A 112,459-nucleotide genomic window follows, 5' to 3' on the forward strand; every position below is an offset into this window, starting at 1 on the left:
TACCGGCCGATCTTGGAAAGCGCGCCGCGCAGAGGCGTACCGCCCGCTGCCGCTGCGGCATACAGCTTGGTATAGAGCGTCGTCTTCTGATCGCCGGTGAAGTCGCCAACGGGTTGGAAGCCATCGGACGTCGTCACCGTGGTGCTGCTGTTGATGGTCGAGAAGCCGAGGCGGTAGCCGTCGTCCAATGCCGCGAAAGCGCGGCCCACGGCCGTGCGCATCAGCAGGGTCCGGGTGCGGTAATACGAGTACCAGTTCGCGTAGTTCTGAGCTTCGCTCGATGTGCTGATGACGGTGAAGGTGTCGAACAGCGCGGTGCCAGAAGAGCTGCCGGTCTTGTAGTTGCACTCGTTGTAGAACGTGTCCTGGACCACGTCAGCGCTGGTGTAACGCCAAGCCATCTTGGCCCTCGTTCCCTTGTACTTGTAGTACACACTCCCCGTGAGGCGACTGAGCGTCCAATCCTTCGTGGCAGCCGTGCCGGTGGACTGGGTCACGTTGAGCACCATCGTGTACGTGAAGGTGCCAGAACCCGTGGTGGTCAGCGTGGTAATCGTCCCGATCATGGTGGCGCCCGACGACGTTACGGACACCAGACTCCCGACATCGATTCCCAGGTCGCTTTTGTAGGAGGTGCCGCTGAAGACGAAGGTCTTGCTTCCAGTGCCCGGGGTGATGTTCGCGGTCGTGGTCAGGGTTCTGCTTGCCGCCACCCCATTCAGATTCGTGGTGCTGCTCGACGAGCTGAAGCCGTCCTGCTTCGCCGCCGTGAAGGAGCTGTTCACCATCTCCGCCCCGGCCGCATCGAGCGGCGGCTTGTAGGTGATGCTCGGATCGTAGGCAACGCCGTTGCACTGCGCGCTTCTGAATCCGAAGGTGCCCGTGTCGCTCATCTCGTCGGGCATGTACTCGCGAGCCATACTGCCCGAGTCGTCCAGCACGAACATCAGGTTCGGCTTGGCGTGTGCGTTGGGGCTGGTGATCAGCGGTACGTCGGAAATTTCCGTGGCATCGCTGCGAACGGTGAAACCCACCGCGCCCAGCATCGTCAATGCCGCGGCAGCGATGAGGCCGATCTTCCTGCCGCTGGCACGAAGAGGGTTTCGGAACGTGGACAAGAATTGATTTGGCATGGTTGCGACTCCCGGTGCGAGAGCTTTCGCCCTAGAGTTGAACGATGGTTTCGATGTAGCTCACCGAGTTGCGGGAGCCACGCACCTGCACCACGATGCGGTAGAAGGCGCCGGCGGCGGGCTGGGAAATCGATCTCTCGCCTGCTTCGTGACCGCTACTTGCGGCACTGGTGGCTGTTGCGCAGTTGTTGGTGCCGGTGACGGCCGTCGACACGGCACCGGTCAAGCTGCAGAGACGGAAGATGGTGTACGCGAGCTGGTTGTTGCCGTTGGGCGTCGTGCCGGCATCGACGGCCTTCAGCGAGCAACTGCCATTGGTGCCTGCATAGGCGCAGGTGCCGTCGGCATACCAATCGATCAACTGGCGCGAGGTGTTGCTCGCGTACTGCCGGCCCGTGACGTCGAGCGGTGCGGTGCTGTCGGTGTCGCGCGAAGTGGCGTAGTAGCCGCTGTTGGGGACATCCGCCGTCAGGTCGGCCTGGCCCTTGAGCCACACGAAGGCCTTGCGCGCGGCCTGGTCGCCCGCCGCGGTGGCGTCCTGCTTGAAGCTCAGGTTACCGAGCAACAAGGCTCCCGTGTCGACTGACCGTACCAGCGAGAGCGTCGCCAGTCCCAGGATTACCAATGCGATCAAGGCGAAGATCAATGCCGCGCCCTTTTGGCGGCGAAATGCGATGAGGCGGTGCATGTTCAGCTGGCGGAGTTCCACAGCACGTTGCGCAGTGGAATGATGGTGTCGTAGACCCGGTAGCGGTAGTGCTTCCAATCCGGTACGTGACTGACCTTGATCGACAGGCATTTGCTGCCGTCGTGGCAAGCCGCAGCGCCCGTGACGGTTGCGCTGGCGCCGAGGTCCCAAAGAGGATCGGCCTGGGTCACGGCGTCGGTTTCGTCGGCTTTCTTGATCGGCTCGTACTGGGTACTGCGGGCCACCACCGCGATGCGGATCGCCAGGACCTGCTGCCAGCCGGCACTGGTCGTGGGTGTGCTGCTGTCATAGGTGTCGACCACACCGTCGTTGTTCGTGTCTTTTCCGTACAGCGCTTGCAGATTCACGATGTTGGGAAAGAGCTCGGAGGTGGATCCCGCGGCAGTTGCCGTACGTGTCGTGATCTGCAGCGCGAGATTGCTGCTGATCGAATAGGAGCTGTAGCCCAGGCCACCAAGATTGAGCAGGTAGCTGGCCGTGATGGCGGAGAGCGCGGAGTTGTTGTTCCAGCTGGGAAGCGCACCTTCGACATGCGGCACGCGCAGCGCCCACAGCCCCGTGTTGCTCGACGTGCCGGCGCCGTCATCGGTGACCGAGAACAGGCGGCAGGGCGCAGAGACTCCCCATGGATCCGGAATAGCGACCATCAGGTCGCCCGCCTTCACGCCCAGTGACGACTGCACGGTGAAGTAGTCAGAGGATTGCGCGGTCACCGTCACGGGTACCGAGAAGCCGGCCGTCCGGCTTTGAAGGATCGTCACCGTGTCGGGAGCGCCACTGGCCCCGTCGGTGATTTCGACGGGCGCCAGGGTGGAGGCGAAGGTTTCGGCCGTGGCGCCGGCATTGAGCTTGAATGTGCCCTGAAGCGGACAGCCCATCGCATCCGGCTTGATCGCCAGGCCATAGCCCGCCATGGCGATATCGCGTTGCAGCGTGTAGGCCGCCAATGCACCATTGATCTGTGCATCGTTCCCGCTCGCGATGGTGCGCTTGCGGCTCTCGCTCGTTGCGAGGATCTGCGTGATGACGAGCACGGTCAGCAGTCCCAGCAGCAGGCCGACCATGAGCTCGACGAGCGTGAGTCCATGCATGCGCGACCGAGAAACAAGTGCGGGCGGCGCGAACGACCGCGCGGGGACGTGATGGGGGCGTGTCATCAGCTGGCCGCCTTCGCGGAGACGTTGCTCTGCGTTTCGTAGGTGTGGGTGCTTCCGCCGGGCAGTGCCCACTGGATCCGCACCGAGACATTCCCGGCATTGGTACCCGTTCCCACCGTGATGGCGGCGGTCGCGCCCGGAAGAAGCAGGGCGAGCTTGTCGCGCCATTCGGTGCAGGAGGTGGCGCTGCATGAATCGGTTCCGGCATAGCTGCTGAGGTTGCTGATGTCGGCCCACATGCGACCGATCAGTTCGCTGGCCAGGTACGCCGCGTTCGCACGCGTGTTGGCCTCGCTCTCGGCCCGGACCAATGCAGTCTGCAGGCCGATGAATCCCAGGATGCCGAACATGAAGATCAGCAGCGCGACCAACACCTCTATCAGGACGATGCCGCGATGGCTTCTTCCCCGCGATGGGACATGTGGCCGGAGGGGACGGATGCGGGACGAGGCGCGCATGGCGACGAGATCCTTCAACATTTGCGGGGATCGTTGGTCTGAATGGAGGACCGCGGGTCGCAGATGCGGACCCCGCCCCCCGTCTCGACGATGACCATGAGGTCGAGGTAGGTGGTGTCGGTCTTGGGGCCGGTGATCCGCACGCGATTCAGCGGCGAGGATGTGGTGTCCAGGCGTCCGAGGCCATCGAAGGTCGTCGTGGTGGCAGCGGTACCTACAACTGTCTTGTCGCTCGTATTGGAAGAACTGCCCGCCGAGATCTTGACGCCGCTACTCGAGGAGCCGATCGCGCGCGACCCGAGGATGGAGGCGTTCCCGCACTTGCCTGCCGGCGAAGTGGTGTTGATCACCCATGAGCCGCTCGTGGATGACAGCGCGCAACTGTTGTCCATCGTGCTGCCATTGGTCAGCGATACGAGGTAGAACGACACGCTTTGATTGCGGCGGACGGCCTCCATCCGCGCTGCCTGGAGACCCGCCTGCAAGCCGTCCGCCGCGCTCCGGATACGGGTGTTGTCGAGCCATACGCCAATGCTGGGCAAGGCGACGAGCAACCCGACGGCCAGCACCGCCATGGTGACGACCAGCTCGATCAGCGTGAAGCCGCGGACGCGGTGCATGTGTCGCATCGGGAGACTCAGCAAGCGCTGGACCGTGTCAGCCAGCAGTTGGCGGAAACGGTGGCGCCTTTGAATTTCGATGTCGAGCGATTGCCGTTCTGATCGATGGAATAGACATCGTTCTTCACTTGGCCGCTCGTACCCGTTGCACTGATGGAATAGGCCTGCTGCGCCCCGTCCGTGATCGTGCAGGCGTAACTGAATCGGTTCGTGGCCTTGAATTCGTTCCAGCTGGACGCCGTCGCGTCGTTGGCGCAAGTGGTGCCTGAGCCGTACTTTCGGTTGTCCTGGTAGTACTGCTCCATCTTGGCGCGGAAGTCGGAGAGTGCGTTGAACGCTTCCGGCTGCTGGCCACGGCGGATGTAGTCGTTGTACGAGGGCAAGGCGATCGCTGCCAGGATGGCAATGAGGGCCACGACGATCATCATCTCGATGAGGGTGAAGCCCGGTGCGCGGGCCACGGGCGCGATGCGACGGGGCGGAAAAATGGAAAACTTCAAGGGCACCTCTCGGGGATGGACCGGGTTGGGTGACGAATGTGCGTGCACCTGACAATGGTCACAGAATGTCTCCAATTGTGTTTTATTGCAAAACCACTGATCCAGAGCGGCCGACCATTCGTCAGCAACAGCAGGTGTCGATCAAGGGTTGTGCATACTTTGTTTGTAAATAGTTTGGATTTCATTGCCTGAGGCCATGGTCCGCCCGTCGTGCCGCCGAGCAACAATCGCTTTGGATGTCCTCGGTCCTCAAGCGAACCCCTCTACTCGGAAACGCCTCCCGCATCGGCTGCGCGGGACTCGTCGCGCTTCCATTTCTCTGCCCGCTGGTGGCGGGCCCGTCCGCCAATGCCTGGCAACTGCTCGCTTCCGGGCTGTGCGCCGCCCTGCTGCTGCTGTCGGCGCGCGGTGACGTCATCGATCGACGTCTGGTCGTCTGGCTGGGTTGCTGCGCCGTGGCAATCGCGATCTCGTTCCAAGGCTTCGCGGACCTGCGATCCATGGCCTGCGCGGCGCTGGCTGGCATCGCTTTGTCGGCCCTCGCCGGGGCGAGCCGGGAGGGCAAGGCCGTATCCATTCCGGCTGCATTGGCCTGGGGAATCCTGGCGGTCGGCGTCGCCAACGCGGTTGTCGGTCTGCTCCAGTACAGCAACCTTGCCAAAACCCTGCTCCCCTGGATCACCTCTCCCACCTCCGGCCGTGCCTGGGGCACGCTGCGCCAGCCCAATCAGTTCGCCACGTTGATCAGCCTGGCGCTGGTCGCCGCCCTTTGGTTGCATGCGACGTGGGACTCCCGCCGTATGCGAATCAGCCTCATCGCAGCCGTCGTGCTGCTGATTGCCGCCACCGCTGCGTCAGGCTCTCGCACCGGCGTGCTGCAACTCGCGCTGATCGCGGTCGCGGCAGGGGCGGTGGCCTGGAAGGAGCGCCGCGCCCTAACTCCGGCCCGCCGCCTGCCCCCACCCCTGGCGCTGCTGGCCATGCTCCCCCTCTACTTCGCCCTGAATTGGCTGCTACCCCAGCTCGCAGCCATCGGCACCAGCCACAAGGCCGTCGCCTCAGCCGGCGCCCTGGTCCAACGCCTCCAACCCACCGCCCTAGGCAACGAAAGCCGCCTCATCCTCTGGCACAACGTCCTCTCCCTGATCGCCGAACGCCCCTTCACCGGCTGGGGCTGGGGCGAACTCAGCTACGCCCACTTCATGGCCGTCTACCCGGGCCCGCGTTTCCCGGTGCTCCTGGACAACGCCCATAACCTCCCCCTGCACCTCGCAGTAGAACTCGGCATCCCCGCCGCCGTGCTGATCTGCGGCGGTTTCCTCTGGCTGGTGATCTCCGCCCGCCCCTGGCGCGAGCGCGACCCGAACCGGCTCATGGCCTGGGGCCTGCTGGCCGTCATCCTCGTGCACAGCCTGCTCGAGTACCCGTTGTGGTACGGCCCCTTCCAGCTGGTCTTCGGCCTGTGCCTGGGCATGCTGTGGCCTGCGCGCGCCAGCGGCGATCGAGCGTCGCCGCCATCGAAGAAGACAAAGGCATGGCTCCCCGACGGCCGAAAGCTCTCGGCCCTGGCGAGCATCGCCCTGCTCTCGTTCGTCGTCTACGCCGCCTGGGACTACACCCGCATCAGCCAGATCTACCTGCCGCGCGACGAACGCCTACCGCCCTGGCAGGACGACACGCTCGCCAAGGTCCGGGATTCCTGGTTGTTCGCGCGCCAGGTCGATTTCGCCGAATTGACGCTGACGCCGGTCACGCACGAGAACGCGGCGCGGATGCATGCGCTCGCCGAGCGGACGCTGCATTTCTCGCCGGAGCCGCGCGTGATCGTCAAGCTGATCGAGAGCGCCGAACTCTCGGGCCGTGAGGGCGAAGCGCGCCTGATCGCCGAACGTTTCAGGGTGGCATATCCGGGCGCCTACGCCCACTGGCTCAGGCAGAACCCGGGTGACAGGGCCCCGGCGCCCTAGGCTGCAGGAGCCGTCCAGCTCCCCGACTTCCCGCCATGCTTCTCCACCACATGCACCCCGGTGACCGTCATCCCCCGGTCCACCGCCTTGCACATGTCGTACACGGTCAGGAGCGCGATCTGCACGGCGGTCAGCGCCTCCATCTCGACGCCGGTCGGCCCAACGGTCTCGACCGTGGCGGTGCATCGCACATGCGGTGTCGCGTCGCCAACCTCGGAGAGCGCCAGGTCGACCGCCACCCGGGTGATGGCCAGCGGATGGCACAGCGGGATCAGGTCGCTGGTCTTCTTGGCGGCCTGGATGCCGGCGATGCGCGCGATGCCGAGCACGTCGCCCTTCTTCGCGCTGCCCGAGGCGATCAGCGCCAGAGTCTCGGGCCGCATCTCGATGCGGCCGGTGGCCACGGCCACGCGATGGGTGGCGGGCTTGGCGGCGACGTCGACCATGTGGGCCTGGCCCTGGGCGTCGAAATGGGTGAGTGAGCTCATGGTGAACGTTCAAGAGGGAGGTGCATCATACGAGCCCGAGTTCTGGACAAGCCATGCCACGCTGGACCCCACCCCCTCGCAAGAAACGACCCTTCGTCCCCGCCCTGCGGACGGTTTGCGCTAGCGTTTTAATAGCGTCCCAGGTGCTGATGCCGCCGCTGGCGCGCGCGCAATTGCTGCCGGGGCTCGGCGACGGCGGCGAGATGACGGCGACCGCCGAGCGCCACCTGGGCGACCAGATCGCGCGCGAGCTCTACCGCGACACCGACTACATCGACGATCCGGTGATCGCCGACTACGTGCAGGAGATCTGGCAGCGCCTGCTGGCGGCGGCGCGGGTGCGCGGTGAACTCACGCCCGAACTCGACGAGCGCTATGCCTGGGTGGTGATGCTGGGGCGCGATCGCAACATCAACGCCTTCGCGTTGCCGGGCGGCTACCTCGGGCTCAACCTCGGGCTGGTGGCGGCGGTGGGCAGCCGCGACGAGCTGGCGACCGTGCTCGGGCACGAGCTGTCGCACGTCACGCAGCGGCACATCGCCCGCATGATGGACAAGCAGAACAAGCAGTTCCCGTTGATGCTCGCGGGCCTGATCCTCGGCATGATCGCCGCGGGCAAGAGCCGCAGCGGTGGCGACGCGGGCCAGGCGATGGTCCTGGGCAGCCAGGCGGCGTTCATGCAGAACCAGTTGAACTTTTCGCGCGACATGGAGCGCGAGGCCGACCGCGTGGGCTTCGGCGTGATGACGCAGGCCGGCTTCGCGCCGCAGGGCGCGGCCACGATGTTCGAGAAGCTGCAGTACGCCTCGCGGCTCAATGACAACGGCTCCTTCCCTTACCTGCGCAGCCATCCGCTGACGACCGAGCGCATCTCCGACATGCAGGGCCGCTTCCAGTTCCGCATGGACTCGGTGCCGCCGCCGGTGCTGCTGATGGACCATGCGATGGTCTCCTCGCGCGCGCGCGTGCTGACGCGCCCCGGCGTCGACGTGCTGCGGCAATGGGTCGACGCGGCCTCGACCGGCGAGTTCGCCAAGAGCACGCCGGCCCAGCAGGCGGGCACGCTCTACGCGGCGGCGCTGTCGGCCAAGGAGTTACGCGACTACAAGGCCGCGCGCGCGCTGGCGCAGCGGCTGGTCGAGCGCACGGCGGAAGACGTGCCGGCCGCGCGCCAGGCGCGCTGGCTGCAGGCCGAGATCGAACTGGCGGCCGGCGGCGCGGGCGTGGCCAAGGCGGCCTCGCTGCTCGACGGCAAGGCCAAGTCGCGGCCCGAGATGCTGCTGGCGGCCGATGTCGCGGTGGCGAGCCGCCAACCCGCGCCGATGATCCCGGTGCTGCGCGACTGGGTGGCGGCGAATCCGCGCGACGCCACGGCCTGGCGCACGCTGGCCAATCTCTACGGCGCGCAGAACGACACGCTGCATGCGGTGCGCGCGGACGCCGAATCGAACGTGGCGATCCTCGACTATCCGGCGGCGCGCGACCGTTTCAAGGCGGCGCAGGAACTGATCCGCCAGAGCCAGAGCGGCCGACCGGGCGCGGTGCCGATCGACCACTTCGAGGCGTCGATCATCGACACCCGCGCGCGCGAGATCGAGGTGCTGGTGAAGCGGCAGGCCGAGGAGCCTGCGCTGCGTTGAGCCAGGGGGAGGTGGATCAGGTGGATCAGCGGCGCGTCAGCAGCCCGCCGAGCGCGCTCTCGATCAGCAGGCTGAGCACCGAGTAGAGCAGCGAACCCACGAGCGCGGCGAGGAAGCCGTTGACGTGGAAGCCCGCCAGCAGGCCGGACGCGGCCCAGAACATCAGCGCATTGATCACGAACAGGAACAGCCCGAGCGTGACGATGGTGACCGGCAGCGTGAGCACCACCAGCACCGGGCGCACGATCATGTTGAGCAGGCCGATGACGACGGCCGCGATCAGCGCCGAGCCGAAACTGCTGACCTGGACGCCGCTGTAGAGGTAGGCCACCGCAAGCAGCGCCACCGCGCTGAGCAGCCATTTGAGGAGGATGCGCATGCGTCCCAGGATACCGCAGCACCGGGGCGGCGGCGAGACGGACATGCCCGCGAACCCGCGTGGGACGGGGCGTCGGCACCGCGATGCCCATCGGCATGGGCACAAAAAAAACGGCTCCCGAAGGAGCCGTCGTCTGAGCGGGAAGGCGCGGCGCTGACGCCGCGATCCTCTTATTCCGCCAGTTCGTTCGCCAGCACCAGCAGCGCGCCCATGCCCATCACGGCACCGGGAAAGGCCCAGCCTTGCTGGCCGGCCGGCTTCTGCTCGGGCGTGACCGGCTCGAGGTCCACGCCGACCTTCGGACGACGGGCGTCGACCACGTGGACGGCCATGTGCTCGCGCTTGAGCTGCTGCGTGAGCTCGGTCAGCGGACCCTTGGCCAGCACGGCCGTGACCTGCCCCCCATTGCGCTCCAGCAGCGGCAGCAGCTGCGCCTGCAGCTTGCTGAACCACTTCGCACGCCAGTTCTCGCGTGCGCTATGGCTCACCCACTTGCTGATGCGATGCGTCATGCGCGGCGCGCAGGCCACCAGCACCCAGTGACGCGCCACGACGGCGTCGGCGTCCGGCGCCAGTTCGGCGAACTGTTCGCAGGCGTAGACGACGTCGTCGACGTAAAGAATGATCTTTTCCATAGGGTGCTCCTTCAGGTAGTTAGAGTGGCAGAGACGGGTCGAAATGGATAGGGGACTTTCGTGGGGCGGGCAACGGGCTCAGCTCGCGGTGGCCGGCGTCGACGCCTTGGCGCGGGCCTGGCGCGAAGCCACCCACTTGCCGATGGCCAGCACCAGCAGGGCACCGGCGATGCCGGCGGCGTACTTCACGACATCGGTCTGCGGCACCTTCGGCACCCAGGTCCAGGCGGCGGCGTTGGCCAGCGCGGGGTCGGACACGGCCATGGTGCCGGCGATCCAGCCCAGCAGCATGCCGCCGAGCGTGATGATCATCGGGAAGCGGTCCATCAGCTTGATCACGAGCTGGCTGCCCCAGACGATGATCGGGATGCTCACGAGCAGGCCGAAGATCACGAGCGGCATCTGGTGGCCTTCGCCGGCGCCTTGGGCGGCACCCGCGATGGCGATCACGTTGTCGACGCTCATCACGAGGTCGGCAATGATCACGGTCTTGACGGCACCCCAGAGCCTGTCGCTGCCGGCGATGTTGCCGTGCGCGTCGTCATGCTCGGGCGCCAGCAGCTTGATGCCGATCCACAGCAGCAGGATCGCGCCCACGAGCTTCAGGAACGGAATGGCCAGCAGGGTCAGCGCGAAGAAGATCAGGATCACGCGCAGCAGGATGGCGCCGGCGGTGCCCCACAGGATGCCCTGCGTGCGCTGGGCCGGCGGCAGCTTGCGGCAGGCCAGCGCGATCACGACGGCGTTGTCGCCGCCAAGAAGGATGTCGATCATGATGATCTGACCGACGGCGACCCAGAATTCCGGGGTCATGAACTGTTCCATAGTTTCCTCTGTGTCTTGTGACCGTCCCGCCCCACCGTTGCGTGGTGGCCGCGGGCATGGCACATGCGATGCGTTTCGATTCATCCCGGGCGGGCTGATCGAAGCGAGGAAATGAAACCGGGTGACACCGGGGGATCCAACGACGCTTCGACCAAACCTGCACAGGTTCAAATCGAAGGTCTGGCTCGGCACGCGCACGGCCGTTCGCCGACATGCGCAATGCCCGACAGGCCGGAAGTGTTGTGCTTCGTATTGACGACCTGGCGATGTCCGTCGTGGGTGCGACGGCCGGGAGCTACTCCCCTTCGTGGGCGCGATTAGAGCATCGGCGCTCGCGCGCTGGCAACCGAAAGTTTCAAGCCTTCAAACGGAAGGCGCTCAAAACCTGCATTGCGACAAGGTCTATTGCTACAAATTTGGTAGCGCCTATAACCTTCGAGGGTCTCGGGACATTGGCGGACTATGATCGCCCGCCCTGCCGATCTTTCTGCGTTCATGGCCGCCATCCACATCACCGACATCGAGGCCGCCATCAATCACTGGCGCGAGAAGAGCCCCTCGCCCGATGGCGTCACGCTCGCGCCCGAGCTGCGCGCGCTGGCCGAGGTCTATGCGCTCATGGTCTATCACCACGAGGACGAGGTCGACGAGGTCGGCTTCCCGGCCAAGGCCTGGGCCGCCTGGCTGGATTGGTACCAGAGCACGCCCGACACCCCCTGCATCGCGATCTGCTCCACCAGCCAGGGCGACGACCAGTGCAAGGGCTGCGGGCGCAGCTTCGACGAGGTGCAGCACTGGCCCGCGATGACGCCGGCCGAGAAGCGCGTCACCTGGCGCCGCATCACCATGGAGGATTCGGCCTGGCGCTTCAACCGCTATGCCGAGCGCGCGCGCGAGGCCGAGCCGCCGAAGTGGCCCGACGAGCCGGACGATCCCGCCGTGCCCACCGGGCCCGAAGACGCGAGCTGAGCGGCCGGCCCGATGCGTCGCCTCGCGCAAGCGCCCAACCTCGCCATCGCGACGCTGTGGGTGCATGCGCTGCGCGAGGACGGCGTGGCCGCGACTGTGCAGCGCGAGTACCTGGGCGCGGCGGCCGGCCAGCTGCCGCCCGATCAGTGCCTGCCCGAGATCTGGATCGACGACGAAAGCCAGTTCGAGCTCGCGCAGCGGCTGCTGCATGCGCTGCAGCACCGGCCGCAGCGCAGCTGGCAGTGCGTCTGCGGCGAGCGGATCGAGGGCGGCTTCGAGCAGTGCTGGCAGTGCGGCGAGATGATGCCGCTCTGAGATTCCAGGCTACTTCCAGCGCAGCAGCTCGATGTCGACGCTGTTCGCGCCGTCGCCGAGCGTCAGCGTGTTCTCCTGGATCGTCGCCTGCAGCTGCATCGAGCGCTGCGCCAGTGCCGCGAGCGCCTGCGAGGCGGCGGTGGGCACGCGGTAGACGCGCAGGTTCTGCGGCCGCGAGAGCTTGTTCTCGATGCCGCGCCACCAGATCTCGGCCGCGTGGTTGAAGCAGTAGACGATCACCTCGTCGGCCTTGCCGCAGGCCTTGATGACGGGCTTGTCCTCGGGCTGGCCGACCTCGATCCACAGCCGGGTCTGGCCCGTGAAGTCGCGCAGCCAGACATCGGGCTCGTCCACGTTCGACAGGCCGGCGCCGAAGGCCAGCGTGCCGTCGCCGTTGCAGATGTCCTGCAACTGGTGCGCGTTGAGCGCCAGCGCGACCAGCCGGATCATCATCCGCTCGTCGGTCTCGCTCGGATGGCGCGCCAGCGTGAGCGCGTGGTCGGCGTAGTAGCCGTGGTCGATGTCGGCCACCGCGAGGTTGGCCTTGAAGATGGTGGATTTGAGCGCCATGGGTGCGCGAGTGTATGCGCGCGCTCCCGGGCCGGCGCCGGCCCGGGAACTGCTCGCCGGCCGATCAGTAGGCGACCGAGGCCTGCAGGTACACGGTGCGCGGCTGGCCCACGTACTTGCCGCCGTTGTTGTCCACCGAGCGGTTGAAGTAGCGGCGGTCGAACAGGTTCTTCACGCCCACGGCCAGCTTGAGGTTGCGCATCGTCGGGCCGAAGTCGTAGCCGGCGCGCACGTTCATCACCGCGTAGCCGGGGATGTTGCCGAGGCGGCCGGTGCTGTCCTCGAGCGTGACGTAGCGCGCATTGGTGTCGGGCGAGCCCGGCGAGCGCTGCTTCGACTGCGCGTAGACGTCGGCGTTGAAGGTCCACGGGCCGCGCTCGTAGCGCGCGCCCAGCGTGGCCACCTGGCGCGAGTAGAACGGCAGGTCGCGGCCCGCGAAGGCGCCGGCCTTCTGGATCGCCTGCGTGTAGGTGTAGGTCGCCGACACCGACAGCCCCTTGAGGGCGGGGCTCAGGTCGCCGAGCTCGTAGCGCAGCGCCGATTCCAGGCCGCGGTGGCGCGTGGCGCCCAGGTCGGTCCACTGGCCGACGTCGCCGGTGATCGAGCGCGCGAGCTGCAGCTCCTTGTCGAAGTCGATGTTGAACAGCGTGAGCTCCGAACTCCAGGCCTCGCCCTTGTAGTGCGTGCCGATCTCATAGGTCTTCGCCTTCTCGGGATGCAGGCCGTCGGTGGACTGGGCGAGCTGCGCGTACTGCTGCGGCCCGAAGGACACGCCGGCGTTCGCGAACAGCGACCAGCGCTCGTTCATGCGGTACATCACCGAGACGGTCGGCAGCCATTCGTTGGAGTCGATCTTCGGCGCGATCACGCTGGTGATGCGGCTGTTGGTGAGCCCCACCACGTCGTTGTGCGAGCGGATCGCCTCGTAGCGCACGCCGGGCGTCACGGTCCAGTTGCCGAAGTCGATGCGGTCGTCGATGTAGAAGGCGTTGGCGGTGGTGCCGCCGGCGCTGGTCTGGTAGGCCGGCTGCGCCAGCGTGCTGGCGTCGAAGCCCAGGCGCGGGCGGTAGTAGCTGCTGCGCGTGGCCACTTCCGAGCTGGACTCCTTGAGGTAGCGGTAGCCCACGCTGACTTCCTGCACCACGCTGCCCGAGTCGATGAGGCGCGAGTAGCGCGGCTCGATCGCGAAGGTGTGGTACTCGCGCGGCGCCGCGGTCAGGCGGCGCTGGTTGGCGGTGGTGCCCGTGCCTTCCTGCTCAAGGTGGCTGCCGCGGAACGAGTCGGTGTAGTAGGTCAGCAGTTCGAACTTGTTGATGCCGTCGTTGTGCGTGTAGCGCAGCGAGCCGTCGGTGCGCCGTCCGGTGAACTCGTCGAAGGGACGGTCCGACTGGAACGGGTTCAGCGCGTACTGCGCCGTCGTCAGGCCGCCGGGCATGCGGCCCTGGCCCTCGAAGTGGTGCAGCGCCACCGCGATGTCGTCGGTCTTCGAGAAGCGGTAGCTGCCCTTGAGCATCACGTCGTCGATGTTGGTCTTGTCGTTGCTCTGGCGAAAGCCCTCGCCGTGCGTGCCCGAGTACAGCAGCGCCAGGCCCAGGCCCTTGTCGTTGGTGCCGCCGACGAACACGCTGGGCGTGGACTTGGTGCCGCCGCCATGGCCCGCGCTCTCCACGCCGACGCTCGCCTCGGCGGCGAACTTCTCGGGGATCGAGCGCGTCACGAAGTTGATGATGCCGCCCACGTTCTGCGGTCCGAAGCGCACCGAGCCGGCGCCGCGCACCACGTCCACGGTCTCGATGTTGCCCAGCGACAGCGGCGCCAGCGACAGCTGTGGCTGGCCGTAGGGCGCGTAGGCCAGCGGCACGCCGTCCATCAGGATGGTGGAGCGCGGCGACAGGCGCGAGGTCAGGCCGCGCACGCCGACGTTCAGCGAGATGTCGCTGCCGCCGGTGCCGTTGCTCTCCTGCACCTGCACGCCGGGGATCTGGCGCAGCACGTCGCGCACGCTCGACGAGCCGCTCTCGCGGATCTGGCGCTGTTCGACGATGGTCCGCGCGCCGGGATGCTCGACGACCTTCTTCTCGGTCGGGCTGCCGAGCCAGTCACCGGTGACGGTGATGGCCTCGAGCGCCTTGCCGTCGGCGCCCGCGGGCACGTCGCCCTCGGCGGCGAAGCCGGGCAGGCTCAGGGGAAGCAGGGCCATCGCGATGGCGGTGCGTTGGAAGGGGGACACGGGAACTCCTCGGGTTTTTGAAATTGAAGAAGGAACGGGCGGGCGTGGGGCGCGTCGTTCGGGCAGGACGGCGTCGTCGCGCCGTCGTCGTCGAATCGCCTGGCGTGAGGCTCAGGACGAGGGGCGCGCGACCGCGGCGCTGCGCCTGGCCGCCTCGGCCGCCGTGCGGCGGCGCCGCCACCAGAGCCAGATGCCGCTGAAGCCCAGGCCGCCGAGCGCGAGGCCCAGCAGCGCGGTCACGATCTCGTGGACCACGCCGCCGAGCTCGCCGGTGTGCAGCGGGAAGATCACCGCCACCGAGCCGTTGCCGGCATCGAGCTCCTGCCACTTGCGCGCGGCCAGCACCTCGCCGGTGATCGGGTGGAGCCAGGCCGAGCTGATGCCGTTGGGATGCGGGTCGTCGGGCAGCTTGAAGCGAACGCGCACGGGCCGGTCGGCCTTGCCGGGCACCGCCACGTAGCCGATCGGCTGGCCCGGATGCACCTGCTGCGCGCGCGCCACGATCTCGTCCAGCGACAGGCGCGGGCCCTGGGCCGCGCCCTTGGCGATCGTCGGCGCCTTGACCGGCTTCTGCCCCATGGCGGCGGAGATGAAATCGCCCAGCGGCCGCCAGGCCATGTAGGCCCCCGTGGCGACCGACACCGCGATCAGCAGGCCGAGCACCGCGCCGCCCGTGCGGTGCAGGTCGAACAGCCCGCGCAGCAGGCCGCGGTTCAGCACGATGCGCAGCGAGGGCGGCCAGCGCGTCGGCCACCACAGCACCAGGCCCGTCACCAGCAGCACCAGGTAGGACAGCGCGACGAAGGCCAGGATGCCCTTGCCGGTGCTGTCGAGCAGCAGGCTGTTGTGGATCTTGTAGATCAGGTTGTAGGCACCTTCCTGGGTGCCGCGCCGGCCCTGTTCGGCGCCGGTGAAGGGGTCGAGGTAGACCGTGCCGTCCCAGCTGCCGCGCACCAGCACCCAGTAGCTGTCGCCGGGCTGGCGCGGCGGGCGCAGGGTCAGGTTGGTGTCGGGGCCGAACTCGGCCAGCAACCGCTGGCGCAGCGGTTCCAACGGCAGCCGCGCCGCGGTGGCGTCGCCGGCCGTGCGTGCGACGAACAGCTCGGGATGGGCCTGGCGATCGAGCGGCTGGCCCACGACCAGTGCCGCGCCGAGCAGGGCGGTGACGGCGAGGATCGGGCCGAGCGTGAGGCCGACCCAGCGGTGGATCTTGAGCCAGAGACGTCGCAGGGAAGCGCGCAGCATGGACAACGGGGACGCCGAGGCGTCCCGCACGGAAGTGTTGCTGGCTGGCGCACGGCCGGCATGCGGCGTGCGTTGGCTAGGAAATTGGAAGGAAACCGGAAAGGGCGATCGAAACGAATCGGCCGCCCTCGGACGGATTCAGGCGGCCTCAGCGAACGAACCAACCGCTTGGGAAAAGCGGTTGGTGCATCGATGCACAGGGCGTCAGATTCTACCGGCGAGTTCGGCCGCCTTGCCCACGTAGCTGGCCGGTGTCATGGCCAGCAGGCGGGCTTTTTCCTCTTCGGGAATCGCGAGCGAACGGATCAGGCCATGCAGCGCCTCGGCCGTCACGGTCTGGCCGCGCGTCACTTCCTTGAGCTGCTCGTAGGCGCCCTGCACGCCGAAGCGGCGCATCACGGTCTGGATCGGCTCGGCCAGCACTTCCCACGAGGCGTCGAGGTCGGCCGCGAGCGCGTCGCGGTTGAGCTCGAGCTTGCCCAGGCCGGTGGCCAGGCTCGCATAGGCCAGGGTCGCGTAGCCGAAGGCCACGCCGATGTTGCGCAGCACCGTGCTGTCGGTCAGGTCGCGCTGCCAGCGGCTGATCGGCAGCTTCTCGCTCAGGTGGCGCAGCAGTGCGTTGGCCAGGCCCAGGTTGCCCTCGGCGTTCTCGAAGTCGATCGGGTTGACCTTGTGCGGCATGGTCGAGGAGCCGATCTCGCCCTTCTTGAGCCGCTGCTTGAAGTAGCCCAGGCTCACGTAGCCCCAGACGTCGCGCGAGAAGTCGACCAGGATGGTGTTGGCGCGCGCCACGGCATCGAACAGCTCGGCCATGTAGTCGTGGGGCTCGATCTGGATGCTGTAGGGCTGGAAGCTCAGGCCCAGGCCCAGCGGCGCCGGGGTCTCGACGACCTTGCGGCTGAAAGCCTCCCAGTCGAAGTCGGGCCAGGCCGCCAGGTGGGCGTTGTAGTTGCCGACCGCGCCGTTCATCTTGCCCAGCAGCTGCACCGAGGCGATCTGCGCGCGCGCCTTCGACAGCCGCACCGCCACGTTGGCGATCTCCTTGCCGACCGTGGTCGGGCTGGCGGTCTGGCCGTGGGTGCGCGAGAGCATCGACACGTCGGCGAACTGGTGCGCCATCTCGCGCAGCTTGGCGATCAGGCCGTCGATCGCGGGCAGCAGCACGGTGTCGCGCGAGGCCTGGATCTGCAGCGCATGGCTGGTGTTGTTGATGTCCTCGCTGGTGCAGGCGAAGTGCACGAACTCGGCCGCGGCCAGCAGCTCGGGGCGGGCTTCGAACTTGGACTTGATCCAGTATTCGACCGCCTTCACGTCGTGGTTGGTGGTCTTCTCGATCTCCTTGATGGCCAGCGCGTCGGCCTCGGAGAAGTGCGAGACCAGGCCCATCAGGTACTTGCGGGCGCCGCCGGTCAGCGGCTTGAATTCGGCGAAGCCGCAGTCCGACAGCGCGATGAACCACGCCACTTCGACCTGCACGCGCCGGTGCATGTAGCCCTGCTCGCTCATCAGGGGGCGCAGGGCCGCGAGTTTGGCCGCGTAACGGCCGTCCAGGGGGGAAAGGGCGGAGACGGTGGAGAAGCTCATGCCCGAATTTTAGGCGGGCCGCCCGGGGACGAACCCGGTACACCGAAAGCCGGGCTTTGGCGTTCCCCTAAAATGATTATGAACAAACGTTATCAATGTCGAGGGAGAGAGCCTTCATGAAACTGATCGGATCCGCCGCCAGTCCCTATGTGCGCAAGGTGCGCGTGGTGCTGGCCGAGAAGCGGCTCGACTACCAGTTCGTGATCGAGGACGTCTGGTCGCCCGACACGACCATCGCCAATTCGAACCCCCTGGGCAAGGTGCCGTGCCTGATCATGGAAGGCGGCGAGGCGATGTTCGACTCGCGCGTGATCGTCGAATACATCGACACCCTGTCGCCGGTCGGCAAGCTGATTCCCCAGCAGAGCCGCGAGCGCGCCGAGGTCAAGACCTGGGAGGCGCTGGCCGACGGCGTGATGGATGCCGGCGTGCTGTGGCGGCTGGAGCGCACCTGGTCCGGCCGTGCCGACGGCGAGCGCAGCGAGGCCTGGATCGACCGCCAGCGCGCCAAGGTCGAGGCCGGCGTGGCCGCCATGGCCAAGGGCCTGGGCGACAAGCCCTTCTGCAGCGGCATCCACCTGAGCCTGTCGGACATCGCGGTGGGCTGCACCCTGGGCTGGCTGAACCTGCGCTTCCCCGAGATCGAATGGCGCGCCGAGCACGCGAACCTCGCGAAGCTCTATGACAAGCTGATGCAGCGCCCGAGCTTCATCGACACCCAGCCCTGAGCCGCTGAACGGCTTTCGCCCATGAAAAAAGCGCCTTCCGGCGCTTTTTTGCCGTCGGCCCGGCCTCAGGGCTTGCGCAGCGTGTACTGCACCACGTCGATGCTGCGCTCGGCGAAGGCGGCCTCGCAGTAGGCCAGGTAGAACTCCCAGATCCGCATGAAGCGCTCGTCGAAACCGAGCTGCAGCACCTGGGCGCGCTGCGCCAGGAAGCGCTCGCGCCAGCGCCGCAGGGTCTCGGCGTAGTCGGCGCCGAAGGCGAATTCGTCGACCACCTCGAGCCCCGCGGCCTCGGCGGCACGCCGGAACTCGCGCGGGCAGGGCAGGCAGCCGCCCGGGAAGATGTACTGCTGGATGAAGTCGGTGGCGTCCACGTAGCGCTCGAACAGCCCGTCGTCGATCACGATGCTCTGGATGCAGGCGCGCCCGCCCGGCTTGAGCAGCCGGCTCACGCTCGCGAAGTAGGTCGGCCAGTATTCGCGGCCCACGGCCTCGACCATCTCGATCGAGCAGATCGCATCGAAGGGCGCGTCGTTGGTGGTCCGGCCGATGTCGCGGTAGTCCTGCAGCCGCAGGTCGACCGGCAGGCCCTCGGTGCGCTGGCGCGCGTGGGCGAGCTGCTCGTGCGAGAGCGTCACGCCGGTGACGGCGGCGCCGAATTCGGTCGCGGCCTTCTCGGCCAGCGCGCCCCAGCCGCAGCCGATCTCGAGCACCCGGTCGCCGGGCCGCACGCCCGCCATGGCGAGCGCGCGCCGCACCTTGGCGTGCTGCGCCTCGGGCATCGGCCGCGTCAGGTCGCCCTCGAACCAGGCCGACGAGTAGTTCATCGTCTCGTCGAGCCAGAGTTCGTAGAAGGCATTGCCCAGGTCGTAGTGCGCCTGGATGTTGCGTGCGCTGCCGGTCCTGCTGTTGCGGTTCAGCAGCAGGTGGCGCAGGCGGTAGAGCAGGCGGCCGGTCCAGCTGCCGTAGAACACGTTCTCGATCGCGCGCCGGTTCGCCACGAACACGCGCAGCAGCTCGACCAGGTTCGGCGTGGTCCAGTCGCCCGCGATGTAGCTCTCGGCGAAACCGATGTCGCCCGACTTCAGCGCGGCGCTGCAGACGGTCCAGTTGCGCAGCGTGAGCGAGGCGGTCGGGCCCTCGCCCGGCGCGGCGCCGAAGTGGCGCACCGAGTCGTCGGGCAGCCGCACGGTCAGCGAGCCGTGCGCCAGGCGTTGCAGCAGGCGCAGCACGCTGCGGGCCGCGCGCGGCGCGTCCTGCGGCAGGTGGAAGCCCGAGGCGGGCGAGTCGGCAGTGGTCGTCGTCGGGGTCATGGGTTCGCCTGCGGCTGGCGCGGCTCGCCGCGCGACACGGAATGAAGCGGCGGGGCCGGCTTGTGGACGAAGGGCACGCGCTTGAGCCACAGCCGCGCGGCCTGCCAGTGGATGCGGGCGATCAGGCCCAGCGTCATGGCGGGGTAGCGCCAGAACGCGCGCCGCAGGCTGGCCGCGTCGAGCGCCTGGAGTTCGCCGCCGACGCTGGTCTGCAGCAGCGGGCCGTCGGCGTCGTCGTGGTCGATGCGCACCAGGGTGCGCGTGCGTTCGGCGTCGGTGAAGAAGCGGAAGCGGTAGCTGCCGTCGATGCGGCAGAACGGCGAGACGTGGAAGGCCTTGGTCGCGCGCAGCTCGGGGCCGAAGGCCGGCCGGTCGAGCAGGTAGCAATGGCGTTCGCCGAAGGTGTTGTTGACCTCGACCACGATCGCGCGCAGCGCGCCCGCGCGGTCGTGGCAGTACCAGAAGCTGACAGGCTTGAAGGTGTAGCCGAACACCCGCGGGTAGCAGTGCAGCCAGGCCTCGCCGTCGGCGTCGTCGATGCCGTGGGCGGCCAGCAGTTCGTCGAGCCAGGCCAGCGCGCCGCCCGCGTCGGGCGCGCGGCCGTCGCCATGGTCGACGTCGTGGAAGGACAGCGCGCCGCGGCGGTTGAACGCGAGCGCCTGGCTGCCGTCGCGGTGCAGCGCGCGCATCGGCAGCATAAGGAAGAAGGTGGGGTAGGCGAAGGCATTGCGGGCCGGGCGCAGCCGTGCATGCCGGACCTCGCCGAAGCCGATCAGCGGCAACGGCCCCGCCGTGGTCATGAGGCGGCTTTCCCGGTCGCCAGCTGCGCCTGCAGGCCGCGGGCCGCGGCCAGGCCGGCCTTCAGGCCGTCCTCGTGGAAGCCGTAGCCCATCCAGGCGCCCGCGAACCAGGTGCGGCGCTGTCCCTGCAGCGCGGGCACCCGCGACTGGGCATCGATCGCTGCTAGATCGAGCACCGGGTGGGCGTAGTCGTATTCGGCCATGACCTCACTACGCGCGATCTCGCGAACCGGATTCAGCGAAACGATCACCGGTTGCGACCAGGGCAGCGGCTGCAGCTTGTTGAGCAGGTAGTGCAGGCAGACGCCGCCCGATTCCCGCGCGCCGTCCGCGCGCTGATAGTTCCAGGCGGCCCAGGCGGAGGGCCGCTCGGGCAGCACAGAGGCGTCGGTGTGCAGCACCGCGTGGTTCGGCTGGTAGCGGATCGCGCCGAGCACCGCAGCCTCGGCGGGGCTGGGCTCGGCCAGCAGCGCCAGGGCCTGGTCGGAATGGGTGGCGAGCACCAGGTGGTCGAAGGCCTCGGTGCCGGCATCGGTGGCGATGCGCACGCCGTCGGCGTCGCGCTCGATGCGCCGCACCGGCGTGTTCAGGCGCGCATCGGACAGGCCCGCGACGATCTTCTCGACGTAGCGTTGCGAGCCGCCGCGCACGGTGCGCCATTGCGGCCGGTTGGCGATCTGGATCAGGCCGTGGTTGTGGCAGAAGCGGATCATGGTCGCGACCGGGAAGGCCAGCATCTGCGCGGTCGGGCAGCTCCAGATGCAGGCCATCATCGGCAGGAAATACCAGTCGCGGAAGGCCGGGCCGAAGCGGTGGGCATCGAGGAAATCGCCGAGCGGCTGCGCCAGTTCGCCCTCGGTGCCGGCGAGCGCGATGCGCGTGGTCAGCCGGTTGAAGCGCATCAGATCGGCCAGCATGCCCAGGAAGCGCGGGTCGACGAGGTTGCGGCGCTGCGCGAACACGGTCGCGAGGCTGCTGCCGCTCCATTCCAGGCGCCCGCCGCTGGGCCGCGTCGCCTGGACCGAGAACGACATGTCCGAGTCGGCGGTCGCCACGCCCAGGTCGGCGAACAGGCGGATCAGTTCGGGGTAGGTGCGGTCGTTGTAGACCAGGAAACCCGTGTCGACGCCGTGCGCGACGCGTTCGCCCGAACCGGGCGATGTCGGCAGCGAGACCGTGGCCGTGTGCGCGTGGCCACCGAAGTAGTCACTGGCTTCGAAGAGGGTGATGCGGGCCGAATCGCGCAGCGCGTGGGCCGCGGCCAGTCCCGAGATGCCGGCGCCGACGATGGCGACCCGGGTCGGCGGCCTCATGGCACCGCCCCGGGTTGGCTGGAAGACAAAAATGCTGCGAGGCGCCCCGACGCGAAGGAGGGAGGGAGGGAGGAGGAGAAGAATCGCCTCGGGATTTCGACCAGACGGCAAGCGCCCGGAAGACCTCGCAACATGAAAACCGTGGGGCATTCGCTGCCCACGCGAGTTATGAGCGAGGACTTTGCCGCACGGTTCCCACCGCAGTGGTAAGCATTTGTGACGATCCGTTCACAATCTGATTGACGCATCGGTAAATAATATTACCGATACGTCTTCGTGTGAACTGATCAGTTTCGAATTCGATCGCCGGTGCGAACCTGCCGGCATCAGCCCGGATTGGCGGCCAACTGCTTCTCGATGATCGCGATGAAGGCGTTCTCGTCGGGCGCCGTCATGCTCGACCAGGCCTGGACCACCTTGCCGTCGCGGCCGATCAGGTACTTGTAGAAGTTCCATTTCGGCGTCGTGCCCGAGGCCTGGGCCAGCTGCTTGAACAGCGGATTGGCGTCCGAGCCGCGCACCGAGGACTTGCCGAACATCGGGAATTTCACGCCGAAAGTGCTTTCGCAGAAGTCGGCGATCTCCTTGTTCGAAGCCGATTCCTGAGCGAAATCGTTCGACGGGAAGCCCAGCACCACCAAGCCGCGCGCGCGGTACTTGCTGTCGAGCGCCTCCAGTCCCTTGTACTGCGGCGTGAAGCCGCAGAAGCTGGCCGTGTTGACCACCAGCACCACCTTGCCCGAGTACTGGCACAGGGACTGTGGTTTTTCGTCCTGCAGCCGCGGGAAGGTGTGCTGCAGTATGGCGGGACAGCCTGCCGCCGCCTGGGGCGCGGCAGCCGGTGCGGGTGCCGCGGGTTGCTGGGCGAAGGCCGGTGCCGTTGCGGTCAACAGGCCGGCCATCAGGGCCATTGCCGACGTACGGAGCATCGGGACCGACAATGGGGTGGGGGTTCGCATGGCGGGCTCCTGGTTCACAAAAAGGGGGGCGCATCCGTGCCGCGACGGCGCACGTATTCGCATCATCGCGCGCCTGTCATGGATGCGCCAAACGTGCCGTTTAAAATCGGCGGCCTTAGAAAGATATAGATGCTCTATCCGGAACTCTTCAGACAGCTCGAATCCGTCCGCTGGGACATGGACAAGGACATCCCGTGGCAGTCGTTCGACGCTTCGCTGCTGTCCGAAGAGCAGGCGCAAACCATCAAGATGAACGCCATCACGGAGTGGGCGGCGCTGCCGGCCACCGAGATGTTCCTGCGCGACAACCGCCACGATAGCGATTTTTCCGCTTTCATGTCGATCTGGTTCTTCGAGGAGCAGAAGCACTCGCTGGTGCTCATGGAGTACCTGAAGCGCTTCAGCCCCCAGCACGCCCCCACCGAGGCCGAGCTGCACGAGGTGCGCTTCGACTTCGACCCGGCGCCCCCGCTCGAAACCCTGATGCTGCATTTCTGCGGCGAGATCCGCCTCAACCACTGGTACCGCCGTGCCGCCCAGTGGCACACCGAGCCGGTCATCAAGCACATCTACACCACGCTGAGCCAGGACGAAGCCCGCCACGGCGGCGCCTACCTGCGCTACATGAAGCGCGCGCTCGAAAAGTTCGGCGACGAGGCCCGTTCGGCCTTCACCAAGGTCGGCGTGCTGATGGCGAGCGCCCGGCGCACCGCCCAGGCGCTGCACCCGACCAACCTGCACGTGAACAAGGCGCTGTTCCCGAACGACACGATCCAGAGCCGCATGCCCGATCCGGACTGGCTCGAGCACTGGCTCGACAAGCAGATCAAGTTCGACGCGGTCTGGGAAACCAAGGTCGGCGAGCGCATCCTGCACAACCTGAGCCTGCTGATGAACCGCAGCTTCAAGACGGTCCAGGAACTGAACCGCTACCGCAAGGAACTGGCGGCCAGCCTCGGCCCCAAGCCCGAATACCAGGGCGCGTAAGCAAGCAAAGACAGCAGAAAATCGCCCCGCACGCCGGGGCGATTTTTTTGGGCCCCGCGTCACAAACCGGCACCGCCAGCCGTCTTGCCTTCATGGACGCCGCCACCCTCGCCTTCGACCGCCACCGCCCGCGCCTGCAGGGCATCGCCTACCGCATGCTCGGCTCCGTGGCCGAGGCCGAGGAGGTCGTGCAGGACGCCTGGCTGCGCTGGCACGAAACCGCCACCGAGGCGCTCGACAGCACCGAGGCCTGGCTGGTCACGGTCGTGACCCGGCTGTCGATCGACCGGCTGCGCGCGGCCAAGGTGCAGCGCGAGCACTACAGCGGCCACTGGATGCCCGAGCCGATGCTCACCGAGTCGCCGGCCACGCCCGAGGAAGTGCTGGCGCGCGCCGACGACGTCTCGGTGGCCTTCCTGACCGTGCTCGAGCGGCTGGCGCCCGAGGCGCGCGCGGCCTTCCTGCTGCGCGAGGTGTTCGACACCGACTACGACGAGATCGCGCGCATGCTCGGCAAGAGCGAGGCCGCCTGCCGCCAACTCGTGCACCGCGCCAAGACCCAGGTGCAGGAAGGACGGCCGCGCTACCGCGTGTCGCGTGAGACCCAGATGCGGCTGCTGCGCAGCTTCGCCGAGGCCTCGGCCAAGGGCAGCGTGCGCGAGCTCGAGGCCTTCTTCACCGAAGAGGCCGAGCTGGTCGGCGACGGCGGCGGCAAGGTCCAGACCTTCACGCACGGGCTGGTCGGCGCGCGCCGCATCGCGCAGCTCTACTTCGCCGTGCAGCGGCGCCACGCGGGCGGCGAGCCGGAACGCAGCGTGCGCACCGAGCTGGTCGACCTCAACGGCGAGCCGGGCCTGCTGCGCTTCATCGGCGGCGTGCTCGAGTCGGCCCAGACCTTCGAGTTCGACGGCGACCGCATCGCGCGCGTGCGCGCGCAGCGCAATCCCGACAAGCTCGCGCGCATCGCCGCGGCCTTCGCGCGCTGATTTTTTTCCGACTTCGTGTCACAGGCCGGCGGGCCGGCGCGTCTTCAGTGTGTATCCCGATTTCATCGTCAACCACTGGAGAACATCGCCATGAACACCGCCCCCCGCCTGAACTGGTTCAAGACCGTGCCCAAGGCCTTCGAGGCCCTGCTGTCGGTCAACACCGCCATCGCCAACACCACGCTCGAGAAGAAGCTGGTCGACCTCGTGTTCGCCCGCGTCTCGCAGATCAACGGCTGCGCCTACTGCCTCGACATGCACGTGCGCGACCTGCGCAAGGAGGGCGAAGGCTGGCAGCGCATCAACAGCCTCGCGACCTGGCGCGAGATGAGCTTCTACGACGCGCGCGAGCGCGCCGCGCTGGCCTGGGCCGAGTCGCTCACGCGCATGGCCGACCGCCACGATGCGCGCGATGCCGAGTACGAGGCGCTGAAGGCCGCCTTCAGCGACCTCGAGATCGCCGAGCTCACGGTCGCGGTGGCGCAGATCAATTCGTGGAACCGCATGAACGTCGCGATGCACGTGCCCGCGCCGGTCAAGCCGCTCGAGTGAGCGCAGCGGCCGGACGCTCCTAGCGCCGCTCGACCACCATCGGCGAGATGCGCAGGCTCTCGCGCACCTGCGACACCGCCTCGCCCGCTTCGCCGCGCGAGGCGAAAGGCCCGGCCTGCAGCCGGTGCGTGCCGGCCTCGCTGAACACGCGCAGTTGCGGCGCGAGCGCAGGCAGGCCGCGCGCGGCCTGGGCGCGCAGGGTTTCGGCGCCGCCGCGTTCGCGGAAGGCGCCGAGCTGGACCCAGAAGCCGGCCGACGGCTTGTCGGGCCCGGCCAGCGAGGCCGCTGCGGCGGCAGCCACCGCCGCGGGCGTGGGCCCGCTCGGCGGCGCGGCCGCGGCCGGTGCCAGCGGCGGCAGGGCATTCACCACCATGGGCGGGCGCGGTCCCGGCGGCGGCTCGACCTCGTCGTCGGCGCCAGGGGCGGGCCCGGCCGCGGCGGGCGGTGCCACCGGCATCGTCGAAGCCTCGGGCGCGTTCGTTCCCACCGTCGAGACCCAGACCGAGGGCACGGCCACCGGCGCGGCGGCCGCGCGCACAGGCATCGGCGGTGGCGGCACGTAGACCGGTGCAGCGGGTGCGGGCGCGGGTGCCGTGTAGACAGGCGCCGCCGCCAGCATCGTGTCCGACCCGCGCCGCCAGGCGCCGGTGCGGATGTCCTCGTTCGTGATGCGTTCGATCTCCACCGGCGCCACGCCGCGCAGCAGGTCGAGCTTGAGCGCGGCCGTGTAGCTCAGGTCGATGACGCGGCCGTCGACGAAGGGCCCGCGGTCGTTCACGCGCACGATCGCCTCGCGGCCGTTGGCCGGGTTGCGCACGCGCACGTAGCTCGGCAGCGGCAGCGTCTTGTGGGCCGCCGTCATCGCGTACATGTCGTAGGGCTCGCCGCTGGCCGTCGAGCCCGCGTGGAACTTGCGCCCGTACCAGGAGGCCAGGCCCGATTCGCGGAACGGCCGGTCGTCGGTGATCGGCGTGTAGCCGCGGCCGAGCACGGTGTAGGGCTTGCTGGTGCCGCCGCTGCCGCGGATCGGCTCGATGCGGGGCTCGGCGTCGGGAACGCGCTCGAGGTTGGAGGGCGGACTGGCGCCCGGGCCGTCGCGGCCACCGCCGCCGCCGCGTGGCCCGCTCGCGCAGCCCGCGAGCACGACGGCGACAGCCACCGCACAGGCGGCGCAGGCCGCGCTGGGTCGGCGGGCGCCGCGCGCCTCAACCAAACACGGCCCTCCACAGCGCCAGCATCGCTTCGCGCTGCGCGGCCAGCGCGGGTGGCGTCACCTGCGTCGGCTCCTCGTTGAGGCGTGCGCGGTGCTGCACGCGCCGCAGCTCGCGGTAGGCCGCGGCCGCGTTGCGGCCCACGCCCGCGGGCAGCAGGCCGGCGTCTTCCGCGCGGATCAGCAGCGCGATGTTGCCGAGGTTGGGGATCAGCTCAGGATGCTCGCTGGAGGCCGACAGCACCAGGAACTGCACCGCGAACTCGGCATCGACCATGCCGCCGGGGCTGTGCTTGACGTCGAAGCGGTCGGCCTTCACGGGCCGCGCGCCGCGCAGCTTGTCGCGCATCGCGATGATCTCGGCCTTCAGCGCCTCGCGGTTGCGCGGCGCCACCAGCACGGCCTCGCGCACCTGGTCGAAGCGCGCGCCGAGCTCGGCGCCGTGGTCCTCGCTGCCGAGCACGAAGCGCGCGCGCGTCATGGCCTGGTGTTCCCAGGTCCAGGCGGTGTTGCTGCCGCGGCCGAGCTGGTACTTCTCGTAGGCCTGGAAGCTGGTGGTCAACAGGCCCGAATTGCCGTTGGGCCGCAGCGCGGTGTCGATCTCGAACAGGTCGCCCTCGCGCGTCTTCACCGTGAGCCAGTTGATGAGCTTGCGCACGTAGGCCGCGTAGACCTCGCCGGCGCGCTCGTCGTCGTCGTCGTAGACGAACACGATGTCGAGGTCGCTGCCGTAGCCCAGTTCTTTGCCGCCGAGCTTGCCGTAGCCGATGATCGCGAACTGCGCCACCTCGCGGTGCCGGTTGCGCACGTGCGGCCAGCACCAGCGGGCGGTCACGCGCAGCGTGGTGTCGGCCAGCGCGCTGAGGTCGTCGGCCACCTGCTCGACGGTGATGCGGCCGTCCACGTCGCGCGCCAGGGTGCGGAACACCTCGGCATGGTGCGCGTGGCGCAGCAGGTTCAGCAGGCGCTCCTCGTCGGCCTCGCCGGTGCGGCTCAGCGAGGCATGGCGCGCCTCGAGCTCGCGCTCGAACTCGGCGGCCACGAAGCGGCCCGACAGCATCTCGTCGCTGGCCAGCTCGTCGATCACGCCCGGGTGCTGCATCAGGTAGCGCGCCGGCCAGCGCGCCGAGCCCAGCAGCCGCAGCAGGCGTTCCTGCACCGCGGGCCGTTCGACCAGCAGCGCCAGGTAGCTCTCGCGGCGCAGCAGCGGCTCGATCCAGTCGGCCCAGCGCAGCGCGGCCTCGACAGGGTGGGTGGTCTGGCCCTGGCCGTCGCCGTCGGGCTCGCGCAGCCACTGGCCGGTGCGCTGCACCAGCTGGCGCAGTCGCGCGCGCGTTTCATCGCGCAGCGCCATCATGCGCGGCGTCTCGCACCAGTCCTTGATGCGCTCGGCGAAGGCCGGCGGCAGCTCGTCGAGCAGGTCCGACAGCTCGGCCGGCGCGGCCGCCTTGCGCGCGCCGTTGCACTTGCCGTTGCAGGGCTTGTCGCCGCCCAGCAGCTTGTCGAACTCCTGCGCGACGAACTCGCGATGGGTGTCGAGCTGGGCCAGGAACGGGCAGCAGTCGGCATAGCCGAGCGTCTGCGCGATCCAGCGCAGGTCCTCGTCGGCCACGGGCAGCGCATGGGTCTGCTGGTCGTCCAGGTACTGGATGCGGTGCTCGACCTGGCGCAGGAACTCGTAGGCCGCGGCCAGCGCGTCGGCGGTTTCCTGCGGCATCAGGCCGGCGCGCGCGAGCCGCTGCAGCGCATCGAGCGTGGGCCGGGTGCGCAGCTCGGGGAACTGGCCGCCGCGCACCACCTGCAGCAGCTGCACGGTGAACTCGATCTCGCGGATGCCGCCGCGCGACAGCTTCACGTCGTTCGCGCGCTCGGGTCGGCCCGCGCTGCGGCGCGCCGACTGCTCGCGGATCTGGCGGTGCAGCACGCGCAGCGAATCGAACACGCTGTAGTCGAGGTAGCGGCGGAACACGAAGGGCAGCACCGCGCCGCGCAGGCCCTGGGCCTGGCCCTGCGCGACCACCTCGGTGGGCGCGACCACGCGGCTCTTCATCCAGGCGAAGCGCTCCCATTCGCGGCCCTGCACCTGGAAATACTCCTCCAGCGCATCGAGCGAGACCACGGGTGGCCCCGAGTTGCCGTTGGGCCGCAGCGCCAGGTCGACGCGGAACACGAAGCCGTGCTCGGTGGTGTCGCCCACCAGCGCGTAGATGCGCTTCACGGCGCGTGCGAAGTACTCCTGGTTCGCGAGCTTGCCGCGGCCCTGCGGGTCGCCGGCGGTGTCGCCGTCCTGGTCGTAGAGGTAGATGAGGTCGATGTCGCTCGACACGTTGAGCTCGCGCGCGCCGAGCTTGCCCATGCCCACGATCCACAGCTGCGAGCGCTGGCCGTCGGCGCCCAGCGGCGCGCCATGCGCCGCGTCGAGCTCGGCGCAGGCCTCGCGGCAGGCGGTGTCGAGCGCGAACTCGGCGAGCTCGGTGACCGCGGTGGTCACCGCGGCCAGCGGCGCCTGGCGGTCGCAATCGAGTGTGACAAGGCGTTCCATCACCAGCTGCCGCACGATGCGCAGGGCGTCGCCCACGCCGTCGCCGCGCGCGCGCAGTGCCTCGTAGGCCTGCGTCATCGATGCGCGGCGCGGCTCGCCCTCGGGCAGCAGCGCGAGTTCGCCTGCATAGCGGCGGCGCAGGCGCTGCACGAAGCGCGAATAGGAGGACAAGGCGGGCTTGTCCGCGTCGGGGTTCGTCGATGCTGTAGCTGACAACTGATTCAAACTGGTGCTGGTTGCGGCGGAACCCGTCCCGATGGTGGCGGTCATAATTCCCGGCACAGCGCGATCCTCAATGAACGACACGGTGTCTTCCCCTTCACGTCTGCTCAAGATCACCGCTGTGACGGCGCGCTGGCTCCTGGGTCTTCTCGTGGCTGCGTGGCTTCTCCTGGCCCTGGCAGTCGTGGTCCTGCACGCGTGGATTGTGCCGCGAATCGGCGATTACCGTGGTGCGCTGGAGGCGCAGGCCAGCAAGGCGATCGGGGTGCCGGTGCGCATCGGTTCGATCACGGCCCGCTCGGGCAGCCTGTTCCCCGCCTTCGAGTTGCGCGACGTGGTGCTGCAGGACGCGCAGCAGCGCGAGGCGCTGCGCCTCGTGCGCGTGGTGGCCAGCGTCTCGCCGCGCTCGCTGTGGCGCTTCAATTTCGAGCAGCTCTACATCGAGGGCCCGGCGCTCGACGTGCGCCGCGACGCTCAGGGAAAACTCCATGTCGCGGGCCTGCACATGTCGACTGATACGACCGGAGAAACCCGCGCCGCCGACTGGTTTTTCGCGCAGCGCGAACTGGTGATCGAAGGCGGCACGGTGCGCTGGACCGACGAGCAGCGCCAGGCCGAGCCGCTGATGCTGACCGACGTGCGCTTCGTGGCGCGCAACGGCGGCCGCCGCCACGGCCTGCGGCTCGATGCCACGCCGCCGGCCGGCTGGGGCGAGCGCTTCACGCTGCGCGGCCAGTTCCGCCAGCCGCTGCTGTCGGTGCGCACCGGCCGCTGGCAGACCTGGGACGGCCAGATCTACGCCGACCTGCCCTACATCGACGTGACCCGGCTCGGGCGCTACGTATCGATCGATGCGCGCATCCGCGAGGGCAACGGCGCGCTGCGGCTGTGGGCCGACGTGGACGACGGCCAGATCGTCGGCGCCGCCGCCGACCTCGGCCTCGACCGGGTCGATGCCTCGCTCGGCAAGGGGTTGCAGCCGCTGGTGCTGCGCGCGGTCACGGGCCGGCTCGCGGGCCGGCTCACGGTCGACACGATGGAGTTCTCGACCACCGCGCTGCAGTTCGACACCGCCGACGGCCTGCGCTGGCCCGGCGGCAACCTCTGGCTGCAGCACACGCCCGCCAAGGGCCGCACGCCCGAGCACGGCGCGCTGCGCGCCGACCGGCTCGACCTCGCGGCGCTGGCGCTCATCGCCGACCGGCTGCCGCTCGGAGACGCCACCCACCGCGTGCTCGACGCCTACGGCCCGCGCGGGCTGGTCGAGCGCATCGACCTGAACTGGCAGGGCTCGCTGGGCGCGCCCGACCGCTACCAGGCCAAGGGGCGCGTCAGCGGGCTGCGCATCGCCTCGCAGGCCGGCGCGGCGCCGGCCGAGACCCCTGCTGCCGCGCCCGCCACGCCCGCCGCCAAGCCGCCCGCTCCGACACCTTCCGCACCTTCGGCAAGCACCACGGCCACCGCGGCCACCGCGGCCGTCCCCCCACGCGTGCATCCCGGCTCCCCCGGTCTCAGCGGCGCCACGCTCGACTTCGACGCCACCCACGCGGGCGGCAGCGCCACGCTCGCGATCGCGCAGGGCGGGCTCGAATTCCCCGGCGTGTTCGAGGAGCCCGCGATCCCGGTCGACCGGCTCTCGGCCCAGCTGCAATGGAAGATCGACAACGGCAACACGCAGCTGCAGGTGTCGAAGCTGCGCTTCGCCAACGTCGACGCCGAGGGCGATGCCGAGGCCAGCTGGCGCACCAGCGACCCGGCCACCTCGAGCAGCAAGGCGCGCTTTCCCGGCGTGCTCGATCTGCGCGGCAAGCTGACCCGGGCCGACGGCACGCGGGTCTTTCGCTACCTGCCGCTCGACATCCCGCAGCACACGCGCGACTACGTGCGCGACGCGGTCACCAAGGGCGTCGCGAGCAGCGTCGACTTCCGCGTGCGCGGCGACCTGCACGACATGCCGTTCATGGACCCGCGGCTCGGCGAGTTCCGCATCGCGGCCAAGGTCCAGGACGTGCACTACGCCTATGCGCCGCCGCATGTGCCCGAGGCCACGTCCGCTGCCGCCGCACCGGCGCCCGCGCGCGGCACCGCGGCCGCCCGCGTCGCCGCCGCGCCCACCCCGCCGACCGTCGCCCCGCCCGCCGCGCCCAGCGTGGCCCAGTGGCCCGCGATCACCGGCCTGTCGGGCGAGCTGATCTTCGAGCGCGCCGGCATGCAGGTGCGCAACGCGCGCGGCCGGCTCGCGGGTGCCACCGCCATCGAGGTGTCGAAGGCCGAGGCCCAGATCCCCGACATGTCGCACCACGCCGCGCTGCTCAAGGTCGACGCGCAGGCGCGCGGGCCGCTGGGCGAGCTGCTGCGCGTGGGCGCGCCGCTGGCCGGCGATGCCGGCGAGTTCCTGCGCGGCGTGCGCGCCAACGGTGTGGCCGACTACAAGCTGCATCTCGAGCTGCCGCTCGAGGCCATGGACAAGGCGAAGGTGCAGGCCAGCGTGGCCTTCGGCGACAACAACGAGGTGCAGCCGGTGCCCGAGGCGCCGCTGCTGACCCAGACCAAGGGCACGCTGAACTTCACCGAGACCGGCTTCGCGCTGGCCGGCGTGCAGGCCCGGCTGCTCGGCGGTGACGTGCGCATCGACGGCCGCGGCCGCTACACCGGCCCGGCCGCGAGCCATGAGCTCGCCATCCGCGCGCAGGGCAACGTCAGCGCCGACGGCATGCGCGCCGCGCGCGAGGTCGACTGGCTTGCGCGGCTGGCGAAGAAGGCCACCGGCAGCGCGCCCTACACCGCGAGCTTCTCGATGCGCGAGGGCGCCTCCGAGTTCTCGGTCGCCAGCAGCCTGCAGGGCCTGGCGCTGCAGCTGCCGGCGCCGCTCGCGAAGAGCGCCGAGGAGCAGATGCCGCTGCGCATCGAGAAGAAGATCGTGCAGCGCGAGGCGCGCGCCGGCACGGCGGGCAGCGCGGGCGCGGCCAGCGTCGCCACGCAGGACCAGATCGGCCTGGAGATCGGCCGCGTCGGCTCGGTGCAGTACGTGCGCGACATCTCGGGCAGCGAGCCGCGCGTGCTGCGCGGCGCCATCGCGGTCGGCCTGGCGGCCAACGAGACCGCGAGCGTGCCCGAGCGCGGCGTGCTCGCCAACATCAACCTCGCGCGGCTCGACATGGCGGCCTGGCAGGCGGCCTTCGGCGAAGCCGCCGGCACCGGCCCGGCCGACATGCAGGCCGCGGCCGGCGACGAGGCCTCGCCCTACCTGCCCACGCGCATCGCGGTGCGCGCGCAGCAGCTCAGCGTGGCGGGCCGCACCCTGCACGAGGTGGTGCTCGGCGGCACGCGCGACGGCGCGCTGTGGCGCGCCAACATCGACGCCACCGAGCTCAGCGGCTATGCCGAGTACCGCCACACCCAGGCCGGCCGGCTCTATGCGCGGCTCGCGCGGCTGAAGATCGCGCCGACCGAGGCGACCCAGGTCGAGGCCCTGCTCGACGAGCAGCCCAGCACCCTGCCCGCGCTCGACATCGTGGTCGACGACTTCGAGCTGCTCGGCAAGCGCCTGGGCCGAGCCGAGATCGATGCGGTCAACCGCGGCGGCGTGGGCCGCGAATGGCTGCTCAATCGGCTGAGCTTCACCATGCCCGAGGCCAGCTTCGCGGCCAAGGGCACCTGGGCCGCGGTCCCGGGCTCGGGCGGCGGCGGCCGCGCCGAGCAGCGCCGCACCGCCATGACCTTCCGGCTCGACATCAACGATGCCGGCAGCCTGCTCGGGCGCTTCGGCATGCCCGGCGTGCTGCGGCGCGGCAACGGCCGGCTCGAGGGCAACGTCGACTGGCGCGGCTCGCCGTTCTCCATCGACTACCCGAGCCTGGGCGGCCAGCTCGGCGTGAACGTCGAATCGGGCCAGTTCCTCAAGGCCGATCCGGGCCTGGCCAAGCTGCTCGGCGTGCTGAGCCTGCAGGCGCTGCCGCGTCGGCTCACGCTCGACTTCCGCGACGTGTTCAGCCAGGGCTTCGCCTTCGACTTCATCCGCGGCGACGCGAAGATCGCGAACGGCACCGCGAGCACCAACAACCTGCAGATGAAGGGCGTGAACGCCGCCGCGCTGATGGACGGCTCGGCCGACATCGTCCACGAGACGCAGAACCTGCGCGTGGTGGTGGTGCCCGAGATCAACGCCGGCACCGCCGCGCTGGTCGCGACCGCGATCAATCCGGCCATCGGCCTGGGCACCTTCCTGGCGCAGTGGGTGCTGAGCAAGCCGCTGTCGAGCGCGGCCACGCAGGAGTTCCAGATCGAGGGCACCTGGGCCGACCCCAAAATAGCGAAGGTGGCGCGTCCGCTGCTGCCCAACATTTCGAACAACCTGCCGCACCTGCCGGCGCTTCCCAGCCTGCCGGGCATCCCGGGGCTGCCGGCCGCGGGCGAAGGCAGAAGACCGGAGACCACGCAATGAAAGTCGCAGCCATCCAGATGGTGTCGGCCATCGCCCGCGAAGCCAACCTGGCACGCGCGCACGACCTGCTCGCGCGCGCCGCCGCCGAGGGCGCCGAGCTCGCGGTGCTGCCCGAGTACTTCTGCATGATGGGCGCGCGCGACACCGACAAGCTGGGCCTGCGCGAGACCGCCGGCGCGGGCACGGTGCAGGGCTTCCTGGCCGACGCGGCGCGCGAGTTCGGCCTGTGGATCGTCGGCGGCACGCTGCCGATCGAGAGCGCCGATGCCGACCACGTCTTCAACAGCTCGCTGGCCTTCTCGCCCGAGGGCAAGTGCGTGGCGCGCTACGACAAGATCCACCTGTTCTTCTTCGACAACGGCCGCGAGCGCTTCGACGAGCGCCGCGTGATCGCGCCGGGCGCCGAGCCGGTGCTGTTCGAGCTGCCCTCGCGCGACGGCCATGCCTGGCGCATCGGCCTGAGCGTGTGCTACGACCTGCGCTTTCCCGAGCTCTACCGCGCGCTCTCGCGCCAGGGCGCCGACCTGCTGCTGGTGCCCAGCGCCTTCACCCACACCACGGGCGCCGCGCACTGGGAGGTGCTGCTGCGCGCGCGCGCCATCGAGAACCTGGCCTGGGTGGTCGCGCCCGCGCAGGGCGGCACGCACGAGAACGGCCGCCGCACCTGGGGCCAGTCGCTGATCGTCGATCCCTGGGGCACGGTGGTGGCGCAGCAGGCGAGCGAGGAGGGCGTGGTGCTGTTCGACATCGACACCGCCCAGGTCGAGCGCGCGCGCACGCAGCTGCCCGCGCTGTCGCACCGCATCCTGTAGGACCGGCGCGATGGCGGTGGATGCGGCCGATCTCGCGGCGCCCGGCGCGCCGCCGGAGCCCGCCTATGCGCCGCCACCGCTGCCGGTGCCGCCCTACCGCCGCCTCGTCGTCGGCTTCGCGCGGCTGCGCTCGCTGTGGCAGCGCTGGTTCCTCTGGCTGCTGCTCGCGATCCTGGTGCTGGCGCTGCTGGTCACCGTGGTCTGGCTCGCGGGCAAGCACGAGGTCGAGCAGGTGCAGGCCGCGCTCGACCGCGACACCGCCGATGCCGTGACCGACCTGCGCAGCGGCTTGCAGCGCAATGCCCAGAGCCTGCGCGCCACGCAGGCGCCCGGCCCCGACCGTTCGCACTGGCCCGAGGCCGCGGCCGCGCTGCTGCGCGAGCACCGCGAGTGGCTGCGGCTCGAGTGGCGCGACGCGCGGCTGCGCACGCTCGACGCGGTCGATACGCCCTACCGGCTGCATGTGCTCGATCCCGCGAGCCGCACGGCCGAGCAGTCCGACGTCTCGCTGGCCTGCGCCGCCGCGCGCAAGCTCGGCACGCCGGCCTATTCGCCGAGCCATTACGTACCGCTGGGCGGCGGTGGCGGCATGGAGGTGATGGAGCTGTGCGTGCCGATGGACACCGGCGGCGGCTTCCTGGTGGCCAGCTACTCGCTGCGCGACACGCTGGCCGAACTGGTCGGCCCCACGCTCACGCGCGGCCAGGAGGTGGCCTTCACCGAGACCGACGGCACGCGCCTCGTGGCCATCGGCACCGCGCGCCGCGTCGGCACGCGCGTGTTCACCTCGCAGCAGCTGATCGACCTGCCCGGTGCCGCGCTGATGCTGCGCGTGGACGGCTGGCGTTCCGCGCCCGACCTGTTCCCGAACGTGCTGACCGCGCTGGTCACGGCGATCTCGATCGCGCTGGTGTCGGTGCTGGTGCTGCTGGCGCGCGACACGCGGCGGCGCCTGCGCGCCGAGCGCGACCTCGCCGATTCGCTGGCCTTCCGCAAGGCGATGGAGGACTCGGTCATCACCGGCCTGCGCGCGCGCGACCTGCAGGGCCGCATCACCTACGTCAACCCGGCCTTCTGCGAGATGGTGGGCTTCAGCGCCGAGGAACTGATGGCGCGCGAGGCCAACGACGCGCCCTACTGGCCGACCGAACTCGCGCACGAGTACCAGCAGCGCCAGGCGCGCCGGCTGGCCGGCGGCATGCCGCCGCGCGAGGGCTTTGAGTCGGTCTTCATGCGCAAGGACGGCACCCGCTTCCCGGTGCTGATCTTCGAGGCGCCGCTGCTCAACGCGCAGCGCGTGCAGACTGGCTGGATGAGCGCCTTCATCGACGTCAGCGAGCAGCGCCGCATCGAGGAGCTGTCGCGCGCCAGCCAGGAGCGGCTGCAGGCCAGCGCGCGGCTGGCCACCGTGGGCGAGATGGCTTCGCTGCTGAGCCACGAGCTCACGCAGCCGCTGGCCGCGATCGCCAGCTACGCCACCGGCTCGCTCAACATGCTCGGCCCCGATGCGCGCGGCGAACAGGGCGAGGTGGCGATGGCGGTGCGCCGCATCGCCGAGCAGGCCGACCGCGCGGGGCAGGTGATCCGCAGCGTGCACGACTTCGTGCGCCGGCGCGACCGTACGCGCGAGGCGGTCGCGCCGCAGGCGCTGATCGATGCCGTGCTGCCGCTGGTGCGGCTGCAGGCGCGCAAGCTCGGCGTGATCATCGAGGTGGTGCTCGAGGACCGGCTGCCGGCCGCGATGTGCGACCGCACGCTGGTCGAGCAGGTGCTGCTGAACCTCGCGCGCAATGCGATGCAGGCCATGGACACGGCCGACAACATCGGCAACCGCGTGCTGCGGCTGCGCGTGGCGCGCGCGGTGGCGGTCGGCGGCAGCGGCGTCGACGACGCGCGGCGCTGGCTCGAGTTCTCGGTGGCCGACCTCGGCAGCGGCATCGGCGAGGAGGTCGCCGCGCGCCTGTTCACGCCCTTCTTCACCACCCGCGCCGATGGCATGGGGCTCGGCCTGAGCCTGTGCCGTACCGTGGTCGAGCAGCATGGCGGCGCGCTGATGTTCGAGCCGAATCGGCCGCGCGGCACCGTGTTCCGGTTTACCCTCCCGGCCGCGGCCTGACGCCGTCGCCCCCGCCACCCTTTCGATTTCCTTCCCGACCGATATGCAACCGCTGATCGATGGCCTGATCTTCATCGTCGACGACGACGCCAGCGTGCGCGAGGCACTGGCCTGGCTGCTGCGTTCGCGCCGGCTCGCGAGCGAGCACTACGGCAGCGCCGAGGCCTTCGAGCAGCGCCTGGCCGAAGGCCCGCTGCCCGAGCAGCCGCTGTGCCTGCTGCTCGACGTGCGCATGCCCGGCACCAGCGGGCTGGTGCTGTTCGACCGGCTGGTCGAGCGCGGCCTGCTCACGGCCCTGCCCGTGATCTTCCTGACCGGCCATGCCGACGTGCCGACCGCGGTCGATGCGGTCAAGCGCGGCGCCTTCGACTTCTGCGAGAAGCCCTTCTCGGACAACGCGCTGGTCGACCGCATCGAGCAGGCGCTGCTGCTGTCGCAGGACGCGCTCGAGGCGCGCCGCGCGCGCCGCGGGCTGTCAGACCGCATCGCCGAGCTGACCGAGCGCGAGCGCGACGTGATGCGGCTCGTGATCGAGGGGCTGCCGAACAAGCTGATCGCCGACCAGCTCGCGATCAGCGTGCGCACGGTGGAGGTCCATCGCGCGCGCGTGTTCGACAAGATGGAAGTGAAGTCGGCGGTCGAGCTCGCGAACAAGCTGCGGGGGCTCTGATCCGCGCGTAAAAAAGCCCTCCGCGAAGGGAGGGCTGGCGATGCGCCGGTCGGGCCGGTGCTCAGGCCTTCTCGGCCACGAACAGTTCGACGCGGCGGTTCTGCGCGCGGCCGGCCACGGTGCCGTTGTCGGCCACCGGCTCGCGCGAGCCTCGGCCGTCGGTGGTGATGGCGGTGGTCGACACGCCGCGGCCCACCAGGTGGTTGCGCACGCTGTCGGCGCGGCTCACCGAGAGGCGCTCGTTGCCTTCCTCGCTGCCGGTGTTGTCGGTGTGGCCGATCACGCGCACGCTGGCGGCGGTGGCGCTCTTCAGGCCGTCGGCGACCTTGTCGAGCACCTGCGCGAGGTTGCGCTTCACGTTGGCGCGGCCGGTGTCGAACGACAGCTCGTTCGGGATCACGAGGTGCAGCTGGTTGTCGGCCGTCTGCTCGATCACCACGCCGGTGCCCTTGGTGGCGGTTTCCAGGTCGGTCTTCAACGTGGCCAGCCGCGCGGTCCAGCTGTTGCCGGCGGGGGCCTCGGTCTTGGCGGCGGGCGCGGCCCCGTCGGCCGGTGGCGTCGACGATTGCGAAGCGCAACCGGCGACGAACAACAGCACGGCCGCGGCCGCGCTCGAAACAACGAGCTTCCTCATGAATATTCCCTCGGGTGAACCATTGGACAAGACGTGGATGTGGGTGCCGGTGGTCCGGCACGCCTGCCTTCCCTGCGGGTGATCGGCCGCCTCGGCGGCCGACCGGGGGTCAGCCGCGCGGTCCGCGCTCGCCGACGTAGATCTCGACGCGGCGGTTCTGCGCCCGGCCCGCGTCGCTGTTGTTGTCGGCGATCGGCTCGTGCGAGCCGCGGCCCTCGATGCGGAAGATGGCCGCGTTCACGCCGCGCGCCACCAGGTAGTCGCGCGTGCTCGCGGCACGGTCGACCGACAGCGGGTTGTTGATGGCGTCGGAGCCGGTGCTGTCGGTGTGGCCGATGATGCGCACCTCGGCGGCCGGGTTGTTGCGCAGGCCGCTGGCGAACTGGTCGAGCACCGGCGCGAAGTTGGGCTTGATGTTCGAGCGGCCCACGTCGAAGGAGACGTCGCTCGGGATCGCGAGCTTGAGCTCGTTGTTGGGGGTTTGCGTGACGGCCACGCCGGTGCCCTGCGTGGCGGCTTCCATCTGGCGCTTCTGCGCTTCCATGCGCTGCGACCACAGGTAGCCGCCGAGCGCGCCGGCCGCCGCGCCGACCACGGCACCGGTGCCGATCGCCCCGCGGTTGCCGCCGGTGGCCGAGCCGATGACGGCGCCGCCCAGGGCGCCAGCGCCCGCGCCGATGGCGGTGTTGCGCTGCGTGTCGGACATGCCGCCGCCTGCGCAGCCCGCGAGAACGATGGCGAGCGAGGTGGTGGCGAGTACGAGTTTCTTCATGGCGATCCCTTTCGAGGTTGATTCAAAGCGGGCACAGCTTAGCCTTGCGGCGGCTGAGATGGTACGGCTTCCGAGGCCTCTCTGAAACACCGAAAGCCGTGATAGAGCCCGTGATTGCTCGATCGGTTGCTACCAAAGTAATAGCCAGAAGGGCGTTCTCCGACAGTGCGCGTCGACCCGGGACTGCACGAGCAATTCACGGATGCGGCGGCGGGTCTTGTTCGTCCTTCGCGTCCCTCGCCCCGGGCTCGTCCTCCTCGTGCAACTCGCCCTTCTTGCGGCCCGAGAACATGGTCCACCAGACGATGCCGATGAACAGGAGTCCGGCCGCGAGGGCTTCAAGCAAAATCAAACCCATGAGAAATGGACTCCAGTGGCTGGTTGGGCTCGCGATCGTAGCAACGCTGGCCGGCTGCTCCGTCGGGCCGCGCGTGCCCGACATCCCCGCCCGCCCCCCCGTCGTGCAGCCGCCGCGCGACCTCGGCCCCCTCACCGGATCGATGGCCCATCCCAAGAGCCGCTGGGTGCCCGTGGGCTGGGCCGAGCTGCCGGGCTTCGGCGATGACCCGCTGCACGAGGCCTGGATCGCGCTGGTGGCGAACTGCTCGCGGCCCAACGCCGCCTTCGCGCCGCTGTGCCGCGAGGTGCGCCAGCTCGCCATCGCGACCCTCGACGAGCAGCGCCAGTGGATGACCCAGCGGCTGCAGCCCTACCGCGTCGAGTCGCTGGCCGGTTCGAGCGAGGGCAAGCTCACCAGCTACTACGAGCCGGTGTACGAGGCCTCGCGCGTACCGACCGCGCAGTTCAACGTGCCGCTCTACCAGGTGCCCGCGGGCTTCGTGCCGCGCCGTCCCTGGTACACGCGCCAGGAGATCGAGACCCTGCCCGAGGCCCAGGCCGCGCTGCGCGGCCGCGAGATCGCCTGGATGGCCGACCCCATCGACGCGCTGATGCTGCACATCCAGGGCTCGGGCCGGCTGCGCCTGACCGAGCCCGACGGCTCGCAGCGCACCGTGCGCATGGCCTTCGCCGGCACCAACGAGCAGCCCTACCGCAGCGTGCAGCAGTGGCTGATGTCGCAGGGCGTGAGCCGGGTCAGCCGCTGGCCCGACGACACCAAGGCCTGGGTGGCGCAGAACCCGCAGCGCGTGTCGCAACTGCTGTGGAGCAACCCGCGCTACGTGTTCTTCCGCGAGGAGGACCTGAACGAGGTCGACGCGGCCTTCGGCCCGCGCGGCGCCCAGGGCGTGCCGCTGACCGCGGGCCGCTCGATCGCGGTCGACCGCGAGAGCATTCCCTACGGCACGCCGGTGTGGCTGGCCTCGGCCGGCCCGTCCGCGCAGCTGCAGAAGCTGGTGGTGGCGCAGGACACCGGCAGCGCCATCGTCGGCGCGGTGCGCGCCGACTATTTCGCGGGCACCGGCGCCGATGCCGGGCGCTTCGCGGCGAGCATGAACCAGTCGCTGCGCCTGTGGGCGCTGTGGCCGAAGCAGCTGCCGCCGCCTTGAATCCGCGCGGGGCTCGATGCCTCGTCCATTCATCGGGGGCTCGAAGCCCCCTTTTTTTCGTCCGCATCTGGATGCCGGGAGCCGTCGCATGGCGGCATCGTGACAACCACAAAAACACAGGTCGAATGAACCTGAACGGAAGCTGACCAATTCACGGAACTGTCATTCGTTCTGCCTAACTTCGCGGGCTGGTTACTTTTCCAACCCACGAGAAAGACAGCGCGCATGACCGCACCTACCCGCGACGACCCTTCGTACGATCTCGACGACGTCGGCACCAATCCCAGCAAGAACCCGTCGTTCAACGACCTGATCGCTTCGCGCCTGAGCCGCCGCCATCTGTTCGGCCTGGGCGTCGGCACCGCCGGCACCGCGCTGCTGCAGGCCTGCGGCGGTGGTGGCGGCGGCGGTGGGTTCCTGCCCATCGTCCCGCCCCCGCCCGCGCCGGCACCCCCGCCGCCCGCGCCCCCGGCACCGCTGAAGCTCAACTTCAACCCCGTGGCCAAGAGCCTGGCCGACGTGGTCACCGTGCCCGCCGGCTACACCGCCAGCGTGCTCTTCCGCCTGGGCGACCCGATCGCCGCCGGCGTGGCCGCGTACAAGAACGATGGCACCGACGATCCGGCCACCTACGACCGCCGCGCCGGCGACCACCACGACGGCATGACCTTCTTCGGCATGAACGGTTCGAACAAGTGGGACGCCGCCAACGCGACGCGCGGCCTGCTGGTGATGAACCATGAAGCGATCACGCCGCTGTTCCTGCATCCCAATGGCCAGACCGTGGTCGGCGGCGTGCGCACGGTGGCCGACGAAGTCAAGCGCGAGTTCTACCTGCACGGCGTGAGCGTGATCGAGGTCAACAAGAGCGGCAACAGCTGGAGCTACAAGCAGGACTCGAGCTTCAACCGCCGCGTCCACACGCTGACCGAGATGACTTTCTCGGGCCCGGCCGCCAAGACCGACTACCTGAAGACCAAGTTCTCGACCGACGGCAGCAAGACCCGCGGCACGCTCAACAACTGCGCCAACGGCACCACGCCGTGGGGCACCTACCTGACCTGCGAGGAGAACTGGGCCGGCTACTTCCGCCGTGTCGCCGCCACCGACGATGCCAAGCGCAGCGCCAAGGAACTCAAGTCCTTCAGCCGCTACGGCGTCGCCAGCACCGGCCGCGAACTCTGGGCCACCGTCACGCCCGACACCGCCGACAACCAGTACGGCCGCTGGAACACCGAGGTGCTCGGCGCCAGCGCCATCGCCGACTACCGCAACGGCCACAACACCTATGGCTGGGTGGTCGAGATCGACCCCTTCAACCCCTCGAGCACGCCGAAGAAGCGCACCGCGCTCGGCCGCTTCGGCCACGAAGGCGCCTGCCTCGGCCCAGTCGTGGTCGGCAAGCCGCTGGTCTGGTACATGGGCGACGACTCGCGCAACGAGTACATCTACAAGTTCGTCTCGACGAAGAACTGGGACGCGGCCGACGTCGGTGGCGGCATGGCCGCCGGCGACAAGTACATGGACGACGGCCGCCTCTACGTGGCCCGCTTCGATGCCGACGGCACCGGCAAGTGGCTCGAGCTCAAGCTCGGCGTCAACGGCATCACCTCGAGCAACACCAACTACGCCTTCGCCGACGCGGCCGACGTGGTGATCAATGCCCGCCTGGCCGCCGATTCCGCCGGCGCGACCAAGATGGACCGTCCCGAGTGGACCGCCGTGAATCCGAAGAACGGCGACGTCTACGTGACGCTGACCAACACCAACGACAGCGCACGCCCCATCGGCCAGACCAACGGCCCCAATCCGCGCTTCTACAACGACATCAAGAACAACACGCAGAACCAGAAGGGCAACCCCAACGGCCACATCGTGCGTTTCGCCGACGACAACGCCGACCCGGCGGCGCTGAGCTTCAAGTGGGACGTCTACCTGTTCGGCGCGCGCTCCACCGCCCCGGTCGACGTCAATGTGTCGCAGCTCTCGGCCGACAACGACTTCTCGAGCCCCGACGGCATGTGGTTCAGCCACGCCGCCCCGGGCCTGCTGTGGCTGCAGACCGACGACGGTGCCTACACCGACGTCACCAACTGCATGCTGCTGGCGGCATTGCCGGGCAAGCTCGGCGATGGCGGCGCGAAGGTGATCACCAACACCGACGACGCGACCCCTCCCACCACGCGCACGCAGAACACCTTCGTGGGCAAGGCGCCCGGCACCGACGGCCTGCGCCGCTTCCTGGTGGGACCGAAGGACTGCGAGCTGACCGGCATCGCCGAGTCGGGCGATGGCCGCGCGCTGTTTGTGAACATCCAGCACCCGGGCGAGACGCCGCCGCCGAACAACACCGGCACCACGGACCCGACCAAGTACGGCAGCCACTGGCCGCAGGGCGGCACCGCCCGCCCGCGCTCGGCCACGCTGGTGATCACCAAGGACGACGGCGGCCTGATCGGCCTCTGAAACCCCGTGCCGCGGACCGGCCTCGCCGGTCCGCGGATGGGGCTCCCGAGTGGGAGTGACACGCGGATGTCATCACATCCGCGTGCGCGGTGTCATGGCCTTGTCATGTGCGATGCACGTCGTCGTCACAGTAGTTAACTAAGGTTCGCGACTGACCGGCAGCGGAGAGAAACAGAGGCTGCACGGTCATCCCACGACACCCCACGACAACTCGGGAGAAATCCATGTCCGATTCCACCAAGGCGCAGTCCGGCGCCTCGCGCCGCCACGCCCTCAAGCTGCTGAGCGCAGCACCGATGCTGCCGCTCGGCGGCGTTGCCTTCCTGACCGCCTGCGGCGGTGGCGGAGGCGGCAACGGCTTCCTGCCCATCGTTCCTCCGGCACCCGCGCCTGCACCAGCACCGGCTCCGGCCGCGCAGTTCAAGTCCGCCGAATTCACCGGCATGGCCGCGCCCACGCTGGCCGACCCGGCCGCCATGGCCACCACCACGGTCGGCTCCACGCTCAAGATCTCGTTCGACAACGGCAGCTCGACCGAATACCGCCTCGCCTACCAGCCCTTCTTCCTGACCGGCGACCTCGTGCCGGACGGCAAGGGCGGCCGGATCCTGGCCGGCGGCTACTACGACATCAAGAACCAGCCGATCCTCGACAAATCGGTGCCGATCAACACGCGCCAGTTCTATTCCGACAGCCCCGACGGCACCTCGCTGCTGACCGTGCCGAATGCCAAGGTCGACGGCGTCAAGGGCAAGCCGGTGTTCGCCGTGGTCCAGTTCGAATACACCACGCGCGACCTCGCCGGCGGCAACACCTACGGCACGCTGCCCTCGCCGATCGCGGTGCTCACGCTCGACCAGGACCAGACCACCGGCAAGCTCAGCCTGGTGAAGTACCACAACGTCGACATGTCGAGCGCGCACGGCCTGTGGATCACCTGCGGCGCGAGCCTCTCGCCCTGGGGTACCCACCTGTCGAGCGAGGAGTACGAGCCCGACGCTGCCAGCATCTCCACCAACACGATGTTCAAGGCCTACAGCAAGAACGTGTTCGGCGACGAGACCACGGCCAACCCCTACCACTACGGTCACTTGCCCGAAATCACCGTCAATGCCGACGGCACCGGCAGCGTGAAGAAGCACTACTGCCTGGGCCGCATCTCGCACGAGCTGATCCAGGTCATGCCCGACCAGCGCACCGCCATCATGGGCGACGACTACACCAACGGCGGCTTCTTCATGTTCGTGGCCGACAAGGAGAAGGACCTCTCGGCCGGCACGCTCTACGTCGCCAGGTACGACGCGGGCTACTCGATCGACCCGGCCGCCGCCGCCACGAAGATGTCGTGGATCAAGCTCGGCCACGCCACCAGCGCCGAGATCGAAGCCCTGGCCAACACGCTCAAGGCCTCTGACATCCTCGACGTGGTGTACGCCCTGCAGAACGGCAGCAACGACGCCACGCCGCTGACCCCGGCGACGCCGGTCGACGCCAGCTACACGCTGATGTACTGCGACGGCAAGGCCAACTGGGTTCGTCTGAAGCCGGGCATGGAGAAGGCCGCCGCCTTCCTCGAGACCCACCGCTACGCCAACCTCAAGGGCGCGAGCATGGCCTTCACCAAGATGGAAGGCACGACCGTCAACATCAAGGACAAGGTCGCCTACTCGGCACTGCAGAACATCCAGGACTCGATGGTCAGCGGCGGCAAGGGCTGGACCGCCGCCACCAACATCGCGCTGCCGAAGAAGCTCAGCGCGGGTGGCGTGATGGCCCACAACCTCGCGGGCGGCCAGAAGGACGGCGATGGCGCCGCGATCGTCAGCGAATGGGTGCCGACCCAGACCCGCGCGCTGATCGTGGGCGAGGACATCGCGTCCGACCCGCTGGGCAACACCTCGAACCCGGACATCATCGGCAACCCCGACAACCTGAAGTTCTCCGAGAAGATGCGCACGCTGTTCATCGGCGAGGACAGCAGCAGCCACGTCAACAACTTCCTGTGGGCGTACAACATCGACACCAAGAAGCTGGCGCGCATCATGTCGATCCCCGCGGGCGGCGAGTCGACCGGCCTGCATGCCGTGGACGAGATCAACGGCTGGACCTACATCATGAGCAACTTCCAGCACCCGGGCGACTGGGGCGGCATCCACTCGAAGGTCCAGGCCACGCTCGATCCGTACGTGCGCGCGAACTACAAGGAACGCTACGCGGCGGCCGTCGGCTACCTCACGGCCGACCCGATCCAGCTGAAGCTCTCGAAGTAAGCAAGGTCCGAAGCCGGGTGCTCCACCCGGCTTGCAGACCGACTCAGGACGGCGCTGTCGGCAACGGCAGCGCCGTCTTGTATCGCACCTGCTTGAGCGCAAAGCTCGAGCGGATCTTCTCGATCCCCGGGATCGGCGTGAGCTGCTCGAGGATGAATTTTTCGAGCGCCGCCATGTCCGCCACCGCGATGCGGATCAGGTAGTCGCTGTCGCCGGTCATCAGGTAGCACTCCATCACCTCGTCGTGCTCGGCGATGCGCTGCTCGAAGTCGGCCAGCGACTGCTTGCTCTGCGTCGTGAGGCTGATCGAGATGAACACGTTGAGGCCCAGGCCCAGCGCCTTGGCGCTCGCGAGCGCCACGTAGCGGTCGATCACGCCCTCGGTCTCGAGCAGCTTCACGCGCGCGAGGCAGGGCGAGGGCGACAGGTGCACGCGGCGTGCGAGTTCCACGTTCGACAACGCGCCGTCGCGCTGCAATTCGTCGAGGATGCGCAGGTCGATGGCGTCGAGTTGCATGAAATGCCGTGATCTGAAGGATTGGCGGAATTTTATGCTGGCGAGCAGTCAAGCTGCGGGCTGCAGCAGTAGCCAATTCTTTTCATGGCGGCTTAAAGTGCCGGCATGAACGCCCCGATTTCCGCCGACCAGATCCGTGCCCTGCTGCTCGACGAGGCAGCGCTGTCGCACGACCCCGATCCCGCCGAGACCGCCGAATGGCGCGAGTCCTTCCTCGCGCTGGCGCAGGTCCATGGCCCGCAGCGCGCGCGCCAGATGCTCGACGAACTGGCGCGGCTCGCGCGCCAGCAGCGCATCGGCTGGCAGCCGGAGCTGTCGACGCCATACGTCAATACCATCGCGGCCGAGGACCAGCCGCCGTTCCCGGGCGACCTCGCCGTCGAGGAGAAGCTGGCCTCGCTGATGCGCTGGAACGCGCTCGCGATGGTGGCCAAGGCCAACCAGGCCTACGGCGAGCTCGGCGGCCACATCGCGAGCTATGCGAGCGCGGCCGACCTGTTCGAGACCGGCTTCAACCATTTCTTCCATGCGCGCAGCGCGGCCCATGGCGGCGACCTCGTGTTCTTCCAGCCGCACAGCGCGCCGGGCGTCTATGCACGCGCCTACCTCGAGGGGCGCCTGAGCGAAGGCGACCTTGCGCACTACCGCCAGGAACTCACGGCGCCCGCCTTCGTCGACGGCAGCGGCGCGCGCGGCCTGTGCAGCTACCCGCATCCCTACCTGATGCCGGACTTCTGGCAGTTCCCCACCGGCTCGATGGGCATCGGCCCGATCAGCTCGATCTACCACGCGCGCTTCATGCGCTATCTCTCGCACCGCAACCTGCTGAACTGCGAGGGTCGCAAGGTCTGGGGCGTGTTCGGCGACGGCGAGATGGACGAGCCCGAATCGATGAGCGCGCTGACCCTGGCCGCGCGCGAGAAGCTCGACAACCTCGTGTGGGTGGTCAACTGCAACCTGCAGCGCCTCGACGGCCCGGTGCGCGGCAACGGCCGCATCATCGACGAGCTCGAGAAGCTGTTCGCGGGCGCCGGCTGGAACGTGATCAAGCTGGTCTGGGGCAGCGACTGGGACGGCCTGTTCGCGCGCGACACCAGCGGTGCGCTGGCGCGCGCCTTCGCCGCCACCGTCGACGGCCAGATGCAGACCTTCGCGGCCAAGGACGGCCGCTTCAACCGCGACAACTTCTTCGGCCAGAACCCCGAGCTCGCGCGCCTGGCCGAGGGCATGACCGACGAGCAGATCGACCGCCTCAAGCGTGGCGGCCACGACCTCGTGAAGATCCATGCCGCCTATGCCGCGGCGGCCGCCCACAAGGGCCGGCCCACCGTGATCCTGGCCCACACCAAGAAGGGCTACGGCATGGGCAGCGCGGCCCAGGGCAAGATGACCACGCACTCGCACAAGAAGATGGGCGAGGTCGACCTGATCGAGTTCCGCGACCGCTTCGACCTGCCGCTGAGCGACGCGCAGGCGGCCGCCATGGACTTCTACCGCCCGGCCGAGGACAGCGCCGAGATGCGCTACCTGCGCCAGCACCGCGAGGCGCTCGGCGGCGCCATGCCGCGCCGCGAAACCGCCTGCGAGCCCGTGGCCAAGCCCGACCTCGCGAACTACGCGCAGTTCGCGGTCGCGGCCGCCGGCAAGGAGATGAGCACCACCATGGCCTTCGTGCGCCTGCTGGGCAACCTGCTCAAGGACAAGGCGCTGGGCCCGCGCATCGTGCCGATCGTGGCCGACGAGGCGCGCACCTTCGGCATGGCGAACCTGTTCAAGCAGGTCGGCATCTATTCGAGCGTGGGCCAGCGCTACGCGCCCGAGGACATCGGCTCGGTGCTGAGCTACCGCGAGGCCACCGACGGCCAGATCCTCGAGGAAGGCATCAGCGAGGCCGGCGCCATCGCGAGCTGGACCGCCGCGGCCACCAGCTACAGCGTGCACGGCCTGGCGATGCTGCCGTTCTACATCTACTACTCGATGTTCGGCTTCCAGCGCGTGGGCGACGCGATCTGGGCCGCAGCCGACCAGCGCGCGCGCGGCTTCCTGCTCGGCGCCACCTCGGGGCGCACCACGCTCGGCGGCGAGGGCCTGCAGCACCAGGACGGCAGCAGCCACCTCGTGGCCGCCACCATTCCCAACTGCAAGGCCTACGACCCGGCCTACGCGGGCGAGATGGCGGTGATCGTCGACGCGGGCATCCGCGAGATGATGGTCGAGCAGCAGGACGTGTTCTATTACGTCACGCTGATGAACGAGAACTACGCGCAGCCCGACGTGCCCGCGGGCGCCGAGGCCGACATCCTGCGCGGCTGCTACCGCTTCGGCACTTACGCGCCGGCCTCGGGCAAGGCGAAGAAGAAGGTCACGCTGATGGGTTCGGGCGCGATCCTCACCGAGGTCGTGAAGGCCGCGCAGCTGCTGGCCGACGAGGGCATCGAGGCCGAGGTGTTCAGCGTCACGAGCTGGAGCGAGCTCGCGCGCGACGGCCTGGCCTGCGAGCAGCGCGCCATCGCTGGCGAGGACGCGGGCGAGCAGGCGGGCGAATCCTTCGTCGCACGCCAGCTCGGCCAGGGCAAGGCGCCGATCGTCGCCGCCACCGACTACGTGCGCGCCGTGCCCGAGAGCATCCGCGCCTTCCTGCCCATGGGCCGCCGCTACCTCACGCTGGGCACCGATGGCTTCGGCCGCAGCGACACGCGCGCCGCGCTGCGCGGCTTCTTCGGCGTCGACGCGCAGAGCATCGCGAAGGCCGCGCGGCACGCGCTGGGCTGATCCCGCCACACCGGCCGGCCACGCCGGAAGTGGCCGGATCCGTGGGGTCGTTGTCGTTGCGGCCAAGCGCGGCGCGCATGACACTGCCCGCATGCAAACACCGCGCGCCATCGCCTGCACGATCTACCCCGATGTCCAGGTGCTGGACGTCACCGGTCCGCTGCAGGTGTTCGCCTCGGCCAACGTCGAGCTGCAGCGCCAGGGCCGACCGGCCGGCTATTCGCTGCACCTGCTGGCCGACGCGGTGGGGCCGGTGGCCTGCTCGGCCGGCTTCTCGCTGCTGGCCGAGGCCGCGCGCGAGGACCAGGACCCGGCGCGCTTCGACACCGTGCTCGTGCCCGGCGGCTGGGGCGCCGAAGCCCAGTTGCGCAACGCGCCGCTGCTGGCCTGGCTGCAGCGCGCCGAGCCGCGCGTGCGCCGGCTCGGCTCGGTCTGCTCGGGCGCGCTGATCCTCGCGCAGGCCGGCCTGCTCGATGGCCGCCTCGCCACCACCCACTGGGACAGCGTCGAGGCGCTGCGCACGCGCCATCCCGCGGTCGAGGTGGCGGCCGACCGGCTCCACACCTACGACCCGAGCGGCCGCGAGGGCGACGGCCATGTCTTTACCTCGGCCGGCGTCACTACCGGCATCGATCTCGCGCTGGCGCTGGTCGAGCACGACCTCGGCCGCGCGATCGCGCTGGCGGTGGCGCGCCGGCTCGTGATGTTCCTGCGCCGGCCCGGCGGGCAGGCGCAGTTCAGCCGCTTCCTCGCGCCCGAGGCCACGCATGCGCCGCGGCTGTCGTCGCTGCTCGAATGGATCCCGGGCCAGCTCGCGGGCGACCTCTCGCTCGAGGTGCTGGCCGAGCGCGCCTGCATGCCGCCGCGCACCCTGAGCCGCGTGTTCCGGCGCGAGCTCGGCATGACGCCCGGCCACTACGTCGAGCGCGTGCGCGTCGAGGCCGCCTCGGCCTTGCTGGCCCATGCGCAGACCTCGGTGTCGACCGTGGCGCGGCTGTGCGGCTTCGGCCATCCCGAGACACTGCGGCGCAGCTTCCACAAGCACCTGGCCGTGAGTCCGCAGGCCTTCGCCGAGCGCTTCGGCGCGGGCGCGCCGCGCGCCGGGGGCTGAACGATGCAGCTGCTGCGCAACCCCGCGATCCGGCTGCTGTTCCTCGGCCAGGCGCTCTACTGGTCGTGCTCGATCATCGGCATCACGCTGACCTCGGTCGCGGGCCTGCGGCTCGCGCCCTGGCCCGCGCTGGCCACCCTGCCGCTCGCGCTGCTGGTGCTCGGCAACCTCGCGGCCGTGTCGCCGCTGTCGATGTTCATGCAGCGGCGCGGCCGCCGCCGCGGCCTGATGGGCGGCGCGCTGCTCGGCGTGGTGGGCGGGCTGGTCTGCGCGACGGGCCTGGGGCTCGGCAGCTTCGCGGTGTTCTGCCTCGGCGCCGCCTGCATCGGCGGCTACCAGGCCTCGGCCGGCTTCTACCGCTATGCCGCGCTCGAGGCCGTCGAGCCGCGCCACAAGGGCCGCGCCGCCGCGCTGGTGGTCGGCGGCGGCGTCTGCGCGGCGGTGTTCGCGCCCGCCATCGCGGTCTGGACGCGCAATGCACTGCCCGTGCCCTTCGCGGGCGCCTACCTCGCGATCGCGGTGCTCGCGCTGTGCGGCGTGGTCGCCATGTCGAGGCTGCGCGAAGGCGCCGCGCCGCCGGCCGTGGCGCGCGGCTGGGCCCAGATGCGCGCGCTGCTCGCGCGGCCGATGCTGCGCGCCGCCATCCTCATGACCGCCATCGGCCACGGCCTCATGGTGCTGGCGATGAACGCGACCCCGCTCGCGATGGACTTCTGCGGCTTCTCCGCCGCCGCGGCCGCGCAGGTGATCCAGTGGCACGTGCTCGGCATGTTCGCGCCGGCCTTCTTCGCCGGCGCGCTGGTCGACCGCTGGGGCAGCCGCCGCGTCGCGATGCTGGGCTCGGCGATCCTCGCGACCAGCGCCGCGGTCGCGCTCTCGGGCCAGGACTTCGCGCACTTCCTCGCGAGCTCGCTGCTGCTGGGCCTGGGCTGGAACCTGATGCTGATCGCCGGCACCACGCTGCTGGCCGAGGCCCATGCCGAGCACGAGCGCGGACCCGCACAGGCGCTGATGGAACTCAGCAACGGCACCACGGCCGTGCTGATGTCCTTCGGCTCGGGCGCGCTGCTCGCGGGCGTGGGCTGGACCGCGATCAACCTCGCGATGCTGCCGCTGCTGGCGTTTGCGTTGACGCTGTTGTGGCTCAACGCGCGGCCGGTGGTCGAACGCGCCTAGGAGGAACGGCATGGGGGCCTGCGTTAGAGTCGCAGCCCATTCATGACCGCCCGCTTCCAATCGCTCGCCCCCGCCGTCCGCCTGGCCGACCAGGTGGCCGATGCGCTGGCGGCCGAGGTGCGCAGCGGGCGCTTGTCCGAGGGCGACCGGCTGCCGACCGAGTCCGCGCTGGCCGAGCAGTTCGGTGTCAGCCGCACGGTGGTGCGCGAGGCGGTGTCGCGGCTCAAGTCGCTCGGGCTGGTCGACTCGCGCCAGGGCAGCGGCGTGTATGTGCGCGCGGCCGGGGTCGAGCCGTTGCGCTTCGAGATGCCGCACGTGGCCTCGCGCGAGGCGGTGATCCAGATAGTCGAGCTGCGCCGCGCGCTCGAGGCCGAGGTGGCGGCGCTGGCGGCCGAGCGCCGCACGGCCGAGGACGTGCGGCGCATCCGCGACGCGATCGCGGCGCTGCATGCGGCCGTGGCCGTGGGCGGCAACGGCGCCGAGGAGGACGTGCGCTTCCACCGCGCCATCGCCGAGGCGGCGCGCAACCCGTTCCTGATCGGCACCCTGCAGTACCTGCGGCAGTTCCTGCACGGCGCCACCCGCGTCACGCGTGCCAACGAGGCGCGCCGCGCCGACTTCGCGCGCGAGGTGGCGCAGGAGCATGCGCGCATCGTCGAGGCGATCGAGGCCGGCGATGCGCTGCGCGCGCGCGAGGCCGCCAAGACCCACATGGACAACGCGATCCGCCGCATCGAGCAGGCCGACCCGGCCTTCTGGCAGCAGGAGGGCGCGCAGCTCGCGCGGCCGCTGGTCGAGGGGCTGCAGGAGAGCGGCGCGGCCGGCAAGGGGCGGCGCAAGAAGGCCTCCTGAGGGGCGGGCCGGAATTCGGTGCGAGACAAAGTCATCTCAAATTTGTATGATGACCTGACAAATCATCCAGCTCCTTCCTTCCATGACCACTTCCTCCCCTCCCGTCGTCGGCCTCGTGGGCCTGGGCGCCATGGGCGCCGGCATGGCGCAATCGCTGCGCCGCGCGGGCCATGCGCCGCACGTGTTCGACCTGCGCCGCGAGGCCGCGCAGGCCTTCGCGCGCGACGGCGGCACCGCCTGCGACACGCTGGCCGCGCTCGGTGCCGCCAGCGACATCGTGATCTCGGTCGTCGTGAACGCGCAGCAGACCGAGGCGGTGCTGTTCGGCGACGCCGGCACGCCGGGCTGCGCGGCTTCGATGAAGCCCGGCAGCCTGTTCGTGATGTGCTCGACGGTCGACCCGAACTGGTCGGTGGCGCTCGAGGCGCGGCTCGCGAAGCTCGGCCTGCTCTACCTCGACGCGCCGATCTCGGGTGGCGCCGCCAAGGCCGCGAGCGGCCAGATGACGATGATGACCGCCGGCACGCCCGCGGCCTACGCCAGGGCCGGCGGCGTGCTCGACGCGATGGCCGCCAAGGTCTACCGGCTCGGCGACAGCGCGGGCGCGGGCAGCAAGGTGAAGGTCATCAACCAGCTGCTGGCCGGCGTGCACATCGCGGCCGCGGCCGAGGCCATGGCGCTGGGCCTGCGCGAGGGCGTGGACCCGGCCGCGCTCTACGAGGTCATCACCCACAGCGCGGGCAACAGCTGGATGTTCGAGAACCGCATGGCGCACGTGCTCGCGGGCGACTACACGCCGCTGTCGGCGGTCGACATCTTCGTGAAGGACCTGGGCCTGGTGCTCGACGTGGCGCGCGCGAGCAAGTTTCCGCTGCCGCTGTCGTCGACCGCGCACCAGATGTTCATGCAGGCCTCGACCGCGGGTCATGCGCGCGAGGACGACAGCGCGGTGATCAAGATCTTCCCGGGCATCGAACTGCCGGCCGCGAAAGGAAATGCCTCGTGAGCGAACACAGGACCGTCGACACGCCGCTGCTGCGCATCGGCTACGAGGAATGGAACGCCGCCGGCGCCGCCACCGTGGTGCTGGTGCACGGCTGGCCCGACAGCCCGCGCGGCTGGCATGGCGTGGCCGCGCGCCTGGCCGCCGCCGGCTGGCGCGTGCTGCTGCCCGCGCTGCGCGGCTTCGCGCCCACGCGCTTCCTGCATGCGGACACGCCGCGCAGCGGCCAGCTCTCGGCGCTGGGCCGCGACCTGCTCGACTTCATCGATGCGCTGGGGCTCGAGCGCCCCGCGCTGGTCGGCCACGACTGGGGCGCCCGCGCGGTGGCCAATGCCTGCGGGCTGCGCCCCGGCGTGGCGAGCGCGCTGGCGCTGCTGTCGGTGGGCTACGGCACCAACGCGCCGGGCCAGCCGATGCCGCTCGAGCAGGCGCGCAACTACTGGTACCACTGGTACATGGCCACGCCGCGCGGCGAGCGCACGGTGCACGACGACCGTCTCGCCTTCACGCGCATGATGTGGCGCACCTGGGGCCCGCCCGGCTGGTACGACGAGGCCGAGTTCGACATCACGGCCGCTGCCTTCGAGGGCGAGGACTGGGCCCGCGTGGTGGTGCATTCGTACCGCCATCGCTGGGGCTACGCGCCCGGCGATCCGCACTACGCGGCCGACGACGCGGCGCTCGATCCCGCGCCCGTGCTGTCGGTGCCCACGCTGGTGCTGCACGGCGCGGCCGATGCGTGCAATCATCCGGACAGCTCGGCGGGCAAGGAGCGCTTCTTCAGCGGCCCCTACCGCCGCGAGCTGCTGGACGGCGTGGGCCACTTCCCGCAGCGCGAGGCGCCCGAGGCGGTGGCCGATGCGCTGCTGCGCTTCCTGCCGGCCCTCTGACCCACTTGCGAACGACCACCGAGACAAGACGACCATGAACATCCTCATCACCGGCGGCTGCGGCTTCCTCGGCGCGCGCCTCGCGCGCACGCTGCTCGCCCAGGGACCGCTGGCACTGGCCGGCGCCGCGCCGCAACCCATCGAACGCATCGTGCTGGCCGACCGCGTGGCGCCGCCGGCCGACCTCGCGGCCGACGCGCGCGTGCAGTTCCTGCAGGGCGACCTGCTCGAGCAGGCGCAGAGCGGCACGCTGCCGATCGCGGGCAGCCAGCTCGTGTTCCACCTGGCGGCCGCCGTCAGCGGCGAATGCGAGGCCGACTTCGACCTCGGCATGCGCAGCAACCTCGACACCACGCGCGCGCTGCTCGAGGCCGCGCGCCGCGCGGGCCATGCGCCGGTGTTCGTGTTCTCGAGCTCGGTCGCGGTGTTCGGCGATTCGCCCGAGCAGCGGCTGCCGGCGCTGATCGAGGACACGACGCTGCCCACGCCGCAGAACAGCTACGGCATCCAGAAGTTCGTCGGCGAGCAACTGGTGGCCGACTTCACGCGCAAGGGCTTCGTGCAGGGCCGCAACGTGCGGCTGATGACGGTGTCGGTGCGTCCCGGCCGGCCCAACGGTGCGGCCTCGAGCTTCCTCAGCGGCATGCTGCGCGAACCGCTGGCCGGCGAGCGCGCGCGCTGCCCGGTCGCGCCCGACACGCCGGTGGCGCTGGCCTCGCCCGGCAACACCATCGCGGGCATCGTGCGCGCGGCCACGGCCAGCGGCACCGAGTGGGGTGCACGCACAGCGGTCAACCTGCCCGCGCTGACCACCACCGTGCGCGAGATGGCGCAGGCGCTCGAGCGCATCGCGGGCACCGAGGCAACGAGCCTGATCGACTGGGAACCCGACGCGGCGATCGCGAAGATCGTCACGAGCTGGCCCAGCCGCGTGCATGCGGCGCGTGCCGAGGCGCTGGGCCTGAAGGCCGACGCCAGCTTCGATGCGATCCTGCGCGACTACGTGCGCGAGAACCCGCAGGCGGTCAAGCTCGCGGTGAAGGGCTGAGCGATGGCGAAGCTGCTGCTCGGCTGCATCGCCGACGATTTCACCGGCGCCACCGACCTCGCCAACAACCTGGTGCGCGCGGGCATGCGCGTGGTGCAGACGATCGGCGTGCCCGAGGGCCCGCTCGCGGCCGAGGTGGATGCGGTGGTGGTCGCGCTCAAGTCGCGCACCATCGCGCCGGCCGAGGCCAGCGCGCAGTCGCTCGAGGCGCTGCGCTGGCTGCAGGCGCAGGGCGCGCAACAAATCTACTTCAAGTACTGCTCGACCTTCGACAGCACGCCGCAGGGCAACATCGGCCCGGTGACCGAGGCGCTGATGGAGGCGCTGGGCTGCGACTTCACCATCGCCACGCCGGCCTTTCCCGACAACAAGCGCACGGTGTTCAAGGGCTACCTGTTCGCGGGCGAGGTGCTGCTCAACGAGAGCGGCATGCAGAACCATCCGCTGACGCCGATGACCGACCCGAACCTGGTGCGGGTGCTGCAGGCGCAGTGCCGGCGCAAGGTGGGGCTGATCGATCACGCGGTGGTGGCGCGCGGCGCGCAAGCCATCGAAGCGCGCATCGCGCAGCTGAAGGCCGAGGGCGTGTCGATCGCGATCGTCGACGCGGTGTCGAACGACGACCTGCTGCGCATGGGCCCGGCGCTCGCGAAGCTGCCGCTGGTCACCGCGGGCTCGGGCGTCGCCATCGGCCTGCCGGCCAACTTCGGGCTCGCACCCTCATCGCAGGCCAGCGCGTTGCCGAAGGCCGGCGGCCGCACGGCAGTGGTGTCGGGCAGTTGCTCGCTCGCCACCAACCGGCAGGTGCTCGACTTCATCGGGCGTGGCGGCGCGGCATTGGCCATCGATCCGCTGCGCATCGCGGCCGGTGTCGACGTCGCGGCCGAGACGCTGGCCTGGGCCACGCCGCTGATCGACAAGGGACCGGTGCTCGTCTACTCCACGGCTGAAGCCGGTGCCGTGAAGTCGGTACAAGGCCAACTGGGCGTGGAAGAGGCCGGCGCGATGGTCGAGCGCACCATCGCGGCGATCGCGCGCGGGCTGGTCGAGCGTGGTGTGCGCCAGCTCGTGGTGGCGGGCGGCGAAACCTCCGGGGCCTGTGTGCAGGCGCTCGGCATCGCGCAATTGCAGATCGGGCCGCAGATCGATCCGGGGGTGCCGTGGTGTCATGCGCGTTCCTCGTTGGCGCCGGACACTGGGGTGCATATCGCCTTGAAGTCGGGGAACTTTGGGGGGGATGATTTCTTTACCAAGGCGTTTGCGGTGTTGGGGTGATGCCTAGAGGGTTGAAAGGTCGGAGCGGGCGTGCGCCGATGGGGTACTCCCCTCCGCGAATGTCCCCCGCCTTCGGCTCCTCCTTAATTTCGCTGCGGGGAGTACCCCATCGACGCACGCCAGACGCGCAGCGTCTGATCGGCCGGCACAACCCGAGCGCCTCCGTGCACAGGGCAGTGGGTGCTTCCCGCAGCGAAATAAAGGAGGAGGCCGAAGGCCGGGGGACATTCGCGGAGGGAAGTACCCGCTGTCCTGTGCACGCGCCCCGAACAAACAGCAAAAACCATGACCGAAACAGAAGCAAGAGAAGAAATCTGCCGCACGGCAAAAAGCCTGTTCGACCGAGGCTACGTCCACGCCACGGCCGGCAACATCAGCGTGCGCCTGGAAGACGGTGGCTTCCTCATCACCCCGACCGATGCCTGCCTGGGTTTCCTCGACCCCGCGCGGCTCGCGAGGCTCGACGCGCAAGGTCAGCAGATCAGTGGTGACCGTGCCAGCAAGACCATCGCGCTGCACATGCGCATCTACGAAGCAGCGAGAGCTTTCGATGCCGATACCGCCTGCGTGATCCACACCCACAGCAGCCATTGCGTCGCACTCACCTTGAGCGGAGCCAGCGACGAACTGCTGCCCGCCCTCACGCCTTACTTCGTGATGAAGGTCGGCCACGTGCCGCGCATCCACTACCACCGCCCGGGCGCGCCCGAAGCGGCGGCCGAGGTCGCGCAGGTCATCGCGCAGCGCGGCGCGGCCGGCGTGCCGATCCGCGCCGTGATGCTCGACCGCCTCGGCCCCAACGTGTGGCACGACACCCCCGCCGCCGCGATGGCCGTGCTCGAGGAACTCGAGGAGACCGCCAGGCTCCACCTCATGACGCGCGACCATGCCACGCCACCCGCACCGCTGTCGCCCGAACAGATCGCCGAACTGCGCGTCACCTTCGGCGCGCGCTGGTGAATCCGTTCGAGACCACAATCGCCAGAACCTACAAGAGACAACGCCATGCCACGCTTCGCCGCCAACCTCTCGATGCTCTATCCCGAGCTGGACTTCCTCGATCGCTTCGATGCCGCCGCGAAGGACGGCTTCGAGGCCGTCGAGTACCTGTTTCCCTATGCCTTCTCCAAGGAGGACATCGTCGCGCGCCTCCGGCACAACGGCCTGCAACAGGTGCTCTTCAACGGCCCGCCCGGCAACTGGGAGGGCGGAGAACGCGGCCTGGCCTGCCTGCCGGGGCGCGATGCCGAGTTCCGTGAAGGCATTGCCAAGGCCATCGACTACGCGGTCGCGCTCGACTGCCCGCGCATCCACGTCATGGCCGGGCTGGTGCCCGAGGGCCTCACGGCCGATGCCGTGCAGCAGGTATACGTCGACAACCTGCGCTGGGCCGCCGAGGAGGCCGCGAAGGCCGGGCGCGACGTGCTGATCGAGCCGATCAACACGCGCGACATCCCGCGCTTCTTCCTCAACCGCCAGGACCATGCGCACGCCATCGTCGAGAGCATCGGCGCGCCCAACCTCAAGGTGCAGATGGACCTCTACCACTGCCAGATCGTCGAAGGCGACGTCGCGATGAAGCTGCGCCAGTACCTGCCCACCGGCCGCGTCGGCCACATCCAGATCGCCGGCGTGCCCGAGCGCCACGAGCCCGACATCGGCGAGCAGAACTATCCCTACCTGTTCCAGGTGATCGACGAGGTGTCGGCGCAATCCGGCTGGCAGGGCTGGGTCGGCTGCGAATACCGGCCGCGGCGCGGCAGCGAACCCGGCGGCACCTCGGCCGGCCTGGGCTGGCTGCGCGCGTGGCGCGAGGCGCAGTGAAGCTCGAGGCGCTGCGCATCCCGAAGCTGCTGCGCGGCTTCGCGTCGGAGGCCGAGCTGTTCGACCTGGTGCTGGACGGCGACCGCGTGGCCTCGGTCGCGCCGAGCGCGCGGCAGGATTCGGCGCGCGGCATCGTGCTGAGCGCCTGCGTCGACGCGCATGCGCACATCGACAAGAACTACACCGTGCAGGACGTGGGCGCGGCGCAGGGCAACCTGTTCGCGGCCATCGAGCGCATGAACGGCCACCGTGCCGGCTGGACCGCCGAATCGCTGCGCCCGCGCATGGAACGCGCGCTCGAGGACGCCTGGCGCAGCGGCACGCGCGCGCTGCGCACCCACCTCGACTGGGTGCAGCCCGAGGCGCCAGTCTCGCTCGCGGTGTTCGAATCGCTGCGCGAAGCCTGGCGCGGCCGCGTCGAGCTGCAGTTCGTCTCGCTCACCCCGCTCGACCTGTTCGCCGATGCCGAGGCCGGCGAGCGCATCGCGCGCGAGGTGGCGCGCGCGGGCGGTTCGCTCGGCGCCTTCGTCTACCGCAACGAGGCCCTGCTGCCCAAGCTCGATCGCGTGTTCGAGCTCGCGCACAAGCACGGGCTGTCGCTCGACTTCCATGTCGACGAGGGCCTCGATGCCGACGCCAGCGGCCTGCGTGCCATCGCGCAGCTGGTGCGCGCGCGCGGCTTCGCGGGCCGCGTGGTCTGCGGCCATGCCTGCTCGCTCTCGGTGCAGGACGATGCCGTGGCGCACGAAACCCTGGCACTGTGCGCGGGCGCGGGCCTGCACCTGGTCGCGCTGCCCACCACCAACCTCTACCTGCAGGGCGCCTGGGACCGCACGCCGGTGCCGCGCGGCATCACGCGCATCCGCGAGGCGGCGGCACGCGGCTTGCGTGCGAGCCTGGCCACGGACAACGTGCAGGACGCCTTCTATCCCTACGGCAGCTACGACCTCGTCGAGACCTTCGGCCTCGGCGTGCAGGTGGCGCACCTCGCGCCGGCGCTCGACTGGATCGACAGCATCACGCTCGCGCCGGCGCAGGCGCTCGGGCTGGCCTGGGACGGTCGCATCGCCGCGGGTTGTCCGGCCGACCTGGTGGTGCTGGCCGCCACCGACGAACACGAACTCATCGACCCGCGCGGCCGCCGCCGCAGCGTCATCCGCGCGGGCCGGATCCTGGAGCACACCGCATGAGCATGGGCAAGCCGATGGCCAACTATGCCGCCGCCAAGCGCGTCGGCGATTTCGTCTACATGAGCGGCGTGGTCGCCGTCGACCCGGCCACGCGCCGCGCGGTCGCCGGCTACGACGCCATTCCCGAGGCCGGGCGCAGCGCGCTGCAGGGCCTGGGCTACGCCACCGGCCAGATGTCGGTCGACGTGTTCGAGGCGCCGATCGTGGCGCAGAGCTGGTTCGTGCTCGAGCGCATCCGCCAGATCGCGGCCGAGCACGGCGGCACCATGGAGGACGTGGTGAAGCTGGTGCAGTACTTCCGCCACCTGCCGCACTACGCCTTCTACAACCGCGTGCGCGGCCTGTTCTACCCGGGCGAGCCGCCGGTCAGCACGGTGGTCGAGGTGTCGCGCTTCCTGCCGGGCGACGAGGTGCTGGTGGAGGTCGAGGCCACCATGTACCTGCCGGTGCGCGCTACCTGACGCCCGCGCCCTTGAACAGGAACGCCGTCACCTGTTCGACCAGGTAATCGCGGTCCTGCGCGTCGCCGTGCTGCGCGGTGTTGCGGAAGTACGCGGCCTGCGTGGCGTGGTCGGCATAGAACTGCGTCACGGCCCAGATGTGGAACAGCACCAGCATCGGGTCGGCCTCGTCCATCAGCCCCTGGTCCATCCAGTTGCGGATCACGGCGGCCGCCTGGTCGGTGCGCTGCTTGCTCGTGTCCATCAGGCTGTTGAGCACCGGCGCGCCGCGCAGCATCTCGGCCGTGAAGATGCGCGAGCGCAGCGGGTGCTCGAACGAGAACGCCATCTTGCGGCGGATCAGGTCGCCGAGCACCTTGCGCGGGCCCAGGGCCTCGTCGTCGAAGCCGAAGACCACGATCCAGTCGGTGAGGATGTCCTGCAGGATCTGCCGGTACAGCGCTTCCTTGCTGTCGATGTAGTAGTGCAGCTGCGCCTTCGAGAGCCCGGCCTTGTCGGCGATTGCCTGCGTCGAGGCGCCGGCCAGGCCCTCGCTCGCGAACACCTCGATCGCGGCCTGGTTGATCACGCCGAGCACCTGCGCGTACTTGCGCGAGCGCCCGCGCGTGGCGGGGCCCTCGGCGTCCTCGGCGGTGTCGACGGCGGTGGTCCTGGCCATGCGCGGTCTCAGAGCTGCACCACCAGCTCGGCCCCCTTGGCGCGCGAGCAGCACAGCGCCACCTTGTGGCGCCGCTCGCTGCCCGTGAGGCAGAAGTCGCGGTGCTCGGCGCCCTCGCCTTCGGCGCCGACCACGCACGTGCCGCACAGGCCCTGCTCGCACGACACCGGGATGTCGATGCCGACCTCGTGCAGCGCGTCGACCGCGGTCTGGTCGGCCGCCACCGGCACCACGATGCCACGCTGCGCGAGCCGCAGCACGAAGGGCTGGCCCGCGGTGGCGGCGGCATCGGTGGGCGCGGCGAAGTACTCGGCGTGGATCGCGTCCTCGGGCCACTGCGCGGCGGCCGCCGCGTCGCGCACCGCCTGCATGAAGCCGCCGGGGCCGCAGACATAGAGATGCGCGGCGCCGGCATGCGCGGCCAGCAGCGTGCGCAGGTCGATGCGCTGCGAGGCATCGCCCTGGTCGAGGTGCAGCCGCACGTGCGGCGCCAGCGCCGGATCGCGCAACGCCTCGGCGAAGGCCAGGTGCTCCTCGGCGCGCGCGAACACGCACAGCGTGAAGCCCTCGCCGCGCGCGGCCAGTGCCTGCGCCATCGCCAGCAGCGGCGTCATGCCGATGCCGCCGGCCAGCAGCAGGTGGTGGCGCGCCTGCGCCTGCAGCGGGAAGGTGTTGCGCGGCGTGCTGATCGGCAGCAGGTCGCCCTCGCGCACGCGCTCGTGCATCGAGGCCGAGCCGCCGCGGCTCGCGGCCTCGCGCTTCACGCCGATCAGGTAGGACGAGACGGTGCCCGCCGAGGGCGCGCGCGCCAGCGAGTACTGGCGCGAGAAGCCGCCGGGCATGTGCACGTCGATGTGTGCGCCGGCTTCGTAGCCGGGCAGCGCGCGGCCCCAGGGATGGGCCAGCTCGAAGGCCAGGATTTCGGGCGTCTGGCGCGCGATGCGCGTCACGCGGACGGTGAGCGTGCGTTCGAGGCTCATGGTGTTTTCTCCCGGATCGTTGGGGTCGTGGTCACAGCGTTTGCAGCTTGCGCGCCACGCGCTCGATGAAGCGCGTGCGGTCGAGCGCGGTCACGGCGTTCATGTCGTGCAACTGCAGCCAGGTCACCTTGCAGCGCCAGGCGAACAGGGCGCGCAGCGCGCGCGTGAACAGCCGCCGCCCGGGGTCGCCGATGGCCATCACGAACCAGCGCGGCGAGCCGCCCGTGGTGACCACCGTGAGGCGCTGGATGTGGCGCATGCCCGAGCGCGCGGCCTGGCCCTTGCGCTCGGCCGGCAGGAAAGCCACGCCGGGCAGCCACACCCGCTCCAGCCAGCCCTTGAGCATCGAGGGCGGTCCGTGGAACCAGGTGGGATAGACGAACACCAGGTGCTCGGCCCACAGCAGCGCTTCGACGTGGGGTTGCACGCGTTCGCGGATCAATTGGGTGTTGTCGAGGTACGCGATGCGTTCCTCGCGGGTCAGCGTCGGGTCGAAGCCCTCGGCGTACAGGTCGATGGCCCGGACCTGGTGGCGGGGTTCGAGGGCGGCGAGCGCCGTGCGGTAGAGCGCGTGGTTGAAGCTGTCAGGGTTCGGATGGCAATGAACGACGAGCGTTTTCATGGAAGGGCCGGTTCGCCGACGCAGCGGCGATACGGGGTCAGAGCCCAGGAATGAAGAGCCGCACGGTGCCTTATGGCATCCCAGGCGCCGGCATCTGACCCCGGCGCAAGCACCGCGCGGCCCGCGGAGAAATCGGTGTGGTCGTGGATCGGATCCTTGGTCGCGGCTTACTTGCCCGTGAGCTTCTTGCGCACGTCCAGGCCCACGCCCTTGTTGACGAACTGGGTCGTGACCACCTTCGACAGGTCGACCTCGCCGGGCTTGTAGAGGCCGGCCTTGACCATCTTGTCGTAGAAGTCCTTCACGCGCGCCTCGTCCATCGCGCCGATGCCCTTGGTCAGCGACTCGCCGCTGTCGACGATGCCCATCTTCTTCATCAGCTCGATCGAGCCCTGCAGCGCGGCCACGGGCGAGTCGGGGTTGGTCTTGGCGATCAGCTCGTTGGCGGCCTTGTTGTCGCCGTAGAGGTAGTTGTTCCAGCCGATGATCGAGGCCTCGACGAACTTGCGCACCGTCTCGGGCTTGGTCTTCACGAGGTCGGCGCGCGTCTCGATGGTGGTCGAGTAAGTCGAGAAGCCATTGTCGGCCAGCAGCTGCACCACCGGGTCGAAGCCAGCCTGAGCCTTGATCGACAGCGGCTCGGAGATCGCGTAGCCCTGCTGGATCGACTTCTTGTCGGCCAGGAACGGGCCCACGTTGAAGGTGTAGGGCTTGAGCTGCGAATCCTTGAAGCCGTGCTCCGACTTCATCCACTGCCAGAAGCTGAACTGGCCGTCTTTGCCGATGAAGGCGACGGGCGCCTTGGTCATGTCCTTGAAGCTGTCGAAGCCCTGGCCCGGATGCGCGAACATGGCCTGCGGGTCCTTCTGGAAGAAGGCCGCGACCACCACCGTGGGCACGCCGTTCTTCACGTTGTCGAAGGACTGCAGCAGGTTGCCGGTCATCAGGAAGTCGATCTTGCCGGCCGGCAGCATCGGCCGGTTGTTGACCATCGGGCCGCCCTGCTGGATCTCGACGTCGAGGCCGTACTTCTTGTAGGTGCCGTCCACCAGCGCCTGGTAGAAGCCGCCATGGCCGGCCTGCGCCTTCCAGTTGGTGGCGAACACGACCTTCTCCTGCGCCTGCGCGGCGAAGGCGGCGGCGGTCAGCGCCAGGCCGAGGGCCAGGCTGCCGAGCGGGCGGATGCGGAAAGCGGGGATGCGCATGAGGACGTGCTCCTGTGGAGGTTTCTTGGAAAAAGGACGGGACGCGAAGCCTAAATCTTTTCAGCCCTCGGTGGCCATGTCGGGCGTCCAGCCGCGCGTCTTGCCGGGGTTCATCAGCCCCATCGGGTCGCTGCGCTTCTTGAACTCGATCTGCTGCGTGTCGATGGTCTTCATGCCGCCGTCCTCGATGGTCACCACGTGCGGGTTGAAGATCTTGCAGCCGCCCTGCGACTCGATCTCGCGGATCAGCTCGTACTGGCGCGCCTCGCCGGTCCAGCGCACCAGCAGGATGCCGAAGGTGCCGGCCTCGCCGCCCGCGCGCGCGAAGTCCTGGTGCTGCAGCACCTCGTCGCCGAAGATCTCGAGGTGGCGCTCGACCACCGCGGGATCGAAGGGCTGCGCATAGGCCACCTGCAGGTAGGTCCAGCCGCGGTCCATCTTGAGCGCCTGCAGCGTCGTGTGGTTGAACGCGCATTCGTAGGCCGGCGGCAGGCCGGCCGCGAGCAGCTCGGCCTCGGTGCCGGCCAGCGCGATGTGGCCGCCGTGCGCGGCCGCGAGCGCGCGGAAGTCTTCCATCGACGCGGGCGCCACCATCGTGAAGACCGCATGCCGGTCGGCGGGAAAGTGCTCGCCCATCGCCGTGTAGTAGGGCGAGAAGCGCGCCTCCACGGTCGACAGCAGGAACAGGTCGAGATCGGGCGTGCTGGCCGCGATGCCGAAATCGAGCGCCGCGCGGTAGCGCTCGAACAGCACCGTGCAGTGCACCCAGTCGACGGCCGGGCTCAGCGCCACCTCCACGTCGAGGATCACGCCGTTGGTGCCGTAGGCATGGTGCACCTGCTGGATCTCGTCGTCCGCGAGCTCGATCACGCGCGGCTCGCGCTCCACCGTCATCACGCGCGCGCGCAGCAGGTTGCCGGGGTCGCGCAGGATGCCGTGGCGGAACGAGCCGATGCCGCCGAAGCCGCCCGCGATGAAGCCGCCGATGCTGGCCACGTGCCAGGTCGAGGGCCACATGCGCAGCGCCTGGCCGGTCTCGCGCGCGGCCAGGTCGATGTCGTGCATGCGCGCGCCGGCCTCCACGCGCATGCGGCCGTCGCCGATGTCGAGCACGCGGCACAGCTGGGTCACGTCCATCACCAGGCCGCCCTCGAGCGGCACGCACTGGCCGTAGTTGCCGGTGCCGCCCGCGCGCACCGTGAGCGGCAGCTTCCACCTGGCGGCGGTGGCGCAGACCTGGCGCACGTCGTCCTCGGTGCCGACCTTCACGACCAGCTCGGCCACGCAGCCCGAGAGCTGCGCCGTGAGGATCGGGCTGTACCAGAAGAAGTCCTTCGACAGCTGCTTGCGCTGGCCCGGCGCGGTGACCAGGTTCAGGCCCGCGAGGTCGCGATGCACCGCGTCCCAGTCGATGGCCGGGGCGAGCGAGGTCCTAGCGTTCACGGCGCATTTCGCTTTCATGCCAGTGGCCCAGCACCAGGCGCGAGAGCGCGGCGAAGACGATGAAGATCACGATCCCGAGCAGCGACACCAAGAGCAGCGCCGCGAACATCATCGGGATCTCGGTGCGGAAGCTCGACTCGAGGATGCGCGAGGCCAGCCCGGTTTCCTTGCCGGCCGTGCCCGCGGTGAACTCGGCCACCACCGCGCCGATCAGGCTCAGGCCGCCCGCGATCTTCAGGCCCGCCATGAAGTAGGGCAGCGCGCTGGGCGCGAGCAGGTAGCGGAAGGTCTGCCAGGGCGAGGCCTTGTAGAGCTGGAACAGGTCGCGCAGATTGCTGTCGGCGCTCTTGAGGCCCACCACCGTGTTCGACAGGATCGGGAAGAAGGCCACGATCCAGGCGCACAGCAGCAGTGCCGCGGTGGTGCTCGAGACGTAGATCAGGATCAGCGGCGCGATCGCGATGATCGGCGTGACCTGCAGGATCACGGCGATCGGGAACAGCCCGATCTCCACCCACTTGAACAGCGCGAAGGCGATCGCCAGCAGCACGCCGCCGACGATGGCCGCGGCCAGCGCGAGCAGCGTGAGCCGCACGGTGAACCACAGCGCGCTCGACAGCGTGTCCCAGTTGTCGAACAGCGTCTTCAGGATCAGCGAGGGCGCGGGCAGGATGTAGTGCGGGATGTTGTTGGCGCGCACGGTCCATTCCCACAGCAGCAGCAGCGCGCCGACCACCACCGCGGGCACCACGATGCGCAGCAGCGATTCGCGCCGGCGCTGCCGGTCCTCGTGCGCGCGCTGGGCGTCGGCCGAGGGCGTGGCGGTGTCGTCCTCGTGCAGGGCGGGAGCAACGGTGACCGCGGGCTCAGTGATCGATGTCGACGCCATGCAGGGCTCCATGCAGGGATTGGGACACCGCGGTGCAGTGCGCGTTGTAGCGGCTCGAGGTGCGGAAGGCCTCGCCGCGCGGGTAGGGTTCGTCGATGCGGATCTCGTCGATCACGCGGCCCGGGCGCGCGGCCATCACCACGATGCGGTTCGAGAGGTAGACCGACTCGTAGACGCTGTGCGTGACGAACACCACCGAGAAGCGGTGCTCGCGCCAGATCGCGAGCAGGTCGTTGTTGAGCTTGATGCGCGTCATCTCGTCGAGCGCGGCGAAGGGCTCGTCCATCAGCAAGAGGCGCGGGTGCGTGACCAGCGCGCGCGCGATCGACACCCGCATCTTCATGCCGCCCGAGAGCTCGCGCGGATAGACGTCGGCGAAGCGCGAGAGCCCGACCATCTCGAGCACCTGCTGCACCACGGGCGCGGCGGCATCGCGCTTCATGCCCGCGAGCTTGAGCGGCAGCCAGACGTTGTCGAACACCTTGGCCCAGGGCATCAGCGTCGGTTCCTGGAACACGAAGCCCAGGTCGCGGTCGGTGCGCGCCGCGGCGCCGCCGGTCCAGGCCATCTCGCCGCTGCTGGCGCGCGTGAGGCCGGCGATCAGCCGCAGCGCCGTGCTCTTGCCGCAGCCCGAGGGGCCGAGGAAGCTGATGAAGTCGTGCGCGCCGATGTCGAGCGACATGCCCTGCAGCGCGAGCGTGCCGTTGGCGAAGCGCTTGCCGACGTTGCGCAGCCGGACCAGCGGCGCTTCGGCATCGGGGGTGGATGGCGTGGTGCTTTCCATGGGGTGTTCCGGAGGGCGTGGCGGGGCGCGAGCCTAGCGCCAGGCGGGCTCGTTGGCCAGGCGCGACAGCGGGAAGCGGTCGACCTCGCGCAGCAGGTCGACGAAGCGCCGGCCCACGTGGTCGAGCACCGCGGCGCCCTTCTCGGCCGTGGCGCGGGTGGCGTCGCCGGCCGCGCCCATCGGGTTGATGTCGTGCATCTGCCAGCCGAGCTTGCCGCTGGGCGTGATCGAGAGGTACTTGTTCTCGGCCGCGAGGTCCTCGGTCATCGAGTGGAAGTTGCGGAACTGGTCGGCGCGCACGTAGTCGGGCGTGAGGTGCAGCATCACCGAGCTCTCGAGGTCGCCGGCGTGGATGCCGTGCTTGCCCTCGTGCGCGGTGAACAGGCCCTCGGGCAGGCCCAGCGTGTACCAGTTGGCGGCCACCACCATCATCCCGTGCGCCTCGCGCAGGTCGCGCGCCACGATGTCCATCACGCTCATCTGGCCGCCGTGGCTGTTGTAGAGCACCAGCTTGCGCACGCCGGCGCGCGCCACGCAGGCGCCGATGTCGGTCCACATCGCGATCAGCGTGCTGGCCGAGACCGTGAGCGTGCCCGGGTAGCGCGAGTGCTCGTTGCTCTTGCCGTAGGGCACCGTGGGCAGGAACAGCACCGGCAGGTTGTCGGGCAGGTGGGGGAGCGTGGCGCGCACCATGCCGTCGATGGTGGCGGTGTCGGTCGACATCGGCAGGTGCGGACCGTGCTGCTCGGTGGCGCCCACCGGCAGCACGGCGATCAGCCGTTCGCGGTCGAGGCGGGAGAACTCTTCGCTGGTCAGGTCCGACCAGAAGCGGCTGCGCAGGGTGACCGGGTTCATCGGGGTGGTCCTCGTTCGTGGCGACGGCGCGGATGATGACCTAAATTATCCGAATGGTCAAAAAAAGTCGCGTCAGGGTTTTCCACGGCCTGCCGCCCCGCGCTCAGGTCGCCGCGCTCAGGTCGTCGCGACCCCGGCCTTGCGCCACGGCCAGGGCAGCAGCAGGCAGGCGCCGACCAGCGTCACGCCGCCGGCCAGCGCGCAGAACACCTCGACCGGAAAGCGCGGCACCACGCTGCCGAGCAGGAACGAGACCGAGAAGATGCCGAGGTTGAGCAGGCTCGCGTGGTACGAGTTGATGGTGCCGCGGTAGCGCTCCGACAGCGCGCTGAGCCGCGCATGGTGCAGCGGCCCCGCGCAGCCGTAGCCGAAGGCCCAGGGCAGGCCGAGCAGCACCAGCTGCGTGGTCGAGCCCACCGGCAGCGCCAGGCCCAGCAGGCCCGCCGCCGCGGCCAGCGCCGCCAGCGGCAGCGCGGCCTCGCCGAGCGCGCGCTGCAGCCGACCGCTGGCCAGGTTGCCGGCGATCACGGCCAGGCCGAACAGGCCGGCGATCAGGCCGGTGTCGGTCGACGACAGCACCAGCTTGCGCGCCGCCACCTCGGCCACCACCGCGCCGAAGCCCGCCACCCAGCCGAGCCAGAGGTAGCTGACCGCGAGCCGCCGCCGCACGCCGGGCGTGCGCAGCGCCTGCGTGTGCGTGGCGAGGAAGCCCGCGTGCGACGCGGCCGCGGGCACGCGCTGCACGAAGGTGCGCGTCACCGCGAGAAAGGCCAGCGCGGCCATCGCCGCCAGCGTGTAGTAGGCCGAGCGCCAGCCCGCGGTGTCGCTCAGCCAGCCGGCCACCACCGGCGTGAGCACGAAGGCCAGCATCAGGCCGACGAACACGTGGCTCAGTCGGCGGCCGATCTGCTCGGGCGGCGACTCGTCGGCCACCAGCGACAGCGCATTGGGCTGGATCAGACCCGCGCACAGTCCGGCCAGCGCCGACAGCACGATCGCCACCGCCAGGCTCGGCGCGCTCGGCAGTGCCGCGCTCAGCAGCGCGAAGCCCAGCAGCCCGGCCTGCAGCGGCCGCCGGCGGCCCCAGCGGTCCGACAGCGGCCCGGCGATCAGCGCGAAGGCGCCGTAGGCGAGCCCGTAGGCGGCCGGCAGGTAGGCGATGGCGCTCGAGCGCACGCCGAGGTCGGCGCTCATCGCGCCCATCATCGGGCCCGCCACCACCTCGGCCGAGCCGATGAGGAACAGGCAGCAGAACAGCGTGGCGACCTGGGTCGTCTTCATGGCTTGGGAGCTCCGTGGATCAGCGGCGCACGACGTAGCGCGTGACCACCGGCGGCGATTCGCCGAGGTGGAAGGCCAGCCGGCGCTCGCGCAGCGCCATGTCGGCGGCGGTCGCGCGGTTGAAGCGGCGCAGGTGCTCGGTCCAGCTCTCGTCGACAATCTGCTCGACGTAGCGGCCCGGCTCGCCGATGTCGTGCAGCAGCTCCCAGCCGATCGCGCCCTGGCTCAGCCGCGCGCGGCGCGTCTGCTGCATCACCAGGTGGAAGGCCGCGGCGCGCGCCGGGTCGATGATGAATTCGACGTTGATCACCACGCGGCCGTTCTCCTGTGGCGCCTCGGACGGCGGCCCCGAGGCCCAGCCGGCCTTGGCGGGCGTGGTGTCGTCCTCGCCCGAGACATCGGTGACCCAGCGCAGCGCGGCCAGCATCAGCAGCGTGCCGGTGACCGAGGCCACGACCAGGCTCACCTGCAGGTCGGTGACCGTGGCGACCTGGCCCCACAGCGCGGCACCGATCGCGCTCGCGCCCATGATCGCCATCTGGTAGGTCGACATGCCGCGCGCGCGCACCCAGTCGGGCAGCGCGAGCTGGGCCGACACCGAGAGCGAATTGGCCACCGTGATCCAGGCCATGCCGCCGAAGAACATCGCCGGCACCGCGACCCAGGCGTTGGGCGCGAAGGCCATCACCGCCGTGGCGGCCGACTGCAGCGCGGTGCCGCGCAGCACCAGCTGGTCGCGTCCCAGCGCCTGGCGCAGCCGCGGCAGGAACAGCACCGCCACGATCGCGCCCGAGCCCATGGCCGCCAGCAGCAGGGTGAAGGTGCCGGCGCCGCCGCCCTGGAGGTTGCGTGCCAGCAGCGGCAGCAACGCCAGCAGCGCCGTCGAATGGAAGAAGAAGATCGTGATGCGGCTGAGCACCGCGCGCATGCGCTGCGACTGCCAGACGAACTGCACGCCCACGCGCATCGCGCTGATCAGCCGCTCGCGGCCCAGCGGATTGGGCGTGTGCTCGCGGCGCCAGCGCAGCACCACGAAGCCCGAGGCCACCGACAGCACCGCGTTGAGCGCGAACACCCAGACGCTGCCCGCGCTCGCGATCAGCATGCCGGCCGTGAGCGGGCCGATGATGCGCGAGGCATTCATTGCGATGCCGTTGAGCCCGAGCGCGGCCGGCAATTGCGGGCGCGGCACCAGCTCGGGCACGATGGCCGAGAACACCGGCCAGCGCAGCGCCAGCCCGATGCCGTTGGCGAAGGTCAGCGCCAGCAGCAGCGGCGCGGTCATCATGTCGAGCGCGATCGCGGCGCACAGCACGATCGCCGTGCCCGCGAGCCAGAACTGCGTGGCCATCAGCCAGCGCCGGCGGTCGAGGATGTCGGCCAGCGCGCCGCTGGGCAGGCCGAGCAGGAACACCGGCAGCGTGGAGGCCGACTGCACCAGCGCGACCCAGATCGGCGAGGTGGTCAGCGAGGTCATCATCCACGCCGCCGCCACGTCGTTCATCCACATGCAGATGTTGGCGATCAGCCAGGTGCTCCACAGCATGCGGAACACCGGCAGCTTCAGCGGCTCGAGCGCGGCGAGCTTGGGCGGCTTCGGCCGCGCGGGCGGGATGGGCGTCTCTTCGGGCGATATCGGGGGCATGTGGGGCTATTGTCGCCGCGAGGCCCCGGCTGGTCAGCCAGTGGTCAGCCGCGGTCGCTGCGCGCGAGCCGGTGCTCGAGCCGGCGCAGCAGCGTGGTCAGCACCAGCGTCATCACCCAGTAGATCACCGAGATCGCGAGGTAGGGCTCCCAGTAGCGCGCGTAGGCACCGGCCACCGTGCGCGCCGCGTAGGCCAGCTCGGCCAGGCCGATGGCGGAGACCAGGGAGGTGTCCTTCAGCAGCGCGATCGCGTTGTTGCCCAGCGGCGGCAGCATGCGGCGGAAGGCCTGCGGCAGCACCACGTAGCGCATCACCTGCGCCGGGTTGAAGCCCAGCGAGCGGCCGGCGTCGAACTGGCCGCGCGAGATCGACTGGATGCCCGCGCGGAACACCTCGGAGATGTAGGCCGCGGAATTGAGCGTGAGCGCCACCACGCCCGAGATCAGCGCGCCGTGCTCCTGCTTGAGCGTGCGCGCGAGCTCGCCATCGATCAGCAGGCCGGAGGTGGGATGGATGAACACCGGCATCACCGCGAAGTGGATCAAGAGGATCTGCACGAACAGCGGCGTGCCGCGGAAGAAGCTCACGTACACCGTGGCCGGCCAGCGCAGGAAGAAGCGCGCCACCCAGGTCCAGGGCGCATGCCGCGGCTGCGCCAGTCGCGCCAGCGCCAGGCACAGGCCCCAGCTCGCGCCCAGCAGCACGCAGACCACCGTCATGCGCAAGGTCATCCAGGCGCCCTGCCAGAACAGGTCCTTGTATTCGACCAGGATGTCCCAGCGGAACCATCCGAACAGCAACACCGGTTGTTCCATGGCGGCTTCCTTCAATGCAGAGAAACGAACGAAAAGAAAAACGAAACGGCCGCGAAGCGCGGCCGTGGGAGCAAAACGGGGGCCGTGCGGCTCAGCGCACGTTCGGGTCCTTGTTGAACCACTTCTTGTAGATCGTCACGTAGCTGCCGTCGGCGCGGATCGCCGCCAGGCCGGCCGAGAGCTTGTCGAGCAGCGCCTTGTCGCCCTTCTTCACCACGATGCCGAAGCCTTCCTCGGGGAAGGACTTGTCGTCGACGGTCTTCAGCTCGGGGTTCTGCGACACGCGGTAGGCGATCACGCCGTTGTCGCCCATCGCCGCGTCGACGCCACCGCCGGCCAGCTCGGAGATGATCAGCGGCGTGCTCTCGAAGCGGCGGATGTTCGGGCTGGTCTTGCCGAACTCGCGCGATGCGATGTCGTCGGCCGTCGAGGCGCTCACCACCGCGATCTTCTTGCCCGTGAGGTCCTTGAGCGAGGCGACGGTGCTGTTCTTCGGCAGCGCGATCAGCTGGCGCGCCGCGAAGTAGGGCGGCGTGAAGTCGTAGCTCTGCTTGCGCTTCTCGTTGATCGTCACGCCCGAGATCACGAGGTCGACGTCGCCGTTGTTGAGCGCGCCGAAGATGCCGGTGAACGGCGTGTTCACGATCTTGATCTTCAGGCCCTGCTGCTTGGCGATGGCGTTGATGATGTCGATGTCGAGGCCGACGATCTGCTTGTCCTTGTTCTCGAACGCGAACGGCGCATAGGTGGCACTGGAGGCCACGGTCAGTTCGCGGTTCTGCGCCTGGGCGGGCGCCAGGGCGCCGAAAGCCAGCACGGCGGCGGCAAAGCCAAGCGCCAGGGCGCGGCGGGTGGGGGTCATGCGGAGTCCTCGGGTGCGCCGGGTGGCGGTTGGGGTGGGCGAGGATTTTAGGCTGGCGGGCGGCGGGTTCCGTCGGGCCCTCGCGGCCGCTACTTCGCCAGGTGCCCCAGCGGCAGCGCGCTGCTCGCCTTCACCTCGCCGAGCGAGAAGCTGGTGTGCAGGTCCTTCACGTTCGGCAGGTTCATCAGGTGCTGCCGCGCGAAGGCGGAGAAACCGTCGAGGTCGCGCGCCACCACCTGCAGCTCGAAGGTGCCGGTGCCGCTGATGTAGTGGCAGGCCACGACCTCGGGCATCTTGCGGATGGCGTCCTCGAGCTTGCGGGTCGCTTCGTTGGTGACGCGCTCGGTGTCGACGCGCACGAAAGCGAGCACGCCCAGCCCGATCTTGTGCCGGTCGATCTCGGCGCGGTAGCCCTTGATGAAGCCGGCCTCTTCCAGCGCGCGCACGCGGCGCCAGCAGGGCGCGGCCGACAGGCCCACGCGCTGCGCAAGCTCGGCGTTGGTGAGGCGGCCATCGGTCTGCAGTTCTTGCAGGATGGCAAGGTCGAACTTGTCAATGCTTTCCATAAGCCTCTATATTAAGCAATCTTCTTTCTGGAAGTGGCTTTTTGGGGGCATGGAAAGCAAACACCTGTCGCGGACCCCGGCATACACTTTGCGTGATCATGGGCTCGCGCCCGACCGGGCACAGACCCGCACCTATCAGCCAGGCCCACAAGGCCCTGCCACCACGGAGACGACAGACATGAATGCCCCGCTGCCCGAGCACATCCGCCGCGCGCTAGAGACCGTCACGCTCGACGACAACCCGCAACGCGGGTTGCGCCGAAGGCACAAGTACGGCGCGGACGGCGTAGCCGGACGCACTGGATTTGGCGGCGAGCATGTTTGCGAAGGGAGTACCGTATGAACGCCCCGCTGCCCGAGCACATCCGCCGCGCGCTAGAAACCGTCACGCTCGACGACAAATACAGCCTCGACTACGGGCGCGCATTCATGAGCGGGGTCCAGGCCCTGGTCAAGCTGCCGATGCTGCAGCGCCTGCGCGACAAGCAGGTCGGCAAGAACACGGCCGGCTTCATCAGCGGCTACCGCGGCTCGCCGCTCGGCGGCTACGACCAGGCGCTGTGGAAGGCCAGCAAGTTCCTCAAGGAACAGAACATCGTCTTCCAGCCCGGCGTGAACGAAGAGCTCGCGGCCACCGCGCTGTGGGGCACCCAGCAGCTGGGCTTCTCGCCGCAGGGCACCAACAAGTTCGACGGCGTCTTCGGCATCTGGTACGGCAAGGGCCCGGGCGTGGACCGCTGCTCCGACGTCTTCAAGCACGCCAACATGGCGGGCACCACCGCCTGGGGCGGCGTGATCGCGGTGGCCGGCGACGACCACATCTCCAAGAGCTCGACCGCGGCGCACCAGAGCGACCACATCTTCAAGGCCTGCGGCACGCCGGTGTTCTTCCCGGCCAACGTGCAGGAAATCCTCGACCTCGGCATCCACGCCTTCGCGCTGAGCCGCTTCTCGGGCGTGTGGTCGGGCATGAAGACGATCCAGGAGATCGTCGAGTCGAGCGCCACGGCCATGATCGACCCCGAGCGCGTCGACATCGTGATCCCGACCGACTTCGAGATGCCGCCCGGCGGCCTGCACATCCGCTGGCCCGACCATGCGCTGGAGCAGGAAGCCCGGCTCATGCACTACAAGTGGTATGCCGCGCTGGCCTACATCCGCGCCAACCGCCTCAACCACAACGTGATCGAGGGCCCGAACGACCGCTTCGGCATCATGGCCAGCGGCAAGGCCTACAACGACACCCGCCAGGCCCTGATCGACCTGGGCCTGGACGACGCGGCCTGCCGCCAGCTCGGCATCCGGCTGCACAAGGTGGGCGTGGTGTGGCCGCTCGAGGCGCAGCTCACGCGCGAGTTCGCCACCGGCCTGCAGGAGATCCTGGTGGTCGAGGAGAAGCGCCAGGTCATCGAATACCAGCTCAAGGAAGAGCTCTACAACTGGCGCTCCGACGTGCGGCCCAACGTGGTCGGCAAGTTCGACGAGGGCGAGGTGCACGCGGCCGAGGGCTACTCGGGCGGCGAATGGTCGATGCCCAATCCGACCGCCCACACGCTGCTGCGCGCCAATGCCGACCTGAACCCGGCACTGATCGCCAAGGCCATCGCCGGGCGTCTCAAGAAGACGGGCCTGCTGCCCGCCGGCTCCGACATGGCGGCGCGCATCGACGCGCAGCTCGCGATCCTCGAGGCCAAGGAACGCTCGATGCAGGTGATCCAGGCCGAGGGCGTGAAGGACGCGCGCCAGCCCTGGTTCTGCTCGGGCTGCCCGCACAACACCAGCACCGTGGTGCCCGAGGGCTCGCGCGCCATGGGCGGCATCGGCTGCCACTTCATGGCGACCTGGATGGACCGCTCCACCATCGGCTTCACGCAGATGGGCGGCGAGGGCGTGCCATGGGTGGGCCAGCAGCCGTTCACGACCGACCAGCACATCTTCGCCAACCTCGGCGACGGCACCTACTTCCACAGCGGCCTGCTGGCGATCCGCCAGAGCATCGCGGCCGGCGTGAACATCACCTACAAGATCCTCTACAACGACGCGGTCGCGATGACCGGCGGCCAGACCGTGGGCGAGCGCCCCGAGGGCCATTCGGTGCTGCAGATCGCCGAGAGCCTGCATGCCGAGGGCGCCAAGAAGGTCGTGATCGTGACCGACGAGCCCGAGAAGTACGAGGGCGTCAGCATCCCGGGCGACCACGTGCAGGTCAAGCACCGCGACCTGCTCGACGAGATCCAGCGCGAGTTCCGCGCGATGCCCGGCACCACGGCCATCATCTACGACCAGACCTGCGCCACCGAGAAGCGCCGCCGCCGCAAGCGGGGCACGGCCGTCGACCCGGCCAAGCGCGTGGTCATCAACGAGCTGGTCTGCGAAGGCTGCGGCGACTGCGGCGTGCAGAGTAATTGCCTGAGCGTGGAGCCGCTGGAGACCGAGTTCGGTCGCAAGCGCACGATCAACCAGAGCACCTGCAACAAGGACATGAGCTGCCTGAAGGGCTTCTGCCCGAGCTTCGTCAGCGTCGAGGGCGGCCAGCTCAAGAAGAAGGCGAAAAACAAGGCGGCCACGCCGGCCGAGTTCGGCCTGCTGCCCGAGCCCGCGATCCCGTCGCTGGCCGGCGGCAAGGTCTGGGGCGTGGTGGTGGCCGGCGTCGGCGGCACCGGCGTGATCACCATCGGCCAGCTGCTGGGCATGGCCGCGCACATCGAGGCCAAGGGCATCGTGACGCAGGACGCGGCCGGCCTGGCGCAGAAGGGCGGTGCCACCTGGAGCCACGTGCTGATCGGCGACACCCAGGGCGACATCCGCACCACCCGCGTGGGCACGGCGGCGGCCGACCTGATCCTGGCCTGCGACCCGCTGGTGTCGGTGAACGGCGAGACCATGGCGCGCATGCGCGAGGGCCGCACCCACGTGGCGCTCAACACGCACAGCGCGCCCACGGCCGCCTTCGTGCGCAACGCCAACTGGCAGAACCCCGAGGACGCCTGTGCCGCCGAGATCGCGCGCGCCGTGGGCGCCGAGGGCGTGGGCGCCTTCGATGCCGACGCGGCCGCGACCGCGCTGATGGGCGACACCATCTACGTCAACCCGATGATCCTGGGCTACGCCTGGCAGAAGGGCTGGATCCCGCTGGCGCACGAGTCGCTGATGCGCGCGATCGAGCTCAATGCCGTGGCGATCGAGAACAACAAGGCCGCCTTCGAATGGGGCCGCCAGGCCGCCGTGCGGCCCGACGAGCTGCAAAAGCGCGTGCGTCCCGGCCAGGTGATCGAGTTCAAGAAGCGCGAGAGCGTCGACAGCCTGGTGGCACGCCGCGTCGAGTTCCTGACCGGCTACCAGAACGCGGCCTATGCCGACGAGTACCGCCGCTTCGTCGCCAAGGTGCAGCAGGCCGAGAGCAGCCTGACCGGCAAGACCGCGCTGACCGAGACGGTGGCGCGCTACCTGTTCAAGCTCATGGCCTACAAGGACGAGTACGAGGTCGCGCGGCTGCACATCGACCGCGCCTTCCTCGAGCGCATCGAGGGCATGTTCGAGGGCGACTTCAAGCTCAACTACCACCTCGCGCCGCCGCTGATCGCGAAGAAGAACGCCAAGGGCCAGCTGCTGAAGCAGAAGTTCGGCCCCTCGATGCTGACGGGCTTCAGGCTGCTGGCCAGGCTCAAGGGCTTGCGCGGCACCGCCTTCGACCTGTTCGGCCGCACCGAGGAGCGCAAGACCGAGCGCGCGCTGATCGGCGAGTACCGCGCGAGCATCGACGAGGTGATCGGCGCGCTGCGCGCCGACAACCATGCGCTGGCGCTCGAGATCGCCGCGCTGCCCGAGCAGATCCGCGGCTATGGCCACGTGAAGGAACGCAACCTCGAGGCCGCGCGCCTGCGCTGGAACGAGCTGCTGGCCAAGTGGCGCCAGCCCCGCGCCGAACGCGCGGCAGCCTGAGCGCTGGCCCGGCCGCGCTGGCGCCGGGCCCGCGGGCCTGGCGCCGAAACCGTGCTGTCACAGGCACCGCTTAGGATCGATGCTATTCAAAACATAGCAATCCAGGAGCGCCTCCCAAACACCGAATGCCCACCGCCCCGCGCCGGATAAGCGCGCGGAGCGGCGCTTCGCCACGAATACAATGCCCGGTGCTGTGCGGCGGCCAAGCCCCGCCTGGCTTCGATTCGCGGCCCGTGCCCGTTGACCCTTGGCCCGTTTGAAAGCCCTGGTGCGAAGGCTCTGGTGCGAAGGCCCTGTGCCGCCGAACCCCGAGCGCGGCTCGCGCCGGAGTCATTACCTCTTCCCTCTGTTGGAGACTTCCTTGTTCATTTCTACCGCTTTCGCCCAGACCGCCGCTCCCGCTGCCGGAGGTGGCGACATGTTGTCCTCGCTGGGCAGCATGCTCCCCCTGGTGCTCATGTTCGTGGTGCTGTATTTCGTCATGATCCGCCCGCAGATGAAGCGCCAGAAGGAAGCCCGCGCGATGATCGAGGCGCTGGTCAAGGGCGATGAAGTCGCCACCGCCGGCGGCGTGCTCGGCAAGATCACCTCGGTCGGCGACCAGTACCTGGGCCTCGAGATCGCCAACGGCGTCGAGATCAAGGTGCAGCGCAGCGCGGTGGTGCAGGTGCTGCCCAAGGGCGCCGTCAAATAAGAAAGAAAAGCGTGGCCCGGTCTTGCGCTTCGTTGCCCCGGACCTCAAGTCACGCCGTGTCCCGTTCCTGCCGTCTCTGAAAAGCGCGATCTCATGAACCGTTACCCGGTCTGGAAGTACGCGATCATCGTGATCGTGCTGCTCGTGGGGCTGATCTATGCCCTGCCCAATTTCTTCGGCGAGGCACCTGCGGTGCAGGTCTCGTCGGCCAAGTCGACCGTCAAGGTCGACAGCGCCACCCAGACCCGCGTCGAGGAGGCCCTGAAGGCGGGCGACCTCGTGCCCGATCTGATCACGCTCGATGGCGGTTCGCTGCGCGCTCGCTTCGGCAGCCCCGACGAGCAGCTCAAGGCGCGCGACCTGATCCAGCATGCGCTGGTGCCCGACGCCGCCGACCCGCCCTACACGGTGGCGTTGAACCTGGTGTCGCGCTCGCCCAAGTGGCTCACGGCGCTGCACGCCTTCCCGATGTACCTGGGGCTCGACCTGCGTGGCGGCGTCGACTTCCTGCTGCAGGTCGACATGAAGGGCGCCATCGACAAGAAGGCCGAATCCTTCGCGAGCGACCTGCGCACCAACTTCCGCTCGAAGGACATCCGCGGCACCCAGGTGAGCCGCAACGGCCAGACCGTCGAGGTGACCTTCCGCGACGCCGCGGCGCTGGAAAAGGCCAAGCAGCTGATCCAGGACCAGTTCCCCGACCTCACGACCACCGACGGTCCGGACGGCAGCAACTGGCGCCTCGTCGCCACCATCAAGCCCGAGGCCGCGCGCCGCCTGCAGGACGCCGCGCTCAAGCAGAACATCACCACGCTGCACAACCGGATCAACGAACTCGGCGTGGCCGAACCCGTGATCCAGCAGCAGGGCATCGACCGCATCGTCGTGCAGCTGCCGGGCGTGCAGGACACGGCCAAGGCCAAGGAAATCCTCGGCCGCACCGCCACTCTCGAGATGCGCCTGGTCGACGAATCGTCCGAAGGCCGCGCGGCCGAGCTCAGCGGCGGGCCGGTGCCCTTCGGTTCGGAGAAGTTCTTCGACCGCGCGGGCCGCCCGGTGATCGTCAAGAAGCAGGTGCTGGTCACCGGCGAGAACCTCACCGACGCGCAGCCCGGCTTCGACCAGCAGAGCAACCAGCCCAAGGTCGACCTGACGATGGACGCCAAGGGCGGCAACATCATGCGCGACGTCAGCCGCGAGAACTACAAGAAGCGCATGGCGATGATGATCTTCGAGAAGGGCAAGGGCGAAGTGCTCACGGCTCCCTCGATCAACGGCGAGCTCGGCAACCGCTTCCAGGTCTCGGGCTCGATGAGCGTGACCGAGGCCAACGACCTCGCGCTGCTGCTGCGCGCCGGCTCGCTGGCCGCGCCGATGGAAATCATCCAGGAACGCACCATCGGCCCGACGCTGGGCGCCGACAACATCGACAAGGGCATCAAGTCCGTGATGTACGGCTTCCTGGCGATCATGGTCTTCATGTGCGTGTACTACGCGCTGTTCGGCCTGTTCTCGTCGATCGCGCTGGCGGTCAACCTGCTGCTGCTGGTGGCGCTGCTGTCGATGATCCAGGCCACGCTCACGCTGCCCGGCATCGCGGCCATGGCGCTCGCGATCGGCGTGGCGATCGACTCCAACGTGCTGATCAACGAGCGCGTGCGCGAGGAACTGCGCAACGGCGCCTCGCCGCAGGCGGCCATCCACGCCGGCTACGACCGCGCGTGGGGCACCATCCTCGACTCCAACGTGACCACGCTGATCGCGGGCATCGCGCTGCTGGCCTTCGGCTCCGGCCCGGTGCGCGGCTTCGCGGTGGTGCACTGCCTGGGCATCGTGACCTCGATGTTCTCGGCCGTGTTCTTCTCGCGCGGCGTTGTGAACTTCTGGTACGGCGGCAAGAAGAAGCTCAAGAGCGTGTCGATCGGCACCGTCTGGCGCCCCAAGACCGATACCGCCGACGGTACGTCCGTGGCCGAAGCCAAGTAAGGAAAGAAGGCCATGGAGTTCTTCCGCATCCACCGCACCATTCCGTTCATGCGCCATGCCCTGGTGCTGAACATCATCTCCTTCGCGACCTTCGCGCTGGCGGTGTTCTTCCTGATGCACCGCGGCCTGCACCTGTCGGTCGAGTTCACCGGCGGCACCGTGATGGAGGTGGCCTATTCGCAGCCCGCCGACGTCGGCAAGATCCGCGACGCCGTGAGCAAGCTCGGCTACCAGGAAGTGCTGGTGCAGAACTACGGCAGCTCGCGTGACGTGCAGATTCGCCTGCCGGCGCGCCAGGGCATGAGCGCCGAGCAGCAGAGCGTGCCGGTGATGGCCGCGCTCAAGGCCATCGACCCTTCCGCCACGCAGCGCGGCATCGAGTTCGTCGGCCCGCAGGTGGGCGAGGAGCTCACCACCAACGGCCTGAAGGCGCTGGGCATGGTGGTGGTCGGGATCATGATCTACCTGGCGTTCCGCTTCGAGTGGAAGTTCGCGCTCGCCACCGTGCTGGCCAACCTGCACGACGTGGTGATCATCCTGGGCTTCTTCGCCTTCTTCCAGTGGGAGTTCTCGCTCGCGGTGCTGGCGGCGGTGCTGGCGGTGCTGGGCTACTCGGTGAACGAATCGGTCGTGATCTTCGACCGGATTCGCGAGAACTTCCGGCGCTACCGGAAGATGACGACCACCGAGATCATCGACAACGCGATCACCTCGACCATCAGCCGGACCATCATCACCCACGGCTCCACGCAGCTGGTGGTGCTGTCGATGTTCTTCTTCGGCGGCCCGACGCTGCACTACTTCGCGCTGGCGCTCACCATCGGCATCTGCTTCGGCATCTATTCGTCGTGCTTCGTGGCGGCGGCGATCGCCATGTGGCTCGGCATCAAGCGCGAGGACCTGATCAAGGGCCCGGTCAAGCGCGACGGCGATCCGGACGATCCGAACGCCGGCGCGGTGGTCTGAAGCGGCGCCCCTGCGGCATCCGCTGGGCAAGGTAAAGTCGGGCCCGTCCCTCGCCGCGAGGCGCCCATGCAACGCGACAGGAAGCGCACCCTTGTGCGGATGCGCTTCCCGATGCAAGCTCGCGTCTGTCGGGTGAAACCGGTACCTGCCCCCTGATCTTCCTCAATGAGCATTGCGCGATCAGCCTCGTCCCTGCAGCTCGCGCGCGAGACGCGTGAGCGTTTCGTGCTGGCGACGGAAGGCGCCATCGTTCCGCTGGCCCGTGCCATCCGCGACCGCCTGACCCAGCTGGCCTCCGAGGTCGGCAGCGCGCGCGCCATGCAGGAGCACCGCGACGACTTCGTGGCGTTCCAGGGCAATGCCTCGCAATGGGTGTCGCTCGCTCAGACCGGCTGGCGCAAGGCGCTCGGCGAGAGCGGCGCCAGCGGCTTCCACACCTCGACCTCGCACACGCAGATGCTGCGGCTCGAGCTGATCGGCGACGAGGTGGTGGAAAGCAACATCCTCTCCTCGCGCCTGGCGCAGATGATCCACGACCGCGCGAGCTTCGAGCTCAGCGACCTGCGGCTGCGCATCCAGCACCTCGAGGGCACGAGCGAGCTCGACGGCAAGGACGTGCTCAAGCCCGAGACCCTGGCCAAGCTGCTGGTCGAGCAGTGGCTGGCCGCCGGCCTGAGCCGCCAGCTCTGGACCCGCGTGCAGGACACGGTGCAGGCGCAGCTGGTCGACGTGGTCGCCAAGGCCTACGAGGACGCCAATACTCACCTGGTCGCCCACGGCGTGATGCCCGAGATCGACCTCAAGAGCTTCGTGCGACGCACCGGCGGCGCGGCCTCGGGCGGTGCGACCGGCCCGGGCGCGCCGGGCGCCGCGCAGCCCGGCGGCCATGCGGCGCCAGCCGGCGCGGCGGCTTCCGTGCCCGGTACGTTCCAGCGCGGCGGCGGCGTTGCGCCCGCCGGCGGTTCGCCGCTGGCCACGGCACGCCAGCGCGCCCAGACCGCGCTGCTGAACCTCAAGCGCTTCGTCACCGGCCGCATCGGCGGCGACACCGGCAACAGCACGCAGCCGGCCTCGTCGATCGGCGTCGACGGCCGCGGCAGCGCCGGCGGCGTCGACTTCGGCGCGCCGCGGCCCTTCTCGCGCACCTTCGCGGGCGCCATCGCCGACGCCGAGGCCGCCTACCGCGCGGCCGCCACCCAGTACCTGGAAGCTGCGGGCGAGCAGGCCACGATGATCCAGCAGAGCGCGGTCGACCTGCGCCGCCGCAGCACCGAGCTCAAGAAGCGCGCGCCGACCACCGCCGACAAGGCCACGGTCGAGATCGTCGCGCTGATGTTCCAGGCCATCCTGGCCGAGGAGCGCATTCCGTTCTCGGCGCGCGTGTGGTTCGCGCGGCTGCAGATGCCGGTGCTGCGCGTGGCCATCGCCGAGCCCGAGTTCTTCGGCACGCTGCAGCATCCCGCGCGCATGCTGATCGACCGCATGGGCTCGTGCGTGATGGGCTTCGACGCGGCCGCGATCTCGGGCAGCGCGCTCGAGAACGAGATCAAGCGCGTGGTGCAGGTGATCGAGCAGTACCCCGAGACCGGGCAGCGCGTCTTCAAGCTGGTGTTCGACGAATTCGTCGCCTTCCTCAACCGCTACCTCACGCAGAGCGACACCGCGCAGCGCGTGATGAGCGTGGCGCAGCAGGTCGAGCAGAAGGAGACGATGGCGATCCAGTACACCATCGAGTTGCGCAAGATGCTCAACGACATGCCGGTGCGCGACGAGATCCGCGAGTTCCTGTTCAAGGTCTGGGCCGAGGTGCTGGCGATCGCCGCGCTGCGCTACGGTGGCCAGGATGAGCAGACCGTGACGCTCAAGCGCGCCGCCTCCGAACTGGTGTGGGCCGCGAGCGCCAAGCCCAGCCGCACCGACCGCGCGCGCGTGATCCAGGACCTGCCGCAGCTGCTGCAGCGCCTGCGCCAGGGCATGGCGCTGCTGGGCATCGTCGGCGAGCCGCAGGAGGCCTACATCAAGACCATCGGCGCGACGCTCTCCGATGCCTTCATGCTCAAGACCGAGGCCATCCCGCAGGCCAAGATCGAGGCCATGGCCGAGCGGCTGGCGCACCTCGAGGACTTCGTGAGCGACAGCGGCGGCGACGCCGACCTGCCGCTCGACGCCACCAACATCGAGCTGCTGCTGGGCGTGGACGCGAGCACCATCGAGGTCGTGGCCGACACGGCGGGCGCGCGCGCGACCGAGGACATGCTGGCCTGGGCCAACGAGCTGCAGGTGGGCACCTGGTTCATGCTCGACCACAACGACCGCGTGAGCCAGGTCCAGTTCGTCTGGCGCAGCGACCGCAAGCAGCTGCACCTGTTCGCCTCGGCCGACGGGCGCAGCTTCCTGATCCAGGCCGGGCGGCTCGCGTCCTACCTGCAGGCGGGCCTGCTGGTGCCGGCCGAGGAAGAGACGCTGACGGTGCGCGCCACGCGCGAGGCGCTCGCGAAGCTCGATGCGAATCCCGAGCGGCTGTTGAACTAGCGAGAGGCCGTCTCGCGAAGGGCTCAGTGCGCGAGCCGGCCTTCGTGGTTCTCGCAGAGCTCGTCGAGCACCAGCGCATCGGGCTCGATGCCGGTGCTCCAGTGCACCATCAGCACGATGATCTTGAGCTCGTCGAGCGCCACCGGCGCGCCCGGCGCAGCCATCGCGCGTTCGACGACGATCTCGCGCATGTCGCAGGGCAGCACGTTCGAGCCTTCGAGGAACTGAATGAAGCCCAGGCATTCGGCGCCCAGGTGCTCCTGCTCGGCCTGCGAATACACGCGCATCGAATCGGGCGACTGCGGCCGCGTGGCCTCGGCGCTGCTGCGCAACGCGACCGTGACGCTGCGGCCCTCCTCGTCGTTGCGCGTGAGCTGCACGCCTTGCGTGGCGAGACTCAGGCCATCGAGCCATTGCAAGGCATCGCGTATCTCCTCGGCCTCGAAGCCGTGGGCGCTGAGCTTGCGGCTCAATTGTTCGGGTTCAGGGCAGGCATCGCTGCGCCAGTAGTTTTCGTAGACAAACACGAGCACTTCGAACATGGGCCCAATATAGCCCACGACGATGGATGCGGCGCGACGCGTGGTGCAAATGCAAGGATCGGCGTAAATACCGATGGCCGCTCGTGAGGCCGTGCGCGACGGTGGCGGGTGGTGCGCACCCTGCGCGGTGGTGCGCTCAGGCCGCGCCCATGCGCTGGAACAACCCGCCCGGCAGGCGCGCGACCTGGCCCTCGAGTTCGAGCTCGAGCATGCGGGCCTGCAGCGCCGCGGCGCCCCAGCCGGTGCGCGCACCGAGTGCATCGAGACTCACCGGATCGAAACCCAGCGCCTCGAGCAACGGATCTCCGTGGTCCGTGCCGCCGGACCACGGCCTGAAGGCGTCCGGCGATGGCTGCTGCGCGAGCGGCTGCAATTCCTCGAGGATGTCGGCCACCGACTCGACCAGCTTCGCGCCCTGGCGGATCAGCGCATGGCAGCCGCGCGACTGCGGCGAGTGGATCGAGCCGGGGATCGCGAACACGTCCTTGCCCTGCTCGGAGGTGAGTCGCGCCGTGATCAGCGAGCCCGAGGCGAGCGCCGCCTCGACCACCAGCGTGCCGCGCGCGAGTCCCGCGATCAGCCGGTTGCGCTTCGGAAAGTTCTGCGTGAGCGGCGGCGTGCCGAGCAGGAACTCGCTCACGATCAGGCCCTGCTGCGTGATGCGCTGCGCGAGCTCGCGGTGCCGCGCCGGATAGACGCGGTCGAGCCCGGTGCCGACCACCGCCACCGTGGCGAGCCGCGGCCCGGTGCCCGCGGCATCGGCCGCATCGAGCGCGCCCTGGTGCGCGGCGCCGTCCACGCCGAGCGCCAGGCCCGAGATCACGGGCAGGCCGGCCTCGCCGAGCGCGCGCCCGAAGGCGCGCGCATTCGAGGCGCCCTGCGGCGTGGGGTTGCGGCTGCCGACCACGGCGAGGCTGTGGTCGAGCTGGGTCAGGTCGAAGGCTTCGGCGCCCAGCACGTGCAGCATCAGCGGCGGGTCGGCGGTCTCGAGCAGCGAACGCGGATAGCCGGCATCGCCGAGCGTGACGATGCGGCGCACCACCGCGCCCTCGCCGTCCTCGCGCTGGCGCAGCCATAGCTGGGTCTGGTCGATCAGCGCCTGCAGGTTGGGCGGCATCTGGCGCAGCGCCGCGGCCTGGGCCTCGCTCACGACCTGCTGCAGCGCGGCCTCGGTCTGGGCGAATATGTCTGCGGGCAGGCCGAACGTGGCCAGCAGACGACGGGCGGCGCCGTCGCCGATGCCCGGCGTCATCGACAGCCGCAGCCAGCCCGCGAGTTCTGCGCGGTCCACGCGGGAACCGGGTGGGTCAGGGGTTGACGATGAAGTCGCCGGCGCGCGGGGTGTCGTTGATTTCGAGCACCAGCGCGTACGAGACCTTCTCGAAGGGGCGGAACACCATCAGCAGGCCGATGCGTTCGTTCGGCAGCTTGATGGTTTCCTTCTTCTCGCCGGTGCGGTCGAGGATGGTCTCGCCGTTCTTGAGGATCGCCAGCACGTGGCCGCTGTCGATGCCGTCGCGCGTGCCCTTGTTGATGGCCACCACCTGGTTCTGCGCCGCGAACTGCACCGCGTTGCCGTAGACCGACACGATGCGGCCCCCGACCTGCGTGGAGGGCGCGCGCGGCGCGTAGCTCAGCAGCTGGCGCGGCGGCTCGGGCAGCAGGCGGTCGCCGGCGCGGATTTCCTCACGCGCCGCGATCACGTCGACGGTGGCGGGCACGACCGTGATGTAGTCCTTGTCGTCCTTGGTCTCGACCGTGGTCGATTCGCCGCGCTGCAGCCGGACCTTGCCCAGGTACTGGGCTTCGTAGCCGAGGATCTCGCCGGTGCCGGGGTCCTTCAGCGGCGTGGCATTGCGGAACACGCGGTAGTGCTGCAGCGGGCCCGGCACCTCGACCAGGGGGGAATCCTTCTCGCCGCGCGCATAGGCGCGGTCGCCGCGCGACAGCAGCACGCGGCTGTCGTTGCCGGCCACGATGCGCGGCGCGGCCTGCAGCGTGTTCTCGTCGACCACGATCGGCTCGCTGAGGAAGGGCTCGATCAGGCTCGGGTTGAGCGTGGGCAGCGCCATGCCGGACAGCGAGTCGAAACGGGTGCGCGGCGTCAGCTTGATGGTGCCGCCCTCGCCGCCGGCGCCGCGGCGCGTGGTGAGGCGGGCGCGGCCGCCGCTCTTGTCGAGGTAGAGCACCTGGCCCGGGTAGATGCGGTGCGGGTTCGCGATCTCGTTGATGTTCATGCCCCAGAGCTCGGGCCAGCGCCAGGGCCGCAGCAGGTACAGGCGCGAGATGGCCCAGAGGGTGTCGCCGGGCTTGACCGTGTACTCGTCGGGCGCGTTGGGTGCCAGCTCGCTCAGCGGCACGCCGGCCTGGGCGGTCTGCTGGGCCGTGGCGCGCTGCTGGGCGGTGATCGGATAATTCTGCGCCCAGGCCGCCGTGGTGCCGACGCCACCTGCCGCAACGACCGCGAGGACTGCCAGGGAGGCGGAGAGGTTCGTGCGGCGGGCCGGGGTTGGGAGCTTTTTCATGTCTGGATGGGTGAGCGCACGACGTATCGTGGCGCATACGAATCTCACAATTTGCTACGAATTCTGGCGCCAAGCCCCCGGAAGGGCAACGTTTATCCGGCAAACGCGCGGCCCGCGGCCGCCGAATTGGCGAAAATAGCCACAACTTCCCCCCGATTTCATGGCCAAACGAATCATTCTGAGTTACCCGGACAAGCGCCTGCACACGGTGGCCAAGCCCGTGCAGGGCGTGGACGCGCGCATCAAGACCCTGGTCGCCGACATGCTCGAGACCATGTACGACGCCAATGGCATCGGTCTGGCCGCGACCCAGGTCAACGTGCACGAACGGATCGTGGTCATCGACGTCTCCGAAGAGCGCGACCAGCCGCTGGTGCTGATCAACCCCGAGATCACCTGGGCCAGCGACGAGAAGGTCATCAACGAGGAAGGTTGCCTCTCGGTGCCCGGCATCTACGACGGCGTCGAGCGTTCGACCGCGGTCAAGGTGCAGGCGCTCGACCTCGACGGCGAACTGCGCAGCATCGAGGCCGACGGCCTGCTGGCCGTGTGCATCCAGCACGAGCTCGATCACCTGCTGGGCAAGGTCTTCGTCGAATACCTGTCGCCGCTCAAGCGCAACCGCATCAAGAACAAGCTGCTCAAGCAGCAGCGCGAGGACGTGCGCGAAGGCAGGGCCTGACCGATGGCCGTTGGTGCCTTGACCCGCCTGCCCCTTCTTTGCGCCGCCGCCCTGCTGGTGCTCGCCGGCTGCGCCAGCGAACCCACCCGCATCGTCCCCGGCACCTCGGCCGCCGAAACCCTGCAGCGCCTGGGCGAGCCCACGGGCCGCTATCCGCTGAACGGCGGCGGCGAGCGGCTGCAGTACTCGCGCACGCCGGCCGGTTTCGAGGTCACCGACATCGACCTCGATGCCGCCGGCAAGGTGGTCTCGGTGACCCAGGTGCTCGACGAGCGCCGCTTCGACCACGACATCCAGGTCGACAAGTGGCGCCAGAACGACGTCATGGCCTTCTACGGCCGCCCCTATGAGATCCGCCGCGTGACCTCCTTCGACGGCAATGTCTGGACCTGGCGCTACAAGTCGGTGAACGAGCGCCGCCTGCTCCACATCTACATCGACCCCGCCGGCGTGGTGCGGCGCTACCACACGGGCGACGACCTCGACTTCGATCGGCTGCGCCGGTGAGCCCGTTGCGCGTTGTTTTTGCGGGCACGCCCGAGTTCGCGCGCGTCGCGCTGGAGGCCATCGCGGCCGCCGGCCACGACGTGGTGCTGGTGCTGACCCAGCCCGATCGCCCGGCCGGCCGCGGCATGAAGCTGCAGGCCTCGCCGGTCAAGCAGTGCGCGCTGGCCAAGGGCTGGTCCGTGGCGCAGCCGCGCAGCCTGCGGCTGGACGGCAAGTACCCCGACGAGGCCGCCGCCGCGCGCGAGGCCCTGCTCGCGGCGCGTGCCGACGTGATGGTGGTCGCGGCCTACGGCCTGATCCTGCCGCAGTGGGTGCTCGACCTGCCGCGCCTGGGCTGCCTCAACATCCACGCCAGCCTGCTGCCGCGCTGGCGCGGCGCCGCGCCGATCCACCGCGCCATCGAGGCCGGCGACGCGCGCACCGGCATCACGATCATGCAGATGGACGCCGGCCTCGACACCGGCGACATGCTGTCGGTCGAGGCGCTCGAGATCGGCGAGGACAACACCGCCCGCCTGCACGACCGGCTGGCCGCGCTCGGCGGCCGCATGATCGTCGAGGCGCTGGCCGGCGCCGCCGAGGGCCGGCTGGTGCGCACGCCGCAGCCGGCCGAGGGCGTGACCTACGCCAACAAGGTCGAGAAGCAGGAAGCGCTGATCGACTGGCAGCGGCCCGCCGCCGAGATCGTGCGCCGCATCCGCGCCTTCGATCCCTTCCCCGGCGCCAACAGCCCGCTCGAGAACGAGACCATCAAGCTCTGGGCCGCGCATGCCGTGGCCGGCACGGTCTCGGACGCGCCCGGCACCATCCTCGCGGTGACCGGCGACGGCATTGCGGTGGCGGCGGCCGATGCGGTCGTGACCGTCACCGAGCTCCAGCGTCCGGGCGGCAAGCGCCTGGGCGTCGCCGACTTCCTGCGCGGCTTCGACCTGAAGACCGGCCAGGTGTTCGGGTGAGCGCCTGATGTTCCTGTCGGCCGCCATCCGGCGCCGCCCGCAGTTCCGCGTGGGCGTGCGCGACATGACCCCCGTGGCGCTGGGCATCGGCGCCTGGGGCCTGATGACCGGCGTGGCCATGGTCAAGTCGAACATGAGCGTGCTCGAGGCCGTGGCGATGACCCTGCTGGTCTACGCGGGCAGCTCGCAGCTCGCGGCCATTCCGCTGCTGTTCGCGGGCGCGCCGGCCTGGGTGATCCTGGCGACCGGCTTCTGCGTCAACCTGCGCTTCGTGGTCTTCAGCCTGCACCTGCGGCCCTACCTGATGCACATGCCGCGCTGGCGCCGCATGCTGCACGGCTACCTCACGGCCGACATGAGCTATGCGCTGTTCACGAAGCAGTATCCGGCGCCGCCGGTCACCGACGAGGAACGGCTCGCGCAGGAGGCCTACCTCACGGGCAACTACGCCGTGACCTGGTGCGCCTGGATGGGCATGAGCCTCTTGGGCATCGCGCTGGCCAACCTGATCCCGCAGAGCTGGGGCCTGGGCTTCGCGGGCGTGCTGAGCCTGGTGGCGATCGTCTGCTCGATGGCCACGACGCGGCTGCGCATCCTCGCGGCGCTGATCGCGGGCGCCACGGCGGTCGCGGCCTATGCGCTGCCGCTCAAGCTCAACATCGTGGTCGCCATCGGCGTGGCGGTGCTGCTGTGCTTCTGGCTCGAGAAGCAGTTCGGCCTCGACCCCGAGGCGGAGGACGACAAGTGAAGGGCGAGACCGACTTCTGGACGCTCGCCGTGATCGTCGGCCTGGCCGGCGTCACCGTGCTCACGCGCTGCTTCTTCTTCATCCTCGACCGGCCCTGGGGCCTGCCCGAGTGGGCGCACCGCGCGCTGCACTACGCGCCGGCCGCCGCGCTGGCCGGCGTGATCGCGCCCGAGATCGTGATGACGCAGGGCCACCTGATCACCTCGCTGCACGATGCGCGCATCTACGCCACCGTGGTCGGCGCGGCCTACTACTACTGGCGCCGCGGCGTGCTCGGCACCATGCTGGCCGGCATGGCGGTGTACCTGCCGCTGCACCTCATCTGGGGCTGGTAGCCGAGCGGATCTCGGTGCCGGCCTCGGTCTCGACCCAGCGCACCAGCTCGCTCACGCTCACGCCGGGACCGCGCGCCGCATCGGCCTGCTGCCACAGCCGGCGGCCCTCCTCGCTGATCGGCGCCGGCATGCCGAGCTCGCGCGCCAGGTCGACCGCGATGCCCATGTCCTTGAGCATCAGCTCGAGCTTGAACGGATCGTCGAAGCTGCGGCTGATCACGCGCTGGTGGATGTGCGTGCGCGTGATCCACGAGCCGCCGGTGGCCTCGTTGAGCACGTCGGTCATCACGGCCGGATCGAGTCCGGCGCGGGTGCCGATCGCCAGCCCCTCGGCCGTGGCCGTGAGCGTGACGGCGGTGATCAGGTTGTTGAGGCACTTCATGGTGTGGCCGGCGCCGAGCGCGCCCAGGTGGAACACCGCGCGGCCCATCGCATCGAGCAGCGGGCGCGCCCGCGCCACGTCGGCTTGTGCGCCGCCGACCATGAACACCAGCTCGGCCGCCTGCGCGCCCCAGGCCGCGCCCGAGACCGGCGCGTCGACCATCGCGATGCCGTGCTCGGCCAGCCGCGCCGCGGTCTCGCGCGTGATCCACGGTTCGGCCGAGGAGGTGTCGAGCAGCAGGCCGCCGCGCGCCCAGCCCGCGAGCAGGCCGTCGTCGGCGAACACCACCTCGCGCACCACGCGGCCGTTGGGCAGCATGGTCACGATGAGGTCGCTGTGCGCGGCCACCTCGCGCAGGCTGGCGCGCGCCGTGATGCCGAGCTGCGATTCGGCGAGCCGCTGCGCCGCGTCGGGCGCGAGGTCGTAGACCGAGACCGCGTGGCCGGCGCGCGCGAGGTGGCCGGCCATGGGCGCGCCCATGACGCCGAGGCCGATGAAGCCGACGCGCTCGCGCGCGGTCGAAGCGGAGGATGGTTCGTTGGACATGAGTGAAAGCGGAAGCGGTCGGATGAAAGGGTGCTCAGTCGAGCTGCACGCCCGAGGTCTTGATGACCTGGCCCCAGTACGCGCTCTGCGAACGCGCCATCTCCTGGAACTCCTTCGGCGTGCCCGGCAGTGCCTCGAAGCCGAACTCGCTGAACACCTGCTGGATGCGCGGCGTCTGCAGCGCCTTGTGCAGCTCGGCGTTGAGCCGGTTCACCACCTCGGGCGGCATGCCGGCCGGGCCGATCAGGCCGTGGAAAGCGAAGGCGTTGACCTCCGGATAGCCGAGCTCGGCGAAGGTCGGCACCTCGGGCAGGCCCTTGGCGCGCTGCGGCAGCGCGATCGCGAGCGCGCGCAGCTTGCCGGTCTTGAGGTAGGGCAGCGCGGCCGTGAGGTCGAGCATCATCATCGGCACCTGGCCGCCCATGATGTCCTGCAGCGCCGGCGCGCCGCCCTTGTAGGCCACGTGCGTGATCGACAGGCCGGCCTTCTGCTTGAACAGCTCCATCGCCATGTGGTGCGGCGTGCCGATGCCCGGCGAGGCGTAGTTGGTCTTGTCGCCGTTGGCCTTCACGTAGGCGACGAAGTCCTTGAGGGTCTTGGCCTGGAAGTCGGGCCGCACCACCAGCGCCAGCGGAATGCGGCCGATGGCGCCGATGTAGGTGAAGTCGCTCGCGGGCTTGTAGGGCAGCTTGGCGAACATGTGCTCGTTGAACAGCAGCGCCGCGTTCTCGGCCTGCATGATCGTGTAGCCGTCGGGCTTCGACTGCATCAGCAGGCCGACCGCGATGTTGGTCGAGGCACCCGGCCGGTTGTCGATCACCACCGGCTGGCCCAGCGAGGGCTGCATCGCATCGGCGAGCTGGCGCGCGATGTTGTCGGTGCCGCCGCCCGCGGCATAGGGCACCAGCCACTTGATCGGCTGGTTCGGATAGGGCCCGCTCTGGGCCGACGCGAGGCTGGCGCCGGCCAGCGCGAAGGCGGCGAGCACGGGGGCGATCAGGGGCAGGAAGCGCTTCATCGGTTTGTCTCCGGGGTGGTTTTTCTTCAGGGGGAATCGTCGTGGCGGCCTACGCGTGCAGCGTCTGCCAGAGTTCGCGGTCGCGCTCCGCGGTCCACACCACCGGGTGCTCGATGCCGCGCAGCTCGTCGTAGGCGCGCGAGACATCGAAGGGCAGCACGTGCTGGAACACCGGCCACTGGCCGAAGCGCGGCTTCATCGCGGCCTCGGCGCGCGCGAAGCAGCCCTTGAGCGCCTCGCCCGCGGCGATGCCGGCGCGCACGCTGTCGAGCAGGGTCGAGAGGAAGGCCTTCGTCAGGTCGATCGCCTCGGCGCAGGCGGCCTCATCCTGCAGCACCGCGCCGCGGCCCGGCACCAGCACGCGCGGGCGCAGCGCGCGCACCGCGTCGAGCGTGCCGGCCCAGTCGCCGATGTAGGCGTCGCCCGCGTACACGCCGCAGTGGTTCTCGACCACGTCGCCCGAGAACAGCAGGCCGCAATCGGGCAGCCAGGCGACCGTGTCGCCGCTCGAATGGCCGCGGCCCAGCGCCATCAGCCGCAGCTCGCGGCCAGTGCCCGGGCGCGGGCCGAGCCACAGGCTCATCTCGTTCTGGAAGCTCAGCGTCGGCCAGGTCAGGCCCGGGATCTCCTCGAGGCCCGCGAACAGGCGCGGGAAGCGGCCCACTTCCGAATCGAAGTCGGCCTGGCCGCGCGTGCGGATCCAGTCGAGCGTACCCGCGCTCGCGACGATCTGCTCGACCTCGTCGAAGGCGCTCGCGCCCATCACGCGCACCGCGTGGTAGTGGGTCAGCACGATGGTCCGGATCGGCTTGTCGGTCACCGTGCGGATCGCCGCGAGGAAGTCGCGCGCCATGCGCGGCGTGGGGCGGGTGTCGATCAGCACCACCTGCTCGTCGCCGACCACGAAGCCGCAGTTGGGATCGAAGTCGCTGATGTAGCCGAAGGCGCCGGGCGCGAGCTCGCGCAGTTGCGGCTTCTGTTCGCAGGTGTCGGAAGCGGAGGCGAAGGAAACGTTGGCGGTCATGCGGGGTGGGGGCTCGTGGAATGTTCTTCTTCGGCGGCCGCGCGGATGCAGGCCAGCAGCATCGCCTGGTCGGCGCACTGGTTGGCCAGCAGCAGCACGAGGCGGGCGTTGAGGTCGGCGCTCTGCGCTTCGCTGCGTCCTTCGTGCGCGGCCAGCAGCGCGGCATAGAAGCCGTCGGGATCGGGGATGCGGAGTTCGGTGTTCATGGCGCGGGATCGAGGGCAAGGGCGAGGGCGGTGCGGACGGCGTCGGCGATGGCCTCGGGCGTGGCCTGCGCGAGCACGCGGGCGCGGTAGGCATCGGGGCGCACCAGCACGAAGCTGCCGGGCTCGCCCGCGCCGACATGGGCCGCGAGCCGGTCGTCGGGCTGCAGCGTGGGCAGGCCGTGGTCCGTGCCGCCGACCGCGAGCAGGCGCAGCGGCAGTCCTGCCGTCGCATCGAGCGCGGCCCGTGCCGCATCCGCCGTCGGCGCGAACCACAGGCCGATGCAGCGCGTGTCCTCGGCCAGCAGCTGCATCAGCGTGGTCTCGCGGCCATCGGCCCGGCGCAGCGGCAGGTTCTGCACCGTGCGGCCGCCCGCGGGCAGTTGCGGCGCGGCGGGGTAGTCGTTGGCGACCGACATGCGCCCGGTGTTCACCAGGGCGCGCGCGAACGGAAAGCGCGCGGCCAGTGCGACCACGGCGCGGCGCAGCGTGTGCTCGGCCGGCGAGCGCGGCGCGAGGAAGCGCGCCGAGCGGCTCGTGACCTGCAGGTTCTCGCGCGCGGCCGGCTGGCGCTCGGCGTCGTAGCTGTCGAGCAGCGCGTCGCCGGCCTGGCCCCGCGCCACCAGCGCGAGTTTCCAGCCGAGGTTGGCCGCGTCCTGGATGCCGCTGTTGCCGCCGCGCGCGCCGAAGGGGCTCACCACGTGCGCGGCATCGCCGATGAAGAACACGCGGCCATGGCGGAAGCGCTCGAGCAGGTGGTCGCGGTAGCCGTAGGGGCCGATCCAGACGAACTCGAACTCCACGCCCGGCCCGAGCTGTTCGCGCAGCCGCGCGCCCGCCACCTCGGGCCGGCTGATGTAGGCGGTGTCGCAGTCCTCGGGCATCTGGTAGTCGATGCGCCAGACGCCGTCGGCCATCAGGTGCTGCCAGACGCCGCGGCCCTCGTTGAAGGGCGCGTCGACCCAGGTCCAGCGCTCGGTCGGCAGCGGCTTGCGAAAGCGCACGTCGCTGATGCACCAGCGGTCGGTGCTGCGCGAGGCATGGGCCTCGATGCCGAGCCCGGTGCGGATCGCGCTGTTGGCGCCGGTGGCGTCGATCAGCCGGTCGGCCTCGATCGTGTAGCGGCCCGCGGGCGTCTCGACCTCGAGGCGCACGCCGTCGGCGAGGGGCTCGACGCGCGTCACGCGGCTCTTCCAGCGCAGGTCGGTCAGGCCGAGCTCGAGGATGCGCTCGACCAGGAACCACTCGATGTAGAACTGCTGCAGGTTGATGAAGGGCGGCTGCCGCGAGACGCTGGCCGCCTGCAGGTTGAAGTTGTAGACCTCCTGCTCGCCCGAGAAGGTGCGCCCGAAGGACCAGGTGATGCCCTTGGCCGCGATGCGCTCGAAGATGCCCAGGCGCTCGAAGATCTCCAGGCTCTTCTGCGCATAGCAGATGCCGCGCGAGGAGGCGCCGCGCACGCCGACGGTGTCGTCCTCGTCGAGCAGCATGGCGCGCACGCCGCGCTGCGCGAGGTCGCAGGCCAGCGTGAGGCCCGAGGGGCCGGCGCCGACGATCACGAGCGGGTGGCGCACCACCTGGCCGCCGGCCAGCTCGGGCGGCGGCACGAAGGGCCAGCTCGGCAGTTCGTAGGCTGGCGCGAAAGCGAATTGTTCTTCCATGGCTTGCCTGCGTGACTAGAGCGAATGCGCGAATTCGGCGATCGCGTCGGCGGCCTGCGGTACCAGCGCCGGCTGGCCCGCGAGGTAGTGGTTGCCGCCGACGATGTCGACGTTGCGGATGCGCGCGCCGCCCGCGGCCAGCCAGGCATCGCGCGTGCTCGGGAAGGTCGACTGGTCGCCGGTGTAGGTCAGCAGCAGCTTGGGCACCGTGGTGCGCGCGAGGTTGGTCGGCCCGTCGGCCTGCGAGCGCGAGGACCACTGCGAGAGGAAGGCCGTGAGCGAGGTGGTGCGGCCCATCGCGTTGGCCGAGTAGTTGACCTGGCGCGCATCGCCCCAGACGCTGCCGGGCAGGCGGTCGTTGGGATCGAGCGAGAGGTCGACGCAGCGCGGATCGGCGTGGGTGCGGTAGACGATGAAGGTCTGGTCGCGCGGCGCGCCCTTGGTGCCGCGCAGCCGCGCGAGGCGGTCGAGGCACCACTGCTCGATGCGCGCGAGCCGCGCCTGCTGCGCGGTGGAGAAGCGCGCGAGGAAGTCGGCGTCGTAGGGCACGCGGTGGCGCGCGTCGTACATGTCGAGTCCGGGGTCCACCGACAGCGGGTCGTGCTCGTCGGTGACCGAGGGATCGATCCAGTCGCGCATCAGCCGCGTGCGGCCCAGGTGCGCGGCGCACAGCGCGATGCCGTCCACCGGCGGCAGGTCGCCGGGATGCAGGTGGGTGGGGTCGCCGTCGGGGAAGTGCGTGGCCGTGAGCCGCTCGGCCTGCGCCTGGTAGAAGGCCGCGAGCGCGGCGCCGCCCGAGTTGCCGACCAGGAACACCTTCTCGTAGCCGGCCGCGCGCAGGTACTGCACGCCGGCGCCCAGGTCCTGGATCGCGCGTTCCATCAGCAGCACCGTGTCGTTGCCGACGTAGCGCGAATTGAGCCCCATGCAGCAGATGCCGCGCTCGGCCAGCGGCGCGATCAGGTAGTGGCCCATGAAGTTGCTGGTGGGATGCATCACGATCGCCGCGATGCGCCTCGGCCCCGCGGGCGCGCGGTAGGCGCCGTAGATGCGCGGGCGCAGCATCTGCAGGCCCGACTGGCTCTCGAGCGCCGCGCCCGGCTTGACGTCGATGACGGCGAGTTGCAGTTCAGGCATCGGCCGTGCCTTTCGCGGCCAGCAGCTGCGTCTTGCGCGCGGTCCAGGCGTCGAGGTCGGCATGGGCGCGCAGCGCGTGCGCGTCCATCTCGGCCTGCGGCACGGTGGGCGTGGTCAGTTCCACGCGGATGCCGTTGGGGTCGAAGAAGTAGATCGACTCGATGATGTGGTGGTCGGTGATGCCCAGCACCTCGACGCCCGCGGCCTCGAGCCGGGCCTTGGCGGCCAGCAGGTCGGGCACGCCGTCCACGCGCAGCGCGATGTGGTTGACCCACGAGGGCGTGTTGGGCGAGGGCAGCGCGGCGATGTCGTCGCCGAGGTCGAAGAAGGCGATGAAGGAGCCGTCGCGCATCCGGAAGAAGATGTGGACGTAGGGGCAGTACTCGCCGGTGCTCGGCACGTGGTCGCTCTTGATCACGTGCACCAGCGGCAGGCCGAGCAGGTCCTCGTAGAAGCGGCGGGTTTCCTCGCTGTCGCGGCAGCGCCAGGCGAAATGGTGCAGGCCCCGGATCGGGGGCGCGGCGGTTGGGGTCGGCATCGGGCTTGTCTCCGGGGACGGCCATCGGGGCCGTCCGAGCCGCTATTGGGCGATGGCTGGACCTATGATGCAATCGAAATTAATTCATCGATTGATGAAATAGCCATATGAATCTGACCTTGCGCCAGTTGCGCGCCTTCGCCGCCGTCGCCGAGACCGGCAGCTTCACCGCCGCGGCCCAGCAGTTGCACCTGACCCAGTCGGCGCTCAGCGTGCTGGTGCGCGAGCTCGAGCGCGAGATGGGCGTGCAACTGCTCGACCGCCACACGCGGCGCGTGCTGCTATCGGAGGCCGGGCGCGAGTTCCTGCCCTCGGTGCACCGGCTGCTCGGCGACCTCGCGGGCGCGGTGGTCGGCGTGACCGAGCTGCGCGACAAGAAGAAGGGCCTGCTGCGGCTGGCCGCGCCGCAGCTCATGGCCTGCACGCTGATGCCGCGCGTGATCGCCGTGTACCGCGCGCAATACCCCGACGTGGAGGTGCGACTGGCCGACACCCTGCCCGAGCACCTGCTCGACGGCATCCTCGCGGGCGAGGTCGAACTGGCCGTGGGGCAGGACCTCGAGGTCGACCCGGCGCTGATCGAGCGCCGCACGCTGCTGCGCGACCGCCACTGGCTGATCTGCCCGCCCGGCCACGCCTTCGAGGGGCGGCGCAAGGTGCGCTGGGCCGAGCTCGCGCCCTACACCTTCATCGCGCCCACGCGCGACTTCCGCCAGCGCGTGCTGCCCGAGCTCGCGAGCGCCGAGCGCGCCTGGATGCAGCGCCCCGGCACCCAGGAGGTGTCGTACATGACGACCGCGCTCGGCATGGTGGCCTCGGGGCTCGGGCTGACCGTGTGCCCGACCTACTCGGCGCCGCTGGTGCAGGCGCACGGGCTGCGCATGGTGCGGCTGGAGGCACCCGACTTCCACCGCGAGGTCTGCGTCTACGGCGCGGCGCGGCGTTCGCTGTCGCCCGCGGCGGCCAGCTTCGTGCAGATTCTGGAGCGCTTCGCGAGCGAGCGAAGCGACGCCTGAAAAGCATCGGCCGGCGTCACGAGACGCACAGTCGCGCAGTGAGGCCCTACCTACAATGCGGGGCGACCCGTATCCATCCCATCCAGACCATGAACGTTCTTCGATTCACCGACCTCTGCGCCCAGGGCAAAGCCGCCGGCCAGCGCGTCTTCATCCGTGCCGACCTCAACGTGCCGCAGGACGATGCCGGCCGCATCACCGAGGACACCCGCATCCGCGCCTCGGTGCCCTGCATCCAGCTGGCGCTCGATGCCGGTGCCGCGGTGATGGTCACCTCGCACCTGGGCCGCCCGACCGAGGGCGAGTTCAAGCCCGAGGATTCGCTGGCGCCGGTCGCCCAGCGCCTGGGCGAGCTGCTGGGCCGCGAGGTGCCGCTGGTCGCGAACTGGGTCGACGGCGTCGACGTGAAGCCGGGCCAGGTGGTGCTGCTCGAGAACTGCCGCCTCAACAAGGGCGAGAAGAAGAACGACGAGACGCTCGCGCGCAAGCTCGCCGCGCTGACCGACATCTACGTCAACGACGCCTTCGGCACCGCGCACCGCGCCGAGGCCACCACCTACGGCATCGCGCAGTTCGCCAAGGTGGCGAGCGCCGGCCCGCTGCTGGCGGCCGAGATCGACGCCATCACCAAGGCCCTGGCCCAGCCCAAGCGCCCGCTGGTGGCGATCGTCGCGGGTTCCAAGGTCAGCACCAAGCTCACCATCCTGCAGAGCCTGTCGGCCAACGTCGACCAGCTGATCGTCGGCGGCGGCATCGCCAACACCTTCCTGCTCGCGGCCGGCCTGAAGATCGGCAAGTCGCTGGCCGAGCCCGACCTGGTCGATCAGGCGAAGTCGGTGATCGAATCGATGCGCGCGCGCGGCGCCGACGTGCCGATCCCGGTCGACGTGGTCACGGCCAAGACCTTCGCGGCCGACGCGCCGGCCACCGTCAAGGCTGCCAGCGAGGTGGCCGACGACGACCTGATCCTCGACATCGGCCCGAAGACGGCCGCGCAACTGGCCGCGCAGCTGCGCGAGGCCGGCACCATCGTCTGGAACGGCCCGGTGGGCGTGTTCGAGTTCGACGCCTTCGCGGGCGGCACCAAGGCCATCGCCCAGGCGATCGCCGAGAGCAGCGCGTTCTCGATCGCCGGCGGCGGCGACACCCTCGCGGCGATCGCCAAGTACGGCATCGAGAAGGACGTGGGCTACATCTCGACCGGCGGCGGCGCCTTCCTCGAGGTGCTGGAGGGCAAGACCCTGCCGGCCTTCGAGATCCTGGCCAGGCGCGCCGCGGGCTGAGAGCGCGGAGGGATCGCGCGGATTCCATCGATCCGCGTGGTGTCTTCCACGCGACACATAAATTGTATACAGTAGCGGATACAAAAACGGAGATAGATCCATGAGCACCGACCGCCTTCCCCGCCACGCCACCAAGATCGTCGCCACGCTCGGCCCCGCGTCGAGCACGCCCGAGCTGCTCGAGCAGATGATCATCCACAAGGTGAGCGTGGTCCGGCTCAACTTCAGCCACGGGACGGCGCAGGACCACATCGACCGCGCCACCATGGTCCGCGAGGCGGCGCGCAAGGCCGGCCGCGAGGTCGCGATCATGGCCGACCTGCAGGGCCCGAAGATCCGCGTGGGCAAGTTCGCGCAGGGCAAGATCTGGCTCGAGCCGGGTGCGAAGTTCGTGCTCGACGCCTCGCGCACCGAGCCCGGCGACATCGATGCCGTGGGCCTCGACTACAAGGACCTGCCGCGCGACGTGCGCGCCGGCGACCGGCTGCTGCTCAACGACGGCCTGATCGTGCTGGTGGTCGACGCCGTGCGCGGCGAGGCGGTGCACACCACCGTCAAGCTCGGCGGCGAGCTCTCGAACAACAAGGGCATCAACAAGCAGGGCGGCGGCCTCACGGCACCCGCGCTCACGGCCAAGGACATGGAGGACATCAAGACCGCGATGAGCTTCCAGGCCGACTACGTGGCCGTGAGCTTCCCGAAGAACGCGACCGACATGGAAATGGCGCGCCAGCTGTGCAACGTGGCGGCCGCCGAGTACGGCCACAAGCCCGGTCTGATCGCGAAGATCGAGCGCGCCGAGGCGATTCCCCGGCTCGAGGAAATCCTGCGCGCCAGCGACGGCATCATGGTCGCGCGCGGCGACCTCGCGGTCGAGGTCGGCAATGCCGCGGTGCCGGCACTGCAGAAGAGGATGATCCGCATGGCGCGCGAGATGGACAAGGTGGCGATCACCGCGACCCAGATGATGGAGTCGATGATCACCAACCCCGTGCCCACGCGCGCCGAGGTCAGCGACGTGGCGAACGCGGTGCTCGACGGCACCGACGCCGTGATGCTCTCGGCCGAGACCGCCTCGGGCCGCTACCCGCTCGAGACCGTGCAGGAGATGAGCCGCATCTGCGAGGCCGCCGAGGCCGCGGAAGACAAGCAGCTCGACGCCGACTTCAGCGGCCAGTCCTATGCGCGCATCGACCAGTCGATCGCCATGGGCGCGCTGTTCACCGCGCATCACCTGGGCGCCAAGGCCATCGTGGCGCTGACCGAGTCGGGCTCGACCCCGCTGTGGATGAGCCGCCACCGCGCCCACATCCCGATGTACGCGCTGACCTCGCGCCTGGCCACGCAGCGCAAGATGGCGCTCTACCGCAACGTGCGCCCGCTGCTGATGGATTCGGAAAGCGACCGCGACACCGCGCTCGAGCAGGCCGAGGCGCATCTGAAGAAGCGCGGCATCGTGCAGAGCGGCGACGTCTACGCGATCACCTGCGGCGAGCCGATGGGCGCGCCGGGCGGCACCAACATGCTGAAGATCTGCCGCGCGAGCTGATCCGCGCGCGCTCGAAAAGACAAAGGCCGGCGCATGCCGGCCTTTGTTCCTGGCGCCGGCCTCCGGTCAGCCGTTGCGGAACAGGAAGCTGTAGGCGTTGAGCGCCGGCACGCCGCCCAGGTGCGCATACAGCACCTTCGAGCCGGCCGGGAATTCGCCCAGGCGCACCTTCTCGATCATCCCGTGCATCGACTTGCCCTCGTACACCGGGTCGGTCAGCATGCCCTCGAAGCGCGCGCTCAGGCGGATCGCCTCCAGCGTGCCCTCGTTCGGCAGGCCGTACTCGGGGCCACCGAAACGGCGATCGAGCACCACGTCCTTCTCGGTGATGTCGCGGCCCAGCTCGATCAGCTCGGCCGTGTTGCGCGCGATGCGCAGGATCTGCTCGAAGGTCTGCTGCGGCTTGGCCGAGGCGTCGATGCCGATCACGCGATCGGCCCGGCCGTCGGCCGCGAAGCCCGCCACCATGCCGGCCTGCGTGCTGCCCGTGACCGAGCAGACCACGATGTAGTCGAACTTGAAGCCGAGCTCGGCCTCCTGCTGGCGCACCTCCTCGGCGAAGCCCACGAAGCCCAGCCCGCCCAGCGGATGCTCGGAGCAGCCCGCGGGAATCGGGAACGGCTTGCCGCCGGCCTGGCGCACGCTGTCCATCGCGTCCTCCCAGCTCTTGCGGATGCCGATGTCGAAGCCGGCCGCGTCGAGCCGCACGTCGGCGCCGAGGATGCGCGACATCTCGATGTTGCCCACGCGGTCGTACACCGCGTCGGAGTAGTTGACCCAGTTCTCCTGCACCAGCACGCACTTCAGGCCCAGGTGCGCGGCCACCGCGGCCACCTGCCGGGTCTGGTTCGACTGGATGCCGCCGATCGACACCAGCGTGTCGTAGCCGCCCTCGAGCGCCTCGGGGATCAGGTACTCGAGCTTGCGCGTCTTGTTGCCGCCGAAGGCGAGGCCGCTGTTGCAGTCCTCGCGCTTCGCATAGAGCTCGACCTTGCCGCCGAGGTGGGCGCTCAGGCGCGGGAGCGGATGGATCGGCGTCGGGCCGAAGGTCAGCACGTGGCGGGGGAATTTCTTCAGGTTCATCGGCAAGACTCCAGGGTGAAGCACAGGGGAAGGGCGATGAAGCCGATGGTAGGAAGAAGGCCGAGCAACAGGGTTGCAAAATTCGGTGGCCTAGCAAACCAAAAGAAATCAAGATGCGGGGATCGAAGCCATTTGATGCGCCAAAGCCGCCATGAGCACAACAAAATTGCGTTCCTCGCCTGCGCGTTCCGCCAAGCCGCAGCAGGCCCCCACGCCCGCCGTTTCGGCGGCCGCCGCGCTCGACCGTACCGACCGCGCGATCCTGCGCGCGCTGCAGCGCGACGCCTCGATGTCCAACGTCGCGCTGGCCGCCAAGGTCAGCCTCAGCGCGCCGGCCTGCCTGCGCCGCGTCGAACGGCTCAAGGCCTCGGGCCTGATCAAGGGCGTGGTCGCGCTACTCGATGCGCAGGCGCTCGACATGGGCATGCTGGTGATGATCGGCGTGGTGCTCGACCGCTCCACGCCCGACTCCTTCGCCGACTTCGAGAAGGCCGCGCAGAAGGTCTCGGGCTGCCTCGAGTGCCACGTGGTCACGGGCGAGTTCGACTACTTCATGCTGGTGCGCACGCGCGACAACGACAGCTTCAACCGGCTGCATGCCGAGCAGCTGCTCTACCTGCCGGGCGTGCGGCAGATCCGGACCTTCGTGGTGCTCAAGCAGGTGCTGTCGACCACACAGCTGCCTCTCTGACACGCGGCGCGCGCGCCATGCGCTGCAATCGGCGCTTCGTCGCGCCGCGAAACCGGCGTCCCTTCCCGCGCGTACCCCTTCGATGACCTTTCCCGTCCTTGCGTCGCTTCGCCGGCGCCGCCGTGCCCTGTCCACCGCCCTGGGCGTCGCCGCGGCCACCGCGCTCGCGGCCTGCTCGCCGATCAAGCTGCTCAACGGCCTGGTGCCCACCGACACCTACCAGTTCCAGGGCGACATCGCCTACGGACCCGCGCCGCGCCAGCAGCTCGACGTCTACCAGCCATTGCCCGACACCGCGCCCGCGCGCGGCCGGCGGCCGCTGGTGGTGTTCTTCTTCGGCGGCACCTGGAGCAGCGGCGACCGCGCGAGCTACCGCTTCCTCGGCGAGGCGCTGGCCGCGCGCGGCGCGGTGGTGGTGGTGCCCGACTACGGCCTCTCGCCGCGCCATACCTATCCGGTGTTCGTGCGCGACAGCGCGCTGGCGGTGAAATGGGCGCTCGACAACGCGGCCCAGCTCGGCGCCGACCCGAAGCAGGTCTACGTGATGGGCCACAGCTCGGGCGGCTACAACGCGGCCATGGTCGCGCTCGACGGCCGCTGGCTCGGCGAGCTCGGCGCCAGTCCGCGCCAGCTCGCGGGCTGGATCGGGCTGGCCGGGCCCTACGACTTCCTGCCCATCGGCGATCCGCAGACCCGCGTCGCCTTCGACTGGCCGCGCACGCCGGCCGATTCGCAGCCGCTCGCCCACGTCACGCCGGGCGCGCCGCGCACCTTGCTGATGGCCGCGGCCAAGGACAACCTGGTCTACCCCGAGCGCAACACCCTGCCGATGGCGGCCGCGCTGCGCGCCGCGGGCGTGCCGGTCGAGGTGCGGGTGTTCGACAACCTGAGCCACGTCACGCTGATGGGCGCCTTCGGCAAGCCCATCCAGTGGCTGGGCGGACCGGTGCTGCCGCCCGTGGTCGATTTCCTCGGGTTGCCGTCAGTCCCGTCCCACAAGGGCCCTCGGTAGAATCGCGGCAGTTTTCTCTCGTCTTCTCCCCGTCTTCTCACCCTATTTCCCGCGAGGTATTTCCCCATGGCACTCGTCTCGATGCGCGAACTGCTGGACCATGCAGCCGCCAACGGCTACGGCATTCCGGCCTTCAACGTCAACAACCTCGAACAGGTCCAGGCCGTGATGGAAGCCGCCAAGGAAGTCGGCGCGCCCGTGATCCTCCAGGCCAGCGCGGGCGCCCGCAAGTACGCCGGCGAAGCCTTCATCAAGCACCTGATCCAGGCCGCCATCGAGGCCTATCCGCAGATCCCGCTGGTGATGCACCAGGACCACGGCCAGAGCCCGGCCATCTGCCAGGGCGCCATCGACCTCGGTTTCTCGTCCGTGATGATGGACGGCTCGCTGCATGAAGACGGCAAGACGCCGGCTTCGTTCGACTACAACGTCGACGTGACCCGCAAGGTGGTGCAGCTGGCCCACAAGGTCGGCGTCACCGTCGAGGGCGAACTGGGCTGCCTGGGCTCGCTCGAGACCGGCATGGCCGGCGAGGAAGACGGCATCGGCGCCGAGGGCGTGCTCGACCACTCGGCCCTGCTGACCGACCCCGAGGAAGCCGCCCAGTTCGTCAAGGCCACGCAGCTCGACGCGCTGGCCATCGCCATCGGCACCAGCCACGGCGCCTACAAGTTCACCCGCAAGCCCACCGGCGACATCCTGTCGATCTCGCGCGTGAAGGAAATCCACGCTCGCCTGCCCAACACCCACCTGGTGATGCACGGTTCGTCGTCGGTGCCGCAGGACCTGCTCGAGATCATTCGCCAGTACGGCGGCAACATGAAGGAAACCTACGGCGTGCCGGTCGAGGAAATCCAGGAAGCCATCAAGTACGGCGTGCGCAAGATCAACATCGACACCGACATCCGCCTCGCGATGACCGGCGCGGTGCGCAAGTTCCTGGCCGAGAATCCCGAGAAGTTCGATGCCCGCGAGTGGCTCAAGCCCGCGCGCGAAGCCGCCAAGCAGATCTGCAAGCAGCGCTACATCGAGTTCGGCTGCGAAGGCCAGGCGCCCAAGATCAAGGGCGAATCGCTGCAGGTCGTCGCCGCCAAGTACACCAAGGGCGAGCTCGCGCAAGAAGTGGTCTGAGCCGCTTGCCGTGAATACCCGGCCACCGCTCGCGGTGGCTTTTTTCTGCGCGCACAATCCGCTTCACCGTCCCCCGTTTTTCACCGTTCGTTGTCCCTGCCCATGACCACCGTCCACACCTCCTCCATCCAGAGCCTGCCCCTGCTTGCGCGCGGGAAGGTGCGCGACAACTACGCGGTCGGCGAGGACCGCATCCTGATGGTCGCGAGCGACCGGCTCAGCGCCTTCGACGTGATCATGGGCGAGCCGATCCCCGGCAAGGGCGAGATCCTCACGCAGATGGCGCTGTGGTGGTTCGAGCGGCTCGGCCAGCTCTGCCCCAACCACCTGACCGGCGACGCCCCCGAGAGCGTGGTCAAGCCCGAGGAAGTCGCCCAGGTCACGGGCCGCTCGATGCTGGTCAAGCGCCTGAAGCCGATCCCGGTCGAGGCCGTGGTGCGCGGCTACCTGGCCGGCAGCGGCTGGAAGGAATACCAGGAATCCCGCGCGGTCTGCGGCGTGCCGCTGCCCGAGGGCCTGACCAACGCGAGCAAGCTGCCGCGCCCGATCTTCACGCCCGCGGCCAAGGCCGCCGCCGGCGAGCACGACGAGAACATCAGCTACGAGCGCGTGGTCGAGATCGTCGGTCCCAAGCTCGCGCAGCAGATCCGCGAGACCAGCATCGCGATCTACGAGACCGCGGCCCAGATCGCGCTGACCAAGGGCATGATCATTGCCGACACCAAGTTCGAGTTCGGCCTCGACGAGGCCGGCACGCTGGTGCTGATGGACGAGGTGCTCACGCCCGACAGCTCGCGCTACTGGCCGGTCGAGGGCTACGAGGCCGCGCTGGCCGCCGGCACCAACCCGCCGAGCTACGACAAGCAGTTCGTGCGCGACTGGCTCGAGGCCACCAAGATCAACGGCAAGCCCTGGGACAAGACGCCGCCGGCGCCGCGCCTGCCGGCCGAGGTGATCGAGAAGACCGCCGCCAAGTACCGCGAGGCGCTGGAGCGGCTGACGGCCTGAGCAGGCTGGATTTCTCTCGACAGGGCCGGTTCTCCGGCCCTTTTCCTTTTCAGCGACCCGAACTCAGCGTCGCCACCGTGCGCCCGCCCGCGTCGAGCAAGGTCAGCCGTCCGGGCGCCAGCCGGTAGCTGGTCGTGCCCTGCAGCACCGCGAGGAACTGCGCCTCGGTCGCGCCGCGCACCGGGTCGGCGCAGGCCATGCGGGTGGCAGCGATCTGGCCGATGCGCAAGGCGCTGCCGGTGCGCGTGTACGAGCCCGTGATGCGGTTGCAGCCGCCCGAACCGGTGACGCGGGCGTTGGCGCGGTCGAACTGCAGCTGCGCGTCGCTGCCCGGCGCGATCGCCTCCTCGCCCAGCTGCGCCAGGCGCCACACCGGGCCTTCGATCGGCTCGTCGAGGTTGATGCCGCTGCCGCAGGCGGTCAGCAGTGCCGCGAGCGCGGTGGCGGCGAGGGCGGGAAGCACGCGGAGGGCGGCAGGGCGGGCGGAGGAGCGCATGGCCAGTCTGTCCTTTTGACGAATCTGCAACAAGGTGAAATCGGCGTCATCGTATGCGAGCCGGCGTGGCTCGCCAACGCCGGGGGCCAGTGGGTGTTTGGGCCCCGCGCGCTCAGCGCAGCAGGTCGGCCGCGAGCGCCACGCCGCCGTCGAGCCGCGCCTGCACGCAGCGCCGCACGGCCGGCGGGGTGGCGTCGTCGGCCAGCAGCGCCGGCCACTCGGCGCGCGCCTGGCGCACCGTGTCGCGCGCGATCGCCAGCAGTCGCGCGGGACGCAGCAGCCCGGCGTCGCGCAGCAGCGCCTCGAGCGCGGGCCAGCCGAAGGCGCGCAGCTTGGCGTCGATGGCGCGGTTGACCGCGTAGTCGCCGCCGGGCACCTGCTCGAAGAAGGCGGCCACGCAGACCGGGTCGTAGAGCGGCGCGAGCACCGGCGCCACGCCGTCGGGATAGCGCAGCGCCCAGTTCTTCAGGTGCGCGTCGCTGTTGCCCAGCAGGATGAAGGCGACGATGCGCCGCACGCACTCGCGCACGTCGGCCACGGGGTTCGGCGACAGCCGGTCGAGCACGCGCAGCATCGCGGGCCCGTCGATCGCGAGGCCGCGGCCGTACTTCTGGCGCGGCTCGTACTGCAGCACCTGCGCGAACTCCTCCATGTGGATGCGCCCGCCATCGGGCGTGCGGTCGAAGCGGCGCACCGCGAGGATCTGCTCGAACGGCAGCTGCTCGGGCAGGTCGGCGTCGGCGCGGCCGATCACGCTGGCCTCGGCGCAGTCCAGGCCGAGCGCGCCGCACAGGCGGTAACCGGCGATCTCGTTGGCGACCAGGTCCGGATGGCGCACGGTCGGCAGCTTGAGGATGAAGGAGCCGGCCGCGCCATGGCGCCGCACCACGTAGCGCCGGCCATCCTGCACGGCCGAGAACTTGGTCACCACGCCGGGGATGGCGGCCGCGTCCTCCACCGGCAGCTCGACGAAGCCGGGCTCGAGCACGTCGAGCCCGAGCGCGGTGTGCCAGTGCCGCACCGTGTCGGGAATGCCCTCGGCCCGGGGCACCGGCTCGACCTCGATCGCGCCCATCAGGTCGTGGCCGGCGGCGGCCAGCAGTTCGAACTCGTCGTCGGCGCGGCAGCCGCGCTGCTGCGCGAGGCGCTCGCGGTTGTGGCCCTCGGGCAGCAGGTTCTGGAAATAGCCGGGCCAGTGGCCGTCGCCGCGCGACACCCGCGCGTCGCGCGCCGAGCCCAGGATGGCGCGCGTGGCGGCCTCGTCGGCGCCGCGGTAGGCCAGCGACAGCGTGGGGCGCGCCGGGTCGTCGACATAGCCGGGATCGAAGGACACGCGCAGGATGTCGCCGTACTGCGAGAGCCAGCCGATGGCGCGCCGCCGCGAGGCATCGCCGCCCGGGGCGTGCAGGTACATCCGCAGGTAGCGGATGCTGGTGGTGAAGGCGGCGTCGCTCACGGTGGCGGGGCGCTCAGCGCGGGCCGCGCCCGGTCTCCAGGCTCTGCGCGATCGACGGCGGTGCCTCGATGCCGGCCGGCTGGCCGAGCAGCCGGCCGCCCGCGCGCACGAAGTCCTCGAGCGTGGGGCGCAGCGCCGCGGGCACCGGCATCAGGTCGAGCCCCAGCACGCGCGCCATCTCGAGCAGGGTCGACAGCCGCGGGTCGATCTGGCCGCTCTCGATGCGCTGCACCGTCATGCGCGACAAGCCCGCGCGCGTGGCCAGCGCCTCCTGGCTCAGGCCGGCGGCCTTGCGCGCCTGTTCGAGTTCCTGGATCAAATGGATCATTGGAGCGATCTTTTCAGGAAAAAAGAGTAGTGATGGTAGCTATGCGGGCGTGAAGCGGCAAATAAAAAAGCGACTCGTGAGTCGCTTTTTGATGAAATTGCGCATTCGGCTGCGCTTTTTTGGAAATCGCCTCAGCTCAACACCACGCTGCTGAGCCGGCGCCGGTAGGTCGCCACGGTCGGATCGTCGGGCGGGATCTGGCCGTCGGCCACCTTCACCTTGGGCGGCTCGATCAGCTCGAGGATCGCCACGTAGGTCTTGCGCGCGAGTTCCTCGCTCCAGGCCTTGTCGCGCATCAGGATCTCGAGCAGCTCGTCCATCGCGGCGGTCCACTGCTGCTCCGCGACCAGCAGGCGGGCGCGGTCGAAGCGGGCCTGGAAGTCGCGCTTGTTGGCGGCGATCTTCGCGTCGAACTCGGCCACGGCCGGCGTCGCACCCGCGGGCGGGGCCGCGAAGTCGATGGCGTCCATCCAGCGCTGCAGCGCCTCGAAGCGGCGCACCGCCGCGGCCTTGGCGATCACCGGCGCGAACGCCACCTTGGCGTCGTCGGAGCGGCCGAGCTGCAGCAGCAGCTTCACGTAGTCGAAGCGGGCATCGTCGTTGGCCGGATCGGTGGCCACCGCGTGCTGCAGCTTCTCGAGCGCACCCTCGGTGTCGCCCTCGGCCAGCGCTTCCTGCGCCGCTTCTTCCTCGGCGGCCGCCTCGGCCTCGTCGGCGCCCGGCACGTGCTTGTCGAGGAACTCGCGGATCTTCTCGGCGGGGATGGCGCCGACGAAGCCGTCGACCGGCTGGCCGTCCTTGAACATCACGCAGAACGGGATGCTGCGCACGCCGAACATCTCGGACAGCTGCGAGGAGATCTGCGGCACCTTGTCGGCGTCGAGCTTGGCCAGCGTGAAGCGCCCGGCGTACTCCACCTCGAGCTTTTCGAGCACCGGCCCGAGCTGTTTGCAGGGGCCGCACCATTCGGCCCAGATGTCCAGCAGCACCGGCCGGGCGAGGGAGGCTTCGATCAGCTCGTCCTGGAAATTTTCGAGAGTGATGTCGATCATCGGGAACAACTGGGGGTGAAACGTAAAATTGAAACCATGAACGAAACCATTCAGGTCGGTGTGGTGATGGGCTCCAACTCCGATTGGGAGACGATGCGCAACGCGGTCGAGATTCTCCAGCAATTCGGCATCCGTCACGAAGCGAAGGTGGTCTCCGCCCACCGCATGCCCGATACGCTCTTCGCGTACGCCGAAAGCGCCGCCGGGCGCGGCCTCGCGGCGATCATCGCCGGCGCGGGGGGCGCGGCCCACCTGCCGGGCATGCTGGCCTCCAAGACCACGGTGCCGGTGCTCGGCGTGCCGGTCGCCAGCCGGCACCTGCAGGGCGTCGATTCCCTCTACAGCATCGTGCAGATGCCCAAGGGCGTGCCGGTCGCCACCTTCGCCATCGGCAATGCCGGCGCGGCCAACGCGGCGCTGTTCGCGGTCTCGATGCTGGCGGTCAACGATCCCGGCCTGCGCGCGAAGCTCGACGCCTTCCGCGCGGCCCAGACCGCCGCGGCCGAGGCAATGGCGCTGCCGCCCGTGGAACCGGCCCCGGTTTCTCCTTTCTCGCCGCAAGGCGGAGGTGCCCTGTGAGCAGCAACAACGGCGACCTGCCGATCCTTCCGGGCGCCACGCTCGGCGTTCTCGGCGGCGGCCAGCTCGGCCGCATGTTCGTGCATGCCGCCCAGCGCATGGGCTACTTCACCGCGGTGCTCGACCCCGACGCCGACAGCCCGGCCGGGCGGGTCAGCCACCACCACATCCACACCGACTACGGCGACGTCGACGGCCTCGCGCGGCTGGCCGGCCTGGCCGACGCCGTGACCACCGAGTTCGAGAACGTGCCGGCGCCCTCGCTCGAGCACCTCGCGGTGGCGCGGCCGGTGGCGCCCGCCGCCCCGGCGATCGCGATCGCGCAGGACCGGATCGCCGAGAAGGCCCATTTCGGCCGCTGCGGCGTGGCCTGCGCGCCCTACGCGGCGATCGAGACCGCGGCCCAGCTCGCGGCGGTGGAAGACCGGCTCCTGCCCGGCATCCTGAAGACCGCGCGCCTGGGCTACGACGGCAAGGGCCAGCAGCGCGTGCGCACGCGCGCCGAACTGGTCGATGCCTGGCAGGCCACGGGCTGCGTGCCCTGCGTGCTCGAGCAACTGCTGCCGCTGGACTTCGAATGCTCGGTGATCGTGGCGCGCGGCCGCGACGGCCAGGTGGTGCACTTCCCGCCCCAGCGCAACCTGCACCGCGACGGCATCCTGGCCGTGACCGAGGTGCATCCGCAGAACATGCCCAAGACCGTGGCCCAGGCCGCGATCACCGGGGCGAAGAACATCGCCAACGGCCTCGGCTACGTCGGCGTGCTGTGCGTCGAGTTCTTCGTGCTGGCCGACGGCTCGCTGGTGGTCAACGAGATGGCGCCGCGCCCGCACAACAGCGGCCACTACACCATGGAAGCCTGCGACGTGTCGCAGTTCGAGCTGCAGGTGCGCACCCTGGCCGGCCTGCCGCTGGCCATGCCGCGCCAGCACAGCCCGGCCGTCATGCTGAACCTGCTGGGCGACCTGTGGTTCTCGGCCGGCGACGACACGCCGGTGTCGCCGCGCTGGAGCGAGGTGCTCGCGCTGCCCGGCGCCCACCTGCACCTGTACGGCAAGATCGAGCCGCGCCGCGGCCGCAAGATGGGCCACCTGACCTTCACCGGCGCCGACGCCGGCCAGGTCCGCGCCATCGCCTCGCAGGTCGCGCTGCTGCTCGGCCTGCCGCCGGTGGCATGAAGGCCGCATGATCCTCGACGGCCAATCGCCCGCAGCCATCGCCGAGGCGGCGCGCATCCTGCGCGCCGGCGGGCTGGTGGCCTTTCCCACCGAAACCGTCTACGGCCTCGGCGCCGACGCCAGCAACGACGCGGCCGTGGCCGGCATCTTCCAGGCCAAGGGCCGGCCGGCCGACCATCCGCTGATCGTGCACGTGGCCGCCGGCACCAAGGGCACCGAGGCGCTGTCGCGCTTCGCCCAGCCGCTGCCGCCGTTCGCGCAGAAGCTGGTGCAGGCCTTCTGGCCCGGACCGCTGACCCTGATCGTCACGCGCCAGCCCGGCGTGGGTGCCGCCGCCGCGGGCGGGCAGGACACCATCGGCCTGCGCTGCCCCTCGCATCCGGTGGCACAGGCGCTGCTCGAGGCCTGCGCCGAGCAGGGCGTGCCCGGCCTAGCGGGCCCGAGCGCCAACCGCTTCGGCCGCGTGAGCCCGACCACCGCGCAGCACGTGTTCGGCGAATTTGGCGACGCCGTGCCGGTGATCGATGGCGGCGCCTGCGAGGTCGGCATCGAGTCGACCATCGTCGACTGCAGCCGCGGCGCGCCGGTGCTGCTGCGCCCGGGGCTGATCACGCGCGCGCAGATCGAGGCCGCCTGCGGCGAACGCCTGCGCGACCGCGAACTCATGGCCATGCCCGACCCGCGCGCCTCGGGCACGCTGGAGGCGCACTACGCGCCCGACGCCAAGGTGCGGCTGATGGACGCCAAAGCGATCCAGACCGGCCTCGACGTGCTCGGCGCCAATGCCGCCCACATTGCGATCTGGACCCGCAGCACGGTACGCAGCCGTTCGCAGCGCGTCGTGCAGCGGCGCATGCCCGACGACGCGGCCGCCAGCGCGCAGCAGCTGTTCGCGGTGCTGCGCGAGTTCGACGCCCAGGGCGTCAAGCTCATCTGGGTCGAGACACCGCCCGACACGCCCGAGTGGGAGGGCGTGCGCGACCGCCTGCAGCGGGCCGCCGCGGCCTGAGATTCGCGCACCATGAAAAAAGGCCCGGCAGTACCGGGCCTTCTTCTTGGGTGGACGCCTCGACGGGCCTCAGCCCCCCGCCGCCAGCACGCCCTGGAAGAAGCCGCGTGCCGCTGCCAGGCAGAACGGCGGTGCCAGCGTGCCGTGGTAGGCCAGCATCACGGCGCGGTCCTTGTCGGCATCGCTGCCCTCGGTGCCCTGCTTGAGCACGTCCTTGGCCTGCGCGAAGCCGGCGCGCGCGGCCGAGTAGGCGTCGGTGGTCGCGCTGTCCTCGAGGTCGACCACGGTCAGCTGCTGCGCGGACATGCCCTTGGCGCGGAAGTAGCCGGCGGTGGCGCGCGTGCTCAGGAAGTTGACGGTCGGGTCCTGCGCGCCGCCGCACATCAGCACCGGCTTGGCCGGCACCCAGTTGCGCAGGTCGTTGGCGCGCGCCGCCTTGCGGAAGCCCAGCGTGGGCGCGCAGTCGAGCGGCGTGGCCGAGTTCAGCGAGTTCGCCGTGGCCGGCAGCGCGTTGCCCGGGCAGCGGCTGCCGTCGATGTCGTTGGAGGCGCGCGTCAGGTAGCTCTGGCGCACCAGGTTGCCGGCGCCGTAGAAGATCGACAGCGCGGGATCGACCGGACCGGGCGTGGCGCCGGCCGGGTACAGCGCGAGCTGCGGCAGCTTGCCCTGCGCGATCAGCGTGCTGGTGGGCGTGAGGCTCGGCAGCAGGGTGTCGATGCCGGTTGCGTACTGCGCCTCGTAGATGTCGCTGGTGCTGCCGTAGACGTCGCCGAACTGCTGCTGCCAGCTGGTCGACAGCAGCGGCACGAACAGCGTGCTGCCGAGCGCCGGCCAGCCCTTGAAGTTGTAGTCCACCAGCAGGCTGATGGCCGAGGGCGCCGACAGCGGCGCCGAGGCCGTCACCGTCTTGCCCGTGGCCTGCAGCTCGCGGTGCGCGGCCAGCGCCACGTAGCCGCCCTGCGAATAGCCGGTGACGAACAGCGAGCCCGCGTCCGCGGCGTCGATGCTGGCGAAGGTCTTGCGCGCGGCGGTCAGCGCATCGACCATGTCCTTGCCCTGCTGGTCGCCGTTGAGGTAGGGGTGGTAGGGCAGCGTCGACTTGTCGTAGCCCGCGTAGTTGGGCGCCACCACGATGAAGCCCTGCGCCGCCAGCATGGCCGCGACCACCACGCCTTCGCCGGCGGCGGCCTGGTTCAGGTCGGCCCACTTGGCGATGTTGTAGTCGCGCGCGGCATTGGTGCCGTGGGCGTACAGCACGATCGGGCGCGGGCCGCTGCAGGCCGCGTCGCCGCCGCGCGGCACCATGATGGCGGCCGTGGCGTTGGTGGCCTCGCCCTTGCCGCCGACGGTGCGGTATTCGAGGTAGCGCGTGTCGATGCCGCACTTGGGCTGGCCCGACACCTGCAGCAGCGCCTTGCCCTTGTCGTCGAGCTGCAGCAGCGCGCGGAAGTCGCCGGCCGACAGGCTCAGCACGCGCTCGGGCGGGTTGGTCACCACCGAGCCGCGGCCGGTGTCCTCGGGCGGCGTGGTCGGCGGAAAGATGCCGATGCCGCCCCCACCGCCGCCGCCTCCGCAGGCCGAGAGCAGCAGCGCCGCGCCCGCGAGGGCGACGGCGAACAGGTGGCGGGAAGAGGCGGATGGCCTTGCGGGCGGCACGGGTCTTTGCACGTCTTTGTCTCCTGGATCGATGGGGTGCGCGATGCGCACCGTGGCCCGGCTCGGCGGGCGAACGGGCGTTCGATTCTGTCAGCGCCGTGGCGGCGCGCAAGCGGTGGCGGCCTACACAACGTTTTCAGTACAGGCCGCGCGCTTCGGCCTTTGGCCTTCAGTTGTCCTGCGCGGTCCAGTCGACCAGCGCGTCGAAGGCCGCGCGCGCCGCGCCCGCGTTCTCGGCATTGGCGATCGCCACCAGCACGTAGCGCCGGCCGCTCGCGCCATGCACGTAGCCGGCGATGCCCGAGGCGTCGCGCAGGGTGCCGGTCTTCAGGTGCGCGGCGCCGCCCGAGCGCAGCGTGCGCTTGCGCAGGGTGCCGTCCACGCCGAGCGCGGGCAGCGAGCCCACGAGCTCGGGCATCACCGGCGAGCGCCAGGCCACCTGCAGCATCTTGCCGAGCGCGGCCGCGCTGATGCGCTCGTCGCGCGACAGGCCCGAGCCGTTCTCGAACACCGGCGGCGCCTCGCCGGTGCCGATGCGCTCGCGCCACCACTGGACCAGCGCGCCGCGCGAGGCCTCGAAGGTGCCGCGGTTCTTCTGCGTGAGGCCGAGGGTCAGGAACACCTGCTGTGCCATCACGTTGTTGCTGTACTTGTTGATGTCGCGGATCACTTCGGGCAGCGGCGGCGAGGCGAACTCGAACGCCGGCTTGAGCCCCGCGGGCACGCGGCCCTCGCGCATCTGGCCGCCCACGCGCCCGCCCATCTCGGCCCACAGGCCGCCGATGGCGCGCAGTGCGTAGCTGCGCGGATCGGCATAGGCCACGGCCCAGCTCTTCTCGCCGCAGGCGGCGGGAAAGCCGCCGTTGAAGCGGATGCGGTTCGGATCGCCGTAGTCGGCGCGCAGCGCCGTGCGCCAGTCGCCGCATTCGCCGGGCGAAAGCGGCACCGTCGGCGGCATCGCCACGGCCGCGAGCGGCGGCTCGTAGCTCACGCGCGCGAACTGGCCGCCGCGATCGGGCACGAAGCTCATGTTGACCGACTTGAAGTTCAGCAGCAGCGCGTCGGGCGAGGCGTTGTACGGGCGCAGCGGCTCGCCGTCGAAGGCGGCCGGGTCGTTCTCGACCGTGTTCTCGAAGGCGCTGCGGTCGATCACGATGTCGCCGCTCACGCTCGTGATGCCCAGGCCCTGCACGTGGCGCAGCAGCAGCCACATGCGCTCGATCACCAGCTTGGGATCGCCCTGGCCCTTGATGTAGAGGTTGCCGTTGAGCACGCCGTTGGCGATGCTGCCCTCGACGTAGACCGGCGTGTTCCAGGTGTAGGCCGCGCCCAGCAGGTCGAGCGCGGCGTAGGTGGTCACCAGCTTCATGATCGAGGCGGGATTCACCGGCACCTGCGTGCGCCAGGCCAGCCGCGGCGGGCGCAGGCCGTCGGCATCGGCGACCAGCATGGTCACGGCGTCGCGCGGCAGCTTGGCGCGCGCCAGCGCGGCATCGACCTCGGCCGGCAGCGGCTGCGGCTGCTGGGCGTGGGCGCCGGCGGCCAGGCACAGCGCGATG

General features: G+C 69.8%; 102 protein-coding genes (2 of these 102 cut by a window edge). 48 read left to right on the forward strand and 54 right to left on the reverse strand.

The window, feature by feature from the left end; translation table 11 throughout:
• The 6 genes in view from AC07RV_RS16045 to AC07RV_RS16070 are tightly spaced (at most 31 nt apart) and all read right to left on the reverse strand, a layout consistent with a single transcriptional unit that may run on beyond the window.
• Positions 1-1,133: the beginning of a pilus assembly protein gene (locus AC07RV_RS16045; protein WP_296774867.1), read on the reverse strand. The gene continues 2,797 nt to the left of window position 1, outside the view; 1,133 of the gene's 3,930 nt are visible here — the first part of the coding sequence; the start codon lies at positions 1,131-1,133; the stop codon falls past the left edge of the window.
• Between the two features lie 31 nt (positions 1,134-1,164).
• Positions 1,165-1,821, reverse strand: a complete 657-nt coding sequence (locus AC07RV_RS16050) for a pilus assembly PilX family protein (RefSeq protein WP_444852500.1) — start codon at positions 1,819-1,821, stop codon at positions 1,165-1,167.
• A 2-nt stretch (positions 1,822-1,823) separates the two neighbouring features.
• The gene (locus AC07RV_RS16055) at positions 1,824-2,999 is read right to left on the reverse strand and encodes a PilW family protein (RefSeq protein ID WP_296774874.1); all 1,176 of its coding nucleotides are present in this window, start codon (positions 2,997-2,999) and stop codon (positions 1,824-1,826) included.
• Positions 2,999-3,478, reverse strand: coding sequence for a type IV pilus modification protein PilV (pilV, locus tag AC07RV_RS16060; protein ID WP_296774877.1), 480 nt, complete (start codon positions 3,476-3,478; stop codon positions 2,999-3,001). The genes AC07RV_RS16055 and pilV overlap by 1 nt, the downstream gene beginning before the upstream one ends.
• Positions 3,472-4,077: a pilus assembly FimT family protein gene (locus AC07RV_RS16065; RefSeq protein WP_296774880.1), complete on the reverse strand. Its 606-nt coding sequence runs from the start codon at positions 4,075-4,077 to the stop codon at positions 3,472-3,474. Before AC07RV_RS16065 ends, pilV begins: the two co-directional genes overlap by 7 nt.
• 17 nt (positions 4,078-4,094) lie before the next feature.
• Complete coding sequence (locus AC07RV_RS16070; protein WP_296774883.1) at positions 4,095-4,577, reverse strand: type IV pilin protein; 483 nt, start codon at positions 4,575-4,577, stop codon at positions 4,095-4,097.
• Positions 4,578-4,813: 236 nt separating this feature from the next.
• Here AC07RV_RS16070 and AC07RV_RS16075 point away from each other — a divergent pair, with 236 nt between their 5' ends.
• Entirely contained in the window at positions 4,814-6,544 is a 1,731-nt protein-coding gene (locus tag AC07RV_RS16075; protein ID WP_296774886.1) for a PglL family O-oligosaccharyltransferase, read from the forward strand.
• Here the strand turns inward: AC07RV_RS16075 and moaC are convergent.
• Complete coding sequence (gene moaC / locus AC07RV_RS16080) at positions 6,541-7,032, reverse strand: cyclic pyranopterin monophosphate synthase MoaC (protein WP_296774889.1); 492 nt, start codon at positions 7,030-7,032, stop codon at positions 6,541-6,543. The genes AC07RV_RS16075 and moaC overlap by 4 nt on opposite strands.
• Before the next feature lie 53 nt (positions 7,033-7,085).
• Between moaC and AC07RV_RS16085 the strand changes: the two genes are divergently transcribed.
• Positions 7,086-8,672: a M48 family metalloprotease gene (locus tag AC07RV_RS16085; RefSeq protein WP_444814118.1), complete on the forward strand. Its 1,587-nt coding sequence runs from the start codon at positions 7,086-7,088 to the stop codon at positions 8,670-8,672.
• 25 nt (positions 8,673-8,697) lie between these two features.
• Here the strand turns inward: AC07RV_RS16085 and AC07RV_RS16090 are convergent, their stop codons facing one another.
• The 3 genes from AC07RV_RS16090 to AC07RV_RS16100 all read right to left on the reverse strand — a co-directional run bounded on the left by AC07RV_RS16090 (position 8,698) and on the right by AC07RV_RS16100 (position 10,511).
• Positions 8,698-9,051: a phage holin family protein gene (locus AC07RV_RS16090; protein ID WP_093351452.1), complete on the reverse strand. Its 354-nt coding sequence runs from the start codon at positions 9,049-9,051 to the stop codon at positions 8,698-8,700.
• A gap of 170 nt (positions 9,052-9,221) precedes the next feature.
• Positions 9,222-9,686: a hypothetical protein gene (locus AC07RV_RS16095; protein WP_296774893.1), complete on the reverse strand. Its 465-nt coding sequence runs from the start codon at positions 9,684-9,686 to the stop codon at positions 9,222-9,224.
• A 78-nt stretch (positions 9,687-9,764) separates the two neighbouring features.
• Complete coding sequence (locus tag AC07RV_RS16100) at positions 9,765-10,511, reverse strand: TerC family protein (RefSeq protein WP_093351445.1); 747 nt, start codon at positions 10,509-10,511, stop codon at positions 9,765-9,767.
• Between the two features lie 495 nt (positions 10,512-11,006).
• On the opposite strand from AC07RV_RS16100, the gene AC07RV_RS16105 reads away from it, so the two are divergent.
• On the forward strand, positions 11,007-11,480 hold the full coding sequence (locus AC07RV_RS16105) for a DUF3717 domain-containing protein (RefSeq protein WP_296774898.1): 474 nt from the start codon (positions 11,007-11,009) through the stop codon (positions 11,478-11,480).
• A gap of 12 nt (positions 11,481-11,492) precedes the next feature.
• Positions 11,493-11,795 (forward strand): DUF2007 domain-containing protein, encoded by a 303-nt coding sequence (locus tag AC07RV_RS16110; RefSeq protein ID WP_203203371.1) that lies wholly within the window; start codon positions 11,493-11,495, stop codon positions 11,793-11,795.
• A 9-nt stretch (positions 11,796-11,804) separates the two neighbouring features.
• On the opposite strand, the gene AC07RV_RS16115 is transcribed toward AC07RV_RS16110, so the two are convergent.
• The 4 genes from AC07RV_RS16115 to purB all read right to left on the reverse strand — a co-directional run bounded on the left by AC07RV_RS16115 (position 11,805) and on the right by purB (position 17,424).
• Positions 11,805-12,365, reverse strand: coding sequence for a YaeQ family protein (locus AC07RV_RS16115; protein ID WP_296774906.1), 561 nt, complete (start codon positions 12,363-12,365; stop codon positions 11,805-11,807).
• A 64-nt stretch (positions 12,366-12,429) separates the two neighbouring features.
• Positions 12,430-14,565, reverse strand: a complete 2,136-nt coding sequence (locus tag AC07RV_RS16120; RefSeq protein WP_296775102.1) for a TonB-dependent receptor family protein — start codon at positions 14,563-14,565, stop codon at positions 12,430-12,432.
• 141 nt (positions 14,566-14,706) lie between these two features.
• On the reverse strand, positions 14,707-15,840 hold the full coding sequence (locus AC07RV_RS16125) for a PepSY-associated TM helix domain-containing protein (RefSeq protein ID WP_296774908.1): 1,134 nt from the start codon (positions 15,838-15,840) through the stop codon (positions 14,707-14,709).
• Positions 15,841-16,044: 204 nt separating this feature from the next.
• A complete protein-coding gene (gene purB / locus AC07RV_RS16130; protein WP_057593677.1) occupies positions 16,045-17,424 on the reverse strand; it encodes an adenylosuccinate lyase in 1,380 nt (459 codons plus the stop codon).
• Positions 17,425-17,540: 116 nt separating this feature from the next.
• Here purB and AC07RV_RS16135 point away from each other — a divergent pair, with 116 nt between their 5' ends.
• Positions 17,541-18,152, forward strand: a complete 612-nt coding sequence (locus AC07RV_RS16135; protein WP_093351431.1) for a glutathione S-transferase N-terminal domain-containing protein — start codon at positions 17,541-17,543, stop codon at positions 18,150-18,152.
• Positions 18,153-18,217: 65 nt separating this feature from the next.
• On the opposite strand, the gene AC07RV_RS16140 is transcribed toward AC07RV_RS16135, so the two are convergent.
• From AC07RV_RS16140 to AC07RV_RS16155, 4 genes are all read right to left on the reverse strand, one after another.
• Positions 18,218-19,462, reverse strand: coding sequence for an SAM-dependent methyltransferase (locus AC07RV_RS16140; RefSeq protein WP_296774911.1), 1,245 nt, complete (start codon positions 19,460-19,462; stop codon positions 18,218-18,220).
• Positions 19,459-20,262: a DUF1365 domain-containing protein gene (locus AC07RV_RS16145; protein WP_296774913.1), complete on the reverse strand. Its 804-nt coding sequence runs from the start codon at positions 20,260-20,262 to the stop codon at positions 19,459-19,461. The genes AC07RV_RS16140 and AC07RV_RS16145 overlap by 4 nt, the downstream gene beginning before the upstream one ends.
• The gene (locus AC07RV_RS16150) at positions 20,259-21,575 is read right to left on the reverse strand and encodes an NAD(P)/FAD-dependent oxidoreductase (RefSeq protein ID WP_296774915.1); all 1,317 of its coding nucleotides are present in this window, start codon (positions 21,573-21,575) and stop codon (positions 20,259-20,261) included. Before AC07RV_RS16150 ends, AC07RV_RS16145 begins: the two co-directional genes overlap by 4 nt.
• 326 nt (positions 21,576-21,901) lie before the next feature.
• A complete protein-coding gene (locus AC07RV_RS16155) occupies positions 21,902-22,534 on the reverse strand; it encodes a glutathione peroxidase (protein ID WP_093351418.1) in 633 nt (210 codons plus the stop codon).
• 129 nt (positions 22,535-22,663) lie between these two features.
• Here AC07RV_RS16155 and AC07RV_RS16160 point away from each other — a divergent pair, with 129 nt between their 5' ends.
• From AC07RV_RS16160 to AC07RV_RS16170, 3 genes are all read left to right on the forward strand, one after another.
• Complete coding sequence (locus AC07RV_RS16160) at positions 22,664-23,521, forward strand: ferritin family protein (RefSeq protein WP_057597796.1); 858 nt, start codon at positions 22,664-22,666, stop codon at positions 23,519-23,521.
• Positions 23,522-23,613: 92 nt separating this feature from the next.
• Positions 23,614-24,507, forward strand: a complete 894-nt coding sequence (locus AC07RV_RS16165) for an RNA polymerase sigma-70 factor (RefSeq protein WP_093351416.1) — start codon at positions 23,614-23,616, stop codon at positions 24,505-24,507.
• 90 nt (positions 24,508-24,597) lie between these two features.
• Entirely contained in the window at positions 24,598-25,059 is a 462-nt protein-coding gene (locus AC07RV_RS16170) for a carboxymuconolactone decarboxylase family protein (RefSeq protein ID WP_296774919.1), read from the forward strand.
• 19 nt (positions 25,060-25,078) lie between these two features.
• Here AC07RV_RS16170 and AC07RV_RS16175 read toward each other — a convergent pair whose 3' ends face one another.
• Both AC07RV_RS16175 and glnE read right to left on the reverse strand, forming a co-directional pair.
• Complete coding sequence (locus AC07RV_RS16175) at positions 25,079-26,218, reverse strand: septal ring lytic transglycosylase RlpA family protein (protein WP_296774921.1); 1,140 nt, start codon at positions 26,216-26,218, stop codon at positions 25,079-25,081.
• A gap of 46 nt (positions 26,219-26,264) precedes the next feature.
• The gene (gene glnE, locus AC07RV_RS16180) at positions 26,265-29,081 is read right to left on the reverse strand and encodes a bifunctional [glutamate--ammonia ligase]-adenylyl-L-tyrosine phosphorylase/[glutamate--ammonia-ligase] adenylyltransferase (RefSeq protein ID WP_296774923.1); all 2,817 of its coding nucleotides are present in this window, start codon (positions 29,079-29,081) and stop codon (positions 26,265-26,267) included.
• A gap of 25 nt (positions 29,082-29,106) precedes the next feature.
• Here glnE and AC07RV_RS16185 point away from each other — a divergent pair, with 25 nt between their 5' ends.
• Genes AC07RV_RS16185 through AC07RV_RS16200 form a run of 4 tightly spaced genes read left to right on the forward strand, consistent with a single transcriptional unit; the run spans position 29,107 to position 37,075 of the window.
• Entirely contained in the window at positions 29,107-33,477 is a 4,371-nt protein-coding gene (locus AC07RV_RS16185) for a YhdP family protein (RefSeq protein WP_296774925.1), read from the forward strand.
• Positions 33,474-34,289, forward strand: coding sequence for a carbon-nitrogen hydrolase family protein (locus AC07RV_RS16190; protein ID WP_296774927.1), 816 nt, complete (start codon positions 33,474-33,476; stop codon positions 34,287-34,289). The genes AC07RV_RS16185 and AC07RV_RS16190 overlap by 4 nt, the downstream gene beginning before the upstream one ends.
• A 10-nt stretch (positions 34,290-34,299) precedes the next feature.
• Positions 34,300-36,405, forward strand: coding sequence for a two-component system sensor histidine kinase NtrB (locus AC07RV_RS16195; protein ID WP_296774928.1), 2,106 nt, complete (start codon positions 34,300-34,302; stop codon positions 36,403-36,405).
• A gap of 43 nt (positions 36,406-36,448) precedes the next feature.
• Positions 36,449-37,075, forward strand: a complete 627-nt coding sequence (locus AC07RV_RS16200) for a response regulator transcription factor (protein ID WP_093351399.1) — start codon at positions 36,449-36,451, stop codon at positions 37,073-37,075.
• A 61-nt stretch (positions 37,076-37,136) separates the two neighbouring features.
• Here AC07RV_RS16200 and AC07RV_RS16205 read toward each other — a convergent pair whose 3' ends face one another.
• The 3 genes from AC07RV_RS16205 to AC07RV_RS16215 form a co-directional block, all read right to left on the reverse strand.
• Positions 37,137-37,709 (reverse strand): OmpA family protein, encoded by a 573-nt coding sequence (locus AC07RV_RS16205; protein WP_093351397.1) that lies wholly within the window; start codon positions 37,707-37,709, stop codon positions 37,137-37,139.
• A 109-nt stretch (positions 37,710-37,818) separates the two neighbouring features.
• Positions 37,819-38,481: a YiaD family glycine zipper/OmpA-like lipoprotein gene (locus AC07RV_RS16210; protein ID WP_057597447.1), complete on the reverse strand. Its 663-nt coding sequence runs from the start codon at positions 38,479-38,481 to the stop codon at positions 37,819-37,821.
• Between the two features lie 196 nt (positions 38,482-38,677).
• On the reverse strand, positions 38,678-38,839 hold the full coding sequence (locus AC07RV_RS16215) for a hypothetical protein (RefSeq protein ID WP_296774930.1): 162 nt from the start codon (positions 38,837-38,839) through the stop codon (positions 38,678-38,680).
• Here AC07RV_RS16215 and mltA point away from each other — a divergent pair.
• The 3 genes from mltA (at position 38,838) to AC07RV_RS16230 (ending at position 44,725) form a co-directional block, all read left to right on the forward strand.
• Positions 38,838-39,989: a murein transglycosylase A gene (gene mltA, locus AC07RV_RS16220; protein ID WP_296774932.1), complete on the forward strand. Its 1,152-nt coding sequence runs from the start codon at positions 38,838-38,840 to the stop codon at positions 39,987-39,989. The genes AC07RV_RS16215 and mltA overlap by 2 nt on opposite strands.
• Positions 39,990-40,214: 225 nt before the next feature.
• On the forward strand, positions 40,215-42,455 hold the full coding sequence (locus AC07RV_RS16225; RefSeq protein WP_296774935.1) for a PhoX family protein: 2,241 nt from the start codon (positions 40,215-40,217) through the stop codon (positions 42,453-42,455).
• Positions 42,456-42,679: 224 nt separating this feature from the next.
• Entirely contained in the window at positions 42,680-44,725 is a 2,046-nt protein-coding gene (locus AC07RV_RS16230; protein WP_296774937.1) for a PhoX family protein, read from the forward strand.
• A gap of 43 nt (positions 44,726-44,768) precedes the next feature.
• Here AC07RV_RS16230 and AC07RV_RS16235 read toward each other — a convergent pair whose 3' ends face one another.
• The gene (locus AC07RV_RS16235; RefSeq protein WP_057595886.1) at positions 44,769-45,242 is read right to left on the reverse strand and encodes an Lrp/AsnC family transcriptional regulator; all 474 of its coding nucleotides are present in this window, start codon (positions 45,240-45,242) and stop codon (positions 44,769-44,771) included.
• Positions 45,243-45,347: 105 nt separating this feature from the next.
• Between AC07RV_RS16235 and mdeB the strand changes: the two genes are divergently transcribed.
• From mdeB to AC07RV_RS16295, 12 genes are all read left to right on the forward strand, one after another.
• Complete coding sequence (gene mdeB, locus AC07RV_RS16240) at positions 45,348-48,014, forward strand: alpha-ketoglutarate dehydrogenase (protein WP_296774939.1); 2,667 nt, start codon at positions 45,348-45,350, stop codon at positions 48,012-48,014.
• Between the two features lie 91 nt (positions 48,015-48,105).
• Entirely contained in the window at positions 48,106-49,125 is a 1,020-nt protein-coding gene (locus AC07RV_RS16245; protein WP_296774941.1) for a GlxA family transcriptional regulator, read from the forward strand.
• A 3-nt stretch (positions 49,126-49,128) separates the two neighbouring features.
• Positions 49,129-50,301 carry an MFS transporter gene (locus AC07RV_RS16250; protein ID WP_296774943.1) on the forward strand — a complete coding sequence of 391 codons (1,173 nt, stop codon included), beginning with the start codon at positions 49,129-49,131 and terminating at the stop codon, positions 50,299-50,301.
• Between the two features lie 42 nt (positions 50,302-50,343).
• Positions 50,344-51,153 carry a FadR/GntR family transcriptional regulator gene (locus AC07RV_RS16255; protein ID WP_296774945.1) on the forward strand — a complete coding sequence of 270 codons (810 nt, stop codon included), beginning with the start codon at positions 50,344-50,346 and terminating at the stop codon, positions 51,151-51,153.
• 82 nt (positions 51,154-51,235) lie between these two features.
• Positions 51,236-52,159 carry an L-threonate dehydrogenase gene (ltnD, locus tag AC07RV_RS16260; RefSeq protein WP_296774947.1) on the forward strand — a complete coding sequence of 308 codons (924 nt, stop codon included), beginning with the start codon at positions 51,236-51,238 and terminating at the stop codon, positions 52,157-52,159.
• Positions 52,156-53,046, forward strand: coding sequence for an alpha/beta fold hydrolase (locus AC07RV_RS16265; protein ID WP_472922536.1), 891 nt, complete (start codon positions 52,156-52,158; stop codon positions 53,044-53,046). Before ltnD ends, AC07RV_RS16265 begins: the two co-directional genes overlap by 4 nt.
• A gap of 34 nt (positions 53,047-53,080) precedes the next feature.
• The gene (denD, locus tag AC07RV_RS16270) at positions 53,081-54,094 is read left to right on the forward strand and encodes a D-erythronate dehydrogenase (RefSeq protein WP_296774950.1); all 1,014 of its coding nucleotides are present in this window, start codon (positions 53,081-53,083) and stop codon (positions 54,092-54,094) included.
• Between the two features lie 3 nt (positions 54,095-54,097).
• On the forward strand, positions 54,098-55,369 hold the full coding sequence (gene otnK, locus AC07RV_RS16275) for a 3-oxo-tetronate kinase (protein WP_296774952.1): 1,272 nt from the start codon (positions 54,098-54,100) through the stop codon (positions 55,367-55,369).
• A gap of 285 nt (positions 55,370-55,654) precedes the next feature.
• A complete protein-coding gene (locus AC07RV_RS16280) occupies positions 55,655-56,329 on the forward strand; it encodes a class II aldolase/adducin family protein (RefSeq protein WP_296774954.1) in 675 nt (224 codons plus the stop codon).
• Between the two features lie 45 nt (positions 56,330-56,374).
• Entirely contained in the window at positions 56,375-57,193 is an 819-nt protein-coding gene (otnI, locus tag AC07RV_RS16285; RefSeq protein WP_296774957.1) for a 2-oxo-tetronate isomerase, read from the forward strand.
• On the forward strand, positions 57,175-58,383 hold the full coding sequence (locus AC07RV_RS16290; protein WP_296774960.1) for an amidohydrolase family protein: 1,209 nt from the start codon (positions 57,175-57,177) through the stop codon (positions 58,381-58,383). The genes otnI and AC07RV_RS16290 overlap by 19 nt, the downstream gene beginning before the upstream one ends.
• Complete coding sequence (locus AC07RV_RS16295; protein ID WP_057595876.1) at positions 58,380-58,844, forward strand: RidA family protein; 465 nt, start codon at positions 58,380-58,382, stop codon at positions 58,842-58,844. The genes AC07RV_RS16290 and AC07RV_RS16295 overlap by 4 nt, the downstream gene beginning before the upstream one ends.
• On the opposite strand, the gene AC07RV_RS16300 is transcribed toward AC07RV_RS16295, so the two are convergent.
• From AC07RV_RS16300 to AC07RV_RS16360, 13 genes are all read right to left on the reverse strand, one after another.
• On the reverse strand, positions 58,837-59,502 hold the full coding sequence (locus AC07RV_RS16300) for a TetR family transcriptional regulator C-terminal domain-containing protein (protein ID WP_296774963.1): 666 nt from the start codon (positions 59,500-59,502) through the stop codon (positions 58,837-58,839). The genes AC07RV_RS16295 and AC07RV_RS16300 overlap by 8 nt on opposite strands.
• An 8-nt stretch (positions 59,503-59,510) precedes the next feature.
• Entirely contained in the window at positions 59,511-60,482 is a 972-nt protein-coding gene (locus tag AC07RV_RS16305) for a PDR/VanB family oxidoreductase (protein WP_296774967.1), read from the reverse strand.
• A gap of 31 nt (positions 60,483-60,513) precedes the next feature.
• Entirely contained in the window at positions 60,514-61,104 is a 591-nt protein-coding gene (locus AC07RV_RS16310) for an NAD(P)H-dependent oxidoreductase (protein ID WP_057595873.1), read from the reverse strand.
• Between the two features lie 167 nt (positions 61,105-61,271).
• Complete coding sequence (locus tag AC07RV_RS16315; protein WP_209541365.1) at positions 61,272-62,309, reverse strand: ABC transporter substrate-binding protein; 1,038 nt, start codon at positions 62,307-62,309, stop codon at positions 61,272-61,274.
• Between the two features lie 60 nt (positions 62,310-62,369).
• Complete coding sequence (locus tag AC07RV_RS16320) at positions 62,370-63,770, reverse strand: FAD-binding oxidoreductase (protein WP_296774970.1); 1,401 nt, start codon at positions 63,768-63,770, stop codon at positions 62,370-62,372.
• On the reverse strand, positions 63,742-64,641 hold the full coding sequence (locus AC07RV_RS16325) for an ABC transporter permease (protein WP_296774973.1): 900 nt from the start codon (positions 64,639-64,641) through the stop codon (positions 63,742-63,744). The genes AC07RV_RS16320 and AC07RV_RS16325 overlap by 29 nt, the downstream gene beginning before the upstream one ends.
• A complete protein-coding gene (locus AC07RV_RS16330; protein WP_093351340.1) occupies positions 64,619-65,425 on the reverse strand; it encodes an ABC transporter ATP-binding protein in 807 nt (268 codons plus the stop codon). Before AC07RV_RS16330 ends, AC07RV_RS16325 begins: the two co-directional genes overlap by 23 nt.
• A 33-nt stretch (positions 65,426-65,458) precedes the next feature.
• Entirely contained in the window at positions 65,459-66,280 is an 822-nt protein-coding gene (locus AC07RV_RS16335) for a creatininase family protein (RefSeq protein ID WP_296774975.1), read from the reverse strand.
• Positions 66,281-66,397: 117 nt separating this feature from the next.
• Positions 66,398-67,561, reverse strand: coding sequence for an MFS transporter (locus AC07RV_RS16340; protein WP_296774980.1), 1,164 nt, complete (start codon positions 67,559-67,561; stop codon positions 66,398-66,400).
• Between the two features lie 19 nt (positions 67,562-67,580).
• Positions 67,581-69,206 carry an MFS transporter gene (locus AC07RV_RS16345; protein ID WP_209541360.1) on the reverse strand — a complete coding sequence of 542 codons (1,626 nt, stop codon included), beginning with the start codon at positions 69,204-69,206 and terminating at the stop codon, positions 67,581-67,583.
• A 44-nt stretch (positions 69,207-69,250) separates the two neighbouring features.
• Positions 69,251-70,021, reverse strand: coding sequence for an amino acid ABC transporter permease (locus tag AC07RV_RS16350; protein WP_057595865.1), 771 nt, complete (start codon positions 70,019-70,021; stop codon positions 69,251-69,253).
• Positions 70,022-70,112: 91 nt separating this feature from the next.
• Positions 70,113-70,883, reverse strand: a complete 771-nt coding sequence (locus AC07RV_RS16355) for a basic amino acid ABC transporter substrate-binding protein (RefSeq protein WP_296774987.1) — start codon at positions 70,881-70,883, stop codon at positions 70,113-70,115.
• A gap of 89 nt (positions 70,884-70,972) precedes the next feature.
• Positions 70,973-71,449 carry an Lrp/AsnC family transcriptional regulator gene (locus AC07RV_RS16360; protein ID WP_057594358.1) on the reverse strand — a complete coding sequence of 159 codons (477 nt, stop codon included), beginning with the start codon at positions 71,447-71,449 and terminating at the stop codon, positions 70,973-70,975.
• Positions 71,450-71,627: 178 nt separating this feature from the next.
• Between AC07RV_RS16360 and AC07RV_RS16365 the strand changes: the two genes are divergently transcribed.
• From AC07RV_RS16365 to AC07RV_RS16390, 6 genes are all read left to right on the forward strand, one after another.
• Entirely contained in the window at positions 71,628-71,792 is a 165-nt protein-coding gene (locus tag AC07RV_RS16365; protein WP_177239497.1) for a hypothetical protein, read from the forward strand.
• Positions 71,789-75,391 carry an indolepyruvate ferredoxin oxidoreductase family protein gene (locus AC07RV_RS16370; RefSeq protein ID WP_296774993.1) on the forward strand — a complete coding sequence of 1,201 codons (3,603 nt, stop codon included), beginning with the start codon at positions 71,789-71,791 and terminating at the stop codon, positions 75,389-75,391. The genes AC07RV_RS16365 and AC07RV_RS16370 overlap by 4 nt, the downstream gene beginning before the upstream one ends.
• A 361-nt stretch (positions 75,392-75,752) precedes the next feature.
• On the forward strand, positions 75,753-76,085 hold the full coding sequence (gene yajC, locus AC07RV_RS16375; protein ID WP_093351325.1) for a preprotein translocase subunit YajC: 333 nt from the start codon (positions 75,753-75,755) through the stop codon (positions 76,083-76,085).
• A 93-nt stretch (positions 76,086-76,178) separates the two neighbouring features.
• Complete coding sequence (gene secD, locus AC07RV_RS16380; protein WP_296774994.1) at positions 76,179-78,071, forward strand: protein translocase subunit SecD; 1,893 nt, start codon at positions 76,179-76,181, stop codon at positions 78,069-78,071.
• Positions 78,072-78,083: 12 nt separating this feature from the next.
• On the forward strand, positions 78,084-79,037 hold the full coding sequence (gene secF / locus AC07RV_RS16385) for a protein translocase subunit SecF (protein ID WP_093351319.1): 954 nt from the start codon (positions 78,084-78,086) through the stop codon (positions 79,035-79,037).
• A gap of 165 nt (positions 79,038-79,202) precedes the next feature.
• Complete coding sequence (locus tag AC07RV_RS16390; RefSeq protein ID WP_296774997.1) at positions 79,203-81,569, forward strand: DUF1631 family protein; 2,367 nt, start codon at positions 79,203-79,205, stop codon at positions 81,567-81,569.
• Positions 81,570-81,592: 23 nt separating this feature from the next.
• On the opposite strand, the gene AC07RV_RS16395 is transcribed toward AC07RV_RS16390, so the two are convergent.
• The 3 genes from AC07RV_RS16395 to AC07RV_RS16405 form a co-directional block, all read right to left on the reverse strand.
• On the reverse strand, positions 81,593-82,111 hold the full coding sequence (locus tag AC07RV_RS16395) for a Smg family protein (protein WP_093351314.1): 519 nt from the start codon (positions 82,109-82,111) through the stop codon (positions 81,593-81,595).
• A 136-nt stretch (positions 82,112-82,247) separates the two neighbouring features.
• Positions 82,248-83,402 carry a DNA-processing protein DprA gene (dprA, locus tag AC07RV_RS16400; RefSeq protein ID WP_296775000.1) on the reverse strand — a complete coding sequence of 385 codons (1,155 nt, stop codon included), beginning with the start codon at positions 83,400-83,402 and terminating at the stop codon, positions 82,248-82,250.
• 16 nt (positions 83,403-83,418) lie between these two features.
• Positions 83,419-84,636, reverse strand: a complete 1,218-nt coding sequence (locus tag AC07RV_RS16405) for a LysM peptidoglycan-binding domain-containing protein (RefSeq protein ID WP_296775003.1) — start codon at positions 84,634-84,636, stop codon at positions 83,419-83,421.
• A 160-nt stretch (positions 84,637-84,796) separates the two neighbouring features.
• On the opposite strand from AC07RV_RS16405, the gene def reads away from it, so the two are divergent.
• Genes def through AC07RV_RS16430 form a run of 5 tightly spaced genes read left to right on the forward strand, consistent with a single transcriptional unit; the run spans position 84,797 to position 87,864 of the window.
• Positions 84,797-85,318: a peptide deformylase gene (gene def / locus AC07RV_RS16410; protein WP_093351307.1), complete on the forward strand. Its 522-nt coding sequence runs from the start codon at positions 84,797-84,799 to the stop codon at positions 85,316-85,318.
• An 18-nt stretch (positions 85,319-85,336) separates the two neighbouring features.
• On the forward strand, positions 85,337-85,825 hold the full coding sequence (locus tag AC07RV_RS16415) for a hypothetical protein (RefSeq protein WP_296775006.1): 489 nt from the start codon (positions 85,337-85,339) through the stop codon (positions 85,823-85,825).
• Positions 85,822-86,781 carry a methionyl-tRNA formyltransferase gene (fmt, locus tag AC07RV_RS16420; protein WP_296775008.1) on the forward strand — a complete coding sequence of 320 codons (960 nt, stop codon included), beginning with the start codon at positions 85,822-85,824 and terminating at the stop codon, positions 86,779-86,781. The genes AC07RV_RS16415 and fmt overlap by 4 nt, the downstream gene beginning before the upstream one ends.
• Positions 86,782-86,788: 7 nt before the next feature.
• Positions 86,789-87,529 carry an AzlC family ABC transporter permease gene (locus AC07RV_RS16425; protein WP_093351299.1) on the forward strand — a complete coding sequence of 247 codons (741 nt, stop codon included), beginning with the start codon at positions 86,789-86,791 and terminating at the stop codon, positions 87,527-87,529.
• A complete protein-coding gene (locus tag AC07RV_RS16430) occupies positions 87,526-87,864 on the forward strand; it encodes an AzlD domain-containing protein (RefSeq protein WP_093351297.1) in 339 nt (112 codons plus the stop codon). Before AC07RV_RS16425 ends, AC07RV_RS16430 begins: the two co-directional genes overlap by 4 nt.
• On the opposite strand, the gene AC07RV_RS16435 is transcribed toward AC07RV_RS16430, so the two are convergent.
• From AC07RV_RS16435 to AC07RV_RS16465, 7 genes are read right to left on the reverse strand one after another with little or no spacing between them, the layout of a single operon-like run.
• Entirely contained in the window at positions 87,848-88,792 is a 945-nt protein-coding gene (locus tag AC07RV_RS16435) for an NAD(P)-dependent oxidoreductase (protein WP_296775012.1), read from the reverse strand. The two genes, AC07RV_RS16430 and AC07RV_RS16435, sit on opposite strands and share 17 nt — an antisense overlap.
• Positions 88,793-88,826: 34 nt before the next feature.
• Entirely contained in the window at positions 88,827-89,810 is a 984-nt protein-coding gene (locus AC07RV_RS16440; RefSeq protein ID WP_093351292.1) for a Bug family tripartite tricarboxylate transporter substrate binding protein, read from the reverse strand.
• A gap of 49 nt (positions 89,811-89,859) precedes the next feature.
• Positions 89,860-90,834 (reverse strand): MBL fold metallo-hydrolase, encoded by a 975-nt coding sequence (locus AC07RV_RS16445; protein WP_296775016.1) that lies wholly within the window; start codon positions 90,832-90,834, stop codon positions 89,860-89,862.
• Complete coding sequence (locus tag AC07RV_RS16450; protein WP_296775019.1) at positions 90,831-91,040, reverse strand: DUF2783 domain-containing protein; 210 nt, start codon at positions 91,038-91,040, stop codon at positions 90,831-90,833. Before AC07RV_RS16450 ends, AC07RV_RS16445 begins: the two co-directional genes overlap by 4 nt.
• Positions 91,037-92,698 (reverse strand): FAD-dependent monooxygenase, encoded by a 1,662-nt coding sequence (locus tag AC07RV_RS16455; protein ID WP_296775021.1) that lies wholly within the window; start codon positions 92,696-92,698, stop codon positions 91,037-91,039. Before AC07RV_RS16455 ends, AC07RV_RS16450 begins: the two co-directional genes overlap by 4 nt.
• A gap of 15 nt (positions 92,699-92,713) precedes the next feature.
• Positions 92,714-93,835, reverse strand: a complete 1,122-nt coding sequence (locus tag AC07RV_RS16460) for an alpha/beta hydrolase family protein (protein ID WP_296775024.1) — start codon at positions 93,833-93,835, stop codon at positions 92,714-92,716.
• Positions 93,828-94,373, reverse strand: coding sequence for a VOC family protein (locus AC07RV_RS16465; RefSeq protein ID WP_296775026.1), 546 nt, complete (start codon positions 94,371-94,373; stop codon positions 93,828-93,830). Before AC07RV_RS16465 ends, AC07RV_RS16460 begins: the two co-directional genes overlap by 8 nt.
• A gap of 107 nt (positions 94,374-94,480) precedes the next feature.
• On the opposite strand from AC07RV_RS16465, the gene AC07RV_RS16470 reads away from it, so the two are divergent.
• The 3 genes from AC07RV_RS16470 (at position 94,481) to pyk (ending at position 98,221) form a co-directional block, all read left to right on the forward strand.
• Positions 94,481-95,389, forward strand: coding sequence for a LysR family transcriptional regulator (locus AC07RV_RS16470; RefSeq protein WP_296775029.1), 909 nt, complete (start codon positions 94,481-94,483; stop codon positions 95,387-95,389).
• 89 nt (positions 95,390-95,478) lie between these two features.
• Positions 95,479-96,672, forward strand: a complete 1,194-nt coding sequence (locus AC07RV_RS16475; protein WP_296775032.1) for a phosphoglycerate kinase — start codon at positions 95,479-95,481, stop codon at positions 96,670-96,672.
• 100 nt (positions 96,673-96,772) lie between these two features.
• Positions 96,773-98,221 (forward strand): pyruvate kinase, encoded by a 1,449-nt coding sequence (gene pyk, locus AC07RV_RS16480; protein ID WP_093351273.1) that lies wholly within the window; start codon positions 96,773-96,775, stop codon positions 98,219-98,221.
• A gap of 66 nt (positions 98,222-98,287) precedes the next feature.
• Here the strand turns inward: pyk and AC07RV_RS16485 are convergent, their stop codons facing one another.
• Positions 98,288-99,304, reverse strand: coding sequence for a 1-aminocyclopropane-1-carboxylate deaminase (locus AC07RV_RS16485; protein ID WP_296775036.1), 1,017 nt, complete (start codon positions 99,302-99,304; stop codon positions 98,288-98,290).
• 151 nt (positions 99,305-99,455) lie between these two features.
• Between AC07RV_RS16485 and AC07RV_RS16490 the strand changes: the two genes are divergently transcribed.
• The 4 genes from AC07RV_RS16490 to AC07RV_RS16505 all read left to right on the forward strand — a co-directional run bounded on the left by AC07RV_RS16490 (position 99,456) and on the right by AC07RV_RS16505 (position 103,146).
• Positions 99,456-99,995, forward strand: coding sequence for an Lrp/AsnC family transcriptional regulator (locus tag AC07RV_RS16490; RefSeq protein WP_093351268.1), 540 nt, complete (start codon positions 99,456-99,458; stop codon positions 99,993-99,995).
• 82 nt (positions 99,996-100,077) lie between these two features.
• Positions 100,078-101,007, forward strand: a complete 930-nt coding sequence (locus AC07RV_RS16495) for an alpha/beta hydrolase (protein ID WP_296775040.1) — start codon at positions 100,078-100,080, stop codon at positions 101,005-101,007.
• A gap of 66 nt (positions 101,008-101,073) precedes the next feature.
• The gene (fba, locus tag AC07RV_RS16500; protein WP_093351263.1) at positions 101,074-102,138 is read left to right on the forward strand and encodes a class II fructose-bisphosphate aldolase; all 1,065 of its coding nucleotides are present in this window, start codon (positions 101,074-101,076) and stop codon (positions 102,136-102,138) included.
• Positions 102,139-102,240: 102 nt separating this feature from the next.
• Positions 102,241-103,146 (forward strand): phosphoribosylaminoimidazolesuccinocarboxamide synthase, encoded by a 906-nt coding sequence (locus tag AC07RV_RS16505; protein ID WP_296775043.1) that lies wholly within the window; start codon positions 102,241-102,243, stop codon positions 103,144-103,146.
• 49 nt (positions 103,147-103,195) lie between these two features.
• Here AC07RV_RS16505 and AC07RV_RS16510 read toward each other — a convergent pair whose 3' ends face one another.
• The 4 genes from AC07RV_RS16510 to AC07RV_RS16525 all read right to left on the reverse strand — a co-directional run bounded on the left by AC07RV_RS16510 (position 103,196) and on the right by AC07RV_RS16525 (position 106,478).
• A complete protein-coding gene (locus AC07RV_RS16510; RefSeq protein WP_296775045.1) occupies positions 103,196-103,609 on the reverse strand; it encodes an META domain-containing protein in 414 nt (137 codons plus the stop codon).
• A 145-nt stretch (positions 103,610-103,754) separates the two neighbouring features.
• A complete protein-coding gene (locus tag AC07RV_RS16515) occupies positions 103,755-105,056 on the reverse strand; it encodes a type II toxin-antitoxin system HipA family toxin (RefSeq protein WP_296775108.1) in 1,302 nt (433 codons plus the stop codon).
• 55 nt (positions 105,057-105,111) lie between these two features.
• Positions 105,112-105,426 (reverse strand): helix-turn-helix transcriptional regulator, encoded by a 315-nt coding sequence (locus AC07RV_RS16520; protein WP_093351252.1) that lies wholly within the window; start codon positions 105,424-105,426, stop codon positions 105,112-105,114.
• Positions 105,427-105,557: 131 nt separating this feature from the next.
• Positions 105,558-106,478, reverse strand: a complete 921-nt coding sequence (locus AC07RV_RS16525) for a tetratricopeptide repeat protein (RefSeq protein ID WP_296775051.1) — start codon at positions 106,476-106,478, stop codon at positions 105,558-105,560.
• Positions 106,479-106,514: 36 nt separating this feature from the next.
• Here AC07RV_RS16525 and purE point away from each other — a divergent pair, with 36 nt between their 5' ends.
• The 3 genes from purE to AC07RV_RS16540 are packed head-to-tail and all read left to right on the forward strand — an operon-like array spanning position 106,515 to position 109,244.
• Positions 106,515-107,057: a 5-(carboxyamino)imidazole ribonucleotide mutase gene (gene purE, locus AC07RV_RS16530; protein WP_203203305.1), complete on the forward strand. Its 543-nt coding sequence runs from the start codon at positions 106,515-106,517 to the stop codon at positions 107,055-107,057.
• Positions 107,054-108,235, forward strand: a complete 1,182-nt coding sequence (locus AC07RV_RS16535; protein WP_296775059.1) for a 5-(carboxyamino)imidazole ribonucleotide synthase — start codon at positions 107,054-107,056, stop codon at positions 108,233-108,235. Before purE ends, AC07RV_RS16535 begins: the two co-directional genes overlap by 4 nt.
• Before the next feature lie 7 nt (positions 108,236-108,242).
• Entirely contained in the window at positions 108,243-109,244 is a 1,002-nt protein-coding gene (locus AC07RV_RS16540; protein ID WP_296775062.1) for an L-threonylcarbamoyladenylate synthase, read from the forward strand.
• 69 nt (positions 109,245-109,313) lie between these two features.
• On the opposite strand, the gene AC07RV_RS16545 is transcribed toward AC07RV_RS16540, so the two are convergent.
• On the reverse strand, positions 109,314-110,912 hold the full coding sequence (locus AC07RV_RS16545; protein ID WP_296775065.1) for an alpha/beta hydrolase family protein: 1,599 nt from the start codon (positions 110,910-110,912) through the stop codon (positions 109,314-109,316).
• A gap of 157 nt (positions 110,913-111,069) precedes the next feature.
• Positions 111,070-112,459, reverse strand: partial view of a D-alanyl-D-alanine carboxypeptidase/D-alanyl-D-alanine endopeptidase gene (gene dacB, locus AC07RV_RS16550; RefSeq protein WP_296775068.1) — the 3' portion only. 59 nt of this gene lie beyond the right edge of the window; only the last 1,390 of its 1,449 coding nucleotides appear in the window; its start codon lies off the right edge, out of view; it ends in the stop codon at positions 111,070-111,072.

Source organism: Variovorax sp. GW821-FHT09B01 (assembly GCF_059418345.1).

Bases quoted from the DNA above. Each gene is read 5' to 3' on its own strand.
- AC07RV_RS16505 (WP_296775043.1), top strand. From the start codon at position 102,241: ATGACCACCGTCCACACCTCCTCCATCCAGAGCCTGCCCCTGCTTGCG.
- AC07RV_RS16190 (WP_296774927.1), top strand. From the start codon at position 33,474: ATGAAAGTCGCAGCCATCCAGATGGTGTCGGCCATCGCCCGCGAAGCC.
- AC07RV_RS16465 (WP_296775026.1), bottom strand. From the start codon at position 94,373: ATGCCGACCCCAACCGCCGCGCCCCCGATCCGGGGCCTGCACCATTTC.
- moaC (WP_296774889.1), bottom strand. From the start codon at position 7,032: ATGAGCTCACTCACCCATTTCGACGCCCAGGGCCAGGCCCACATGGTC.
- pyk (WP_093351273.1), top strand. From the start codon at position 96,773: ATGAGCACCGACCGCCTTCCCCGCCACGCCACCAAGATCGTCGCCACG.
- AC07RV_RS16325 (WP_296774973.1), bottom strand. From the start codon at position 64,641: ATGGCGTCGACATCGATCACTGAGCCCGCGGTCACCGTTGCTCCCGCC.
- AC07RV_RS16065 (WP_296774880.1), bottom strand. From the start codon at position 4,077: ATGCACCGCGTCCGCGGCTTCACGCTGATCGAGCTGGTCGTCACCATG.
- AC07RV_RS16470 (WP_296775029.1), top strand. From the start codon at position 94,481: ATGAATCTGACCTTGCGCCAGTTGCGCGCCTTCGCCGCCGTCGCCGAG.
- AC07RV_RS16150 (WP_296774915.1), bottom strand. From the start codon at position 21,575: ATGAGGCCGCCGACCCGGGTCGCCATCGTCGGCGCCGGCATCTCGGGA.
- AC07RV_RS16110 (WP_203203371.1), top strand. From the start codon at position 11,493: ATGCGTCGCCTCGCGCAAGCGCCCAACCTCGCCATCGCGACGCTGTGG.
- AC07RV_RS16330 (WP_093351340.1), bottom strand. From the start codon at position 65,425: ATGGAAAGCACCACGCCATCCACCCCCGATGCCGAAGCGCCGCTGGTC.
- AC07RV_RS16125 (WP_296774908.1), bottom strand. From the start codon at position 15,840: ATGCTGCGCGCTTCCCTGCGACGTCTCTGGCTCAAGATCCACCGCTGG.
- AC07RV_RS16165 (WP_093351416.1), top strand. From the start codon at position 23,614: ATGGACGCCGCCACCCTCGCCTTCGACCGCCACCGCCCGCGCCTGCAG.
- AC07RV_RS16360 (WP_057594358.1), bottom strand. From the start codon at position 71,449: ATGGAAAGCATTGACAAGTTCGACCTTGCCATCCTGCAAGAACTGCAG.
- AC07RV_RS16460 (WP_296775024.1), bottom strand. From the start codon at position 93,835: ATGCCTGAACTGCAACTCGCCGTCATCGACGTCAAGCCGGGCGCGGCG.
- AC07RV_RS16445 (WP_296775016.1), bottom strand. From the start codon at position 90,834: ATGACCGCCAACGTTTCCTTCGCCTCCGCTTCCGACACCTGCGAACAG.
- AC07RV_RS16425 (WP_093351299.1), top strand. From the start codon at position 86,789: ATGTTCCTGTCGGCCGCCATCCGGCGCCGCCCGCAGTTCCGCGTGGGC.
- AC07RV_RS16370 (WP_296774993.1), top strand. From the start codon at position 71,789: ATGAACGCCCCGCTGCCCGAGCACATCCGCCGCGCGCTAGAAACCGTC.
- ltnD (WP_296774947.1), top strand. From the start codon at position 51,236: ATGACCACTTCCTCCCCTCCCGTCGTCGGCCTCGTGGGCCTGGGCGCC.
- AC07RV_RS16215 (WP_296774930.1), bottom strand. From the start codon at position 38,839: ATGGGTTTGATTTTGCTTGAAGCCCTCGCGGCCGGACTCCTGTTCATC.
- AC07RV_RS16205 (WP_093351397.1), bottom strand. From the start codon at position 37,709: ATGAGGAAGCTCGTTGTTTCGAGCGCGGCCGCGGCCGTGCTGTTGTTC.
- AC07RV_RS16135 (WP_093351431.1), top strand. From the start codon at position 17,541: ATGAAACTGATCGGATCCGCCGCCAGTCCCTATGTGCGCAAGGTGCGC.
- AC07RV_RS16320 (WP_296774970.1), bottom strand. From the start codon at position 63,770: ATGAAAGCGAAATGCGCCGTGAACGCTAGGACCTCGCTCGCCCCGGCC.
- AC07RV_RS16520 (WP_093351252.1), bottom strand. From the start codon at position 105,426: ATGATCCATTTGATCCAGGAACTCGAACAGGCGCGCAAGGCCGCCGGC.
- AC07RV_RS16475 (WP_296775032.1), top strand. From the start codon at position 95,479: ATGAACGTTCTTCGATTCACCGACCTCTGCGCCCAGGGCAAAGCCGCC.
- AC07RV_RS16300 (WP_296774963.1), bottom strand. From the start codon at position 59,502: ATGGCCAGGACCACCGCCGTCGACACCGCCGAGGACGCCGAGGGCCCC.
- pilV (WP_296774877.1), bottom strand. From the start codon at position 3,478: ATGTTGAAGGATCTCGTCGCCATGCGCGCCTCGTCCCGCATCCGTCCC.
- AC07RV_RS16105 (WP_296774898.1), top strand. From the start codon at position 11,007: ATGGCCGCCATCCACATCACCGACATCGAGGCCGCCATCAATCACTGG.
- AC07RV_RS16050 (WP_444852500.1), bottom strand. From the start codon at position 1,821: ATGCACCGCCTCATCGCATTTCGCCGCCAAAAGGGCGCGGCATTGATC.
- AC07RV_RS16450 (WP_296775019.1), bottom strand. From the start codon at position 91,040: ATGAACACCGAACTCCGCATCCCCGATCCCGACGGCTTCTATGCCGCG.
- AC07RV_RS16280 (WP_296774954.1), top strand. From the start codon at position 55,655: ATGACCGAAACAGAAGCAAGAGAAGAAATCTGCCGCACGGCAAAAAGC.
- secF (WP_093351319.1), top strand. From the start codon at position 78,084: ATGGAGTTCTTCCGCATCCACCGCACCATTCCGTTCATGCGCCATGCC.
- AC07RV_RS16100 (WP_093351445.1), bottom strand. From the start codon at position 10,511: ATGGAACAGTTCATGACCCCGGAATTCTGGGTCGCCGTCGGTCAGATC.
- AC07RV_RS16160 (WP_057597796.1), top strand. From the start codon at position 22,664: ATGCTCTATCCGGAACTCTTCAGACAGCTCGAATCCGTCCGCTGGGAC.
- AC07RV_RS16095 (WP_296774893.1), bottom strand. From the start codon at position 9,686: ATGGAAAAGATCATTCTTTACGTCGACGACGTCGTCTACGCCTGCGAA.
- purE (WP_203203305.1), top strand. From the start codon at position 106,515: ATGAACGAAACCATTCAGGTCGGTGTGGTGATGGGCTCCAACTCCGAT.
- secD (WP_296774994.1), top strand. From the start codon at position 76,179: ATGAACCGTTACCCGGTCTGGAAGTACGCGATCATCGTGATCGTGCTG.
- AC07RV_RS16250 (WP_296774943.1), top strand. From the start codon at position 49,129: ATGCAGCTGCTGCGCAACCCCGCGATCCGGCTGCTGTTCCTCGGCCAG.
- AC07RV_RS16225 (WP_296774935.1), top strand. From the start codon at position 40,215: ATGACCGCACCTACCCGCGACGACCCTTCGTACGATCTCGACGACGTC.
- mltA (WP_296774932.1), top strand. From the start codon at position 38,838: ATGAGAAATGGACTCCAGTGGCTGGTTGGGCTCGCGATCGTAGCAACG.
- AC07RV_RS16435 (WP_296775012.1), bottom strand. From the start codon at position 88,792: ATGTCCAACGAACCATCCTCCGCTTCGACCGCGCGCGAGCGCGTCGGC.
- AC07RV_RS16145 (WP_296774913.1), bottom strand. From the start codon at position 20,262: ATGACCACGGCGGGGCCGTTGCCGCTGATCGGCTTCGGCGAGGTCCGG.
- AC07RV_RS16315 (WP_209541365.1), bottom strand. From the start codon at position 62,309: ATGCGCATCCCCGCTTTCCGCATCCGCCCGCTCGGCAGCCTGGCCCTC.
- AC07RV_RS16140 (WP_296774911.1), bottom strand. From the start codon at position 19,462: ATGACCCCGACGACGACCACTGCCGACTCGCCCGCCTCGGGCTTCCAC.
- AC07RV_RS16185 (WP_296774925.1), top strand. From the start codon at position 29,107: ATGAACGACACGGTGTCTTCCCCTTCACGTCTGCTCAAGATCACCGCT.
- AC07RV_RS16090 (WP_093351452.1), bottom strand. From the start codon at position 9,051: ATGCGCATCCTCCTCAAATGGCTGCTCAGCGCGGTGGCGCTGCTTGCG.
- AC07RV_RS16295 (WP_057595876.1), top strand. From the start codon at position 58,380: ATGAGCATGGGCAAGCCGATGGCCAACTATGCCGCCGCCAAGCGCGTC.
- AC07RV_RS16085 (WP_444814118.1), top strand. From the start codon at position 7,086: ATGCCACGCTGGACCCCACCCCCTCGCAAGAAACGACCCTTCGTCCCC.
- AC07RV_RS16210 (WP_057597447.1), bottom strand. From the start codon at position 38,481: ATGAAGAAACTCGTACTCGCCACCACCTCGCTCGCCATCGTTCTCGCG.
- AC07RV_RS16170 (WP_296774919.1), top strand. From the start codon at position 24,598: ATGAACACCGCCCCCCGCCTGAACTGGTTCAAGACCGTGCCCAAGGCC.
- AC07RV_RS16515 (WP_296775108.1), bottom strand. From the start codon at position 105,056: ATGTACCTGCACGCCCCGGGCGGCGATGCCTCGCGGCGGCGCGCCATC.
- AC07RV_RS16230 (WP_296774937.1), top strand. From the start codon at position 42,680: ATGTCCGATTCCACCAAGGCGCAGTCCGGCGCCTCGCGCCGCCACGCC.
- purB (WP_057593677.1), bottom strand. From the start codon at position 17,424: ATGAGCTTCTCCACCGTCTCCGCCCTTTCCCCCCTGGACGGCCGTTAC.
- AC07RV_RS16490 (WP_093351268.1), top strand. From the start codon at position 99,456: ATGAGCACAACAAAATTGCGTTCCTCGCCTGCGCGTTCCGCCAAGCCG.
- AC07RV_RS16195 (WP_296774928.1), top strand. From the start codon at position 34,300: ATGGCGGTGGATGCGGCCGATCTCGCGGCGCCCGGCGCGCCGCCGGAG.
- AC07RV_RS16255 (WP_296774945.1), top strand. From the start codon at position 50,344: ATGACCGCCCGCTTCCAATCGCTCGCCCCCGCCGTCCGCCTGGCCGAC.
- denD (WP_296774950.1), top strand. From the start codon at position 53,081: ATGAACATCCTCATCACCGGCGGCTGCGGCTTCCTCGGCGCGCGCCTC.
- AC07RV_RS16310 (WP_057595873.1), bottom strand. From the start codon at position 61,104: ATGAAAACGCTCGTCGTTCATTGCCATCCGAACCCTGACAGCTTCAAC.
- AC07RV_RS16440 (WP_093351292.1), bottom strand. From the start codon at position 89,810: ATGAAGCGCTTCCTGCCCCTGATCGCCCCCGTGCTCGCCGCCTTCGCG.
- fba (WP_093351263.1), top strand. From the start codon at position 101,074: ATGGCACTCGTCTCGATGCGCGAACTGCTGGACCATGCAGCCGCCAAC.
- otnI (WP_296774957.1), top strand. From the start codon at position 56,375: ATGCCACGCTTCGCCGCCAACCTCTCGATGCTCTATCCCGAGCTGGAC.
- AC07RV_RS16340 (WP_296774980.1), bottom strand. From the start codon at position 67,561: ATGAAGACGACCCAGGTCGCCACGCTGTTCTGCTGCCTGTTCCTCATC.
- AC07RV_RS16495 (WP_296775040.1), top strand. From the start codon at position 100,078: ATGACCTTTCCCGTCCTTGCGTCGCTTCGCCGGCGCCGCCGTGCCCTG.
- otnK (WP_296774952.1), top strand. From the start codon at position 54,098: ATGGCGAAGCTGCTGCTCGGCTGCATCGCCGACGATTTCACCGGCGCC.
- AC07RV_RS16055 (WP_296774874.1), bottom strand. From the start codon at position 2,999: ATGACACGCCCCCATCACGTCCCCGCGCGGTCGTTCGCGCCGCCCGCA.
- AC07RV_RS16335 (WP_296774975.1), bottom strand. From the start codon at position 66,280: ATGAACCCGGTCACCCTGCGCAGCCGCTTCTGGTCGGACCTGACCAGC.
- AC07RV_RS16245 (WP_296774941.1), top strand. From the start codon at position 48,106: ATGCAAACACCGCGCGCCATCGCCTGCACGATCTACCCCGATGTCCAG.
- AC07RV_RS16485 (WP_296775036.1), bottom strand. From the start codon at position 99,304: ATGAACCTGAAGAAATTCCCCCGCCACGTGCTGACCTTCGGCCCGACG.
- AC07RV_RS16540 (WP_296775062.1), top strand. From the start codon at position 108,243: ATGATCCTCGACGGCCAATCGCCCGCAGCCATCGCCGAGGCGGCGCGC.
- mdeB (WP_296774939.1), top strand. From the start codon at position 45,348: ATGAACGCCCCGATTTCCGCCGACCAGATCCGTGCCCTGCTGCTCGAC.
- AC07RV_RS16365 (WP_177239497.1), top strand. From the start codon at position 71,628: ATGAATGCCCCGCTGCCCGAGCACATCCGCCGCGCGCTAGAGACCGTC.
- AC07RV_RS16305 (WP_296774967.1), bottom strand. From the start codon at position 60,482: ATGAGCCTCGAACGCACGCTCACCGTCCGCGTGACGCGCATCGCGCGC.
- AC07RV_RS16235 (WP_057595886.1), bottom strand. From the start codon at position 45,242: ATGCAACTCGACGCCATCGACCTGCGCATCCTCGACGAATTGCAGCGC.
- AC07RV_RS16405 (WP_296775003.1), bottom strand. From the start codon at position 84,636: ATGAAAAAGCTCCCAACCCCGGCCCGCCGCACGAACCTCTCCGCCTCC.
- AC07RV_RS16455 (WP_296775021.1), bottom strand. From the start codon at position 92,698: ATGGAAGAACAATTCGCTTTCGCGCCAGCCTACGAACTGCCGAGCTGG.
- AC07RV_RS16355 (WP_296774987.1), bottom strand. From the start codon at position 70,883: ATGACCCCCACCCGCCGCGCCCTGGCGCTTGGCTTTGCCGCCGCCGTG.
- AC07RV_RS16395 (WP_093351314.1), bottom strand. From the start codon at position 82,111: ATGTTCGAAGTGCTCGTGTTTGTCTACGAAAACTACTGGCGCAGCGAT.
- glnE (WP_296774923.1), bottom strand. From the start codon at position 29,081: ATGACCGCCACCATCGGGACGGGTTCCGCCGCAACCAGCACCAGTTTG.
- AC07RV_RS16115 (WP_296774906.1), bottom strand. From the start codon at position 12,365: ATGGCGCTCAAATCCACCATCTTCAAGGCCAACCTCGCGGTGGCCGAC.
- AC07RV_RS16525 (WP_296775051.1), bottom strand. From the start codon at position 106,478: ATGATCGACATCACTCTCGAAAATTTCCAGGACGAGCTGATCGAAGCC.
- AC07RV_RS16075 (WP_296774886.1), top strand. From the start codon at position 4,814: ATGTCCTCGGTCCTCAAGCGAACCCCTCTACTCGGAAACGCCTCCCGC.
- def (WP_093351307.1), top strand. From the start codon at position 84,797: ATGGCCAAACGAATCATTCTGAGTTACCCGGACAAGCGCCTGCACACG.
- AC07RV_RS16345 (WP_209541360.1), bottom strand. From the start codon at position 69,206: ATGCCCCCGATATCGCCCGAAGAGACGCCCATCCCGCCCGCGCGGCCG.
- AC07RV_RS16350 (WP_057595865.1), bottom strand. From the start codon at position 70,021: ATGGAACAACCGGTGTTGCTGTTCGGATGGTTCCGCTGGGACATCCTG.
- AC07RV_RS16120 (WP_296775102.1), bottom strand. From the start codon at position 14,565: ATGGCCCTGCTTCCCCTGAGCCTGCCCGGCTTCGCCGCCGAGGGCGAC.
- AC07RV_RS16155 (WP_093351418.1), bottom strand. From the start codon at position 22,534: ATGCGAACCCCCACCCCATTGTCGGTCCCGATGCTCCGTACGTCGGCA.
- AC07RV_RS16390 (WP_296774997.1), top strand. From the start codon at position 79,203: ATGAGCATTGCGCGATCAGCCTCGTCCCTGCAGCTCGCGCGCGAGACG.
- AC07RV_RS16200 (WP_093351399.1), top strand. From the start codon at position 36,449: ATGCAACCGCTGATCGATGGCCTGATCTTCATCGTCGACGACGACGCC.